At 60.8% G+C, this 115343-nt stretch carries 99 protein-coding genes, 1 tRNA gene and 1 other RNA gene (2 of these 101 cut by a window edge); 53 read left to right on the top strand and 48 right to left on the bottom strand.

The window, feature by feature from the left end:
- The 3 genes in view from NQ492_RS07285 to NQ492_RS07275 are tightly spaced (at most 13 nt apart) and all read left to right on the top strand, a layout consistent with a single transcriptional unit that may run on beyond the window.
- Window positions 1–281 carry the 3' end of a TonB-dependent receptor gene (locus tag NQ492_RS07285; protein WP_157359466.1) on the top strand. Its footprint begins 2626 nt before the window's first position, so the window shows 281 of its 2907 coding nt (coding positions 2627–2907); the start codon falls outside the window, past its left edge; it ends in the stop codon at window positions 279–281.
- Between the two features lie 13 nt (window positions 282–294).
- Window positions 295–1566, top strand: a complete 1272-nt coding sequence (locus NQ492_RS07280; protein WP_172633813.1) for a DUF4876 domain-containing protein — start codon at window positions 295–297, stop codon at window positions 1564–1566.
- A gap of 12 nt (window positions 1567–1578) precedes the next feature.
- Window positions 1579–3168 (top strand): DUF6850 family outer membrane beta-barrel protein, encoded by a 1590-nt coding sequence (locus tag NQ492_RS07275; protein WP_149885862.1) that lies wholly within the window; start codon window positions 1579–1581, stop codon window positions 3166–3168.
- Between the two features lie 128 nt (window positions 3169–3296).
- Here the strand turns inward: NQ492_RS07275 and NQ492_RS07270 are convergent, their stop codons facing one another.
- Window positions 3297–5471, bottom strand: a complete 2175-nt coding sequence (locus NQ492_RS07270; protein WP_015546951.1) for a S46 family peptidase — start codon at window positions 5469–5471, stop codon at window positions 3297–3299.
- A 56-nt stretch (window positions 5472–5527) separates the two neighbouring features.
- Complete coding sequence (locus tag NQ492_RS07265) at window positions 5528–7486, bottom strand: 4Fe-4S binding protein (protein WP_044054274.1); 1959 nt, start codon at window positions 7484–7486, stop codon at window positions 5528–5530.
- 142 nt (window positions 7487–7628) lie between these two features.
- Between NQ492_RS07265 and NQ492_RS07260 the strand changes: the two genes are divergently transcribed.
- Window positions 7629–10448 carry a M16 family metallopeptidase gene (locus NQ492_RS07260; RefSeq protein ID WP_015546952.1) on the top strand — a complete coding sequence of 940 codons (2820 nt, stop codon included), beginning with the start codon at window positions 7629–7631 and terminating at the stop codon, window positions 10446–10448.
- Between the two features lie 80 nt (window positions 10449–10528).
- Here the strand turns inward: NQ492_RS07260 and NQ492_RS07255 are convergent, their stop codons facing one another.
- Window positions 10529–12526, bottom strand: coding sequence for a glycoside hydrolase family 97 protein (locus tag NQ492_RS07255; protein WP_015546953.1), 1998 nt, complete (start codon window positions 12524–12526; stop codon window positions 10529–10531).
- Window positions 12527–12599: 73 nt separating this feature from the next.
- On the bottom strand, window positions 12600–15431 hold the full coding sequence (locus tag NQ492_RS07250) for an outer membrane beta-barrel protein (RefSeq protein WP_259874020.1): 2832 nt from the start codon (window positions 15429–15431) through the stop codon (window positions 12600–12602).
- A 202-nt stretch (window positions 15432–15633) separates the two neighbouring features.
- Here NQ492_RS07250 and NQ492_RS07245 point away from each other — a divergent pair, with 202 nt between their 5' ends.
- Window positions 15634–16896 (top strand): anaerobic sulfatase-maturation protein, encoded by a 1263-nt coding sequence (locus NQ492_RS07245; RefSeq protein ID WP_015546954.1) that lies wholly within the window; start codon window positions 15634–15636, stop codon window positions 16894–16896.
- A 234-nt stretch (window positions 16897–17130) separates the two neighbouring features.
- Here NQ492_RS07245 and rnpB read toward each other — a convergent pair.
- From rnpB to NQ492_RS07200, 9 genes are all read right to left on the bottom strand, one after another.
- Window positions 17131–17507, bottom strand: an RNA gene (gene rnpB, locus NQ492_RS07240) — RNase P RNA component class A.
- Between the two features lie 108 nt (window positions 17508–17615).
- Window positions 17616–18998 (bottom strand): aldehyde dehydrogenase family protein, encoded by a 1383-nt coding sequence (locus NQ492_RS07235; RefSeq protein WP_015546955.1) that lies wholly within the window; start codon window positions 18996–18998, stop codon window positions 17616–17618.
- A 62-nt stretch (window positions 18999–19060) separates the two neighbouring features.
- Window positions 19061–20086: a VWA domain-containing protein gene (locus tag NQ492_RS07230; protein WP_015546956.1), complete on the bottom strand. Its 1026-nt coding sequence runs from the start codon at window positions 20084–20086 to the stop codon at window positions 19061–19063.
- A 163-nt stretch (window positions 20087–20249) separates the two neighbouring features.
- On the bottom strand, window positions 20250–21236 hold the full coding sequence (locus NQ492_RS07225) for a vWA domain-containing protein (protein ID WP_015546957.1): 987 nt from the start codon (window positions 21234–21236) through the stop codon (window positions 20250–20252).
- 39 nt (window positions 21237–21275) lie between these two features.
- Complete coding sequence (locus tag NQ492_RS07220; RefSeq protein WP_044054279.1) at window positions 21276–21632, bottom strand: four helix bundle protein; 357 nt, start codon at window positions 21630–21632, stop codon at window positions 21276–21278.
- A 36-nt stretch (window positions 21633–21668) separates the two neighbouring features.
- Window positions 21669–22454 carry a tetratricopeptide repeat protein gene (locus NQ492_RS07215; protein ID WP_015546958.1) on the bottom strand — a complete coding sequence of 262 codons (786 nt, stop codon included), beginning with the start codon at window positions 22452–22454 and terminating at the stop codon, window positions 21669–21671.
- An 11-nt stretch (window positions 22455–22465) separates the two neighbouring features.
- Window positions 22466–23434 carry a hypothetical protein gene (locus NQ492_RS07210; protein WP_015546959.1) on the bottom strand — a complete coding sequence of 323 codons (969 nt, stop codon included), beginning with the start codon at window positions 23432–23434 and terminating at the stop codon, window positions 22466–22468.
- On the bottom strand, window positions 23431–24315 hold the full coding sequence (locus tag NQ492_RS07205) for a DUF58 domain-containing protein (protein ID WP_015546960.1): 885 nt from the start codon (window positions 24313–24315) through the stop codon (window positions 23431–23433). The genes NQ492_RS07210 and NQ492_RS07205 overlap by 4 nt, the downstream gene beginning before the upstream one ends.
- 2 nt (window positions 24316–24317) lie before the next feature.
- Entirely contained in the window at window positions 24318–25316 is a 999-nt protein-coding gene (locus NQ492_RS07200) for an AAA family ATPase (RefSeq protein ID WP_015546961.1), read from the bottom strand.
- Window positions 25317–25700: 384 nt separating this feature from the next.
- Here NQ492_RS07200 and NQ492_RS07195 point away from each other — a divergent pair, with 384 nt between their 5' ends.
- The 8 genes from NQ492_RS07195 to NQ492_RS07160 all read left to right on the top strand — a co-directional run bounded on the left by NQ492_RS07195 (window position 25701) and on the right by NQ492_RS07160 (window position 34603).
- A complete protein-coding gene (locus tag NQ492_RS07195; RefSeq protein WP_157359467.1) occupies window positions 25701–26351 on the top strand; it encodes a hypothetical protein in 651 nt (216 codons plus the stop codon).
- A gap of 134 nt (window positions 26352–26485) precedes the next feature.
- Complete coding sequence (locus NQ492_RS07190; RefSeq protein WP_149886836.1) at window positions 26486–29026, top strand: ATP-dependent helicase; 2541 nt, start codon at window positions 26486–26488, stop codon at window positions 29024–29026.
- Between the two features lie 5 nt (window positions 29027–29031).
- Window positions 29032–29964: a glycosyltransferase gene (locus NQ492_RS07185; protein ID WP_015546964.1), complete on the top strand. Its 933-nt coding sequence runs from the start codon at window positions 29032–29034 to the stop codon at window positions 29962–29964.
- Window positions 29961–30623, top strand: coding sequence for an endonuclease III (nth, locus tag NQ492_RS07180; protein ID WP_015546965.1), 663 nt, complete (start codon window positions 29961–29963; stop codon window positions 30621–30623). Before NQ492_RS07185 ends, nth begins: the two co-directional genes overlap by 4 nt.
- Window positions 30620–31396, top strand: coding sequence for a DUF4886 domain-containing protein (locus tag NQ492_RS07175; protein ID WP_015546966.1), 777 nt, complete (start codon window positions 30620–30622; stop codon window positions 31394–31396). Before nth ends, NQ492_RS07175 begins: the two co-directional genes overlap by 4 nt.
- Before the next feature lie 64 nt (window positions 31397–31460).
- Window positions 31461–32492, top strand: coding sequence for a DHH family phosphoesterase (locus tag NQ492_RS07170; RefSeq protein WP_015546967.1), 1032 nt, complete (start codon window positions 31461–31463; stop codon window positions 32490–32492).
- A gap of 6 nt (window positions 32493–32498) precedes the next feature.
- On the top strand, window positions 32499–33386 hold the full coding sequence (locus tag NQ492_RS07165) for a LysR family transcriptional regulator (protein ID WP_015546968.1): 888 nt from the start codon (window positions 32499–32501) through the stop codon (window positions 33384–33386).
- Window positions 33387–33532: 146 nt separating this feature from the next.
- Window positions 33533–34603 (top strand): YeiH family protein, encoded by a 1071-nt coding sequence (locus NQ492_RS07160; protein ID WP_015546969.1) that lies wholly within the window; start codon window positions 33533–33535, stop codon window positions 34601–34603.
- Between the two features lie 8 nt (window positions 34604–34611).
- Here the strand turns inward: NQ492_RS07160 and NQ492_RS07155 are convergent, their stop codons facing one another.
- A complete protein-coding gene (locus NQ492_RS07155) occupies window positions 34612–35175 on the bottom strand; it encodes a GNAT family N-acetyltransferase (RefSeq protein WP_015546970.1) in 564 nt (187 codons plus the stop codon).
- 267 nt (window positions 35176–35442) lie between these two features.
- Here NQ492_RS07155 and NQ492_RS07150 point away from each other — a divergent pair, with 267 nt between their 5' ends.
- On the top strand, window positions 35443–36225 hold the full coding sequence (locus NQ492_RS07150) for a FecR family protein (protein ID WP_015546971.1): 783 nt from the start codon (window positions 35443–35445) through the stop codon (window positions 36223–36225).
- 207 nt (window positions 36226–36432) lie between these two features.
- Here NQ492_RS07150 and NQ492_RS07145 read toward each other — a convergent pair.
- The 9 genes from NQ492_RS07145 to NQ492_RS07105 form a co-directional block, all read right to left on the bottom strand.
- Window positions 36433–36518, bottom strand: a tRNA-Leu gene (locus NQ492_RS07145).
- Between the two features lie 132 nt (window positions 36519–36650).
- Window positions 36651–38636, bottom strand: a complete 1986-nt coding sequence (locus tag NQ492_RS07140; RefSeq protein WP_015546972.1) for a S46 family peptidase — start codon at window positions 38634–38636, stop codon at window positions 36651–36653.
- Window positions 38633–39271, bottom strand: coding sequence for a Maf family protein (locus NQ492_RS07135; RefSeq protein WP_015546973.1), 639 nt, complete (start codon window positions 39269–39271; stop codon window positions 38633–38635). The genes NQ492_RS07140 and NQ492_RS07135 overlap by 4 nt, the downstream gene beginning before the upstream one ends.
- Before the next feature lie 84 nt (window positions 39272–39355).
- Entirely contained in the window at window positions 39356–39991 is a 636-nt protein-coding gene (locus NQ492_RS07130; protein WP_015546974.1) for a fumarylacetoacetate hydrolase family protein, read from the bottom strand.
- A gap of 9 nt (window positions 39992–40000) precedes the next feature.
- The gene (locus NQ492_RS07125; protein ID WP_015546975.1) at window positions 40001–40315 is read right to left on the bottom strand and encodes a DUF3784 domain-containing protein; all 315 of its coding nucleotides are present in this window, start codon (window positions 40313–40315) and stop codon (window positions 40001–40003) included.
- A 6-nt stretch (window positions 40316–40321) separates the two neighbouring features.
- Window positions 40322–41461: a lipid-A-disaccharide synthase gene (lpxB, locus tag NQ492_RS07120; RefSeq protein ID WP_044054765.1), complete on the bottom strand. Its 1140-nt coding sequence runs from the start codon at window positions 41459–41461 to the stop codon at window positions 40322–40324.
- 143 nt (window positions 41462–41604) lie between these two features.
- The gene (trmD, locus tag NQ492_RS07115) at window positions 41605–42282 is read right to left on the bottom strand and encodes a tRNA (guanosine(37)-N1)-methyltransferase TrmD (RefSeq protein WP_015546976.1); all 678 of its coding nucleotides are present in this window, start codon (window positions 42280–42282) and stop codon (window positions 41605–41607) included.
- 198 nt (window positions 42283–42480) lie between these two features.
- Complete coding sequence (locus NQ492_RS07110; RefSeq protein WP_044054766.1) at window positions 42481–43212, bottom strand: FkbM family methyltransferase; 732 nt, start codon at window positions 43210–43212, stop codon at window positions 42481–42483.
- 16 nt (window positions 43213–43228) lie between these two features.
- A complete protein-coding gene (locus NQ492_RS07105; RefSeq protein WP_015546977.1) occupies window positions 43229–43897 on the bottom strand; it encodes an MBL fold metallo-hydrolase in 669 nt (222 codons plus the stop codon).
- 91 nt (window positions 43898–43988) lie between these two features.
- Between NQ492_RS07105 and NQ492_RS07100 the strand changes: the two genes are divergently transcribed.
- The 23 genes from NQ492_RS07100 to NQ492_RS06990 all read left to right on the top strand — a co-directional run bounded on the left by NQ492_RS07100 (window position 43989) and on the right by NQ492_RS06990 (window position 70824).
- Entirely contained in the window at window positions 43989–44813 is an 825-nt protein-coding gene (locus tag NQ492_RS07100) for an alpha/beta hydrolase (RefSeq protein ID WP_015546978.1), read from the top strand.
- A 30-nt stretch (window positions 44814–44843) separates the two neighbouring features.
- Entirely contained in the window at window positions 44844–45986 is a 1143-nt protein-coding gene (locus tag NQ492_RS07095; protein WP_044054767.1) for a hypothetical protein, read from the top strand.
- Window positions 45987–46097: 111 nt separating this feature from the next.
- On the top strand, window positions 46098–47507 hold the full coding sequence (gene rlmD, locus NQ492_RS07090) for a 23S rRNA (uracil(1939)-C(5))-methyltransferase RlmD (RefSeq protein WP_015546979.1): 1410 nt from the start codon (window positions 46098–46100) through the stop codon (window positions 47505–47507).
- 52 nt (window positions 47508–47559) lie between these two features.
- Window positions 47560–48474: a M23 family metallopeptidase gene (locus tag NQ492_RS07085; RefSeq protein ID WP_044054286.1), complete on the top strand. Its 915-nt coding sequence runs from the start codon at window positions 47560–47562 to the stop codon at window positions 48472–48474.
- 161 nt (window positions 48475–48635) lie between these two features.
- A complete protein-coding gene (locus NQ492_RS07080; protein ID WP_015546981.1) occupies window positions 48636–49325 on the top strand; it encodes an SIMPL domain-containing protein in 690 nt (229 codons plus the stop codon).
- Window positions 49326–49679: 354 nt separating this feature from the next.
- Window positions 49680–50135, top strand: coding sequence for a cytidine deaminase (locus NQ492_RS07075; protein WP_015546982.1), 456 nt, complete (start codon window positions 49680–49682; stop codon window positions 50133–50135).
- Between the two features lie 9 nt (window positions 50136–50144).
- Window positions 50145–50831, top strand: a complete 687-nt coding sequence (locus NQ492_RS07070) for an RluA family pseudouridine synthase (protein WP_015546983.1) — start codon at window positions 50145–50147, stop codon at window positions 50829–50831.
- A gap of 11 nt (window positions 50832–50842) precedes the next feature.
- Complete coding sequence (dtd, locus tag NQ492_RS07065; RefSeq protein WP_044054288.1) at window positions 50843–51295, top strand: D-aminoacyl-tRNA deacylase; 453 nt, start codon at window positions 50843–50845, stop codon at window positions 51293–51295.
- A 15-nt stretch (window positions 51296–51310) separates the two neighbouring features.
- On the top strand, window positions 51311–52801 hold the full coding sequence (locus NQ492_RS07060; protein WP_015546984.1) for a DNA/RNA non-specific endonuclease: 1491 nt from the start codon (window positions 51311–51313) through the stop codon (window positions 52799–52801).
- Window positions 52802–52807: 6 nt separating this feature from the next.
- Window positions 52808–53779 carry a TIGR01212 family radical SAM protein gene (locus tag NQ492_RS07055; RefSeq protein WP_015546985.1) on the top strand — a complete coding sequence of 324 codons (972 nt, stop codon included), beginning with the start codon at window positions 52808–52810 and terminating at the stop codon, window positions 53777–53779.
- Between the two features lie 90 nt (window positions 53780–53869).
- Window positions 53870–54763: a YitT family protein gene (locus NQ492_RS07050; protein WP_015546986.1), complete on the top strand. Its 894-nt coding sequence runs from the start codon at window positions 53870–53872 to the stop codon at window positions 54761–54763.
- Window positions 54763–57021: a replication restart helicase PriA gene (gene priA, locus NQ492_RS07045; protein WP_015546987.1), complete on the top strand. Its 2259-nt coding sequence runs from the start codon at window positions 54763–54765 to the stop codon at window positions 57019–57021. Before NQ492_RS07050 ends, priA begins: the two co-directional genes overlap by 1 nt.
- Complete coding sequence (locus NQ492_RS07040; protein ID WP_015546988.1) at window positions 57005–57727, top strand: ComF family protein; 723 nt, start codon at window positions 57005–57007, stop codon at window positions 57725–57727. Before priA ends, NQ492_RS07040 begins: the two co-directional genes overlap by 17 nt.
- Window positions 57728–57978: 251 nt before the next feature.
- Entirely contained in the window at window positions 57979–59535 is a 1557-nt protein-coding gene (gene dnaB / locus NQ492_RS07035) for a replicative DNA helicase (RefSeq protein ID WP_015546989.1), read from the top strand.
- A 2-nt stretch (window positions 59536–59537) separates the two neighbouring features.
- Window positions 59538–61079, top strand: a complete 1542-nt coding sequence (locus tag NQ492_RS07030) for a YifB family Mg chelatase-like AAA ATPase (RefSeq protein WP_015546990.1) — start codon at window positions 59538–59540, stop codon at window positions 61077–61079.
- Between the two features lie 56 nt (window positions 61080–61135).
- The gene (gene murG, locus NQ492_RS07025; protein WP_015546991.1) at window positions 61136–62236 is read left to right on the top strand and encodes an undecaprenyldiphospho-muramoylpentapeptide beta-N-acetylglucosaminyltransferase; all 1101 of its coding nucleotides are present in this window, start codon (window positions 61136–61138) and stop codon (window positions 62234–62236) included.
- On the top strand, window positions 62236–63618 hold the full coding sequence (gene murC / locus NQ492_RS07020) for a UDP-N-acetylmuramate--L-alanine ligase (RefSeq protein WP_015546992.1): 1383 nt from the start codon (window positions 62236–62238) through the stop codon (window positions 63616–63618). The genes murG and murC overlap by 1 nt, the downstream gene beginning before the upstream one ends.
- Window positions 63619–63754: 136 nt before the next feature.
- Window positions 63755–64855, top strand: a complete 1101-nt coding sequence (locus NQ492_RS07015; RefSeq protein ID WP_015546993.1) for a cell division protein FtsQ/DivIB — start codon at window positions 63755–63757, stop codon at window positions 64853–64855.
- Window positions 64856–64867: 12 nt separating this feature from the next.
- Complete coding sequence (ftsA, locus tag NQ492_RS07010) at window positions 64868–66334, top strand: cell division protein FtsA (protein ID WP_044054291.1); 1467 nt, start codon at window positions 64868–64870, stop codon at window positions 66332–66334.
- Between the two features lie 24 nt (window positions 66335–66358).
- Window positions 66359–67588 (top strand): cell division protein FtsZ, encoded by a 1230-nt coding sequence (ftsZ, locus tag NQ492_RS07005; protein WP_015546994.1) that lies wholly within the window; start codon window positions 66359–66361, stop codon window positions 67586–67588.
- Between the two features lie 47 nt (window positions 67589–67635).
- Complete coding sequence (gene ftsZ / locus NQ492_RS07000; RefSeq protein ID WP_044054293.1) at window positions 67636–68964, top strand: cell division protein FtsZ; 1329 nt, start codon at window positions 67636–67638, stop codon at window positions 68962–68964.
- A gap of 16 nt (window positions 68965–68980) precedes the next feature.
- The gene (gene gldE / locus NQ492_RS06995; RefSeq protein ID WP_022061684.1) at window positions 68981–70261 is read left to right on the top strand and encodes a gliding motility-associated protein GldE; all 1281 of its coding nucleotides are present in this window, start codon (window positions 68981–68983) and stop codon (window positions 70259–70261) included.
- Window positions 70258–70824 (top strand): 4'-phosphopantetheinyl transferase family protein, encoded by a 567-nt coding sequence (locus NQ492_RS06990; protein ID WP_015546997.1) that lies wholly within the window; start codon window positions 70258–70260, stop codon window positions 70822–70824. The genes gldE and NQ492_RS06990 overlap by 4 nt, the downstream gene beginning before the upstream one ends.
- Here the strand turns inward: NQ492_RS06990 and NQ492_RS06985 are convergent.
- The gene (locus tag NQ492_RS06985; protein ID WP_015546998.1) at window positions 70821–72245 is read right to left on the bottom strand and encodes a BamA/TamA family outer membrane protein; all 1425 of its coding nucleotides are present in this window, start codon (window positions 72243–72245) and stop codon (window positions 70821–70823) included. The genes NQ492_RS06990 and NQ492_RS06985 overlap by 4 nt on opposite strands.
- Before the next feature lie 136 nt (window positions 72246–72381).
- Between NQ492_RS06985 and NQ492_RS06980 the strand changes: the two genes are divergently transcribed.
- A complete protein-coding gene (locus NQ492_RS06980) occupies window positions 72382–73023 on the top strand; it encodes a pentapeptide repeat-containing protein (protein WP_022061683.1) in 642 nt (213 codons plus the stop codon).
- A gap of 306 nt (window positions 73024–73329) precedes the next feature.
- Here the strand turns inward: NQ492_RS06980 and NQ492_RS06975 are convergent, their stop codons facing one another.
- The 10 genes from NQ492_RS06975 to NQ492_RS06930 form a co-directional block, all read right to left on the bottom strand.
- Window positions 73330–74538 carry a C1 family peptidase gene (locus tag NQ492_RS06975; RefSeq protein WP_015547002.1) on the bottom strand — a complete coding sequence of 403 codons (1209 nt, stop codon included), beginning with the start codon at window positions 74536–74538 and terminating at the stop codon, window positions 73330–73332.
- A 102-nt stretch (window positions 74539–74640) separates the two neighbouring features.
- Window positions 74641–76938: a type I DNA topoisomerase gene (topA, locus tag NQ492_RS06970; protein ID WP_015547003.1), complete on the bottom strand. Its 2298-nt coding sequence runs from the start codon at window positions 76936–76938 to the stop codon at window positions 74641–74643.
- 78 nt (window positions 76939–77016) lie between these two features.
- Window positions 77017–78687, bottom strand: coding sequence for a DUF4270 domain-containing protein (locus NQ492_RS06965; RefSeq protein WP_015547004.1), 1671 nt, complete (start codon window positions 78685–78687; stop codon window positions 77017–77019).
- Window positions 78671–79477 carry a glycogen/starch synthase gene (locus NQ492_RS06960; protein ID WP_015547005.1) on the bottom strand — a complete coding sequence of 269 codons (807 nt, stop codon included), beginning with the start codon at window positions 79475–79477 and terminating at the stop codon, window positions 78671–78673. Before NQ492_RS06960 ends, NQ492_RS06965 begins: the two co-directional genes overlap by 17 nt.
- 40 nt (window positions 79478–79517) lie before the next feature.
- Window positions 79518–80567 (bottom strand): tRNA preQ1(34) S-adenosylmethionine ribosyltransferase-isomerase QueA, encoded by a 1050-nt coding sequence (gene queA / locus NQ492_RS06955; RefSeq protein WP_022062659.1) that lies wholly within the window; start codon window positions 80565–80567, stop codon window positions 79518–79520.
- Between the two features lie 139 nt (window positions 80568–80706).
- Entirely contained in the window at window positions 80707–81423 is a 717-nt protein-coding gene (gene truB / locus NQ492_RS06950; RefSeq protein ID WP_015547007.1) for a tRNA pseudouridine(55) synthase TruB, read from the bottom strand.
- On the bottom strand, window positions 81423–82214 hold the full coding sequence (locus NQ492_RS06945; protein ID WP_015547008.1) for an undecaprenyl-diphosphate phosphatase: 792 nt from the start codon (window positions 82212–82214) through the stop codon (window positions 81423–81425). Before NQ492_RS06945 ends, truB begins: the two co-directional genes overlap by 1 nt.
- A 101-nt stretch (window positions 82215–82315) precedes the next feature.
- Window positions 82316–82576: a DUF3098 domain-containing protein gene (locus NQ492_RS06940; RefSeq protein ID WP_015547009.1), complete on the bottom strand. Its 261-nt coding sequence runs from the start codon at window positions 82574–82576 to the stop codon at window positions 82316–82318.
- Window positions 82577–83458, bottom strand: a complete 882-nt coding sequence (locus tag NQ492_RS06935) for a cell division protein FtsX (RefSeq protein ID WP_015547010.1) — start codon at window positions 83456–83458, stop codon at window positions 82577–82579.
- 147 nt (window positions 83459–83605) lie between these two features.
- Window positions 83606–86098, bottom strand: a complete 2493-nt coding sequence (locus tag NQ492_RS06930) for a YfhO family protein (protein WP_015547011.1) — start codon at window positions 86096–86098, stop codon at window positions 83606–83608.
- Window positions 86099–86185: 87 nt separating this feature from the next.
- On the opposite strand from NQ492_RS06930, the gene NQ492_RS06925 reads away from it, so the two are divergent.
- Together NQ492_RS06925 and NQ492_RS06920 are read left to right on the top strand one after the other, a co-directional pair.
- Window positions 86186–87175, top strand: a complete 990-nt coding sequence (locus NQ492_RS06925; protein ID WP_015547012.1) for a polyprenyl synthetase family protein — start codon at window positions 86186–86188, stop codon at window positions 87173–87175.
- Between the two features lie 41 nt (window positions 87176–87216).
- Complete coding sequence (locus tag NQ492_RS06920) at window positions 87217–88503, top strand: MFS transporter (protein WP_015547013.1); 1287 nt, start codon at window positions 87217–87219, stop codon at window positions 88501–88503.
- 330 nt (window positions 88504–88833) lie between these two features.
- On the opposite strand, the gene NQ492_RS06915 is transcribed toward NQ492_RS06920, so the two are convergent.
- Window positions 88834–89142 carry a hypothetical protein gene (locus NQ492_RS06915; protein WP_015547014.1) on the bottom strand — a complete coding sequence of 103 codons (309 nt, stop codon included), beginning with the start codon at window positions 89140–89142 and terminating at the stop codon, window positions 88834–88836.
- Window positions 89143–89445: 303 nt separating this feature from the next.
- On the opposite strand from NQ492_RS06915, the gene NQ492_RS06910 reads away from it, so the two are divergent.
- The 6 genes from NQ492_RS06910 (at window position 89446) to NQ492_RS06885 (ending at window position 93062) form a co-directional block, all read left to right on the top strand.
- Window positions 89446–90228: an HK97 family phage prohead protease gene (locus NQ492_RS06910; RefSeq protein WP_015547015.1), complete on the top strand. Its 783-nt coding sequence runs from the start codon at window positions 89446–89448 to the stop codon at window positions 90226–90228.
- A complete protein-coding gene (locus NQ492_RS06905) occupies window positions 90210–90521 on the top strand; it encodes a hypothetical protein (protein ID WP_022062665.1) in 312 nt (103 codons plus the stop codon). Before NQ492_RS06910 ends, NQ492_RS06905 begins: the two co-directional genes overlap by 19 nt.
- 28 nt (window positions 90522–90549) lie before the next feature.
- Entirely contained in the window at window positions 90550–91428 is an 879-nt protein-coding gene (locus NQ492_RS06900) for a hypothetical protein (protein WP_015547016.1), read from the top strand.
- 32 nt (window positions 91429–91460) lie between these two features.
- Entirely contained in the window at window positions 91461–91772 is a 312-nt protein-coding gene (locus NQ492_RS06895; protein WP_015547017.1) for a hypothetical protein, read from the top strand.
- Window positions 91773–91872: 100 nt separating this feature from the next.
- Window positions 91873–92115 (top strand): hypothetical protein, encoded by a 243-nt coding sequence (locus tag NQ492_RS06890; RefSeq protein WP_044054295.1) that lies wholly within the window; start codon window positions 91873–91875, stop codon window positions 92113–92115.
- A gap of 617 nt (window positions 92116–92732) precedes the next feature.
- Window positions 92733–93062 (top strand): S24 family peptidase, encoded by a 330-nt coding sequence (locus NQ492_RS06885; RefSeq protein WP_015547018.1) that lies wholly within the window; start codon window positions 92733–92735, stop codon window positions 93060–93062.
- A 499-nt stretch (window positions 93063–93561) separates the two neighbouring features.
- Here NQ492_RS06885 and rplS read toward each other — a convergent pair whose 3' ends face one another.
- A complete protein-coding gene (gene rplS, locus NQ492_RS06880; RefSeq protein ID WP_015547020.1) occupies window positions 93562–93942 on the bottom strand; it encodes a 50S ribosomal protein L19 in 381 nt (126 codons plus the stop codon).
- Window positions 93943–94221: 279 nt separating this feature from the next.
- Here rplS and surE point away from each other — a divergent pair, with 279 nt between their 5' ends.
- The 3 genes from surE to NQ492_RS06865 all read left to right on the top strand — a co-directional run bounded on the left by surE (window position 94222) and on the right by NQ492_RS06865 (window position 96724).
- Window positions 94222–94992, top strand: coding sequence for a 5'/3'-nucleotidase SurE (surE, locus tag NQ492_RS06875; RefSeq protein ID WP_044054297.1), 771 nt, complete (start codon window positions 94222–94224; stop codon window positions 94990–94992).
- A 107-nt stretch (window positions 94993–95099) separates the two neighbouring features.
- Window positions 95100–96086, top strand: coding sequence for a sensor histidine kinase (locus NQ492_RS06870; RefSeq protein ID WP_015547022.1), 987 nt, complete (start codon window positions 95100–95102; stop codon window positions 96084–96086).
- Complete coding sequence (locus tag NQ492_RS06865; RefSeq protein WP_015547023.1) at window positions 96086–96724, top strand: response regulator; 639 nt, start codon at window positions 96086–96088, stop codon at window positions 96722–96724. Before NQ492_RS06870 ends, NQ492_RS06865 begins: the two co-directional genes overlap by 1 nt.
- Window positions 96725–96869: 145 nt before the next feature.
- Here NQ492_RS06865 and cls read toward each other — a convergent pair whose 3' ends face one another.
- Together cls and NQ492_RS06855 are read right to left on the bottom strand one after the other, a co-directional pair.
- Window positions 96870–98285: a cardiolipin synthase gene (gene cls / locus NQ492_RS06860; protein ID WP_015547024.1), complete on the bottom strand. Its 1416-nt coding sequence runs from the start codon at window positions 98283–98285 to the stop codon at window positions 96870–96872.
- A gap of 54 nt (window positions 98286–98339) precedes the next feature.
- Complete coding sequence (locus NQ492_RS06855; protein ID WP_015547025.1) at window positions 98340–99344, bottom strand: DUF4837 family protein; 1005 nt, start codon at window positions 99342–99344, stop codon at window positions 98340–98342.
- 119 nt (window positions 99345–99463) lie between these two features.
- Here NQ492_RS06855 and NQ492_RS06850 point away from each other — a divergent pair, with 119 nt between their 5' ends.
- Together NQ492_RS06850 and efp are read left to right on the top strand one after the other, a co-directional pair.
- Window positions 99464–100036 (top strand): polysaccharide deacetylase family protein, encoded by a 573-nt coding sequence (locus NQ492_RS06850; protein WP_015547026.1) that lies wholly within the window; start codon window positions 99464–99466, stop codon window positions 100034–100036.
- A 109-nt stretch (window positions 100037–100145) separates the two neighbouring features.
- A complete protein-coding gene (gene efp / locus NQ492_RS06845; RefSeq protein ID WP_019152099.1) occupies window positions 100146–100733 on the top strand; it encodes an elongation factor P in 588 nt (195 codons plus the stop codon).
- A gap of 72 nt (window positions 100734–100805) precedes the next feature.
- On the opposite strand, the gene NQ492_RS06840 is transcribed toward efp, so the two are convergent.
- The 10 genes from NQ492_RS06840 to NQ492_RS06795 all read right to left on the bottom strand — a co-directional run bounded on the left by NQ492_RS06840 (window position 100806) and on the right by NQ492_RS06795 (window position 114268).
- Entirely contained in the window at window positions 100806–102707 is a 1902-nt protein-coding gene (locus NQ492_RS06840) for a DUF4139 domain-containing protein (RefSeq protein ID WP_015547028.1), read from the bottom strand.
- 163 nt (window positions 102708–102870) lie between these two features.
- Window positions 102871–104169 carry an argininosuccinate lyase gene (gene argH / locus NQ492_RS06835; protein WP_022062671.1) on the bottom strand — a complete coding sequence of 433 codons (1299 nt, stop codon included), beginning with the start codon at window positions 104167–104169 and terminating at the stop codon, window positions 102871–102873.
- Window positions 104147–105226 (bottom strand): M20 family metallo-hydrolase, encoded by a 1080-nt coding sequence (locus NQ492_RS06830; protein WP_044054299.1) that lies wholly within the window; start codon window positions 105224–105226, stop codon window positions 104147–104149. The genes argH and NQ492_RS06830 overlap by 23 nt, the downstream gene beginning before the upstream one ends.
- 195 nt (window positions 105227–105421) lie before the next feature.
- On the bottom strand, window positions 105422–106195 hold the full coding sequence (gene argB / locus NQ492_RS06825; protein WP_015547030.1) for an acetylglutamate kinase: 774 nt from the start codon (window positions 106193–106195) through the stop codon (window positions 105422–105424).
- Window positions 106195–107151 carry an N-acetylornithine carbamoyltransferase gene (locus tag NQ492_RS06820; protein WP_015547031.1) on the bottom strand — a complete coding sequence of 319 codons (957 nt, stop codon included), beginning with the start codon at window positions 107149–107151 and terminating at the stop codon, window positions 106195–106197. The genes argB and NQ492_RS06820 overlap by 1 nt, the downstream gene beginning before the upstream one ends.
- A 220-nt stretch (window positions 107152–107371) precedes the next feature.
- The gene (locus NQ492_RS06815; RefSeq protein WP_015547032.1) at window positions 107372–108502 is read right to left on the bottom strand and encodes an aspartate aminotransferase family protein; all 1131 of its coding nucleotides are present in this window, start codon (window positions 108500–108502) and stop codon (window positions 107372–107374) included.
- A gap of 581 nt (window positions 108503–109083) precedes the next feature.
- Window positions 109084–110046, bottom strand: coding sequence for an N-acetyl-gamma-glutamyl-phosphate reductase (argC, locus tag NQ492_RS06810; RefSeq protein ID WP_015547033.1), 963 nt, complete (start codon window positions 110044–110046; stop codon window positions 109084–109086).
- Window positions 110043–111248, bottom strand: a complete 1206-nt coding sequence (argG, locus tag NQ492_RS06805; protein ID WP_015547034.1) for an argininosuccinate synthase — start codon at window positions 111246–111248, stop codon at window positions 110043–110045. The genes argC and argG overlap by 4 nt, the downstream gene beginning before the upstream one ends.
- Window positions 111249–111410: 162 nt before the next feature.
- Complete coding sequence (locus NQ492_RS06800) at window positions 111411–112031, bottom strand: GNAT family N-acetyltransferase (RefSeq protein WP_015547035.1); 621 nt, start codon at window positions 112029–112031, stop codon at window positions 111411–111413.
- Between the two features lie 35 nt (window positions 112032–112066).
- A complete protein-coding gene (locus NQ492_RS06795) occupies window positions 112067–114268 on the bottom strand; it encodes a RelA/SpoT family protein (protein WP_015547036.1) in 2202 nt (733 codons plus the stop codon).
- A gap of 82 nt (window positions 114269–114350) precedes the next feature.
- Here NQ492_RS06795 and trhA point away from each other — a divergent pair, with 82 nt between their 5' ends.
- Window positions 114351–115007 (top strand): PAQR family membrane homeostasis protein TrhA, encoded by a 657-nt coding sequence (gene trhA / locus NQ492_RS06790; RefSeq protein WP_015547037.1) that lies wholly within the window; start codon window positions 114351–114353, stop codon window positions 115005–115007.
- 2 nt (window positions 115008–115009) lie between these two features.
- Window positions 115010–115343: the 5' portion of a PHP domain-containing protein gene (locus NQ492_RS06785; RefSeq protein ID WP_015547038.1), read on the top strand. The gene runs 569 nt beyond the window's last position; the window shows 334 of its 903 coding nt (coding positions 1–334); its start codon is at window positions 115010–115012; the stop codon falls past the right edge of the window.

The following is a 115343-nucleotide window of genomic DNA, read 5'->3' as shown; positions in this document are numbered from 1 at the left end:
CGTTCAATCGGAACTTGTACAACGATCCTACCTATGGAGCGGCTTACCGGGAATACCTTCAGACGGGCAGTGCGACTACGACCTTTGTCGAAAATTCGTTCAAGCCTTATTTCATGGCCAACCTCCGTGTTACGAAAGAGATCGGCAGGATTGCCCAGATTTCATTCTACGCCAACAACTTTACGAACTCGCATCCTAAAATGTTGCTGAAGAGTACGGGAACTTATAAGCGCGTAAATACGGATATTTATTTCGGCGCGGAACTAAAACTTAAATTCTAAAGAGTTGCAGATGATGAAAAAGATTTTATATTATCTGGTGCCTTTGGCGACGGCCTTTCTGCTGTGCGGCTGCCTCAAGGATATGAAAGACGGCGAATTGCTCCATGGCAACAGGGAGGTGCTGATCTCCATTGATTTGCCCGGAGAGTTGGCATCGCTCGACAAGTCGGGGTTCAAGGTGACTATGCGCAATACGAAGATCGGAAATACGTATACTTCCGAAACGGATGCGAAGGGTGAAACCCGGATCGACGCCGAATACGGAAATTACAGCGTGATTATCAGCAAAGTGGCCGATGTGGGCGGAATCAGCAAGTTCCTGCATGCCACCAGGGATTTCGTGCTGAATAAAGACGGTCAGTCGGCCGGGACGAACAATCTCGAGATTAAGGCTACGGCGCGTGGCACGATCATTCTGAAAGAGGTTTATTTTCACAAAACGAAGACTGCCGACGGGAAAGCGAATTATAACTATGACCAGTATTTCACGCTCTGCAACAATTCCGACGATGTGCAGTATCTCGACGGGGTGGGAGTCGGATTCCACACGTCGTTCAATTCGGGAAAATCGGCCGTGTACAATAAATTCTGGTTGGGAAGCACCAGCACCGAACTCCGCGATTCCATTCCGGTCAACGCTTTCGGTTTTGTTTTCCCGGGCGAAGGCCGGGAGCACCCGATACAGCCGGGCGAAGAGGTCGTGATTGCCTTGAGCGCCGTCGAACATACGGCAGACCAGACCAGCAGACCGATGAACCTTGCCGCGGATAATGTATGGGCGATGTATATCGACCGTTTTGCTGGCTCCGCGGTAAAAGCTCCGGCCGCGGGCGTTGAACGGCTGGAATGCTTCTGTGAGCTGGCATCCGGAAATTCGATCGTTCTCTCCATTAGCTCGCCGGCGATCGTTGTATATCGGCTGCCTGAAGATCCTTATGAGTACGTTAAGGACGGAGCCATCAAAGGCCGGCCCTACGGCAAGGTGATGTATCAGCCGACGAAGTATCAGAGTATGCCCTCGATAATGGTTCCCAAGGAGGGTATTCTCGATGGTGTGGAGTTCCGCAGTAACGATACGCACGTCCCGCGTCTTTGCTCCGACATCAGTCTCCAGCCTTTGTTTATCACGACGGCCTCGTACAGCGGTCAGTCCTATATCCGCAAGGTGGACGAAAGCGCTTCGGAGATCGTAGGTCGTACGGTTTATCAGGATACGAACAATTCGGCCGACGACTGGATTCCGCTCGATGAACCGACCCTTTGCACGGAGTACAAAAACCGATAAAACGAAACAGCCATGAAGAAAAAGATCTATGCGGTGCTCCTGTTGACTGCGGTATGTGCGGGGTCGGGCGTTTTCGCCCAGTCCTCCGCTCCGAAGGAGAACCTTGAAAAATATTATACCCTGGAACGGATTCGTTCGAAAAGCGGATGGCTCGTTTCGGACAATGCGGCGGGCCTGATGCTCAATCAGGCATCGCTCTCCATTGCGGAAGTGAATTATGATTTCGAGCAAGGCGGACTGCGCAACGTTACCGATGGAGCGGAAGTGAATGCGTTCGGGGTCCGGTCCGAGTCGTACCGCCGTTGGAATCGTCTTTCGTTCTACGGTAAGTTGAGTTATGATTATGCGGCTTCGAAGGACCGCAGTTGGGCGGGAAATGCCAACATCGGAGATTCTCCGATGCTGATCGGCGATTCGATTCCCGGAAATACGCGTGATGAAACCTATGCCATCGAGGCCGGGGTTGCCTACCGTATGGGGCGCTGGGTGGTTGGAGCGATGGGGAAATACGAGGATCGCAGCCTGGCAAAGCGTCGGGATTCGCGCAATAAAACCACCTCGATGTATTTGAGCGTTCAGCCGGGTGTGATGTTTACCTCGAAGGTGGTGGACGCAGGTCTTAATTTTACGTATGAACGCTCGACGGAGCAGGTCGGCTATGCGGCTTTCGGTACGAATACGACCAGCGGAATGATCTACTTCTTCGAAGGCATGTGGTTTTATACCAGCCAGCAGCTCGGGGGAAGCGAAAAATTCTATGACGTCTATTACAAAGGCTCCGAATACGGAGGCGCCGCCCAGTTGGAATTGAAATTGGGAAAGAGGGTGAAGTTTTTCAATCAGTTCTCGGCCGAATACGGCAAAATGGAGCGTTTCCGCTTCGATTTGGACCAGCATCTGGGCGACAACGATCAGTTGACCTACCGCTATCTGGGGGTGCTCAACGTTGCGGGCCGCGGGGTCGATCAGCGGCTTTCGGTCGACGCCTCGTGGGGCGACCTGCTGAAATACAACAATATTCAGGAGCTGGAACTTGATCCGGAGACCAATCAGAAACTGTACAAACAGTACGGTCGCTTCCTGAAATTCTCGCAGAAGCAGCGCAGCGTCGATGCCGATTACAAACTCTACGTCAAGCGCAACGAGTGGAGCAGTTCGTGGATCGTCGATGCGGCTTATACCTATTACAAGGCCGAATCGGAATATACGATCTCCCCGGCATGCTACGATCAGGACCTGCACTATTCGAAACTGATGCTGGGCGTGACGAAGAACTTCCGGTTCAGCGGCCGCAGCTGGCTCGACGCGACGGTGCGCGGCGGCTATACGTTCGGCGGCGGAACCGAACTGGAGAAGAGCTGCCCCGAGGGGGTGCAGATCGACAACGAGAACTATCGCGCCGACCTGCTGGCCCAGGAGTATGCCTTCCTGACCAACGACCGTCTGAACGGCGAGGCCGGCCTGCGCTATACGCACTGTTTCCCGGCGAAGAAAATGAGCCTGTACGTCGATCTGAAAGGGCGTGCGGCATGGGGGCGCAGCGGCCTGATGGACGGCAGCCGGCGCGGCGGCCTGTTCGCGGCCGTGGGTCTGAACTTCTGAACCGCGGGTCGTCATTAAAAACCCCGCAGGACGTGCAAAGTCCTGCGGGGTTTTTGTCGTCGGGGATTCATAAAAAAGGAACGGACCCCCGTTTTGAAGGGTCCGTTCCTTGGCGAGCGCAGGGCGGGTTATTTCACCAGCCGCATTTCGTCGATCAGCTTTCCGGCGCCAGCGTATTTGTCCATGATCCACAGCACGAAGCGGATGTCGACGCAGACCGTCTTGAAGTTGGTCGGGTGGAAATAGATGTCGCCCGACATCGACTCGCGGTTGCCGTCGAACGCCAGTCCGATCACGTCGCCCCGGGCGTTGAGCACCGGGCTTCCCGAATTGCCGCCCGTGATGTCGTTGTTGGTGAGGAAATTGACGTACAGCCGGCCGTTTTCGCCCCAGCGGCCCCAGTCCTTGCTGCGGATGAGCGAAGACATCCGGTCGTCGACACGGAATTCGTAGTCGTCGGGATTGTATTTTTCGAGGTAGCCGTCGATCGTCGAACGGGAGTCGTAGTGCACGGCGTCCTTGGGCGAGACCGGGCCTACGGTTCCGTAGGTGAGGCGCATTGTCGAGTTGGCGTCGGGATATTGGGGCGTGCCTTCCGATTCGCGCATCTCGTAGATGGCGTGGGTGTAGCGGAGTTCCTCCTTGTCGGCGTCGATGCCCGACGTCTCCTCGGCCTGTTTGAGTTTCTCGGCGAAACGCCGCGAGCTGACCGAATTGGCCATCGCCGCCATCGGGTCGGAGAGGATCTCCTCGGCCGTGCGGGGCTGTGCGAACCAGGCGCAGAGCTTTTCGTAGCTGGTGCAGCAGGTGTTTTCGAACGCGTAGTCGACCAGCGCCGGAACGTTGCCCTTGAAACGGTCGTAAAGCTGCGGCAGCTGCTCGCCCCACATTTCGCGGGGCACGTTGTCGATGAAACTCTCCATCATCCGTGTCAGCACCTCCTTGTCGGTGGCCAGGTCGAAGTCCTTCATCATCCGGCGGGTGTTGGACTTCACGCCCGCGAAGTTCTTGTCGCCGTCCTGCACCGAGGCGATGCCGTCGCGCTGCATGCGGTCGACGAGCGTGCCGAGACGGTTGGCCGTCATCATCACGTCGCTCGGGCGAATCCACGTCTCCTGGTAGTAGCACTTTTCGCGCACGGCTTCGGCGCGGGCCTCGTAGCCTTTTTTGAGGTTGGCGAGCAGGTCGCCGTATTCGGCCCTGCGGGCCGGATCGGCGTCGATCCAGGCGGCGAGGCGCGCCTCCTCGGCGGCGCGGATGCCGATAACGTCGTAACGGCGCAGGCAGATGTTCTCCCACTTGGCGTAGTCGGCGTAGTTGCTGATGTTGAAATACTTGTCGCTGTACATCAGCCGCACGTCCGGGTCGGCCTCCATGTGGCGCAGCATGATGTCGAGGCGGTCGCGGCGCGCCTTGATCACCACGGGGTTGGTCACGTGCTCCTTTTCGCGCACGGCCTGCGACGACATGTAGCGGTTGGTGCGGCCCGGAAAGCCGATCACCATGGCGTAGTCCCCGTCGTGGATGCCACTCGTCGAGACATTCAGCACCTTGCGGGGCGTGATGGGCACGTTGTTCTCCGAGTAGGCCGCCGGGCGGCCCTTCGCGTCGCCGTAGACGCGGTAGAGGGCGAAATCGCCCTTGTGCTGGGGCCAGCCCCAGTTGTCCTGCTCGCCGCCGAAGGCCCCGATTATCACGGGAGGCGCACCCACGAGGCGCACGTCCTTATAGGTCTCGTAGTAGAAAAGCAGGTATTTCTTGCCCTTCCACATCGAGGCGCATTCCACTTCGAAGGGGGTGTCCCCGCCGTACTTCCGTTCGAGGATGCCATAGACCTTGCGCGTCCCGAAGATGCCCAGGCTGTTGGCCTTTTCGAGCGAGTCGCGGATGGCCTGGGCCTCGTCCGTCACGTCGCGGACCTGCCGCAGGAAGGTCACGGTCTTGCCCTTGAGCGGCAGTTCGTCCTTTTGTTCGAGCGCCCAGAAGCCCTCTTCGAGGTAGTTCTTCGCGGGGGTGCTCAACGAGTGGATGTCGCCGTAGGCCACATGGTGGTTGGTGATGACGAGTCCCTTGTCCGAAATCACGCTGCCCGTGCCCATGCCGCCGTCGACGGCCACGATGGCGTTGCACAGCGCCGGGGACTCCTCGTTGTAAATCTCTCCGGGTTTGAGTTTCAGCCCCTCCTTCTTCATCTGGGGGTAGATCACGTCCCGGAACGTGCTGACCAGCCACATGCCTTCGTCGGCCGACGCCGCAACCGGGAGCAGGACGCAGGCCAGCAGGTAAAAAATCGCTTTTTTCATCGTCTTCTTGGTTTATCTCGAAAAAAGGGGCTTGCGTATCACAAGCCCCGGTGGTGTCAGAGGGTGTGTCCCTCGGTTTTGAAGGTGAACTTCGGCTCCTCGTCCTTGAGCGTGCCGTCCTTGTATTTCACGGGCCACACCTTGGCGTTGAGCAGTTCGTTCCAGATCTTCGCGTCGTCCCACATCGACTTGACGTAGACGATCCGCAGTACGGGAACCTCCTCGTCGTTCAATGCCACGTCGAGCCGCGTGATGCCCTCCTTGAGCGAGAGGAACCCGCGGAAGTAGGGGAAGCTGCGCTTGATGAGCGGCTTCTCGATGCCGCGGCACTCGACTTCGTAGACGCCTTTGGGGTACTTCGCGTCATCGCCGTAAGTCTCGGTGTTATGCTTGAACGGCGCCGAGAGGTCGCGGGTCTGCTCGAACATCAGGTCGAGGAACTCGCGGCGGCCGATCCTGCCGGCGGCGGGGTCGTAGCTTTTGAGCTCGTAGTGGACCGGAATCGCGCGGACCTTGCCGCCGTGGGCCAGCATGTGGGCCTCCTTGACCTCGATCGAGTCGCGGAGCATCTTTTCGGGGATCGCGGCCGACGGGTCGACGTAGAGCGTAACGGCTACCGGGCAGTCGTACTGTGCGTCGAAGCCGCAGATGCCGTCGATGTTGCGCAGGATGGCCCCGAAGTAGACCATGTCCATCTTATCGTGGAGTCCCTCGACGCCGATGCGGACCACCGACAGCGAGTCGACGCCGGCTTTCGGCGTTGCGAACTTCATGGTCGTCGGCGAGAAGATCGCCTTGTCGATGCTCGTCTCGTCGATCGCCTTGGGATCGTAGCTGATCACCACGGCGTGGCGTTTCACGAACGTTTTCACGCCGTAGACGCCCGGCACTTTCTGCATCTTCGCGGAGAAGGCCTTCGAGCTGCCGAAGCACTTTACCGAGGTGAGTCCCTCGATTTCGTAGGTCTGCATGCCTTCGACCTGCTCGTATTCGCCCCACTTCTCGTCGATGGTCGGAAGTTCCCAGTGGCTGCCGAACCACAGCGCCGCGCCGAAGAGCGCGACGGCCAGGATGCCGGGCAGCCAGCGCAGCGAGCGTTTGCCGCCGACCTGCAACGAATCTTCGGGGCAGGCCGAGACGCACGTTCCGCAGAGCGTGCAGTCGATATGCTTCACCTTGTCGAGGTTCTTGATGTCGATCGAATAGGGGCATTTGCGTCGGCAGACGTCGCACTTGGTGCACGTGGCTTCGTCGCGGACGATGCGCAGCAGCGGGAAGACCTTGCTCTTGAGATAGATCATCTCCCAGAGGTAGCCGATGACGCAGGCGGCGCCCAGTGCCCATACCCAGGCCGAAGCCACGCCCAGCAGCCCGAGCGCCCACAGCAGGATGACGATGCCCGCGAAGGTGAGGGTGAATTTGAAGATGTTGCTCAGCGCACCCAGCGGGCAGATGTATTTGCACCAGAACATTTTGACGAAAAAGCTGCCGAGGAAGAGCAGCGCAACCGAAATGACGGTCATCCAGACGGTGATCTCACCCTTGAAGCCCGTGGCGACGGCGTAATAGGGGTCGAAATTCTTGCAGAAAAGTTCGCTGCTCGACGCCGACATGTAGAACACGTAGAACAGCAGCGCGTATTTGACGGCGCGGAGCAGGCGGTCGGCGATGCTTCCCGGGCGGATTTCGACGCTGACCTTCAGTTTTTTGCCGCCCCGGCCCATCCATTCGCTGACGGTTCCCAGCGGGCATAGGTAGCCGCAGAAGAGTTTGCTGAAAAGGATCACTCCCACGGCGAGCATGACGCCCACCATGATCTGCGTCATGGACATCGTGCATGCCAGCGAGTTGTTGACCAGGTAGCTTCCCAGTGCCTGCAGTCCGCCGAACGGGCAGTAGGCCTCCACGTCCGCGGGTTTCTCCCCGAGCGTAAGCCCGTAGACCACGAATCCCACGATTGCCGCAAGCGTGCCCCATTGCAGCAAATTCTTTAACCAATTGCTTTTTCTTTTCATTGTTCGGGTTGTAAATGATGTGTATAACGCAAAGATAGTTATTTTGAAGTTTGATTGATCCGCGACGTCCGTTTTTTAGCGTCTCCTGTGCGACTTTTTTGTATATTTGCGAAACTGCACTGCATAATTAAGCGAATCCACGATGAAAAAATCTGTTCTGATCCGTGCGGCCCTGGTCTGTCTGCTGGCCGTTCCGGCGGCGGGGCAAGTCCCCGCAGGCCCGCAAGAGAAGATGCCGTTCGACGGCGAGGTCCGGGTCGGCCGGCTCGACAACGGGATGACCTACTACATCCGGCATTACGACAATCCCCGGCAGCGGGCGGATTTCTTCATCGCCCACGACGTAGGCGCCCTGCAGGAGGAGGACGATCAGAACGGCCTGGCCCATTTCCTCGAACACATGGCCTTCAACGGAACGAAGCACTTTCCCGGAAAGGGCATTCTCAACTACCTTGCGGCCAATGGAGTGCGCTTCGGATACAACGTCAATGCCTACACCTCGCGCGACCGCACGGTCTACAATGTTTCCAACGTGCCGCTGGTGCGCGAGGGACTGGTGGACTCGCTGCTGCTGATCCTGCACGACTGGTCCTATTACATCGCCTGCGAACCCGGGGAGATCGAGTCGGAGCGGGGCGTGATCCGCGAGGAGTGGCGGCGCGGCAACGACGCCCGCTCGCGCATGGCCCGCAAGTCGGCCGAGGTCGAGTACGACGGGTCGAAATACGCCCGGCGCGACGTGATCGGCGACATGGAGATCGTCAACAGCTTCGGGCGGCAGACGCTCATCGACTTCTACCATAAATGGTATCGTCCCGATTTGCAGGCGGTGATCGTCGTCGGCGACGTGGATGTGGACGCGATGGAGCGGAAGATCCGCGACGTGATGTCGTCGATCCCGAAGGCCGAAAATCCCGCCCGGAAGGAGGTCTACGACATTCCGCAGCGCGACAAGCCCCGCTACGGACTGGTGACCGATCCCGAAACCAAGGCCGTGGCCGTGAAGCTGATCTTCTACCAGCCCTACCCGTCGGAGGAGGAGCGTGCGACGGTGGGCGCCGTGAGCGACGAACTGGCGCGCAAGGTCTTTCTCGAAATGGCGCGCGCCCGGCTGGCCGAGGCGGAGAAACGCCCCGACGCCCGTTACAAACGCGTGGTGGCCGTTCTCGGGAGCCTCGCCACATGCCGGAACACCTTCATGCTGACGGCCCTGCCCAAGGAGCACGATATGCGCGAGGCGTTGGCCGGGGTGCTGACCGACGTGGAGCAGATCCGACGCTACGGTTTCAGCCGCGAGGAGTTCGAGGCCGCACGTGCCAAGGTGGCGCGGAGCGAGAAAGCCGCGCTCGAAAAGTACCGGCTCGCCACGAACACCGACCTGGCCGGGCGGTATGTGGAGCATTTCACGCGCAATGTGCCCTACGTGACGCCCGACGACCGGACGCGGATCGTCGGCGAGCAGCTCGATGCCCTGACCTGCGAGGAGGTGAACGGCCTGCGTGCCGGCATGACCTCGCCGGAGGGGATGCTCGTGCTCGTGTCGTCGTCCGAGGAGCATCTGGACAAGGTCCCTTCGGAGGCGGAGGCCTTCGACCTGATCGACTCGGTGAAGCGTGCGAAGATCGCCCGTCCCGAGCGCCGCGGGAAGTCCGCCGGACCGCTCTTTACGGAGAAGGTGACGCCCGGAAAGGTCGTCAGGACCCGCAAGGCGCCTCTCGGGGCCGAGGAGTGGACGCTCTCGAACGGCGTGAAGGTCTTCTGGCGCACCGTTCCCGAGGTGATCGGCGTCCGCAAGGTCGGGGTGACGGCGGTCAGCGAGGGCGGCTTCGCCCGCGACAGCGATGTGGAGGGCATGCACCTGCTTCAGAACTACATTCGCACGATGGGCGTGAAGGACCTCGACCGCGCCGGGATGCGCGACCTGCTTTTCGCCCACGACGCCAGTCTGATGGTGACGCTGGGGCGGACTGAAAGCGTCTTCTCGGGAGCGTCCGGCGTGGCCGACTTCGAACTGCTGCTGCAACTGCTGCATCTCTATATCACCCGTCCCAACTTCTCGGAGCAGGCCTACGGCGACTATCTCGACCTGGCCCGCGCGTCGCTCGGAAAGGAGAAGTCGCCCAAGGCGCTTTTCGCCGAGCGCGCCGACAGCGTAAAATACGGCGGCCATCCGTGGCTGCGGCGGGCGACGCCCGCGACGCTCGACCGTTTCGACCGCGAGGCGGCCCGCAGGCTCTATGACAAGCTCTTCGGCAACGTCGCCGACTTTGTCTTTTTCTTTGCGGGCGAGATGCCGGCCGCCGAGGCGCGGCCGCTCGTCGAGAAATACATCGGCTCGCTGCCCGCGGCCCCGAAGCGGAAATTCGCGAAGACGGATTTCAGGATCGTTCCCGGAGCGGCGGAATACGACGCGGTCGTCCCGGGCGCCGTGACGCCCAAATCGTCGATCGAACGCATCTACCACGGCCGGTTCGACTATACTCCGGAGAACTACGCCGCGCTGCGTTACGTCACCTACATCCTTGGCGCACGCTATTTGACGACGGTGCGCGAGGAGAAGGGCGGAACCTATTATGTCGGCGTGCATGACGAGGTCAGCGCCCGTCCCCGCGGCTACTGTCAGCTGGTGGTGAGCTTCGACACCGACCCCAAACTGTGTGAAATGCTGTTGGGCGAGGTGCAGAAGGGCATCGAACGTCTGGCCGCCGAGGCTCCCTCGGAGCAGGAGGTGAACGAGGCGATGCTCTATTTCCGGAAAGTCAACGCCGAAAGCCGGTCGAAGAACCTGAAATCCACCTCCTACTGGCTCAACAAGATGCGTGCGGAGTATTTCGACGGCGTGGATCTGGATAAGGACAACGAGGCGCTGTTCACGGCCGTGACGCCCGCCGAGGTGCGCCGCCTGGCGCGTGAAATCCTCGCCCAGGGCAACCGCTATACGGCGGTCTTCACGCAGGAGTGACGCGGGGCAACCCGCTTCCCGAAACGAAACCCGGGCGGCCTCGATGGGCCGCCCGGGTTTTTCGTGCGTGTCGCCGCGCGCTATTTGCGCGAGACCTTCAGGGCGAAGCCTCCTCCGGGAGCCATCTTCACCGTCAGCTTCCGGTCGGCGGGAATTTCGACCGACTCGCGTTTGTAGTCGCGGGCCGCCTTGTCGGCGTTGACGCCGTCGCGGAACAGTTCGGCGGTGTAGGCGCCCTCGCCCAGGAAGCCGAGGTCTATGGTCAGGGTACGGGCGTTCCAGTCGGTCATGCCGCCGACGTACCAGGTGTCGCCCTTGCGGCGTGCGATGGAGACGTACTCCCCGACGCGGCCGTCGAGACCCACGGTCTCATCCCAAGTCGTCGGGACGGAGGCGATGAACTCCGTGCATTCCGGCTCGCGCATGTAGTTCGACGGCGAGTCGCACAGCATGTTGAACGGCGATTCGAAGATCACGTATTCGGCCAGCTGGCGGCAGCGCGTGCCCTGGCTCATGGCCTCGGAGCCTACGGCGCGGAAGTTCCGGCGCGTGGCGTTGCGCATGGCGCCCTGCGTGTAGTCCATCGGTCCGGCGAGCATGCGGATGAAGGGGATCGTCACGTCGTAGGTCACCATGTCGGTCTTCTCGCTGGTCCACTTCATCTGCTCCAGCCCGAAGACGCCCTCGAAGTTGAGCACGTTGGGATAGGTGCGCTGGATTCCCGCGGGCTTGTGGTAGCCGTGCATGTCGAGGAACAGGCGGTATTTGGCGGCCGTTTCCGCGAGGCGGTAGGTGAAATCGGCGATCTTCTGGTCGTCGCGGTCGAGGAAATCGACCTTGAAGCCCTTAATCCCCATCTCCGAGTAATGCTTGCAGACGCGTTCGAGGTCGCGTTCCGTGGCATAGAAACCGGCCCAGAGGACGATGCCCACGCCGCGCTCCTTGCCGTAGGCGACCAGTTCGGGCAGGTCGATTTCGGGGACGACCTGGAAAAGGTCGGCCTTTTTGTTCACGGCCCAGCCTTCGTCGAGGATGACGTATTCGATGCCGTGGTCGGCGGCGAAGTCGATGTAGTATTTATAGGTTTCGTTGTTGATTCCCGACTTGAAGTCCACGCCGTAGAGGTTCCAGGTGTTCCACCAGTCCCAGGCCACCTTGCCGGGTTTGATCCACGAGACGTCCTCCACGCGCGAGGGTGCGGCGAGACGGTAGACCATGTCGTTGTCGGCCAGCTGGATGTCGCGTCCGGCGATGGCGAAGACGCGCCACGGGAAGGTGCGGGTCCCCGAGGTGCGGGCGATGAAGTCTTCGCGCTCGGTCACCAGCAGTTGCAGTTCGTTGTGGCCTCCCTGCACCTCCTTGGCCGGATAGGGCGCGAAGTTGCCCCGGAGGGCCTTGCCGCCCGTGGGGTTGTAGAGGTACATGCCCGGATAGTCTTCCAGGTCGGCCTCGGTGATGACGATTTTCGCCGTTCCGGCGTCTGCCAGGATCGGCAGGAAAGCCAGACGGTTGTCGGCGACCTTCGAGACGGGCTGGGTTGAGTAGGTGCTCTCGAAACTGTTGAAGTAGTAGCGGGCCAGCCCGGATTCCTTCTTGCCGTCGCGGGCGTAGGGGACCAGCGTCGTGAAGTCCTCCGGGAAACGGATGTCTACCAGCTCGTCCGTAACGGTGATTTCGTCCTTCATCGAGGTGCGGAACCGGTAGGCCGCGCCGTCGTCGTAGGCCCGGAAGTCGATGCCGTAATCCCCTTTGAACGTAAGCGTCAGCGAGTTGTATCGGTCCTCGACGGCGCTGCGCTTGTAAAAGGGCGCTTCGATGATTTCGTCGACGCTTTTTGCCGACGCCTTGCGCACCGAGGCTTTGCGGCCGAGCACGCGCCCGTCGGCGAGCGTGAGCGAAAGGGGCGAGGGGGCGATCAGCTCTTTGCCGTCGCGCGAAATGGAGTAGGTGACGGCGTCGGCGCCGACATCCACGCGTACGGCGATTTTCCCGTCGGGGGATTTCAGATCGTAGGTTTTGGCAGCGGAAATTCCGGTCCCGGCACTGAATAGCAGAAGTGTCAGAAGTAGTTTTTTCATAATGGATTATTGGGTTTGGGCTACGAAAATAGTGAAAAAAACGCGAAAACCGGCGTTTCGGGCGGAAAATCGGTTACTTTCCCTGCAATGCGTCCATCACGGCGTTGCTCTGGCGGCGGAAAAGACGCAGGTTGTAGGTGAACTGGAACGACACGTAGCGGCCGACGGCCAGGTTCGTCACGTTGCGCAGCGTCGTTCCCGACACCGTGCGGCGGAAGGTCGTGCCGTTCTGGTCGAGAATGTCGTTCACTCCGACGCTGGCTTCGCCCAGGCAGTTGCGGAAGAGCTTGACACCGAGCATCGCGTTGCAGATCAGCCGCTCTTCGAGGAACGTGTCCGTGATCCCCCGGTAGTAGTTGTAGTCGGCGTTGGCGCGCAGGACGAGGCGTTTCCAGAGGACGAACGTCGTCTCGGCTTTCGCCGTCTGACTGAAATAGGTGTTGTCGAGCGTGCGCACCTCGGAGGAACTCCGGCTTACGTTGTAGCGGCCCGTGTAGCTCAGGCGGAAGTCCACCGCTTCCGAGATGTTGCTGCCGAGCGTCAGTCCGGCATTGTAGACGTTGTTGTTCAGAAAGTTGCGTTCGCCGTTGATGATGCTCGGGATGCGGCCCGTCGAGATGCCCGCCCGGAAATTGAGGTTCGAGCGCAGCCACCGGACCGGCATGCCGTAGTTGACGCTGGCGCGCAGGCTCCAAAGTCCCGCGAGGTTGACCGGCTTGGTGTACTGGTTGCCTTCGCCCAGTTTGGTCCCTTCGTCGTCGATCACGAAATCCGGCGAGTCGATCACCAGCGAGTCGGTGATGGTGTTGGGGCTGGCCGTCGCTTCCGCCGAGACGGTGAAGGTGCGCCCTTTGGCGGGATTCGCCCGGATGTACTGGCCCGAAAGGCGGTGGGTGTAGACCGGGTCGAGACCGGGGTTTCCGGCGAAGACGTTTTGGCGGTTGGTGGTGTTGACGATGTCCTGCAAGTCGGTGGCGCGGGGATTCGACGTGCGTCCCGAAGCGTTGAACTTCAGGGTGTTGTTGCGGTTTACGTTGATGTTGGCCACCACGCTGTATGTCAGGTTGTCGAACGACGTCTCGGTCTTCCGCGCATAGGGAAAGGCGTAGTCGCTGCTGAAGGCGGCGTGCTGGTAGTGGAGCGTTCCGGCGATCTTCGTCTTTTTGAAATAATACTGGTACGTACTGCCGATGCGGTGGGTCAGGTAGGCGTAGTCGTATTCGGTGGACTGCCTGGGGTTGCGCTCGTCCGGAAAGACGTTCTCTTTGGTGAGCACGAACGTATTGCGTTCGACGCTGTTGTCGGTGTAGTTGATGCGGTATTCGAAGCTCAGGCGCGAGCGTTTCGAGAGCGAACGGGTGTAGCTCACGTTGCCGTTCACGTCGTAGCCCGGCTGGTCGCGGTCGGTGCGCGTGATGTTGCGCGAAGAGTAGTCCGACGTGTCGCACTCGATGTTGTCCGGGTCGCGGAAGGTGTACTGCCGCGGGCGGCTCAGCTGTTCGTAGCTGCGGTAGGTTCCCCCGGCTCCGACGGTCAGGTTGTGCGACTTGGCGCCCGGCAGGCGGTAGCGGTAGAGCAGGTGGTTCGAGACGTTGTAACCGTCGCTGTTGTTGTGGCCGAAGTTGCGGCGGCGGTAGACGAAGCGGATGTCGTCGTCGGAGAACTTGTTGTCGGTGCGGCTCCGCAGTTCGTTGCGGGAGTTGTTGTCCTGCAGGCTGAACGAGGTGCGCATCATCACCGAATGGCGGTCCGAGAACTTGTAGTCGATGCGCGAGTTGAAGCGGTGGTTGAGGTTGAGCGTCTTCGAGCGGTTCTCGTCGTTGTAGAGCACCAGTTTGTCCGTCGAAGTGAAGGTCTGCCGGTCGCTTTGGCTGGTGTTGCGGTTGTCGGTGCGGTTGAAGAAGTAGCTGGCCGTGACCTTTCCCTTCGCGCCCCAGTCGTCGCTGTAATTGACGCCGATGGCCTGCACCGTCGAGATGCCGTCCAGCGGGCGGACCATGAAGCTGCTGTTCGGGCTTTTCCGGCCCGACCGGTCCGTCGTGCCGAGAATGTCCTCGAACGAGAAGTTCTGGCGGCTGATGTTGTTCGCCAGGCCGATCACCGAGATGCGGCGGTCGTTGTCGAAAATGTTGACATTGCCGCCCCCGATGTACTTGTCCGCAATGCCGTAGGCGCCGTAGAGGCGGCCGAAGGCGCCCCGCCGCTTGTCGGGAAGCGTCACGATGTTGAGCGACGTGTGCCCTTCGCCGGTGTCGACGCCCGTGAACTCCGACTGGTCGCTCTGCGAGTTGTAGATGTCGATGCTCTCGATCATGTCGGCCGGAATGTTGCGGATGGCCGACATCACGTCGTTGCCGAAGAACTCGCGTCCGTCGACGTAGATTCGCTGCACGGTGCGCCCCTGGGCTTCGATGCCGCCGTCGGCGACCTCCAGTCCGGGCATCTTCGAGATCAGCGATTCGGCGTCGGCGCCGAACGAGACCTTATAGGCCGAGGCGCGGTAGGAGAGCGTGTCGCCGCGCACCGACGAACGGAGCGCCGGGGCTTCGACGGTCACCTGGTCGATGGCTTCGGCGCGGGGCGCGAGCCACAGCGAATCGAGCCGGACGGTTGCCGTGCCGACCCGCAGGTCGCGGCGCAGCGAGTCGTAACCGAGCGAGGTGACGGTGAGGCGGTAGTCCCCGTGCGGCACGCGGGGGAACGTTCCGCGTCCGTCGATGTCCGAAGTGGTGTAGAGGGGCGCCGCCGCGGTGTCGGTGCGGCTGCGCAGCTCGGCCACGGCGCCCACGACGGCCTCGCGTGTCGCCCGGTCGGCGACGCGGAAACGCACCGCTGCGGACTGTGCCGCAGCGGTCGCGGCGCAGAGCAGAAATTGCAGGAGCAGCAGCGTTTTTCCCGGGTTCATCGGATTAAAGAGGAATTCAGCCGTTAAAGATAGCGGTTTTGATCTTTCGGTCCCTCTTTTTAGGGGATATTTGTGCCATATTGGGACGCCGTCCGACAAATTTTGGCCATAAAATGGTCCCGATTGCCTTGTCGTTTGCGTATATTTGTCAAAATAATTGCGGATCCCGGTCCGTTTCACTCGTAAATCTGGGAACCTTAACATGAAGAACAAGGATATTTTCACCTTCCGCGATGCGGAGAAACAGGCGGGTCCGGTCGCCTTTTCGACGATGCTCAAGCCGGCCGGTTCGGTGTGCAACCTCGACTGCCACTATTGCTACTACCTGGACAAGGCCGTGCAGTACGGCGGCCGGCAGGCCGTGATGAGCGACGAGCTGCTGGAACTTTACGTGAAACAATATATCGAGGCCAACGAGGTTCCGACGGTGCAGTTCTGCTGGCACGGCGGCGAGCCGCTGCTGCTGGGGGTGGATTTCTACCGGAAGGCGATGGACTTCCAGCAAAAATACGCCGATGGCAAGAAGATCGAGAACATCCTCCAGACCAACGGCACGCTGGTCGACGAGGCGTGGTGCGACCTCTTTGCCGGGAACAATTTTCTGGTGGGGATTTCGCTCGACGGGCCGCAGGACATTCACGACGCGTTCCGCCTGACGAAGGGCGGCCGGCCCACTTTCGAGCGGGTGATGCGGACGATCGAAATGTTCCAGCGCAGCGGCGTGGAGTACAATACGCTGAGCGTGGTGAACCGTCTGTGCGAGGGGCGTGGCGGGGAGATCTACCGCTTCTTCCGCGACACGGTGCACAGCCGGTACATGCAGTTCCTGCCTGCCGTGGAGCATGTCGTCGACAAGCCCGGGTTCCACCGCCCGCTGATCGTCTCGCCCGACCGCGAGGGGGCGCGGCTGGCCGAATGGTCGGTGACGGCCAAGGGTTACGGGGAGTTCCTGTGCGACGTGTTCGACGTGTGGGTGGTGAGCGATGTGGGGCGTACGTTCGTGCAGATGTTCGACGCGACGCTGGCCCAGTGGTGCGGCGTGCCCCCGGGCGTCTGCTCGATGGGCGAGACGTGCGGCGACGCGCTGGTCGTCGAGCACAACGGCGACGTCTATTCGTGCGACCACTTCGTCTATCCCGAATACAAGTTGGGCAACATCCGCGAAACGCCGTTGTCGGAGATCTACCGTTCGCGCAAACGGGTGGATTTCGGCCTTGCCAAGCGCAATGCGCTGCCCGCCGAATGCCTGCGGTGCAAATACTATTTCGCCTGCCGGGGCGAATGTCCGAAGCACCGCTTCGAGACCGGTTCCGACGGCTGCCGCAAGAACTCGCTCTGCGAGGGATTGCAGCATTGGTTCCGCCATTCGGAACCCTACATGGAGTACATGCGCGACATGCTGGCGCGCGAGCAGTCCCCGGCGTGGGTCATGCCCTTCGCCCGCAAGCGCATGGGGCTGGAGTAGCGTCTTACCCGGTTTTTCCCGTTTTTTGCGTTTCAGGAGCGCCCGCACGAGCGGCACGGCCGATGCGGGGGGGGTGAGCCATCCCGCGACCGAACGCGCGTCGGCGACCCTTTCGGCGTAGGTTTGGGCCGCCGGGAGCGTTTCGTGCGCCGTGCGGGCCGCGGGGCCGGCCGGGACTTCTGCGGCGGAATGGGCCTGAAAACAGAGGAGGCGCCGCATTGCTGCGACACCTCCGTACGTGCAGGTCCTGTAAGCCGGGTTCTGTTCCCGGGGCGAACCCCGGGCCCCTGTCATTTATCTAGGACGGCAGTCTCCTGCCGCCTCAAGCAACCTACCCCCCGGCATCGGGCGAGCAACCCTTGATTGCCGGTATACACGGTCTTGCAACCCACGGGACGTACTGCCGGGCGACATTGCTGCCCCCGCGGTGGGCTCTTACCCCGCCTTTTCACCCTTACCCGCCGGAATTCCGAAAATCCCCTGCGGGCGGTCGTTTTCTGTTACGCTGCCACAACCTCACGGCTGTCAGGTCATTAGCCTGCGTGGCGCTCTGCGTTGCCCGGACTTTCCTCTCCCGGCTTGCGGCCGGCAGCGACAGAGCGGACCTGCGGGACAAAGGTAGGGAATTAAAAATTAAGAATTAAAAATTAAGAATTAAAAATGCAGTAACCGCTGATCTCTCTCTAATTTTTAATTCTTAATTCTTCATTTTTAATTCCTTATAGTATCTTCTTCACCCACCGGAACCCCTTGTAGGGCGGGTAGCGCAGCGGCAGGTCGGGCCGCGCCGGAGACTCGACCACGCCGCGGCGGAGGGAGAAGGCGTCGAAGCTGTCGTGGCCGTGGTAGCGGCCCATGCCCGAGTTGCCCACGCCGCCGAACGGCAGGCGGTCGTTGGCGATCTGCATGATCGTGTCGTTGATGCACGCGCCGCCCGAGGAGGTATGCAGCAGGACTTCGCGGCCCGTCTTTTCGGGTCCGAAGTAGTAAAGCGCCAGCGGTTTTTCGCGGTCGTTGATCAGCGCCACGGCTTCGCCGATGTCGTCGAAGGGGAGCATCGGCAGGACCGGACCGAAGATCTCCTCCTGCATCACGGGCGCGCCGGGGTCGACCTCCGCGAGCAGCGTCGGCTCGATATAGCGGTCGGAGGGGTCGGTGCGGCCCCCGACAAGGATTTTCCCCTGCGCGAGATAACTCGTTACGCGCCCGAAAGCCCGGTCGTTGACCAGCCGACCGTAGTGGGGGCTTTGCTGCGCGTCGTCGCCGTGAAGCCGATGCAGGGCGCGGGCGAAGGCTCGGGAGAACTCGTCTTGCAGCGATCGGTGGATCAGCAGGTAGTCGGGTGCGATGCAGGTCTGCCCGGCGTTGAGGGTCTTGCCCCAGGCGATGCGGCGCGCCGCGACCTCGATGTCGGCGCCTCGGTCCACGATCGAGGGGCTTTTGCCGCCCAGTTCCAGCACGACGGGCGTGAGGTTGCGGGCCGCGGCGGTCATCACGATCCGTCCCAGCGCGGGGCTTCCCGTGAAGAAAATCAGGTCCCAGCGCATGTCGAACAGCTGCGTGTTCACCTCCCGGTCGCCCTGCACGACGGCGACGTACTCCTCGTCGAAGATCTCGGCGATCATCCCCTCGAGCGCCTCGGCGACGTTCGGGGTGTAGGGAGAGGGTTTGAGCAGGGCGGTGCAGCCCGCCGAGATGGCTCCGACCAGCGGGTTGAGCAGCAGCTGCACGGGGTAGTTCCACGGCGCGACGATCAGCGCCTGCCCGAGCGGCTGGGAGACGATCCGGCTTTTCGCGGGCAGGAGTTTGAGCGGCGTGGGGCGCGGCGCGGGGCGCATCCATCTGCCGAGGTGGCGCAGGTGGCTGCGGATTTCGCCCCGGACGATGCTGATTTCGGTGAGGAACGCCTCCTCGGGGGATTTGTGCAGGTCCGTCCACAGGGCGTCGCAGAGGCGTTTCTCCCAGTTCGCGAGCGCCGCGTCCAGACGCCGGAGCATCGTGCGGCGGAACGCCTCGGAGAGCGTCGCTCCCGAGCGGAAGTAGGTTTTCTGGGCCGCCGCGAGGGCCGAAATGCGTGCGGCAGGGGTGTTTTCGAGGGACATGGGCCGTTATTCTGGGGTTGTGACGGAACCTTGCAAAGCCGCTGCCACACTCCGCGGCGCGGCTATTTCTCGCGGAAGATGTTCAGGTGCGCCAGCAGCGGGTTGCGGCGGTCGAGTACGACGAATTCCAACAGCAGCAGGACCAGCGCCGCGATGAGCAGGTATTGGTACTGCTCGTTGAACTCCTCGAAGCGGACCGTCGAAAGTTCGGTCTGCTCCATCTCGTTGATCGCCTTGACGATCTCGTCGAGACCGATCGACTGCTTCGACGAGCGGACGTAGGCGCCGCCCGTGATGTCGGCGATTCGGGCCAGCATCTCCTCGTTGAGCTTTGAGACGACCATTTCGCCCGCCTCGTCCTTGATGAATTCGCCGCCGATCTGAATCGGGGCGCCTTCGGGCGTGCCGATGCCGATGGTGAAGATCTTCACGCCCATCTGTGCGGCGCGTTCGGCGACGGCGATGGCGTCGTCGTCGTGGTTCTCGCCGTCGGTGATGAGGATGATGACGCGGCCGTGGCTCTGCTCCGTGTCGCCCGAGAAGGCCAGCAGGGCCTGTTCCAGCGCCTTGCCGATGGCCGTGCCCTGCACCGATACCAGCGACGGGTCGATCCGCCGTGCGAAGGCCCGGGCCATGCGGTAGTCCGAGGTGATCGGCAGCTGGACCTTGGGTTCGCCCGCGAAGACGACCAGTCCCACGCGGTCCTGCTGCAACCCCTCGAAGAGTTTGCCGATGGCGTATTTGGTCCGTTCGAGACGGTTGGGTTCGAAATCTTCGGCCAGCATCGAGTTCGAAACGTCGACCGTGAGCATCATTTCGATGCCCTGGGCTTTCTCCTCGCGGAGCTTCGAACCGAACTGCGGGCGCGCCGCAGCCAGTATGACCAGCGCGACGGCGGCGCAGAAAAGGATGAACCGGAGAGCCGTGCGCCCGGTCGATACTTCGGGCATCAGCTCCTCCAGAATGCCGGGGCGGCCGAAGCGTGCGAGCCGTCTGCGGCGGTTGCGGGCCGCCAGCCAGTAGAGCGCGACGAGCGCCGGGACGGCCAGCAGCAGCCAGAGATATTGCGGATTTGCGAAACGGAACATAATTAATGCGGACCCTGCGGATTGTATCCTGTTTTTTGCCCATATTCAACCCGCCGGGTCTGCATTAGGGCACTTGCAGTGCCCGTTGAATATCGACATTTCCTCCTGAATCCTCCCCTTGGCAAAGGGAGGACTTTGCCCGGGGACCGGAATCGCCGTTCCGTCAGGGTATTCGCTTCAGTACGAGGTTCGAAAGCAGGAACTCGGTGAACAGCAGTCCCAGCGCGGCCAGCGCCCATGTGAGGAACAGTTCGTGGTAGGAGATGTGCTCCATCACCTCGATCTTGCTCTTTTCGAGCTGGTTGATCTCGTCGTAGACGGCCTTCAGCTTCTCCTTGTCCGTGGCCCGGAAGTAGCGGCCGCCGGTCATGTCGGAGATCGCCTTCAGTACCTTTTCGTCGATCTCGACCTTCTGGTTGACGAACGTCAGGTTGCCGAACATGTCGATGGCCGGATAGGGGGCCATGCCCTCCGTGCCCACGCCGATCGTGTAGACGCGGATGCCCTGCGCCTTGGCAATCTCGGCGGCGGTCATCGGCGCGATCTGGCCCTGGTTGTTCACGCCGTCGGTCAGCAGGATGATGACTTTCGACTTGGCATCGCTCTCGCGCAGGCGGTTGATCGCCGTGGCCAATCCGTTGCCGATGGCCGTGCCGTCCTCGATCAGTCCGCTGCGGATGCGGGCCAGAAGGGTTTGCAGCGTGCTCTGGTCGGTGGTCAGCGGGCTTTGCGTGAAGGCTTCGCCGGCGAAGGCCACCAGTCCGATGCGGTCGCCGTAGCGGTCGGCGATGAACGATCCGGCCACCTCCTTGGCGGCCGTGATGCGGTCGGGCTTGAAGTCGCGGGCCAGCATCGAACCGGAGACGTCGATGGCCAGCATGATGTCGATGCCCTCGGTGTTGGTGCGGACGTTCTGTTCGACGTCCTGCGGGCGCGCCAGCGCCACGACGAGCAGCGCGAAGGCCGCCGCACGCAGCGCGAAAGGCAGGTGGCGCAGGTAGTAGCGCACGGTCCGGGGTGCGCGCACGACGCCGGCGACGCTCGAAATCTGGATCGAGGCTCCGCCCTGCAACGTCCGCCAAACGTAATAGCCGATCATCGGCACGAGCAGCGTCAGCAGCCAGAGATAATATGGTGAAGCAAAATGCATAGCTTACACAATTAAAAATTAAGAATGAAAAATTAAAAATTATTTTGTCTCTTTCATTGTTTTCAGGATACTTGCAAGAATATTCGTCAATTCCCGGCAATCGGTAAAAATACTTTTAAATTCGTTCTCCGCCAGGTAGTCCGTGCTGTATAACAATTCCAACCAATATTCGGTTTCATACGCTTCCTTTAATGCAATGTGCATTTTTGCGATGAAATTCTCTTTCGATTGTCCTCCGATTGCTTCCCGGACGTTTGCTCCGATACTCGTTCCGCTTTTAAGCAGCTGTTTCGAAAGTATGTACTCGTTATTCGTTTCGGAAATATGCTTATACAGCCGGACAATCCGGATTGCAAAATCGAGGCTCTTGTCCTTTATGGTGTTATCGGCCTTCAATTTTTAATTCTTAATTTTTCGTTTTTAATTAAAAAACTACCAGTTTTTCTTTCCGCGGACGACCACGCCCTGTTTCTCCTTGAGTTTCTCCTGGGTCTTGTCCTCCTGGGCCTGGATGGCGTCGAGCATCTGCTGCTGTTCCTGCGGCGAGATGCCCGAAGGCGTCGGCTGCCCCTGCTGGTCGCCCTGGTCCTCCTTGTCGCCCTTGCCCTCCTGCGGGTTCTGTTTCTGATCGCCCTGCTGGTCCTTGGGGTCGCCCTTTTGGTCCTTCTGATCGCCTTTCTGATCGGGGTTCTGCTGACTCTGATCGTTCTGGTTCTGATCCTTGTTCTGGTCTTGGTTCTGGTCCTTGTTCTGATCTCCGCCGCCACCGCCGCCGTCCTTGTTCTCGTCGAGCAGCCGCTTGGTGTAGGCGTAGTTGTACTTGGCCTCCATGTCCGAGGGGTTCAGGCGCAGCGACTGCTTGTAGCTTTCGAGCGCCTCCTGATACTTCTGTTGCTTGAACTGCGCGTTGCCGAGGTTGTAGAACGCTTCGGCGCGCTCCGTGTCCGCGCGCAGCGAGTCCGCCGCGGCCTGCTGCATGGTCTGCTCGGCACGGTCGAACCGTTCGGCCTTGTAGAGGGCGTTTCCGAGGTTGTAGATCGCTTCGAACTGTCCCGGAGCCGCTTGCAGGGCCTGCTCGTAACGGCCGGCCGACTGCTCGTAGTTGCCCTTGTTGTACTGCCGGTTGCCTTTGCGCACCAGCGAGCGTTCGGGCAGCTGTTGGGCCTGCACCCCGGAGGCGGCAAAGAGAAACAGAATGATATAGAGTGACTTGTACATCGTTGTCGCGTTTAGTTTTGCTTCGGGGACTCTTCCTCGGCGGGAGCCTCCTCCTCGACGGGTTTCGTCTCCTCGACGAAGTAGTACGCCTTGAGGTAGTCGGCCTCGTTCTGCTCGGCCTCGGGCGTCGCCTTGGCGAACTTCACCAGGTCGGCGTCGCGCAGGATCGCCGTCAGGTCCATCCGCGCCTTGTCGGGCAGCTCCTCCGGGCGCATCGTCTCGATGATCTCGTCGGAGGTCATCTCCATGGCGCCGAAGCCCCAGCGGGCGGCGATATAGGTGCGCAGGATGTCCGTAAGGCCCGAATAGTACTGCTTATGCCTGTTGTTCTGCCACAGTTTCTGGTTGTGGAGCGCTTCGAGGGCCTGGATGGCCGCCACGTGCGGCGGGAGCGGCGGAGCGGGTTTGAACAGGTCGCCGAAACCCTTGCCGCGGCTGGCGAGGTAACGCTTGAGCGCATAGCCCGCCGCGAGCAGCATCAGGAGGAAGAAAACGCCCCACTTGACGTAGCCGCTCACCTCGCGGAAGCGGAACGGCAGGTTTTTCTGGGCTTTCAGGTCGTAGATCGACTGCGACGTGGAGTCGATCTGGAACGTCGCAACCTCCAGATAGACCGAATCGGTGCTCCGGAGCGTGTCGAGGATGTTCTTGTCGGCGTAGAGCACCTGCGCCGCGCCGAGGTTGTATTTGCCCTCGTCGAATGCGGCCAGCCGGTAGCGCTTGCGCAGTTTGAGCCGCCGGCCGTCGCGTTCGAGCGTGTCGACCGGGCAGTTCTCGACCAGCTCGATCTTGCCGTCGCGGGGGTCGAATACGGGGAATTCCACGACCTGCACCAGATCCTTCTCCACGTCGATGACGTAATCGAAGCGGTCGCCGATCATAATGCTGTCGGGTTCTACGCGCGCCGTGACCGTGGGCGTCTCCTGCGCCCGGGCCGCGAGTCCCGCGAAAAGAAGCGCTATTGCAAAGAGTCGTTTCATCGCTGTTTGAACAGTTTTATCAATTCGGCCACATAGTCGCCGTCGGTCGAGATCATCGCCGTGTCGATGCGGTTGTGCTTGAGCGTCGCCTCTATTTCGCCGCTGCGCCGCTGCCACGAGGCGGCATAGTGGTCGCGCACGGCCCGCGACGAGGTGTCGACCCAGACCTTGCGGCCGCTCTCGGCGTCCTTCAGCTCGACGATGCCCACGTCGGGAAGCTCCGTCTCGCGGGGATCGTAGACGCGGATGCCCACCAGGTCGTGCTTGCTCCCGGCGATCTTCAGCGCGTCGTCCAGCGCCGACTTGTCGCCGGTCGAGTCCATGAAGTCCGAGAGGATGAAGGTCGTGCAGCGCTTCTTGTTGACATTCGTCAGGAAACGCACCGGCTCCGAGAGTTTCGTGCCCGCGGATTCGGGGCGGAAGCCGATCAGTTCGCGGATGATCATCAGAATATGGCTGCGGCCCTTCTTCGGGGGGATGAACTTTTCGATCCGGTCCGAAAAGAAGATGCAGCCCACCTTGTCGTTGTTCTGCGCGGCGGAGAAGGCCAGCACGGCGGCGATTTCGGTGATGATGTTCTTTTTCAGCCGGTCGGTCGAACCGAACATGCGCGAGGCCGACACGTCGACCAGCAGCATCATCGTCAGTTCGCGTTCCTCCTCGTAGACCTTGATGTGGGGTTTGCGCGAGCGGGCCGTGACGTTCCAGTCGATGTCCCGCACGTCGTCGCCCGCACGGTACTCCCGCACTTCGGAAAACGACATGCCCCGCCCGCGGAAAGCCGTATGGTACTTTCCGGCGAAGATCTCGTTGGAAAGACCGCGGGTCTTGATCTCGATCTTGCGGACGCGTTTGAGAATATCGTTCTCGGTTTCCTGCATCGTTAGGGTACGATTACGTTGTTGAGAATGTCGGTGATGATCTCCTCGGTGGTGATGTTCTCGGCCTCGGCCTCGTAGGTCAGGCCGATGCGGTGGCGCAGCACGTCGTGGCAGACGGCGCGCACGTCCTCGGGGATGACATAGCCGCGGCGGCGGATGAAGGCGTAAGCCCGGGCGGCCTTGGCCAGCGAGATCGACGCACGGGGCGAACCGCCGTAGGCGATCAGGTTCTGCAACTTCTGGAGGTTGTACTCCGCCGGCTCGCGCGTGGCGAAGATGATGTCGATGATGTATTTCTCGATCTTTTCGTCCATGTAGACGTCCTCGACCACCTTGCGGGCCTTGACGATGTCCTCGGGGGTGATGACCTTGCCCACCTCGGGCATGCCGGCGCCCGAGAGGTTCATGCGCACGATGTCGCGCTCCTCCTGCTTCTTGGGGTAGGAGATCTTGGCCTTGAGCATGAAACGGTCGACCTGCGCCTCGGGCAGCGGGTAGGTTCCCTCCTGCTCCAGGGGGTTCTGCGTGGCCAGCACGAGGAACGGCTGCGGCAGGGGATAGGTGTTGTCGCCGATGGTCACCTGACGCTCCTGCATGGCTTCCAGCAGCGCCGACTGCACTTTGGCCGGGGAGCGGTTGATCTCGTCCGCCAGTACGAAGTTGGCGAAGATCGGACCCTTGCGTACGACGAAATCCTCGTTCTTCTGCGAGTAGATCAGCGTGCCGATCAGGTCGGCGGGCAGCAGGTCGGGGGTGAACTGTATGCGCGAGAAACAGGCGTCGACAGCCTTGGCGAGCGTGGTGATGGCCAGCGTCTTGGCCAGTCCCGGGACGCCTTCCAGAAGGATGTGTCCGTTGGACAGCAGGCCGATCAGCAGGGTGTCCACCAGGTGGCTCTGGCCCACGATGACCTTTCCCATTTCGTTGCGGAGCGTATCGACGAAAACGGATTCGCGTTCGATGCGCTCGTTGAGTTCTTTGATGTTGATGACTTCGCTCATTGTATTTGTCGTGTTATTCTGTTTGTTTTTTCAATTTTGTTTTTCCAACGTTTTTTCATCGAAATTATTGCAAATTTAATAAAATAAAACCGGTAAAACAGTCCGGTTTCATCGGTTTTTTTCTATCTTGTTATCTGTTAACCCTTAATCCCGATTTTCTATGAGTAATCTCATAAGCAGGAGGGTCGATAAATCTCTCCTTTTGCATTGCAACTGGGGTTGGGATGGAAAGTACGACGGATACTTTGCCGGCAAAGCTTTCGATGCAGTGAAAGGGTGTTATTTGGCAGACGATAACGCTGCCGTTTCGCAGACGCGGGGTGCGAACGCGAAGAATTACACCTGGTGGTTCCGGATCGTTACTTATAATAAACCGTAGCGATTATGAAAAAACTTGTTCTTCTACTGTGTGTTTTGTCGGCTGTCGGTTGCGTCAAATCATATGAGGATTATTACACCCGTTCATTTGTACTTTCATATGGGAATATGAGGGGAATATCCGTTGCTATGACAGATTTCGGATTGGGGTATTCTGTCGATTTTGTTGGCGAGGGCGAATGGGATATAGCTATGAGCGGTAAAAAGAAGGATTTCTATAATCAATTGTGCGAAAAACACAACGATGTATCTTATAATCGTCGGGTTCGGGTTTATTTTTATGATCAGGGACTCAACCCGCGGTGTTTCCGGGATTTCGTCAATCTGGAGGTGTGGAGTTCCGCCGACTGGGATGCCGAACATCCTGCGGGGACGTCGCTCAACGATCTGGCCCGCTTTTCCAGCAATACGCCCTGGCCCTATATTCAGAGCGGCTATACGCAAAAATACCATGAACAACTGAACGGTGAATATTATCCTGTCGATAAATTGATTTCGGAGCTTACGCCGGATGATATGACGCTTTTGCCCAGAGGGGGTTTTTATTTTCGGTTTGTCACCCGGCCGGCGCAGCCCGGAAAGCATACGCTTTTCGTGCGCCTGACAGCCGATGACGGAAAGGTGTTCGAGGCGAGTTGCGACGTGGACTTTCAATAAGCGTGTCGTTGCTGTCGGGGACTGATTTCAGTGTGGGTTTTCATGTCCGCTATTTTGCGGCGCGGCGGTAAAATTTTCCGAAATCGGCGGAACTTTGTCCGAAGGGCGTGCAAAAAAGTATTAACTTTGCGGTCATGGAATCCAAAGAATCGCCGATATTACAAGGTCTGAACCCCGCCCAGCGGGATGCCGTGGTCAATTACGACTCGCCGTCGCTCATCATCGCGGGCGCGGGGTCGGGCAAGACCCGCGTGCTGACCTCGCGCATCGCATACATGATCGAGCAGGGCATTAAGCCCTGGAACATTCTGGCCCTGACCTTTACGAACAAGGCCGCCGAGTCGATGCGCGAACGCATCGCGCAGATGCTGCCCGACAACCGCAGCCGCTATATCCGCATGGGTACGTTCCACTCGGTCTTTTCGCGCATCCTGCGCGAGAACGCCGAAAAGATCGGGTTCACCGATTCGTTCACCATCTACGAACCCAGCGACTGCAAGAACCTGCTGAAGACCATCGTGCGGGAACTGAACCTTCCCGACGAGAAGTACAAGCCCAACGTGCTCTCTTCGCGTATCTCCTATGCCAAGAACTGCCTCGTCACGCCGGGCGCCTATCTGGCCAATTCGACCTGCGCGGCCGAGGACCGGCAGGCCCAGATCCCCGAATTCGGCAACATCTACAACATCTACTGCCAGCGTTGCAAGCGCAACGGCGCGATGGACTTCGATGATCTGCTTTTGCAGACCAACATCCTGTTGAGGGATTGTCCCGACGTGCTGGCCCGCTATCAGGAGCAGTTCCAATACATTCTGGTCGACGAGTATCAGGACACCAACTATGCGCAGTATACGATCATCCGCCGGCTGTCGCAGACCCATTCGAAGGTCTGCGTCGTGGGCGACGACGCGCAGTCGATCTATTCGTTCCGCGGGGCCAAGATCGAGAACATCCTCTCGTTCAAGAAGGATTATCCCTCGGCGATGGTCTTCAAGCTGGAGCAGAACTACCGTTCGACGCAGACGATCGTCGATGCGGCCAACTCGGTGATCGTCCGCAACTCGAAGCGCATGGAGAAGCATTGTTTCTCGGAGGGCGACGTGGGCGACAAAATCCGCATCCTGAAGGCATACACCGACCGCGAGGAGGCCGAAATGGTCGTTACGGACCTGCGCGACAAGGTCCGCGCGGCGGGCGACGAGTGGTCGGAGGCTGTGATTCTCTACCGCACCAACAACCAGTCGGCCGTGCTGGAGGACAACCTCCGCCGCCGGGGCATTCCCTACCGCATCTACAAGGGTTCGTCGTTCTACGACCACAAGGAGATCCGCGACATGATGGCCTATATCCGGCTGGTGATCAATCCCCGCGACGACGAGGCCTTCAAGCGCATCGTCAACTATCCGGCCCGCGGCATCGGCGACACGACCGTGCAGCGTATCGCGGCATTGGCCGCCGAGCGGGGCGTCTCGATGTGGGAGGCGGTCGACGCGCTGGTCGCCGAACCCGTCACGGACCCCGTGCAGCGCACCATCGCCCGCAAGGTGGCGGATTTCGTGGCGATGATCCGCGCGCTGTCGCTGGCGCGCAACGACAAGGGGCTGTACGATTTCGGACTAGAGATCGCCTCGCGGTCGGGCATCATCGCTGCCTACCGCACGGAGAACACCCCCGAGGCCGCTTCGGCGCTGGACAACATCGAGGAGCTGCTGAACTCGATGCAGGAGTTCAAGGAGCGGGTCGACGCCGAAATCCGGGGCGGCGAGCGTCCCGAAGAGGAGGAGGCCACCATCGAGGAGTGGTTGCAGAACATGATGCTGATGACCGACATGGATCAGGACGACCCCGACAGCAAGAACAAGGTGACGCTGATGACGGTCCATTCGGCCAAGGGGCTTGAATATAAGTATGTGTATATCGTGGGTCTGGAAGAAAACCTCTTCCCTTCGCAGCGGGCCGTCGAGTCGCCCGACGGCATCGAGGAGGAGCGGCGCCTGTTCTACGTGGCCCTGACCCGCGCCAAGGTTTCGGCGACGATCTCCTACGCCGAAATGCGTTTCCAGTGGGGAGAGTCGAAGTTTACGCGTCCGAGCTGTTTCCTGCGCGAGATCGACCCCCGGTACATCGAGTCGGACGCCGATTTCGCGGAGACGCGTCCGCAGCGTCGGCCCGGCGACGACGGACCCGCGGCCATCGACGAACTGCGCCGCCGCTTCGACTACCGCTTCCAGCAGAAACAGCAGGGGGGCGGACGTTTCGGAGGCGGCGGAAACGGCGGTTCGGGCGGTTACGGAAGCCGCAGCGGTTCCGGCGGAGGTTTCGGCCGTGCGGCCGACGGCGAGTCGGGTCCCGCGCGTCGTTTCGCGCGGGCTGCGGAGTCCCGGCGTCCGGCGGCGGCTCCCGATCCGGCGCTGGTGCAGACGCCCCGGCCTTCGACCGACGGCATGCGCCGTGTCGGCGTGCGGCAGGCGATGGACGGCGGCCTTTCCTCCGGAAGTGCGGCGGCGGTGAGCGGCGAATACGTCGTGGGACAGCGCGTCGAGCACCCGAAATTCGGCGTGGGCATCGTGCAGCGCATCGAGACGCTGTCCACGGACCACAAACTCGTGGTGGCTTTCGACAATGCGGGCGAAAAGACCCTGCTGGCCAAATTTGCGAAACTGACCAAACTCTGATCGCGATGGAGACGCCGCTCGTATCGGTCTGCATGACCACCTACAACCACGAACCCTATATCGCCGAGGCCATCGAAAGCGTGCTGGCGCAGCAGACCTCGTTCGGAGTCGAACTGGTCGTGGGGGAGGATTGCAGCACGGACCGCACGGCGGCGATCTGCCGCGAATATGCGGCGAAATACCCGGACCGCATCCGGCTGGTGACCTCGCCGGAGAATGTCGGCTGGCGGGCCAACTACCGGCGGACGTTCGAGGCGTGCCGCGGGAAATACGTGGCCTACCTCGACGGCGACGACTGGTGGTGCGATCTCCGGAAATTGCAGATGCAGGCCGACCTGATGGAGTCGGACCCCGGGTGCGGCATGTGCTATACGCGCGCCTCGAACTACTGGCAGGCCTCGGACCGCACGGAACCCGACCACCCGGACCATTACACCGATTTCGGGCGTCTGCTGTGCAGCCTGACCATCGCCAACTGCGCGACGCTGGCCCGCCGGGAGTTGATCGCACGGTATTACGACGAGGTTCGTCCCGCGGAGCATCCCGAGTGGAAGACCGACGACGCCCCGATGTGGCTCTGGTTCTCGGTGCGCAGCCGCATCAGCTATCTGCCCGACATCACGGCCGTCCACCGGCGCCTGCCCGACAGCGTGAGCCACAGCACGGCCTACCGGAAACGGATCGCCTTCTGCGATTCGCTGATGGACATAAGCCTCTGGTTCGACGCCCGCTACGGTGCGGGCCGCAACCGCTTCCGCATTCTCCGGCGGCGCAGTTCGGTGGCTTTGTGGGTCCTTTCGTGGGAAGGTCCGGTCGGGGAATACGTGACGCGCTGGCGGCGCGACGTTGCGGCCTGCCCGCGCCTCGCGCTCTGTCCCGAAGGGCCGGGACTGCTGGTGAAAAAGATTCTTTTCCGACGTAAAAAACAGCATTTATGACGACCAAACAACGTTATGACGGCGTAATCGCCTGGTTTTCGGAGCATATGCCCGTGGCCGAAAGCGAACTGCACTACTCGGACCCTTATCAGCTGCTGGTGGCGGTGATCCTCTCGGCGCAGTGCACCGACAAACGGGTCAACATGACCACCCCGGCGCTGTTCGAAGCCTTTCCCACGCCGTACCACATGGCCCGCGCCACGGCCGAGGAGATTTATCCCTACATCCGGAGCATCTCCTACCCGAACAACAAGGCCAGAAACCTCGCGGGAATGGCCCGGATGCTCTGCGAGGAGTTCGGCGGCGAAGTCCCGAGCGACCTGGAGCAGATGCAGCGTCTGCCCGGCGTGGGCCGCAAGACGGCCAACGTGCTGGGGGCTGTGCTGTGGCAGAAGGAGGTGATGCCGGTCGACACGCACGTTTTCCGCGTCTCGGAGCGCATCGGGCTGACAACCCGTTCGAAAACCCCGTTGCAGACGGAGCTGACCCTCGAAAAGAACATTCCCGGCCATCTGCTGCCTCTGGCCCACCACTGGCTGATCCTCCACGGGCGTTACGTCTGCGTGGCCCGTGCCCCCAAATGCGACGAATGCGGCATTGCGACCTGGTGCCGCAAATACGCCTCCGATCACCGCCAACCTAAAACCTTGAAGATATGATGAAACTCGCTTTCCGCCTTTTGCTGATTCTGCTGCCTCTGGGCGGCATGGCCCAAACGCCGCAGGATTCCCTGCGGGTGCTGTGGGTCGGCAACAGTTTCTCCTATTGCAACGATTTGCCCGGCATGGTGCAGAAGATCGCCTCGACCCAAAAGGTAAAACTCTCCTGCACGCGCTTTCTCAAGGGCGGCGAACGCTTCTCGGGACACCTGAAAAACAAGAAGCTGTTGCAGGCCATTGCCGACGGCGGCTGGGATTACGTCGTCCTGCAGGAGCAGAGCACGGCTCCCGCGATGCCGACCGGACAGGTGGCCCGCGAGGTCTATCCCGCGGCCCGGACGCTCGACAGTCTGGTGCATGCCGCGTCGCCCGACGCCCGGGTGATCTTCTACATGACCTGGGGGCACAAGTACGGCAACCGCAAGCCCGTGGCCGAATACCCGCTTTCGAACGGATACGAGGGGATGCAGGAGCGGCTGAAGACCAGCTACCTCGAAATGGCCTACGACAACGGCGCATGGTGCGCTCCGGTGGGCATGGCGTGGCGCGCGGTGCGCAGCGAGCGTCCCGACTGCATCCTCTACCGGCCCGACTGCTACCATCCCGCGGTTCCGGGCAGCTATCTGGCTGCCAACGTCATTTTCACGACGATCCTCCAGCGTCCCTACCAGACGGCCTTTACCGCGGAGCTTCCGGCCGAGCAGGCCGAATATCTCCAGCGTACGGCCCAGCGAACCGTGCTCGACAACCTCGTGCTGCTGAATATCCGGTAGGCCGGTTGGTTTATCGCCTGTTTTTTTCTATCTTTGTCGGGTCCACCAATGCGGACCAACCCGAATGAAGTTATCGAAAGAACATATCGAACGTCTGCGGGAGATGCTCGCCCGACCCGGGCAGCGCATCGTCGTCGTCTCCCACACCAACCCCGACGGCGACGCCGTCGGATCGTCGCTCGCATGGGCCGAGGTCCTGCGTACGATGGGACATGCGGTGACCTGCGTCGTGCCCAATAAATATCCCTATTTCCTCGACTGGATGCCCGGGATCGACGAGGTGGTGATCTTCAAGACCGACACCGAAGGGCGCGCACGGCGCGCCATCGCGGAGGCCGACATGATTTTCTGCCTCGATTTCAACGCCGTTTCGCGGCTCGAAATCCTCAGCGACACCATCGAGGCCAACACCACGGCCCGCCGCGTGCTGATCGACCATCACCTCTCGCCCGACGAGGGCTTCGACCTGATGTTCTCGCACCCCGATTCGTCGAGCACGTGTTTTCTGGTGTACAGCATCGTCGAGGCGATGTGCGGCGCCGGGGCTATCACACGCCGCATGGCCGAGTCGCTCTACGTGGGCATGATGACCGACACGGGCAATTTCGCCTTCTCGTTCCTCACCCCGGAGCTGTTCCGCGCCGTGGCCGTGCTGGTCGAGAAGGGCATCTCGATCCCCGACATTCACAACAGCGTCTACAACGCCTATACCGAGGGCCGCGCGCGGCTGTTCGGCTATGCCATCAACCGCAAGATGGAGGTGATCCAGGACGGGACGGTGGCCTACATGTCCTTGCTGGAGAACGAGATGCGCCGCTTTCAGTTTCAGCAGGGCGACAGCGAGGGATTCGTCAACTACGCCCTCACGATCAAAAAGGTCAAGATGTCGGCCATGTTTCTCGCCCACCGCAAATTCATCCGCGTGTCGCTGCGCTCGCGGGGCGACGTCGACGTCAACCTCTTCGCCCGGAAGTATTTCAGCGGCGGCGGCCACAAGAACGCCGCGGGGGGCAAGTCGTTCGTCTCGATGCAGGAGACCATCGACCACTACGTCCGTTCGGTCAGGGAGTTCGCCGACGAAGGGCATCTGGGCTGACGCCTTATGGACGATTTCCGCCTCAAGGTCTTTATCGCCGCGGCCCGGACGTTGAGTTTCACCCGGGCCGCCGAACAACTCTACATTTCGCAGCCCGCCGTCAGCAAGCATGTCGGCGAGCTGGAATCCCGTTATAAGGTGCAGCTTTTCACCCGCCGCGGCAGCCATCTGGAGCTGACCGATGCGGGGCGTACGATGCTGGAGGCGGCCGGGCGGCTTCTCGACGACTACCGCCGCCTCGAATACGAGATGAGCCTCTGCGCCGACCAGACCGGGGGCGAACTCCGCCTCGGGGCCAGCACGACCATCGCGCAGTACCTCCTTCCGCCGATTCTGGCGCACTTCACGGCGCGCTTTCCCGGGGTGCGGGTCTCGATGTCGTCGGGCAACAGCGCCGAGGTCGAGCAGGCGTTGGGCGAACATGCCGTGGATCTGGGGCTGGTCGAGAGCCTCAGCCGCCGGCAGGGGCTGCACTACACGCTTTTCAGGCCCGACGAACTGGTGCTGGTGGCCCGTCCGGGCGGGAAATACGCCCGCCGGGAGACGGTGACGCCCGAGGAGCTGCCGCGCATCCCGCTGGTGTTGCGCGAAAGCGGCTCGGGGACGCTCGAAGTGATCGCCGCGGCCCTTGCGGCCAGAGGCATCCGTCTCTCGCAGTTCGATGTGACGATGCGCCTCGGGTCGACCGAGGGGATCAAGGCCTTCGTCCGCAACAGCGACGCCATGGCCATCGTATCGGTGATTTCGGTGGTGGATGAACTGCGCAGCGGCGCGCTGCGGATCGTCGACATCGAGGGGCTGACGCTCTCCCGCGATTTCGTTTTCGTGCATGCCGAAGCCGAACCTGCGCGTCTGGCGCGGCGGTTCATCGACTTCGCCCGGGCGGATTTCTGATTGCCGGCCCCCGGTTTCCTTATCCCTGCGTCATAACTTCAGGTTATCCCGGATAACCAAATCTTGTTTCGTATCCCGATAAAAGATGCGACCTTTGCCGTCGCAATGAAGCAAAAGTTATCGGTCGTCATTAAAATTGCAAGGATATGTTGGAAAAAGGTAACAGGGCGAACACCCTGCACGGAATTCTCCTGATCGCGCTGTTTTCGTTCGCGGCATTTTACATCGCCGAAATCCCCGTTGTCAGACGGCTCTCGTTCAGCCCCCTGATCGTCGGCATCGTGCTGGGCATGCTCTACGCCAACAGCCTGCGCAACCGGCTGCCCGAAACCTGGGTCCCGGGCATCCGGTTCTGCACGAAGCAGGTGCTGCGCTGGGGCATCGTCCTCTACGGGTTCCGCCTGACGCTGGCCCAGGTGGCGGCCGTGGGCGTGCCGGCCGTCGTCGTGGACCTGATCGTCGTGACGGTCACCATTCTGGGGGGCGTTCTGCTGGGCCGCCTGCTGAAGATCGATCGCGACACGGCGCTGATGACTTCGACGGGCAGCGCCATCTGCGGCGCGGCGGCTGTGCTGGGGGCCGAGCCGGTGGTGAAGTGCGAGGGGTACAAAACCGCCATCGCCGTCTCCACGGTCGTCATTTTCGGAACCCTCTCGATGTTTCTCTATCCGGTCATGTACCGCACGGGCATGCTCAACGGGATGACCGACACGGAAGTGGCCGTCTACACGGGCAGCACGCTGCACGAGGTGGCCCACGTGGCCGGGGCGGGCAACGCGATGGACCCCACCGATGCGCTGGGGATCGCCGGAACGGCCACCATCACCAAGATGATCCGCGTCATGCTGCTCGCGCCCGTGCTCGTGATCATGGGCTTCGTGCTGGCGGGCCGCCGGAAGGAATCCGGGGGCGAAACGGGAAAACGCAGGATCGCCGTGCCGTGGTTCGCCTTCGGGTTCATCGGGATCATCGGTCTCAATTCGCTGCTGCAAAGCCTTTGCGGGGTGGAGACGGTCCGGGAAATTCCGCTCAACGGGACCATCGAGTACGTCGATACCTTCATGCTGACGATGGCCATGACGGCGCTGGGGACCGAAACGAGCCTCGACAAATTCAGGCAGGCGGGGGCCAGGCCTTTCGTGCTGGCCGGCCTGCTCTACGTCTGGCTGGTGGCGGGCGGTTACTTCGTCACGAAATACGTGGTCGGCATGTTGTAGCGACCGCTTTACAGTCTCGGCAGCTCCGGATTCTCGTGCTCGGAGTAGCGGAGCACCCGTTCCCGAATGAAGTCCGCGAAACCGCGGGCCTCTTCGTATGTAAGGGCCTCGGGATAGCTCATCAGCACCAGCCGGTGGGGATGGAACGGCCGCCGGAACGAGGGGTGGATGTACGCGTAGGGATTGGCGACGAAACCCAGCCGCTGGTAGAAATGCTGGCGGCGGACCGAGATTTCATCCTCCGGCGGGTCGATTTCCAGAATGACGCGCCGCCCTTGGCAAAAGGCCGCGAGGGCTTTTGAACCCATGTTCTGTCCCCGCAGGCGGGGCGAGACGGCCAGATGCTCGACGTAGCGGTAATCCCCGGCGTTCCAGTGGAAGAGGATGCCGATGAACTCGTCGCCGCGCCAGATGCCGTCGGCCTCGAAATGCGGGTCGCCGAAAGCGCGGTCGTAACCCGTGCCGTCCCAGCGTTCGCAGTCGGGGAAGGAGGCTTCGTAAAGCGCCCATGCTTCGGCCCAGCCCTTGTCCGAGCGTGATTTGAACGGTATGAATCGCAGTTGCTGTGTCATGGTTTCCAATTTTCGGCAAGATACGGCAAATTTCGCATAAAACCCAATTTTCACGACTGCCCGAACGAGCCGCAGCCGCTTCTGCGGCGCCCTGCCCGTTTGCCGGGAGCGGAAAAATCCCCGGAGCTTCGGCCCGGGGATTTCCGGTTTCCGGGGGGGGCGGAAAGGGACGCTCCGAAAAAAAATCGCACGGCGGGGGTCGGTATCCGGAAAAGGCGTGTCTATCGGGTGAAGACAAAGAGAAAAAATCTGTTTTGTGTAAATGATATGCAGAAAGAGATAGACAGACTGATCAATTCGTACCGGAGCAACGCTTTGAGTAAGGAGGAGGCCGGTATGTTGGCGGGATGGCTGGAGGAGTCGGATGAAAACCGGGCTTATTTCAGGGAGTGTCTCGCCAGACGGGAGCTGCCCGCGTCGGCCAAGGCGGAGCGGGAATGGGCGCGTTTCGCAGCCCGCAACAAGATCCTGTTCGCTGTCCCCGAGGTCGCCGGACGGCGCCGGAGTCGGTTCCTGCGCTATGTGGCGGCGGCCGCCGTGGTTGCGGCGGGCGTTTGCGCCGTGTGGTTCTGGCAGCGCACCCCCGATGTCGCGTCCGAAGCCGGGGCCGGGGCGGAGATCAGCGCCGCACAGCCCTTGGAATACCGCACGGCGTGCGGCGAGAGGCTCGACATCGTGCTGCCCGACGGGTCGAAGGTCTGCATGAATTCCGAGGCGACGCTCACCGTGGACCCGGGATTCGGGAAGGCGACGCGCGAGATCGAGTTCGACGGCGAGGCGTTTTTCACCATTTCGCCCGACAAAAACTGTCCGTTCATCATCCACAGCGCCAACAACAACTATACGGTGCTGGGAACGTCGTTCAACCTGCAATCCTACGCCCGGGAGAATTTCGCCGTGGTGACGCTCCATACGGGGTGTTTGCAGGCGCAGGCCCGGAAGGACGTCATCATCCTCGACCCCCTCGACACGGCGATCGTCTTCTGGATCGCAGCCTCGGCCCTGTCGTTCATCCTCGCGCTGTTCGTCTCGAAGAAGTCGCACGCGTAAGAACCTTCAGACTGAAACGATGTGCGTGCGATTCGATCTCATGCGCCCTTGCGGCGTGAATCGCTATGCGCTGGCCCTTGTTGCCCGGGCGCCGGCCGGGGATGGGGCCTTGCTGTCAATGTGACGAGCGGTGCAAGTGGGGGGGCGAACAAAACGAAAATGAAAAACCGCAGCCGATTGACAATCAGCTGCGGTTTTGTTTTCGTGTGCCCAGGACAAGACTCGAACTTGCACGAACGTAATTGTTCACTACCCCCTCAAAGTAGCGTGTCTACCAATTTCACCACCTGGGCATTGCTCTCCCGAATCAACTTTCGGGAGTGCAAATATAGGCACTATTTTGCGATTCGCAAAATTTTTGCGGAAAAAACGACAAAATTTGCATGGGGACCGCCCGGGTCGTTCTGCGGCGGTCCCGGAATGCTTTATTTGAGCGTCATCTCCTTGAGCAGGTAGCCCGCTCCGCCGACACGGTCCACAACGAACAGCACGTAGCGGATGTCCACGGCGATGTTGCGGCAGATCGCAGGGTCGAAGGCGATGTCGCTCATCGTCGAACGCCACGTGCGGTCGAAATTGATGCCGATGAGTTCGCCCCCGGCGTTCAGCACCGGCGATCCCGAATTGCCGCCCGTGGTGTGGTTCGTCGCCAGGAAGCAGACCGGCACGGTCCTGCGGCCGTCGATCACCGTGCCCCAGCGGCCGTAGTTCTTCGATGCGTAGAGGTCGCGCAGCGACTGCGGAATGTCGTAGTCGTAAATTTCGGGATTGTCCTTGGCGATGATGCCGTCGAGCGTCGTCTGCGGTTTGTGGTATTCGCCGTCGGCGTACTCGTATCCGGCCACGGAGCCGTAGGCCACGCGGAGCGTCAGGTTGGCGTCGGGATAGAAGGCCCGCTCGCGGTCCCATTCGCGCAGCCCTTTTATATAAGTAGTATAAAGTTCGTTGAGGATTTTGCTGTTGAGGTTGCGCAGCGACTTGGTTCCCAGCATCCACGAGATGTGGTCGAGCATGCGTTTGGTCTCCTCGCGCAGTCTGACTGCGGGTTGCATGGCCACGCTGTCGGAGCCTTCCCATACGGCCTCGAAAAGGGCGTCGGCGTAGGCTTCCGGCGATTTGTAACGGGCCATGCCTTCGGCGTAGGAGGGCGTGCGGTAAACCTTCGGGCAACGGCCGTATTCGCGGAACGCATGGCGCCAGAGCGCCTGCTCGGCGAACTTGCGCCGGGCGAAGCACTCTTCGGACCGTTCTTCGGGGGTGTAGGCTGCCGGCAGCGTCGAGAGCGTTTCGCGCGTGATTTCGTAAGCGAAATAGGCGTCCATGATCCGGTCGTACTCGGCGCGCAGGCCCATCACTACGCCGGCGTATTCGGGACGTCCCACGGACCACAGTCCGAACTGCGTCTCGTAATCGAATTTCGCTGCGACGGTTCCGCGGCGGTCGATGCCCAGCGCTTCGCCCTGCCATTTTTTCCAGGCGTTGGCGATCGAGGCGTGCTTGGCGGCGTAGTGGATGCGCAGCGCGGGGTCGGACTCCTGCGCTTTGGTGATGATGTCGAGACGGCCCGTGCGGACGGCGATCTTGGCCGGGTCGGAACGCTCGGCGATGTAGGCCACGGCGTCGGAGAGGATGTACTCCTGCGTGTTGCCCGGGAAACCGTAGATCATCGTGAAATCGCCCTCTTTAACCCCTTTCGTGGATATGCTGAAGTGTTTTTTCGGACGGTAGGGGACGTTCTGGGGCGAGTAGGCCGCCGGACGGTTGTCCTTCGAAGCGTAGACGCGGAACATCGAGAAATCGCCCGTGTGGCGGGGCCAGATCCAGTTGTCGGTGTCGCCGCCGAACTTGCCGATCGACGAGGGCGGCGCGGCCACCAGGCGCACGTCGTCGAACTGCTCGTAGACGAACAGGAACTGCTGGTTGCCGTAGTACATCTGTTCGACCGAGGCTTTGTAGCCCGTGCCTTCGGCCTTGGCTTTTTCGACGATCTGCGCGGCCGTCTCGCCCGCGGCGATCCGGTCGGTCACCTCCTCCATGCGGACGAGGAAGCGGACCCAGAGTTTTTCGTTGGGCAGCTCCTCGGCCCGCGACATGGCCCAGAAACCGTTGGTCAGGTAGTCGTGCTCGACGGTCGAATGTTTTTGGATGGCGTCGTAGCCGCAGTGGTGGTTGGTGAGCAGCAGGCCTTCAGGCGAAATGAGTTCGCCCGTACAGCCGCCGTTGAAGAGTACGACGGCGTCTTTCATCGAGGCCTTGTTGATCGAGTAGATGTCTTCGGCCGTGAGGCGGAAGCCTTTTGCACGCATGTCGTCGATGCGTTCGGAGATCAGGCTCGGGAGCCACATGCCCTCGTCGGCCAGCGCAGGCAGGAGGGCAAGGGCGGCGAGCAGGGTCAGCAGGGTGCGTTTCATGGATTCAAAAATTTATCTAATTCGGTGTATACTTTCTGGACGGGAAGTCCCATGACGTTGTAGAACGAGCCTTCGATGCACTCGATGGCGGCGTAGCCGATCCACTCCTGAATGCCGTATGCCCCGGCCTTGTCGAAGGGTTGGAAGGTGTCGACATAGTAGGCGATCTCCTCGTCGGTGAGCGTGCGGAACCAGACATAGGTCAGCGAAGTGAAGTGGGTCATCCGCGCGGCGGAGCGCAGGGTGACGCCGGTTGTGACCAGATGATGCGCGCCCGACAGGATTTTCAGCATGCGGCGGGCGTCGTCACGGTCGCGGGGTTTGCCCAGAATCTCCCCTCCGTGCCATGTCGTACCCTCGGCCGTCATCCGGAATTCGCCGCCGGCCAGCACGACGGTGTCGGCCGTGAGCAGGATGTCGTTTTCGAGCAACGGAACCGGATAGGCTTCGCTTTTGAGCGTCGAGAGGTACTCCGAAACGCCGATAAGCGGAAGGTCGTCGGGATAGGTCTCCTCGCAGTCGAATTTTTCGGCCAGCTCGTAGGGCAACCCGCAGCCGGTCATCAGCTCCCGTCGCCGTGGCGACTGCGACGCCAGCAGCAGGCGGTAGGGTTTGAGTTTGTCGTTGAGCAGCATGTATAAAGGTGAAAAGTTAAAGGTGAAAGGTTTTAGGAGCGGTTCTGCATTTTTTTCGATTTCGGAACAATCGTTTTTCTAGGTTCATCTGATGTCGAAATTTAACAGTTCGCGTCCTTCGAGCGCAGCGCGCAGCGTGTCGCCGGGGCGGACGGGGCCCACGCCGGCTGGCGTTCCGGTGTAGAGCAGGTCGCCCATGCGCAGGGTCATGTACCGCGACACCGTGGCGATGATTCGGTCGACCGTGAAGAGCATCTCCGCCGTGTCGCCTCTCTGGCGGCGCTCCCCGTTCACGTCGAGCGTGAAGTGCAGCCGCTGCACGTCGCCGCCCAGCTCCTGCAAGGAGACGAATTCCGGCGAGATCGCCGCCGAGCGGTCGAAAGCCTTGCAGCTCTCCCACGGAAGCCCCTCGGCGATGGCCCGCCGCTGGAGGTCGCGGGCCGTGAAGTCGATGCCCAGTCCCACCTCGTCGTAATAACGGTGGGCGAAACGCTCGGCGATGGCCTTGCCCACGCGGTTGATCCGCACCACCAGTTCGCATTCGTAGTGCACCTCCTGCGAGAACGACGGGATGTAAAACGGGTCGTTGTTGCGCAGCAGCGCCGTGTCGGGCTTGAGGAAGAACATCGGTTCCTCGGGGAGTTTCCCGCTGTCGTTGAGCTGTTCGTGCAACTCGGCGGCATGTTCGGCGTAGTTGCGGCCTATGCAGATGATTTTCATGCTCTCTCCTTATTTATTGTGGTCGTAGCGCTGTGCCCGGACCACCATCCAGATCACGTAAACCGGCAGGTAGACAGCGAGGATTATGGAAAAAGCCTCCTGTTGGCCGGTCAGTTCGAGTATTGTTGTAAATAAAATCAATAAACCTCCGATTATCACCAGGTGTCGTCGCATGAACGACGAAAGACCGTCGATGTCGACGTTTTTGCGTTTCTCCTTCGGCAGGGTGTTGTAACCCGAGATCAGCATCGGGAACCGTTTGACCAGCAGGCCGCATACGATTACAAATGCTCCGGCGAGCAGAGGAGCGAGCGGGTCGTTCATCGGAAGCTATTTTATTTTCTGTGCGTGTAGTTCTGCGACCATCCGTGCCGCAAACCGTTCGCTGGCTCCCGGGCCTCCGATGATCGTTTTCAGTTCGCCGAAGTCGGCGAGCATCTTTCCGCGCTTGCTGCCGCCGTGCAGGATCGCCCGCAGCTCGCGTTCGGCGCGGTCGACCGAGAAATCCGACTGGATGATCTCGGCGACGGCCTCGCGCCCCAGGTTCAGGTTCACGAGCGACACCCAGGGGACCTTCAGCACGTAGGGCCGCAGCCAGACCTGCCACCACACCGTGCGGTAGACCACCACTTCGGGAATGCCCAGCAGGGCCGTTTCGAGCGTCGCCGTGCCCGACGTCACCACGGCCGCCTCGGCCGCCGCAAGCGTCTCGTAGGTCTGGTCGCAGACGTAGCGGATGCCGCTTCCGGCTGTGTATTGTTCGTAAAGCGCCCGGTCGAGCCATGCGACGCCCGCCACCACGAACTGGCGCTCGGGGAATTTTTGCGACAGCGCGGCCATCAGCGGCAGGTTGTCGCGGATCTCGTTCCGGCGGCTGCCGGCCAGCAGGGCGACGATCGGGCGTTGGTCGAGGGAGTTGCGGCGGCGGAACTCCTCGGGCGTTGGGAGCGTCGTCCGCCGGGCCTCGATGGCGTCGACGAGCGGGTTGCCCTCGAAAACGGGCGTGATGCCGTGTTTCGGGAAATAGGTCCGCTCGAAGGGGAAGATGATGAAGAGCCGGCCGACGTATCTGCGGATCGCCTTCACCCGCCATTCGCGCCACGCCCAGACCTTCGGGGCGATGTAATAGAAGGTGCGGATGCCGTGCTCTTTGGCCCAGCGGGCCATCTTCATGTTGAATCCCGGGTAGTCCACCAGAATCAGCACGTCGGGGGCGAACTCCGCCACGTCGGCCTGACACTCCCGCATCTGCCGCCGGATGGTCCCGAGGTTCTTCAGCACCTGCACGATGCCGAAGAACGAGGTCTCCCGGTAGTGTTTGCGCAGATTCTCCGCGCCGCCCGCCGCGGCCATGCAGTCCCCGCCCCAGAAGCGGAATTCCGCCCCGGGATCGGCTTTTTGCAGCCCTCGGATCAGGTTTGCGCCGTGCAGGTCGCCCGAAGGCTCCCCGGCGATGAGGTAGTATTTCATCTTTTCGATTTTATAGGGCGCCTTTTGCCCTGCCTCGTCCTTCGCAAAAGGGAAATACACTGGTATGTCCCTTCTGCGTCGGCCTTCGTTATGTCAAAATCCGCTCCTCTAAAATCAAAAAGTGCGGGAGCGTAAGGGGGCTGCTATTCGTTGAGCAGGTCGGGGCGCAGGCGCTTGGTGCGTTCGTAGGCCTCGTTGTCCTGCCATTTGGCGATCTCGGCGAAGTTGCCCGACAGCAGCACGTCGGGGACCCGCCAGCCGCGGAACTCCGCCGGCCGCGTGTAGACCGGGGGAGCCAGCAGGTTGTCCTGGAACGAGTCCGTGAGGGCCGACGCCTCGTCGCCGATGGCCCCGGGGATGATCCGCACGACCGAGTCGGCGATGATGCAGGCCGCCAGCTCGCCGCCTGTCAGCACGTAGTCGCCGATCGAGATCTCGCGCGTTACGAGGTGCTCGCGGATGCGGTGGTCGATGCCCTTGTAATGGCCGCAGAGAATGATGATGTTTTCGAGCGTCGATAGGCGGTTGGCCTCGTGCTGGTCGTAGCGGATGCCGTCGGGCGAGGTGTAGATGATTTCGTCGTACGGCCGTTCCGACTGGAGCTTTTCGACCAGTTCGAACACTGGTTCGCACTTCATGACCATGCCCGCCTCGCCGCCGAACGGATAGTCGTCGGTGGTCTTGCGGCGGTCGTGGGCGTAGTCGTGCAGGTTGTGGACGACGATTTCGACCAGCCCTTTGTCCTGCGCCCGCTTGAGAATCGACTCGTTGAGCGGCGAGGCCAGGAGTTCGGGAACCGAGGTGATGATGTCAATGCGCATGGCGATTCATAATTCAAAAAGTAATCAAGTTGTTATTCTGCTCTGATTCTGGTTCCCGACCGCCGTATTCGTCGTCTTCGACGCCGTTTGCAAGTCTGACCCCATCCCAAACCCTTCCCTCGGGGAAGGGCTTGGTGCCGCTGTGCGGCAAAATCGGAGCTTCCGACCCTCGGAGCAAAATATAATTACCATTCATAGTCAGTTTCCGGGGCGGAAGATGATGTCTTTCGACGAGTCGTCCGTCAGCGGGATCTCCCGTCCGCGGTCGAGCGTGTAACCCGTGTAGCCCAGTCCGGTGAAGAGCGCGACGATCTGCGGGCGGTTTTCGCCGCCCGTCTCGATCAGCACCGTGGGGCGGTGACGCTCCAGCAGGGGGCGCATTTCCCGCATCACGATGACCTCGTAACCCTCGATGTCGCATTTGATGAAGTCGAGGCGCTCCAGTTTGCCGAACAGTTCGCTGCCGCGGCGCATCTGGGCCGTGAACTCCACGTCGGCTCGGCCGCCGGCGTCGTTTACGAAGTTCTGCCCCGTGCCGAAGTAGCCCGTCTCGCGCGCCGAGTCGTTGGCCATCACGATGGGTTTCGATTCCGTGCCCAGGGCGTAGGGAAGTATTTCGGTGTTGGCGCAGCGGCGGAGGTTGCGGCTCAGCACCTTGCGGATCGGGGCCACCGGTTCCACGGCGTAGACCTTGCCCGCGGGGCCTGCGAGGCGGGAGATCGTGCGGGCGTAGTAGCCGAGGTTGGCGCCGATGTCGATGCATGTGTCGCCCGCGCGGACCAGCTTCGGCAGGTGGTAGACGTACTCCGTGGCAGGGGCCTCGCGTCCGATGCCCAGCCGCTGCCAGAGGAAGAACAGCCGGCTCACGGCGCGCAGGTAGCCTTCTAACGGCAGGGTGCGGTAGAGAATCTTATGGATGAATTTCCCCAATTTCAATTTTTAATTTTTAGTTCCGGTAGTTGATCTCCTCGTTCAGCACCTCGACGATGAAGGGGTTGTAGAGCGTTTCGTGGCCGATCGTCGACTCGGGACCGTGGCCGGGATAGATGTGCACCTCCTCGCCCAGCGGAATCAGCGAGTCGAGGATCGAGCGCATGATCCACGAATAGTCGCCGCCCGGCAGGTCGGTGCGGCCGATCGACTCGCGGAAAAGCGTGTCGCCCGTGAAGAGCGATTTCGAATCCGGCTCGTACAGCGCCACATGGCCGGGGGTGTGGCCGGGGGTGCGGATCACGCGCAGGGCGGTGTTGCCGAAACGCACTTCGGACAGGGTGTCCAGGTCGAGGTCCGCCGCGGGCATCGCGCCGATCTTCACGCCGAAGACCGAACCGCTCGTCGCTGCGTTGTCCAGCAGGAACTGGTCCTTCGACGAGAGGGCGAAGGGGATGCCGTAGCGCTGTTTGAGGTGCTCGACGCCCAGCGTGTGGTCGAAATGGCCGTGGGTGTTGACCGCCATGACGGGTTTCAGCCCGTGCTCGGCGATGAAGTTGTCCAGCGCGGCGTCCTCGCGCGGGTTGCTGTTTCCGGCGTCGATGACGATGCACGCTTTGGTGTCGTCCCAGACGACGTAGGTGTTTTCCTGTATCGGATTGAATTGCAGGCAGGCGATTTTCATAATGATGGCTGTTTTAATGCAGTCGGTTTTGCAAAGATAGTGTTTTTTACGGGATTTTACCTATCTTTATGACCCAAAACGACCTGATTCCATGAAACGATTTTTTGCGCTTTTCGCGGCTCTGACCCTGTTCTGCACGGGGATTTCGGCCCAGACGGCCGCCTGCCGGACCGAAACCGGCATCGCCTACCGCGACGCGGCGGGCGACGGCTATGTCGATTCGCTTTGCCGGCTGGACATTTGCTGGCCGGCGGATAGGAAGGGATTTCCGACCGTCGTGTGGTTCCACGGCGGGGGACTGACCGGCGGGCGGCGCGAGATTCCGAAAGCGTTGTGCGGCAAAGGATTCGCCGTGGTGGGCGTGGATTACCGCCTCGCTCCGCGCGTGAAGGTCGCCGACTGCGTGGCGGATGCCGCCGCTGCGGCCGCTTGGGTGGTGAAAAACATTGCTTCCTACGGCGGCGACCCGCGGCTGATCTTCATCGCCGGACATTCGGCGGGCGGTTACCTGACTTCGATGATCGGGCTGGACAAACGCTGGATGGCGCCCTACGGCATCGACCCCGACACGGCGTTCGCGGCGCTGATCCCTTACAGCGGGCAGGTCGTGACCCATTTCGCGCGACGCCGCGAAATGGGGATTCCCGATACGCAGGTGGTCGTGGACGACATGGCGCCGCTGAACTACATACGTCCCGACTGCCCGCCGATCCTGATCCTCTCGGGCGACCGCGGGCGGGAGATGCTGGGCCGCTACGAGGAGAACGCCTATTTCTGGCGCATGATGCAGGTGGCGGGGCATCCCGACGTCGAGATCCGGGAATTCGACGGGTTCGACCACGGCAACATGCCCCAGGCGGGCCATTACGTCGCGGTGCGCTACATCCGCGACTTTGTGAAAAAACTGGAAAGATAATTGCGGGCCGGACCCGTAAACGGAATGACGATGAACGGATGGATGAAACTGGCGGCCGCGCTTTTCGCCGCGGCGTCGTTTGCGGGGTGTTCGCTGCTGAAGGTGGCCGTGGCCACGGGCGACCCTCTGTCGAAGGAGCAGATGAACGTGCGGACCATGACGCGCGGCTTTTACTACGACATGGCCGGCGAGGTGGCCCGTGCGGCCGACTCGATCGTCGCTGCGTCGCCCGACGTGAATGTGCGCGTAGCGGCCGTGCGGTGGAAGATCCGCGCCACGCGCGCCGGGGTGACCGCCGCCATGCAGGGCATTCCCGACGTGGCGCTGGCCGACCTGTGGATTCTGTGCCGCCGCATGAACGAGGGTTTCGCCCAGGCGCCCGATTCGCTGCTGTTCGGTCTTCAGAGCGACATCGCCCGCGACGCCGCTCTGCGGCTCGACCGCCGGGCCGGGAGGCTCGCCCGGCAGGTGCTTCCGGACGACCGCTATGCGCTGATGGAGCGGTTCGTTACGGACTACGTGCGCGACAACCCCGCCTCCGAGGGCGACGAGACCGACAACACGACCCTCGCGTGGCTGGAATACCTCCGGGCGGCCGGCGTCGAACACGATTACGCCACCGGCTCGATCGCCGAGGTGCTGGCCGACGTCAACGACCGGCTGAGCGGCCAGACCCAGCAGGTGACCAACAGCGTGAGCTGGTCGAAGGACATCTTCGAGATGCGGCTCCGGCAGGACAGCCTGCGCCTGCAGGTCGGGGCGCAGCTCGATTCGCTGGAACGCAGTTTCAACCGTATCGTGGTCGTCGCCGAGCACCTGCCCGAGATTTCGGACAAGGTGCTGGAGGAGCTGAACCGGCAGGCCACGCAGCTCATCTGGACGATGAACGCTTCGGTGGACAACGCTTTCGCCGACTTCGACCGCCAGCGCGGCGAGTTGCAGCAATACGTTACGCGTGAGCGCGAGGCGTTGGTCGAACAGTTGCGGGCGACGGGCGACGAACTGGTCCGGACGACGCTCGACGCCGTGCCGGGGCTTGTCGGCAAAATCCTGCTCTACGTCGTGCTGGCGCTTGCGGTGCTGATCGGCGGGCCTTTCGCGCTGGGCTTCTGGCTGGGCGGCGTGCGGGCCAAAGCCCGAATTAAAAATGAAAAATTGAAAATGAAAAATTAAGCGTTGACGGTTCCGTATGATGGTTCCGATACGTTTTGCGGGGAAATAATTTTGAATTATGAATTTTGAATTATGAATTGTTTTTAACTTTGCACGCAAAGTTAAAAACCGATGGCAAGAAAGAAAGCGAACTATCCCCTCGTCGAGGGGCTTGAAATAACGACCCTCGCGGCCGAGGGCAAGGCCATGGGCCGCTGGAACGACGTGGTGGTCTTCGTTCCGCTGACCGTTCCGGGCGACGTGGTCGACGTGCAGATCCGCTCCAAACGCCGCCGCTTCATGGAGGGCTTCGTGGTCCGCTATGTGAAGAAATCGCCCCTGCGGGCCGAGGCGTTCTGCGAGCATTTCGGCGTCTGCGGCGGCTGCAAGTGGCAGAACCTGCCCTACGGGGAGCAGCTGCGCTTCAAGACCGATCAGGTCCGCGACCAGCTGACGCGCATCGGCAAGATCGAGCTGCCGGAGATCGCGCCCTGCCTCGGCTCGGCCGAGACGCAGTTCTACCGCAACAAACTCGAATTCACCTTCGCCGACCGCCGCTGGCTGACGCGCGAGGAGATCGAGTCGGCGGGCGACATCGGCGACGCGCCGGCCGTGGGATTCCACATCCCGGGGATGTTCGACAAGGTGCTGGACATCCGCAAATGCTGGTTGCAGCCCGACCCGTCGAACGGCATCCGCATGGAGGCCAAGCGGTTCTGCGTGGAGAACGGCTACACGTTCCACAACGCCCGTTCGCACGAGGGGCTGATGCGCAACATGATCGTCCGCACGGCCTCGACGGGCGAGGTGATGGTGATCGTGGTCTTCAACAGCGACGACCGGCCCCGCATCACGGCCCTGATGGACCATCTGGCGGCCAAATTCCCGGAGATCACCTCCCTGTTCTATATCGTCAATACGAAGTTCAACGACTCGGTGGGCGACCTCGACCCGGTCTGCTACCGCGGCAAGGACCATATCATCGAGGAGATGGAGGAACTGCGCTTCAAGGTGGGACCCAAGTCGTTCTACCAGACCAATTCCGCGCAGGCCTACGAACTTTATAAGGTGGCCCGCGACTTTGCCGACCTCCGGCCGGGCGACGTGCTTTACGACCTCTACACCGGGACGGGAACCATCGCCAACTTCTGCGCCGCGCGTTGCGCCCGGGTGGTGGGCGTGGAGTACGTCCCCGAAGCCATCGCCGACGCCAAGGTCAATTCGGAATTGAACGGCATCGAAAATACGGTCTTTTACGCCGGGGACATGAAGGCGGTGCTCGACGACGGATTCGTCGCCGCGAACGGCCGTCCCGACGTGATCATCCTCGACCCGCCGCGCGCGGGCGTCGACGAACCGGTGATCGAAGTCATCCTGCGCGCCGCGCCCGAACGGATCGTCTATGTGAGCTGCAACCCCGCCACGCAGGCCCGCGACCTCCAGCTGATGGACGCCGCCTACCGCGTCGAGGCCGTGCAGCCCGTCGACATGTTTCCCCACACGCACCATGTGGAGAACGTCGTGAAGCTCGTGCGGCGGTAAACGGCGCGTCCGCGCGGGACGCAACCTGAACTGCAACCTGAACCACGGACCGATGATACGAATTTTTCTGACTGCATCGTTCGCCCTGATGTTCGTCGGGGCGGTCGCCCAGTCGCCGACCATCCGCACGCAGCGGAATGAGAATAACTCCGTGGATTTTATCCTGGAGAATAAGACGCGTCCGGGGACGTTGACTGTTTTTCTGACGCTCCGGGATTTGCAGAACTGTAACACCGCTTCGGGGACCTTCAGATACGAGACCCGCTATACCGGGACGCGGCTGCTGTCTCTCCGTCCCGCCGACGATACCCGGGGCGTGAGGTACGGTTATTCATACCGCTTTTTTTTAGGCCCTGTCGATAAGGGGCCCGATACCGCGTTTGTCTACCGCATGCCCACCACTGTTCGCTGGCCGGTGCGTGTGTCGCGCGGCGTGAGCGTTTACGACCGTTTCCGAAAAGAAAAGAAAGGGGCTTTGGGGTTGCATTTCGAAATGGAAAAGGGCGACACGGTCTATGCGATGCGGCGCGGCACGGTCGTGGAGGTCGGCATTCCCGAACGGGAACCCGATGCCCCGGCGGTGAGTTTTACCTCCGAAAGCCCCGATTTGCTGGTCGAGCAGCCCGATGGCACGCTGGCCTGGTATATCTGCCTCGACGGCGACAATGTGCTGGTCGAGGTCGGGGACGAAGTGCTGCCAGGAACGCCGCTGGCGCTGGCCGGGAGCTATGACGGCGAGCGATACAAAGTTTCCGTGCAGACCTTCTGGTGGGAGAGTAATCCGGACCCGAAGGAGCGGGAGCGAAAACCTTTCATCCGCAAGCATTTCTTTCCGCGGTTCGTTACGGAGGAGGGTGTCGTGTGCGTTGAAAAGGGTGTTTACCGACCCGTTGAAACCGAGGAATTGGTAATCCGCGAGATGAACAGGAAGGAGCTCAAGAAACACCGCGGAGGCAAAAAGCGATAGGGAGTTGTTCAAGGCCTGATTTCGCATCGGGGATGCAGTATTTTCGTTTTTCGGCGTTTTACTGGATACAAAGGGATGGAAACCGGCCCGGCTGAAAACAGTTCCGCGCGACGCCCGGCTTGCATAATCTTTGTAATAGGTTATTTAAAAACGAAAAGGCAATGAAACGACTGATTTTATTGGCGGCGGTGGCGTTTTTCGCCCTCCCCGCGGCAGCGCAGATGCAGGAGGCGTTCCCCAGCTACATTCAGGTCAACGGACGTGCCGAAAAGGAGATCGCGCCCGACGAATTCTACTTGCAGATCATCATCAACGAGCGCGACTCGAAGGGCAAGATTTCGGTCGAAAGCCAGCAGCGCGACATGATCGCCGCGCTCAAACGTGCCGGGGTCGATGTCGAGAAACAGCTCAAGATGGCCAACCTGTCGAGCGAGTTCTTCAAGAAAAACACCTCGGTGGCCACGGCCAAATACCAGTTGCAGCTGGGTTCCTCGGCGATGGTCGCCAAGGTGTGGCAGGCGTTGGACGGACTGGGCATCTCGAACGTCTCGATCCTGAAGGTCTCGCACTCGAAAATCGAACAGTATAAGGCCGAAGTGCGCGTCGAGGCGATGCAGAACGCCCGCCAGAGCGCCGCGACGCTGGCCGAAGCCGTCGGGCAGAAGATCGGCAAATGCTTCTACATCTACGATTCGAACAACAACGTGATGCCTGTTTTTTACGACAACATGGCCGTGATGCGCAGCGCCAAGGCGATGGGCGTCGCCGAGGACGCCGCTGCGGACGAACCGCTCGATTTCAAGACCATCAAGTTGCAGTACAACGTGCAGGCGAAGTTCGTGCTCGAATAGGACGGTTTCCGATTCTCTCGGGTGTCTTTCACCTCGCCTTGTCCGGGCTGAACGGGAAATGCGCTTGTGTGTCCCGTCCGGCCCGGACTTCGTTAAGGCGAAATTCCCTCCGCGATAGTCGCAGACGGCTCGCGGCGTCCGTCCGCCTCGTTCTTTGCGAGGTGCGGAACCCTCCGGCCTGCGGACCCGGCCGGCCGGTCCCGGCGCCAAATCCCCGTTCGTCGGCCGGAAGGTCCTGAAAATAAAACAATTCATCCGGGTTGAAAGCAAAGAGACTGAAAAAGTACGATTCAGTAAGCGATTTCTGAAAATTTTAGTATCTTTGTAGTTCACCCCTGTAAAAAAGGAGGAGTTATGGAAAAGCAGTTTTGTTTCGATTATGAACATTACGCGGCGCTGTCGGAGCTTTCCGAAGCCGACCGCAGGCTGGTCGCCGAGGCCGAACGGGCCACGGCCAATGCGCATGCGCCCTACTCGAATTTCCACGTAGGCGCCGCCGCGCGTCTGCGCAGCGGGAAAATACTCTACGGCAGCAACTTCGAAAGCGAGGTCTATCCCGCGGGACTCTGCGCCGAGCGGTCGCTGATGTTCTACGCCCAGGCCAATTATGCCGACGATCCGATCGAGACGATGGCCATTGCCTCGAACCCCTCGGAGCGCGAATGCTATCCCTGCGGCCAGTGCCGGCAGGTGATGGTCGACGTCGAGCGTCGTCAGGGTTCCCCGATGCGGGTGCTGATGAGCGGCCACGGTACGGTGACGGCGGTCGATTCGGCCTCCAAACTGCTGCCTTTCACCTTTATTCTGTAATTTCCGACGATGTTCAACCCGGACGACATTCTCTACGAAGACAACCACCTGCTGATCGTCAACAAACGCTGCGGCGATCTGGTGCAGCCCGACCCGTCGGGCGAGAGCGCCCTCGAGGACCAGATCAAGGCCTTCATCAAACGGCGCGACGCCAAACCCGGCGAGGTGTTCCTCGGCGTGGTGCACCGCATCGACCGCCCGGTGAGCGGAGCCGTCGTTTTCGCCAAGACGTCGAAGGCGCTCGTCCGTCTGAACGAGATGATCCGCGAAGGCCGTATCCATAAGGTCTATTGGGCGCTGACCGAAGCCACGCCCGATCCCGAGAGCGGCGAACTGCGCCATTATATCCTGCGCGACGGCAGGACCAACCGTTCGCGGGCCTGCGACGCCCCGAAGGGCGACGCCAAGGAGGCGCGCCTGCGTTACGCGACGCTCGGGGCGGGGACGAACTACACGCTGGTCGAGGTCGAACTGCTCACGGGGCGTCACCACCAGATCCGCGCCCAGCTCTCGAAGATCGGGTGCCCGATCCGCGGCGACCTGAAATACGGCGCCCGGCGCTCCCTGCCCGGGGGCGGCATCTCGCTCCACTCGCGCCGTGTCGAATTCGAGCATCCGGTGCGTCGCGAGCCGCTCTCGGTCACGGCTCCCGTGCCTGCGGGCGACAACCTGTGGACCTATTTCGAAAACCTCTGAATATCCCTGCCATGCGATTGCTCATTCAGCGTGTAAAACACGCTTCCGTCGCTATCGGCGGCGATGTCCGCTCCCGGATCGGGGCGGGACTGCTGGTGCTGCTCGGCGTCGGGTGCGACGACACCGACGAGGACATCGAGTACCTCGCCGGAAAACTCGTGCGGCTGCGTATCTTCGACGATGAAGCCGGGGTGATGAACCTCGACGTGGTGCAGACAGACGGCGAAATTCTGGTCGTGAGCCAGTTCACGTTGCAGGCCTCGACCCGCAAGGGCAACCGGCCGAGTTATATCAAGGCGGCCCCCGAAGCCGTTTCTCGCCCGCTTTACGAACGGTTTACGGCCCGGGTCGCCGAGCTGCTCGGCCGCGGGGTCGCCACGGGCGAATTCGGCGCCGACATGCAGGTCGAGCTGGTCAACGACGGGCCGGTGACGATCTGGATGGATTCAAAAAACAAGGAATAACATATTTATATCAAAATGAAGAAAATTTTTGCATTTCTGCTTCTGGGCCTTACCGTGGCCTTCGCCTCCTGCGGGGATGAAAAGACGGAGACCGGAACGGACTGGTTCCTGACGCCTGTGGCCGAGGTCAACGGCACGACGGTCGGATTGAGCTGCCAGACTCGTTTCGGCGAGGGCGTGCTCGAAAACACGAGCGTGGGTTTTTCCTATGCTGCCGTTGTCGACAATAAAATCGGCGCGTTTGCCGATGTGGCGGGTTCCGCGGTTGACGGCACCGGCATTGCCGCCACGCTGACCGGGCTTCAGCCCGAAACGAGCTACGTGGTTTTCGCCTATGCCGGCCTGTCGACCGGACGGGTTCAGAGCGCAGGGGCGGTCTTCAAAACCGGGCAGGACGACATGCCCGACCCCGATCCCGAACGGCCCGCTTTCGGAACTCCTGCGGCGTCGGGCGTGACCAAGACCGAGGCGACGCTGAGCTGTACGTTCAATTTCGAAGATACGGCCGACTACGACGTCTATTTCCGGTATAAGCCGGCTTCGTCGGGCAGCTATGACCGGGTAAACGTTTCGACGGGAACGGGAACCAAGACGGCGGCCCTGACCGGCCTGACGCCCGGCACGACCTATGAATTCGCGCTCTGCGCCGACTGGGACGGGCAGACCTACACCAGCGCCGCGGCGACCTTCACCACCTCGTCGGACGGCGGTGGCGGAAATACGGGTTCGGCCAAGTATTCGGGCTGGCCCGAACTGGTTCCGGAGGACAAGTCGAACAGCGACTATTATTATGCTTATCACCTTTGCCCGGACTATCCGGCGACCGGTACGAAGGCGCGTAATTTCTCGACCTGTTACAGCAAATCGTACCGCTGCCCGGTCTGGGTGGCTGCCCCACTACATGACTGCTATACAGGCGATGTGAAGCGGACAGACGCTTACCGGAATGACCCGGACATCAATTGTACGCAAGCGGGTCATTGGAGCGGCTACACGCGTGGTCACATGCTTGGCTCAAACGAGCGGCGCGTGACGAAGAACGTTAACCGTGACGTTTTCTATTATTCGAATATCGGTCCGCAGCTTCAGACTTATTTCAATACCGGCGGCGGTCAGTGGAATACGGCTGAAGACTGGGTCGACAAGCAATGGCGTGGCTTGGCGGATACTTGCTATCAGGTGGTGGGAACCTATTGGGAGAATACCTCCAAGGTTGTGGATGGTACGACCATTCCGACGCATTACTACATCGTGCTGCTCAAAGCCAAGAAAAGCGCTGGTAATAAGTGGGTGGTAAATTGTTCGCAGGGGGAACTTCAATCCATTGCCATCATGGTTCGGCATAAGACCTACGCTAAAAACGAGGTGGTTAAGGCTGTTGATTTTCAGTCGAAGGGGGTGTTTAAGACTGTTGCGGAGATCGAACGCCTCACGGGGCATACGTTCTTCCCTAATGTGCCCAACGTTCCGAAGGATACCTACAATCCGGGCGACTGGAATTTTTAGGCGGAGATGACTTACCCGTGGGGCGATACGAGGCGGTTCAACTCCTATGCGGGGTACTTCCGCCGTCTGTTCGGCTGCCGGGTGCAGAAACTTTCCGTCGATGCGGGCTTCACCTGCCCCAACCGCGACGGGACGATCGGAGAGGGAGGGTGTACGTTCTGTAACAACGGAGCGTTCACCCCTTCTTATTGCATGCCCTCGAAGAGCGTCGGGCAGCAGATCGCCGAGGGGATCGAATTCCACCGCAACCGCTACCGTTCGGCGCAGCGCTACCTGGTCTATTTCCAGGCTTTTTCCAACACCTACGCCCCGCTGGAGCGGCTGAAGAGGCTTTACGATGAGGCCCTCGCGCATCCCGGCGTGGCGGGAATCGTCGTCGGCACGCGCCCCGACTGCGTCGACGAGCGCAAGCTCGATTACTTCGCCGGGCTGGCCCGGGATCGGTATGTCGCCCTCGAATACGGCATCGAATCGACCTTCGACGCCACGCTCCGGGCCGTCAACCGGGGCCACGACTTCGCGTGCGCCCGCCGCGCCGTCGAGATGACCGCCGCGAGGGGCCTGCACGTCGGCGCGCACTTCATCCTCGGACTTCCCGGCGAGACCGACGCGATGCTGCTCGACCAGGTGGAGCGGATCAACGCCCTGCCGCTCACGACCGTGAAGTTCCACCAGTTGCAGGTTTTCCGCGCGACGCCGATGGCCGCCGAGTACGACGCCGCACCGGAGCGTTTCCGCTTCTGGGAGCCGGAGGAGTACATCGACCTGTTTGTCGAAATCCTCCGCCGGCTGCGTCCCGGCGTGGTCGTCGAACGTTTCGCCTCGGAGGCTCCGCCGCGCTACCATTACGGCCGCAACTGGGGCCTCGTGCGCAACGAGCAGCTGCTCGCGATGCTCGAAAAAAGATTGGAGGAACGCAATGTATACCAAGGCGAAATTTTTACTACCTTTGCCGCAGACAAACTTCGGCAGAGGTAGGCTGCGCCTCGGCAGAACGCGGGTGGACCCGGCTCTGCGTCCGGCCTGCGCCGCCTTTGCGGAGGCAAACCCCGAATAACCCCCTTCGTTATGAAACCCATCAATCCCGACATCGTGCTCAAACCCGTCAAGGAGTATGTTCTGATGGCTGTCGGCATGCTGATGTACTCTTTCGGCTGGATCGGCTGCATACTCCCGGCCGGCGGCGTCGGCGGCGGCGCCGCAGGTCTGTCGCTCGTGCTGTGCAATGCGCTCTCGACGGCGGGAATCGACCTGCAGATCGGTACGATGGTTTTCATCATCAATGCCGTCCTGCTGCTGGTCGCCGGGTTTATCGTGGGGTGGAATTTCGGTCTCAAGACCATCTTCTGCGTGGTGATCATCTCCTTGGGCATGAACTTCTGGCAGGAGGTGCTTCCCGATGGCAACTTCCTCGGGGTCGACAACCTGCTGGCCATCGTCATGGGCGGTATTCTGGCCGGCGCCGGCATCGCGCTCTGCTTCTCGCAGGGCGGCTCGACGGGCGGCACGGACATCGTGGCCATGATCATCAACAAGTACCGCACGGTCAGCTACGGCAAAATCCTCATCTACTCCGATTTCGTCATCATCGGTTCGGCCCTGCTGGTGGGCATGGGCATCAGCGCCGTGATTTACGGCTACGTGATGACGGCCGTCGTGGGTTACACGGTCGATATGATCATGGCCGGAAACCAGCAGTCGAGCCAGGTCTTCATCGTCACGCACGACTACGAGAAAATGGCCCAGGCGATCGTCGACAACGTCCACCGCGGGGTGACGCTCATCGACTCGCAGGGGTGGTATTCGAAAAAGGAGTCCAAAATCGTCATGGTGGTCTGCCGCAAGCGGGAGACCTCGATGATCCTCAAATTCGTCAAGACCATCGACCCCGAGGCCTTTATGACCGTCGGATCGGTCATGGGCGTCTACGGGAAGGGATTCCAGACAATCGGGAAGGGCTGATGCAGCTCTACGCCGACATAGTTCTTCCGCTGGCGCAGCCCGTCTACACGTTTGCCGTGCCCGGAGGCACGGACGTCGCGGCCGGGCAGGCCGTGGCGGTGCAGTTCGGCGCACGCAAATTCTATACGGGCATCGTGTGGCGGGTCCACGACCGCCGGCCCGATTTCAAAACCGTCAAACCGATCCAGCGCGTGCTCTACGATGCGCCTCTGCTCTCGGCGCAGCAGATGGCGCTGTGGGAGTGGATCGCCTCGTACTATATGTGCTCCCTGGGGGAGGTGATGCGCGTGGCGCTGCCTGCGCTGATGAAGCCTTCGGGCGACACGGAGGAGGAGTTCTCCGGCGACGAGTTCCGTCCCCGCACCGAGTGTTACGTGTCGCTGGCTGCGGAACTCCGCGACGAGGGGCGTTTTCACGAAGTCTGCGAGAAGATCGAACGGCGCGCCCCGAAGCAGTACGAGGCGCTGCTCGAGCTGGCTGCGGCCGGCGACGAGACGCGCATCGCGACGGGCGAGGTGGCCCGCCGCCTGCTCCGGGCCGATTATGCCGTGCTGCACGCCCTCGAGCGCAAGAAATACATCGTCTGCACCCAGCGCGAACGTTCGGTCGAGCGCGGCGGGTCGGCCTTCCGCCTTCCGGAGCTGACGGCGCACCAGCTGACGGCGTTGAACGCCCTGCGCGAACAGTTCGCCGCCGGGAAAACCACCGCTCTTTTGCAGGGCGTCACCGGTTCGGGCAAGACCGAGATTTACATCCACCTGATCGCCGAGGTGCTCTCCCGGGGCGGCGATGTTTTGCTGCTGGTGCCCGAAATCGCCCTTACGGCGCAGCTGATCGAGCGCATGGAGCGCATCTTCGGCAGCCGCGTCACTCCGTACCATTCCAAACTCACCAACCGCCGCCGCACGGAGACCTACCTGCGGCTGAACCGCTCCGACGGGGGCGAGTTCGTGGTCGGCGTGCGGTCGTCGGTCTTCCTGCCGCTGAAGCATTTGCAGCTGATCGTCGTCGACGAGGAGCACGACGCCAGCTACAAGCAGACGGAGCCTGCGCCGCGCTACAACGCCCGCGACTGCGCCGTGGTGATGGCGCGCCTGACGGGGGGCCGGACGCTGCTGGGCAGCGCCACGCCGTCGCTCGAAACGTGGCTCAACGCCGCGTCGGGCAAATACGGGCGCGCGGAGCTGACTGAGCGTTACGGCGACGCCCGCCCGCCCGAAATCCTCGTTTCCGACACCCTGCGCGCCGCCAGGCGCGGCGAGCGCAAGGCCCATTTCAACAAACTCCTGCTGGACCGGATCGGCGAGACCCTCGACCGGGGCGGGCAGGTGATGCTGTTTCAGAACCGCCGCGGGTTTTCGCCCTACGTCGCGTGTTCCGAGTGCGGCTGGACGGCCCGCTGCCCCCATTGCAACGTGACGCTGACCTACCACAAGGGCGGGCGGAAACTCGTCTGCCACTACTGCGGCCATACGGAGGACGTGCCGGCGAAGTGCCCTTCGTGCAAGGTCACCGATGTGCTCCCGATGGGCTTCGGGACCGAGAAGGTCGAGGAGGAGATTTCCCGGATTTTCCCCGAAGCGCGGGTTGCCCGTTTGGACCGGGACAGCGTGACCTCCGAAAAGGCGTTCAGCGCCATCATCGCCGATTTCGAGGCCCGCCGGACCGATATTCTGGTCGGCACGCAGATGATCACCAAGGGTTTCGACTTCGCGGGGGTGTCGCTCGTCGGCATCCTCAATGCCGACAACCTGCTGAACAACCCCGATTTCCGGGCCGCCGAACGGGCTTTCCAGCTGATGATGCAGGTGGCGGGCCGCGCCGGACGGCGCGATGACGGGGGCGAGGTGGTGATCCAGACCTCCGAACCGGGGCATCCCGTGATCCGGCAGGTCGCGGCGGGCGATTTCGAGGGGATGGCCCGCGCACAGCTCGCCGAGCGCAAAGCCTTTTTCTATCCGCCCTATGCGCGGCTCACGTCGCTCACGCTGCGCCACCGCGACCCTTCGGTGCTCCGAAACGGGGTCATGGACCTCGCCGCACGCCTGCGCACCCGTTTCGGCCGCCGTCTGCTGGGGCCGATGACCCCGCCCGTCGACCGCATCCGCGGCGAATACCTCGTGGGCCTTCTGCTGAAAATCGAGAGCGGCGCCTCTTCGGCCCGCGCCCGCGAACTGCTCGCGGCCGAGCTGAAAACCTTTGCCGGAAACCCGGCGTTCAAGTCGATCACCGTTGTCGTCAATGTCGATCCTCAATGACCTCGTCCGCGATGTCGCGTCGCTGCTGTTCCCGCCCCGCTGCGCCGTCTGCGGGGAGCCGCTTACGCGCGGCGAACGCACGGTCTGCACCTTGTGCCGCGCCACGGCGCCGCTGACGGGCTACTGGCGCGAGGCCGACAACCCCGTGGTGCGCCGATGCTGGGGCATGGTCCCCGTCTGTCAGGCTTCGGGCTTTCTGTTCTTCGTCCGCGCGAGCGGCTGGCGGCGGCTGATCCACGGCTTCAAGTACCGCGGGGCGTGGCGCACGGCCCGGGAGATGGGCGCGTGGTACGGGCGGTATCTGCGTGAAAGCGGACTCTACGACGACGTGGAGGTGGTCGTTCCGCTGCCGCTGCACCCCTTTAAGCGTTGCCGGAGGGGGTATAACCAGTCGGAATACATCGCCGAGGGGATCGCCGCGCAGTTGGGCGTGGAGGTCGACCGCCGCAGCGTCAGCCGGGTGCGCAACACCGCCAGCCAGGCCCTCAAGCCCCGCCGCGAGCGGGCCGGCAACGTCGAAGACGCCTTTGCGGTGTGCCGTCCCGAACGGCTCGCCGGGCGGCACGTCCTGCTGGTCGACGACGTGATGACCACCGGCTCGACGCTGCTTTCGTGCGCCTCGGCGATCCTGCGCGATGCGCCCGGCTGCCGCATCAGCATCGCCGCCCTCGCCGTCTCGCAGCGCGAACTGGGCGTGAAGGAGTAGGCGGCGATTCGAAAACTTATCAACAGGACGTTATTCCGGCCGCAGGCCGTGAACCCCTTCCGCGAAAGGGGTTTGGGGCAGGACAGGCCCCGAAACGCGGCGGCCCGCCGGGGACCGGCATCCGGTCCGTTCCGGCATTCGGTGGCGGAAGCTGTGTTATAAACATAGTTTTCGACAAACCGGGGTTCCGCCCGGTTTTGATTTCTCCCCGCTTATGCTTACTTTTGACCTTTGAAAGAATCCGATTATCCATGGCGAAAGATTTTACACCCTCCTCCCGCAACCGGGAGGCGTTCGAGGCGATGACCGATACCGTCGGCAACGTACCCCCGCAGGCGGTCGAGCTGGAGGAGGCCGTGCTCGGTGCGCTGATGCTCGAAAAGGACTGCATCATCACCGTGCAGGAGTTCGTCTCCCCCGAGGCGTTCTACACCGAGGAACACCGCCTGATCTACAAGGCGATCAACGAACTGTCGATGGAGCTGAAACCCATCGACCTCTATACCGTGACCGAGCGGCTCAAGGCCAAGAAGGAGCTGAAGAAGGTGGGCGGCGCTTCGTACCTCGCGCAGCTGACCCAGAAGGTCGGTTCGGCGGCCAACGTCGAGTTCCACGCCAAGATCATCGCCCAGAAATACGTGCAGCGCGAGCTGATCCGCTCGGCGACCGAGATTCAGAAACGCTCCTACGACGAGTCGACCGACGTCACGGAGCTGATCGGTTACGCCGAAGGCGAGATCTTCAAGGTCGCCGAGGGGCACGTCAAACGTTCGGTGCAGTCGTCCAAGGACATCCTGGCCCGGGCGCTGATGCAGATCGAGGAGGCATCGAAGAACACCAGCGCCTTCAGCGGCGTGCCGTCGGGCTTCATGGCTCTGGACCGCGTGACGCTGGGCTGGCAGCTGTCCGACCTGATCATCGTCGCCGCGCGTCCCTCGATGGGTAAGACAGCCTTCGTGCTCTCGATGGCCCGCAACATGGCCGTCGACCACGAGCAGGGCGTGGCGTTCTTTTCGCTCGAAATGTCCTCCGTGCAGCTGATGATGCGTCTGATCATCGCCGAGACGGGACTTTCGGGCAACGACGTCAAGTCGGGGCGTCTGACGCCCGAGCAGTGGCGGCACCTCGAATCGGCCACCAAGCCGTTGGGCACGGCGCCGTTGTTCATCGACGACACTCCGGCCCTTTCGGTCTTCGAGTTCCGCTCGAAGGCCCGGCGTCTGAAAATTCATAACGACATCAAGATCATCATCATCGACTACCTCCAGCTGATGACCGGCAATCAGGACACGAAGGGCAACCGCGAGCAGGAGGTGGCCTTCATTTCGCGTACGCTGAAGGCCATCGCCAAGGAGCTGAACGTGCCGATGATCGCCCTTTCGCAGTTGAGCCGCGCCACCGAAATGCGCGGCGGCTCGAAGCGTCCCCAGCTGTCGGACCTCCGCGAGTCGGGCGCTATCGAGCAGGACGCCGACATCGTGGCCTTCATCCACCGTCCGGAGTATTACGGCATCAACCAGGACGAGAACGGCATGCCCACGGCGGGCATGGCCGAGATCATCCTCGCCAAGCACCGTAACGGCGCGGTGTGCGACGTGAACCTGCGCTTCCTGAAGGAGCAGGCCCGCTTCGCCGACGTGGAGGACTCGATGCTGCCGCCCGCGCAGGCGGCGGAGAGCCAGCAGGCCTACGACGACTACGCCAGCGGTTCGAACAGCCAGCCGGGGACGTCGGGCCTCGGTGCGGCGATGGGCGGGGAGTTCGACGTCAACCGCTCGACGAAGATCGACGACGAAGCGCCTTTTTAGCCATGTTCGTTCGTACATTTGCAGGAGCGGTCGCCGGGATCGACGCCGTGGCGGTGACCGTCGAGGTCAACATCGCCGGCGGCGGTCTGGGCATGTACCTCGTGGGACTGCCCGACAATGCCGTGAAGGAGAGCGAACAGCGCATCCGGGCGGCGTTCGAGAACTCGGGCGAGCGGATGTCGGGCAAGAAGGTGGTCGTGAGCCTCGCTCCGGCCGACCTGCGCAAGGAGGGGGCGGGTTTCGACCTGCCGATCGCCGTGGGAATCCTCGCGGCGATGGGCCGCATCGACGCCGGGGCGGTCGCCGGGACGATGTTCGTCGGCGAACTGTCGCTCGACGGCTCGCTCAAACCCGTGCGGGGCGTGCTTCCCGTTGCGGTCCGGGCGCGTTCGGAGGGGCTGCGGCGGGTGGTGCTGCCGGCGGAAAACGCGGCGGAGGCCGCGGTTGTCGACGGCATCGAGGTGATCGGCGCCACGACCTTGCGCCAGGTCGTCGGATACCTGAACGGCGAGGCGGAGATTGCGCCTGCCGTGCCGGCCGACGACGAACCGTTCGCCGCGGCGGCGACGCACTATGCGGAGGATTTCGCCGACGTGCGGGGCCAGACGCATGTGAAACGTGCGCTGGAGATCGCCGCGGCGGGAGGGCACAACGTCATCATGGTCGGTGCGCCGGGTTCGGGCAAGACGATGCTCGCACGGCGTCTGCCGACGATCCTGCCGCCGCTTTCGCGCGAAGAGGCGCTCGAAACGACCAAGATACACTCCGTGGCGGGCAAGGCGGGCGTGACGGGCGGGCTGATGACCCGGCGGCCGTTTCGCGCTCCGCATCATACGGCTTCGCAGGTTGCCGTGATCGGCGGCGGGCAGTCGCCCCGGCCGGGCGAGGTGTCGCTGGCCCACAACGGCGTGCTGTTCCTCGATGAGCTGCCCGAATTCGGGCGCAGCGTGCTCGAAGTGCTGCGGCAGCCGCTGGAGGAGAAGAAGATCGTGGTTTCGCGGGCCAGATACAGCGTCGAATACCCGGCGAATTTTACGCTCGTGGCGGCGATGAATCCCTGCCCGTGCGGCTATTACAACCACCCGACGAAGGAGTGCACCTGTTCTCCGGGGTCGGTGCACCGTTATATGGGGCGCATTTCGGGTCCGCTGATGGACCGCATCGACCTGCATGTGGAGGTGACGCCCGTGACTCCGCAGGAGTTGTCGGCGGCTGCGCCGGGCGAGGCGAGCGCTGCGGTTCGCGAACGGGTCATCCGGGCGCGGGCGGTGCAGGAGGCGCGCTTCGGCGGTGTCGAGGGGGTTCATACCAACTCGATGATGAACAGCGCGATGCTGCGCGAATACTGCCGCCTCGATGCGGCTTCGGCCGCGCTGCTGGAGCGGGCCATGGAGCGGTTGTCGCTCTCGGCGCGGGCCTACGACCGTATCCTGAAGGCGGCGCGCACGATCGCCGACCTGGCGGGACGCGCCGACATCGTTCAGGCGGACATCGCCGAGGCGATCAACTACCGGTCGCTGGACCGGGGGAACTGGGGACGATGATTCTGCCGCCCCGGCGGCAGAATCAATTAAAAATTAAGAATTAAAAATTAGATACGATGAAACGCATCATTCTTTCCGGAGGTGGAACCGGAGGCCATATCTACCCGGCCGTGGCTGTGGCCGAGGCCTTGAAACGGCGTTTCGGCGACGGGGTGGAGATTCTCTTCGTCGGGGCCGAGGGCAAGATGGAGATGGAGAAGGTCCCGGCGCTGGGCTACCGCATCGTGGGCTTGCCGATCGCGGGCCTTCAGCGGCGGCTGGACTGGCGCAACCTGGCGGTGCCGTTCAAGGCGGTGAAGAGCATCCGGATGGCGAAGAGGATCATCCGCGACTTCGGGGCCGACGCCGTGGTGGGCTTCGGCGGCTATGCCAGCGCTCCGGTGCTGTGGGCCGCGCAGCGGATGGGCGTGCCGACCGTGATTCAGGAGCAGAACTCCTATGCGGGCGTGACGAATAAAATCCTCGCGAAGGGCGCGCGGCGCATCTGCACGGCTTACGAAGGCATGGAACGCTTCTTCCCGGCGGCGAAGATCGTCCTGACGGGCAATCCCCTGCGGGGCCGCTTTTCGAAGGAGGGCGCCGACCGCGCCGAGGCGCTGGAATATTACGGGCTGACGCCCGATCTTCCGGTGATCCTGGTGGTCGGCGGGTCGCTCGGCACACGGTCGCTGAACGAGATGATGAAGGCGTGGATCGTCGGGACGGACGGCAAGGCCCCCGTGCAGGTGATCTGGCAGACGGGCAAGTACTACGAGCGCGAAATGCAGGCCTTTCTGGCCGCGCACCCCGCCGCGCACGTCTGGCAGGGGGCTTTCATCGACCGCATGGACTACGCCTACGCCGCGGCCGATCTGGTCGTCTCGCGCAGCGGGGCCGGGACGGTCTCCGAGTTGTGCCTCGTTGCCAAGCCGGTGCTGTTCGTTCCGTCGCCCAACGTGGCCGAGGACCATCAGACCAAAAACGCCCGGGCGCTGGAGACGAAGGGCGCGGCGGTGGTCGTTCCGGACGCCGAGTGCCAGACGAAGGCGATGCCGCGGGCCGTGGAGCTGCTGGCGGATCGGGAGACGCTGGCGGCGATGAGCCGCAATCTGGAGGCGCTGGCCAGGCCCGACGCCGCGGAAGATATTGTCAATGAGATTGTAAAGGTAATGAAGTGATGGAATACAAGAACGTCTATTTTCTGGGTATTGGCGGCATCGGCATGAGTGCCCTGGCGCGCTATTTTCTGCACGGGGGGTATGCCGTCGCGGGCTATGACCGCACGCCTTCGCACCTGACCGGCGAACTCGAAGCGGAGGGCGCGGCGGTCCACTACGAGGACGACGTGCGGCTGATCCCCGAAGGATTTCTCGACCCGAAGAAGACGATGGTCGTCTACACCCCGGCCGTGCCGCAGGATCACGGCGAATACCGCTATTTTCGCGAACACGGTTTCTGCGTCGAGAAGCGTTCGCAGATGCTGGGGCATCTTGCGGAGGGCAAATACGTGATGGCCGTGGCGGGCACGCACGGCAAGACCACCACTTCGACGATGGTGGCATGGCTCAACCGCGCGCTGACGGGCGGCGGCTCGGCTTTTCTGGGGGGCATTTCGAAGAATTTCGGCGGCAATCTGGTGCTGGGCGACGGCGGGAGACTGGCTGTCGAGGCCGACGAGTTCGACCGGTCGTTCCTGCGGCTGTATCCCGACGTGGCGGTGGTCACCTCGGCCGACGCCGACCACCTCGACATCTACGGGACGCACGAGGCGGTGAAGGAGGCCTTCTCGCAGTTCGTGCGGCAGATCCGGCCGGGCGGCTCGCTCATCATCAAGCGGGGCGTCGACATCGTGATCGACAACCCCGGGATCGCCGTATACCGTTATTCCTACGACGAGCCGTGCGATTTCTACGCCCGCAACGTGCAGCTGCTCGAAGGGGGGCATTACCGTTACGACCTGGTGACACCCTCGGGCGCGTTCGAGGGGTGCACGCTGGGCGTTCCGGGGTGGGTCAACATCGAAAACGCGGTCGCGGCCGTCGCTTCGGTGTGGTGCGCCGCGAAGGCCGGAGGAACTCCGCTGGATGCCGATAAGCTGCGCGGCGCGCTGGCCTCGTTCTCGGGGGTGAAACGGCGTTTCGAGTTCTATGTCAACACCCCGAAGCAGGTCTATATGGACGACTACGCCCATCATCCGCGCGAGCTGGCCGCAACGCTCACCTCCGTGCGGAAGATGTTCCCCGGGCGGCGGATCACGGCGCTGTTCCAGCCCCACCTCTACACCCGTACGCGCGACCTCCATGCGGAGTTCGCCGAGGCGTTGTCGCATGCCGACGAAGTGGTGCTGCTGCCCATCTACCCGGCGCGCGAGGAGCCGATTCCGGGCATCACCTCGGAGATCATCGCCCGACGGGTCGCCGCGCCGTGCCGTATCGTCGACCGCGACCATTTGGCCGACGAGGTGGCCGCGATGGACACCGACGTTGTGATCAGCTTCGGCGCCGGCAATATCGACGCCTGCTGCCCCGCATTGGCGGAGCGATTAAAAATGAAAAGCTAAATATTAAAAATACAGGCATCTGTTTTTGGCATTTTCGTTTCCGGCTGGAGTTGATGAGGTCTCTTTTGCTTGACAAAAACGACTTCTTGCGTGGCTTGGAATCTGCCTGAATGATTTTTCATAATTTTTAATAGTGATGTCCCGCTACCTCCGATACACGCTTCTGACCCTGCTGTGGGTCGCCGTGGCCGCATACATCGTCTTTGCGGCCTCGGCGGTGCGGCGCGTGCGCAGGACGGGTACGGTCGGAAAGCTGGAGATCGAGGTGGTGGACAGCTCTTCGCAGGGACATCTGGTCTCGGCAGCGATGGTCCGCCAGTGGATTTCACATGCCGGAATCAAGACACTCGGCACGGCAGTTGATGCGGTGGACCTGACGGGTATCGAACGACTGATCGCCCGCAACGGATTCGTGGATAAAACGGTTGCCTATGTCTCCTACGGGGGAACGCTGCACATCGAGATCAGCCAGCGCAAGCCGCTGGTGCGCCTGCTTACCGACGGCATGAACGCCTACGTGACCGCCGACGGCTATGTCTTCGCCGCGCCCCGCGCCTCGTCGCTCTACGTGCCGGTGGTCACCGGCAGTTACCGTCCTCCCTTCCCTGCGTCGTACGTCGGGAGCGTGCGGGAGCATATCGACCTGCGTCTCGGCGAGATTGACGAACGCATCGCCGAACTCGAACGCGAGAAATACCCTCTCTACCGGCGTGAGATGGAGAACGACCGCAACATTTCGGCCCTGCGCCGCATGCGCATCAAGCGGCAGTGGTGGCGGCTGGAAGGTTCGCGGGAGTTCGATGCGCGGGTCGACGCGCTGCGCGAGAAAAAAGCCGGCCTGCGCCGCACCTACCGCTACCGGGCGGGCGTGATCCGCGAGGAGATCGAGCGTATCGCCGGGTTGCAGGAGGCCGAGCGGCGGAAACAAAAAAAGTTGGAGAAAAGCTACGAAGATTTCATGAAACTCCTTACCTTTGTAGAAACTGTCGAAGACGATGATTTCTGGAGGTCGGAAGTGGTGCAGATCACCGCGAAAACGACCCCCAGCGGAGCATTGGAGGTGGAACTTACGCCCCGCAGCGGCCGCTTCGCCGTGCTTTTCGGCCGGCTGGAGGACGTGGAGCGCAAGTTCGACAAACTGTTGCGGTTTTACCGCAGCGGCCTCTCGTCGATCGGCTGGAGCGAATACCGCACTATTGACATCAGATATAACGACCAGGTGGTTTGCAAGAAGTAAAAGGATTATACCGTGGAAAAAAAGAATTATACCGTTGCCGTCGATTTGGGCTGCTCGTCGGTCGTGGTGGCCGTCGGGGAGAAGACGCCCGAAGGCCTGCTTGACGTGGCGTGTGTCGTCACGAAGCCCGTCGAGGGAGTCAATGCGGGCCGGATCGAGAATATCGAACTGGTGAGCCGCGCCATCCGCGAGGCCGTGTCGGAGGCCGAGCAGCAGCTCGGAATCCGCATCACGGAGGCGTATGCCGGTATCTCGGGCGACTTCGTGCGCTGTGCGCGCCATACCGACCATGTCTTCGTCTACGATCCCCAGAACGGCGTCAACCAGAAGGACGTCGATGCGCTGTTCGACCGCATGCGCAACGTGCAGGCCCCCGACGACGAGACCATTATGGAGCGCGTGCCCCAGAACTACATGGTCGACGACAACCAGGAGGTGCGCAATCCCGTGGGTTCGTTCGGCAAGAAACTTTCGTCGACGTTCAACTTCATCCTTTGCCTCAAAACCCCGATGCAGCGTCTCGATATGGCCCTGAAACGCCTCGGCATCAAGATGCTGGGCGTCATGTCCGACGCGCTGGCGACGCCCGAAGCGGTGCTGCTGCCCGATGAGAAGGAGGAGGGCGTGGCCGTGGTCGACGTCGGCGGCGGCGTCACCGACGTGACGGTCTATTACCGCAACGTGGTGCGTTACGTCGCTTCGATCCCGATGGGCGCATCGGCCATCAACCGCGACATCCGCACGATGAGCGTTCCCGAGAAACACGTTGAGAGCCTCAAGCAGAAATACGGTTCGGCGGTCGCCGAACTGGCTCCCGAGGACAAGCTGATCCGCGTCAACGGCCGTACGGCCCGCGAGGCGAAGGACATTCTGCTGCGCAACCTGGCCACGGTGATCGAGGCCCGCGCCACGGACATCGCGGAGTTCGTGCAGCAGGAGATCAAGGATTCGGGATACGCCGGGAAACTGGCCTACGGCATCGTGCTGACGGGCGGTTCGGCCAAATTGAAGGACCTCGACGAACTGTTCCGCCGCGTGACGGGCATGGACGTGCGTGTCGCTGTGCCCGAGACGGGAATCACCGGGGAGTCGAAGGAGAAGGTTGCGGACGCCGCTTTCTCGACCGCCGTGGGCATCCTGCTCAAGGGGGCCGAACTGGGCGGCTGCGCCGTCATCGAGCACCCCGCGGCTCCTCGTTCCGAGCCGCACCGGCCTTTCACGCCGCCGCAGCCCGCAGCGGGCGGGTTCAAGGCTCCGCAGCCGCGTGCTGCCCAGCCCTATACGCCTCCCGTGCCGGCTTCGGAACCCGATTCCGGGGTGCCGGCCGGAGCCGAAGCGGCCGGACGGCCGGACGAAGAGCGTGCCGACGAGCCGCCGGTGATCGAACCGAAGCGCAGCCGCAACTGGGGTGCGATCTTCCAGAAGACCTTCGACAAAATCAATAAGAGTTTCTCGGCCGCCGAGGACGAAGAGATTTAGACATACCGGGGAATACGGAAGGCGATGGACGAATTGATGGCAGAGATACAGGTTCCGCGGGACGAATCCTCGTTGATTATGGTGATCGGCGTGGGCGGCGCAGGCTGCAATGCCGTGTCTAACATGTGGCATGCGGGAGTGAAAGGCGTCACCTATCTGGCCTGCAATACAGACCGGAAATCTTTGAATATCAATCCCGTCAGCAATAAGGTCCGCCTCGGGACCGAAGGCCTTGGGGCCGGAAACCGTCCCGAACGGGGGCGGGATGCGGCGATCGCTTCGTTGGAGGACATCCGCCGTTATCTGATGGAATCGGGTTGCCGGATGGTGTTCATTACCGCCGGCATGGGCGGAGGAACCGGAACCGGAGCGGCTCCGGTCATCGCCAAACTGGCCAAGGAGATGGAAATGCTGACGGTAGGTATTGTCACTTCGCCGCTGGTGAGCGAGGGAAAACGGCGTTGGAAACAGGCCATGGAGGCTATCGCCCAGTTGGAGCAGAATGTCGATGCGCTGTTGGTGATCGACAATGACAACGTGGTGCGGGCTTATGACGATCTTCCGCTGCATGAGGCTTTCAGCCGCGCCGACGATGTGTTGAGCACAGCTACGCGGGGAATTGCCGAGATCGTGACCCGGGAAAGCGACTTGGTGGGCGTCGACTTCGCCGATGTGGCCGAAGTGATGCGCAATTGCGGCCGGGCGCATATGAGCGTGACTTCGGCATGCGGTGAAAACCGGGTCGACGAGGTTCTGAAAGCGTCGCTTTGCTCCCCGTTATTGGGTCATCAGGAGATTACCGGGGCGAAAAATATCCTGTTGAATTTTTCGGTTCCGGACTCCGATGAACTGAAAACCCGGGAGGTGAAGCAGGTGCTGGACCTTATTCAGCGTTATGCCAATGGCGATCGGAAGAATGTGGGATTGAGTGAAACCAATATCATTTGGGGGACGAGTATCAATCCGCAGATGGAGTCGGGTACTTTGGAACTGGTGATTATAGCTACGGGATTCGAGGTCCCGGATACGAATCCCGGCGTTGCCGGATGGGAGGATGGTCCGTCACGGACGAGGGCGCATGTTTTTGCCGTGTCGGAAAATCCCGAACGCCCGGAAATCCCGGAAAAAGGGCGGGAAGAGCCTGTGATGGCCGGCGACGGTGAGACTTTGCAGGGCGTATGGGGTGAACTGTCCCGAAAGGTTTCGGGTTGGGTTGGCCGGGTTTTCGAGGGAGAGGACACCCCCATGGAGTGACGGAATTCCGGAATAAATTGAGTTAAGGAGATAAAGAATCAAAGGATATGACAGACGAATTGATGTCGGAAATCAAGGTCCCGCGCACGGACGGCTCGATCATTACGGTGGTCGGCGTCGGCGGCGCAGGGGGCAATGCCGTAAACCATATGTGGAACCTCGGGATCAGGGGCGTTACGTTCATGGTCTGCAACACCGACCAGCAGGCGCTCGACAAAAGCCCCGTTGAGCGGAAGATCCGCCTCGGCTCCGAAGGTCTCGGAGCCGGGAACGATCCGGAGAACGGCCGCCGCGCGGCCGTCGAGTCGCTGCCCGAAATCCGTCAGGTGCTCGAAGAGGCCGGTACGAAGATGCTCTTCATCACCGCCGGCATGGGCGGCGGAACGGGCACGGGAGCATCGCCCGTCATCGCCAAGCTGGCCAAGGAGATGGGGCTGCTGACCGTGGCCATCGTCACCTCGCCGCTGGCCGTCGAGGGCAAGATCCGTTACGAACAGGCGTTCCGCGGTATCGAGGAGCTGCGCCAGAACACCGATTCGCTGCTGATCATCAACAACGAAAACATTCTGGAAATCTACGGCCGCCTCTCGCTGAAGCAGGCTTTCGGCAAGGCCGACGACATTCTGGCCTCTGCGGCCAAGGGTATCGCGGAGATCATCACCGTCGAGAGCGATCTGGTGAACGTCGACTTCGCCGATGTCTCGAAGGTGATGCGCAACAGCGGCCGGGCGCATATGGCCGTGGCTACGGCCGACGGCGACAAGCGCGCCGAGGCGGTGGCCGAAGCGTCGCTGCGCTCCCCGCTGCTGGATCACAACCTGATTTCGGGCGCCAAGAACATCCTGCTGAATATTTCGGTGTCGGACGCCGACGCCCTGATGTACGAGGAGGTGGTGCAGATTCTGGAGTATATTCAGGCCCACGCCAGCGTGCAGGACGACAACGGGGTGATCCACAACGCCAACATCATTTGGGGTACGAGCGAGAAGCCGCAGCTGGGCAATTTCATCGAGCTGGTGGTCGTGGCCACGGGATTCGAAGGCGACGCGCAGCCCGGCGTGATGAAGCAGATCATTCCCCCGGCCCGCACCGTCGAACCGGCCGTCAAGGAGACGTCCGCCGCGGCACCCGTGCTGGAGCCGATCAAACCCCTGCCCCCCAAACCCGCCCAGCGTCAGCCCGAACTGGTGATGCTCGGCGCCAAGCCGACCCGTTACAGCAACATCGACACCCTGCTGGCCAAACCCGCCTACCAGTCGCGCAACTCGAAGTTCATCGTGCGCGTCCCCGGCAGCCGCAAGGAGGTGCTGAAGGACGATACGACCGATGCCCAGGCGCAGAAAGAGGAGTCGCAGGGCGGCTCGCTATTCGATTAACTAACCGATTTTCAATTTGGAAGACGCGCATTCCTGGATTACGTTCAACGGGTTTTCACCCCATATCGCCGTGCTTTGCGCGGTGACGCTCTGCCTGTTGTGTGTTTCGGCGCTCGTTTCGGGGGCCGAGACTTCTTTTTTCTCCCTCTCGCACAATGATATACGTCATTTGCAGAGCCGCAGAAGCGCATCGGCCGCCGCCATGCTGCGGCTGCTGGCGAACGTCGACCTGCTGCTGGCCACGATCCTGGTGGTCAACAATCTGGTGAATATCTGCATCGTCATCCTCACGGCCGGGATCATCGACTCGGTCTTCACTTTCCTGCGGTTCGAGTTCCTGTTCAAGACCGTGCTGGTGACTTTCCTGCTGCTGCTTTTCGGCGAGATACTGCCCAAAGTGCTGGCGCAGACGATTCCCCTGCGCTTCGCCTCGATGGTGGCCCGTCCGCTGCTGGTGCTGCGGTGGGTTTTCTATCCGCTCTCCTATGCGCTGGTCCGCACGAGCAGCCGCATCAGCGAAAAGGCCGCGCACAAGAGCGAGATTTCGCTCGACGAACTGGCCGACGCCGTCGACATGACGCAGAGTTCCAGCCCCGAGGAGCACGTGATGCTTTCGGGCATCGTCAACTTCGTCAATACCGAAGTGCAGGAGATTATGAAACCCCGTGTGGACATCACGGCGCTCTCCATGACGGCCGATTACGAGACGGTCAAGAGGACGATCATCGAATCGGGCTTCTCGCGCATCCCGGTCTACGAGGAGGATGTGGACAATATCCGCGGGACGCTCTACGTCAAGGACCTGCTGCCCTACATCAACAACGGCGGCGATTTCGCGTGGCAGCAGTTGATCCGCAAACCCTATTTCGTCCCCGAGCACAAAAAGATCAACGACCTGCTGGCCGACTTCCAGTCGAACAAGGTCCACATGGCCATCGTCGTCGACGAGTACGGTTCGACGCTGGGGCTGGTGTCGCTCGAAGACATCATCGAAGAGATCGTCGGCGAGATTTCCGACGAGAGCGACAACGACGAGTGCTTCTACACGCGGCTCGACGCCAAGAGCTATATTTTCGAGGGAAAGACCCACCTCGGGGATTTCGAGCGTATCCTCGACATCGGCGAGGACGTTTTCGCCGACGTCCGGGGCGAGGCCGAAACCCTTGCCGGGCTGATGCTCGAACTCAAACGCGACTTTCCGCGCAAAGGCGACGTCTTCACTTCGCACGACCTGCGTTTCACGGTGCAGGAGATGGACGGCCACCGGGTCGATAAAATCCGCGTCGACCTTCAATGATTCCGGCCCTGTGGACATCGCCGCCGCTGACGGCCGAAGAGTCCGCCCGGTGGACGACTTCCGAAGAACGTGCCGCGGCAGCCGGGTTCGTGTCGGAACGCCGCCGGGCCGAGTTCCTTACGTGGCGGGCTGTGGTGCGCCGCGAACTGGGGGACGACGTCGGGATCGCCTACGATGCGCTGGGCGCCCCGGTGCTGACGAACCGGGCCGTCCATATCTCCGTCGCCCATTGCGCCGGCCGCATCGCGGTCTGCGCCTCCCCGGAGCGTTGCGCCGTGGACATCGAACCCGCAACGCGCGATTTCAGACGTGCCGCGAGCCGCTACCTGACGCCTGAAGAGGAGGCCCTTTCCGACGACCCGCTTCTGCCGGGGATCGTCTGGTGTGCAAAAGAGACGCTCTACAAGTATGCCGGACGCCGGGAGCTGGATTTCCGGAGGGATCTGCACGTCGTGCGGCTCGACCTTGCTGCCGGGACGCTGGCGGGACGGATCGGAAACGGAGAGCCGGTCAGGCTCTCCGTCTCTCTGGACGAAGGTTTTATCCTCGTATATATTCTTTAGAATGCTTCCGAAGCGGTGAACAGGAACGCCGAGGATCGCTTGCGGTCCCACGGCAGATTCTGGTTGCCGAAATTGCCCCAGCCGTAATCGAGGCGGATGTTCATGCGGTTCTTGAATTCGAAGCGGTAGCCGCAGCCGAAACTGCAAAGCGTGTTTCCCCAGCGGAATTTCTCCGTGCCCCAGACCTGCCCGCCGCCGATCCATCCCACGATGCCGTGGCGGCGGTAGATTTTCTGCCGCAGTTCGATCTGCGTTTCCACCAGTTTTTTGTCGCGGTAGCGTCCCTCGTAGTAACCGCGCATGCGTTCCATGCCGCCCATTTTGGCGTACATGTGCCACGAGGGGGTTCCGGTCGTGGCGTCGGCGTAGAGGTCGCAGGCCAGCACGGCCCCTTTCCAGAGTTTCTGGTAGAAGTCGAAGGTCAGCGTGAAGCGTCCGAACGTGCGGCGCGTGTTTCCCAGCCATTCGGGATACCATTTGGCCTCGGCCTTGATGAAGATGCCCTTCGAGGCGTTGAACGTCACGTCGCGCGTGTCGTACTGGGCGAAAAGCCCGACATTGGCGTTGAAGGCGTTGGGCTTGTCGCCCGTCGTGGCGATGTAATTCGAGAACGGGTCCTGTTTCGCAGGGTCGTAGCGTCCCTCCTGCCAGAGGTTGTAAAGCTCGCCCATCTTGCCGCCCGGAACCGGTTTTCCGGACTCTACGTCGGCCTGGATGCCGTTCATGCGGTCGGCCATGCCCGAATTTTTGTACTTGGCTCCGGAGTAGTCGATGCCGCCGCTGACGCCGATGTAGAAGCGGCCCACGAGCGAGGTGCAGTAGGAGATGCGGAAGGCGCCCATCGTCGTGGTGAGGTCCTGGGCGTAACCCTCCTTGCCGGCGTTGTAACCCACGCCGTAGAAGGCGCCGGGGAAGTAGACGAATGCGCCCGAGTAGCTCAGCCGCTGTTTGTTGTGGTTGTAGATGTTGTCGCCCGAAAAGCGCAGCAGCACGAATTTCTCGGTCGTGAAGTTGCCGTAAATCGAAATGTTCGACGGTGCGGTGACCGAGTCGGTGCGGTCGAGCCGGTAGAGTCCCGCCAGCAGGAATCCGATGCCGAAGCCTACGTCCGAGGAGTAGTTGGGTCCCGGGGCGATGCTCCAGTCGATCTTCTTTTCGAAGGTGCGGTCCACGTTCGAACGGCTGTAATAGTCGATGATGCGGCGGATCAGCCCCGGACGTTTCACCGGAGCGGCGAGGGCTGAAGTGTCGGCCATCCGGACGTGCCTGGCGTTCGGGTGCGCCTCGGCCTGTCCGATCTGTGAAAGCGTAGTTTCGGTCGATGGGAAATTCTCCTTCGAGGTGTCCTTGTTCTGGGCCGACGCGCGCAGCGCGGCTGTCGTCAGCAAAACGGTGAGGAGAAGGAAACAGGTCTTTTTCATGAATTTGGAGCTCGGAGTCGACAGCAAAGATAACCAATATTTCCGGTTGCGCAAAATGAACAATCCCAACCCCCGGAAGTAGTAACGAAACGGGTAAAAATTCCTACCTTTGCGGCAATTCAAACAATTGCCGCCCATGGAAATCGCCGCACCGCAACTGCTCCGGGAGTCAGCAGCGTCCGCTGATCCCGTTCGGATGACCCGTGACGAGGAGATCGCCGACGCTTCGTTCCGCGCTGCGGACTTCGCATCGCTCGACCGCGAGCACCTTTCGGTGCAGGGATGCCTCTTCACGGGCTGTCTCTTCGCGGGGAGCGTGCTTGCCCGTTCGCAGTTTTCGGACGTGGTTTTCCGCAACTGCGATTTCTCGAACGCCGACTTGCTGGGGTGCAGTCTCCACCGCGTACGGTTCGCCGACTGCAAACTTTCGGGAACGAATTTCGCCGAAACCGCGCTCAACCACCTGCTGTTCGAACGTTGCAAGGGCGAGTTCGCCAATTTCGCCTTTTCGCGGCTGCGCACGGTGCGTTTTGCGGGCTGTCCGATGCATGGCGCCGCTTTCGGGGACTGCCGTTTCGAACGTGTCGAGTTTGCGCAGTGCGACCTGACACAGGCCGAATTCTTCGGCACCCGCCTGCGCGGACTTTCTTTCGCCGATTCGGACATCCGCGGCATTCGCGTTCGCGAGATCGGGTCGTTTGAATTGAAAGGATTGAAAATTAGTCCATTGCAGGCTGTTGAGCTGGCCCGTCTGCTGGGCGTCGAAATCGAAGAATAGAGATTTATTCAAAAAAATTACAAATTTTATAAAAAATCTTAATAAAATATTTGGAAGTTTGGTTTCCGCGCACTACTTTTGTCCTGTCTTAAATGATAAAATATTTTAAGAATTAATTAAAATTATTTAGTATGAAAGCAAGGATTAACGAGTGGTTCCGTACCGCCCTGATCATGTTGGGAGAGAGCATCAAACTGCGCGAGATGTAAAATCTCCCTTTCAGTAGACTTAAAAACTTAAACTTCGATAAACGAACAGCCCGGCTTGCAAAAGCCGGGCTGTTTTGTCGTTGCGGGGATCGTCGGTCTATTTGACGCCGATTTTCTTGAGAATCGCCTTCGGAACGGCGTTTTTGTTGACCAGCACGGTCATCGTCTTGTAGGCGACGAACGGGCGCGAGAAATACCAGTAGCCGTCGTAGGGACCTGTCGTGTTCCACGAGTTCTTGACCTTGTAGTAGGGCGTTCCGTTCTGGTCGGTGGCCGTGCCCACGATCTGCATGCCGTGGTCGTCGGTGGTCTCGTAGTTGTCGTAGCCTTTCTGGCGAAGCTCCTGCGTGACGGTGCGCTCCCTGCCGGGTTTGTCGAACTTGTAGAGCGCCTCGTCCTTCTCCTTCTGGGTGAGTTTGCCCCACTTCTCGGCTTCGGTTCCCTGCATGCCTTCGAGGTCGGCTTCAGGGACGATGCCCAGACCTTTGGTGCGGCTGAACCCCTTCTCGCTCACGTCGGTTCCCCAGGAGATCGTGTAACCCTTCTCCAGTGAGTTGTCGATGATCTGCATGAACTCGTCCAGAGGCACGTTCCATACCTTGTCCCAGTTCCAGTTGTCGGGGACCTCCATGGCGAACTCCGTGTAGAAGGGGTGGTGGGTGAACGAGGTGAATTCGATGTAGTCGCCGAGGTCGATCGGCAGCGACGCGGCGAACGACGCCGGGGTGTACTCCCTGCCCCGGTAGGTGAACTTCCCGGGCATCGGGCCGAAATAAGCGTCGAGGATGCCGTTCAGCCCGGCCTGCCAGGCCGTCGTGAGGCGGCTGTCGCTGCGCTTCCCGCCGGCCTTGATCACCGCGTCGGCGTAGGCCTTGATCACGGCGTCGATCTCATCGAAATTGGGCTTGTCGTAGCCGTAGTTCAGTCCCGGATAGACCTCCTCGGGGACGATGCCGTACGCCTCGATGCCGTGCAGCACATCGTGGGCCTGTCCGCCGACGGCGAGGTTCAGCGAGCCGTGCAGGCGGACGTATTTCACGGCCTTTTCGAAGTAGATGTTGCGCACGATCCACATCTCCGAAAGGTCCAGTTCGGGACCTCCGGCGCGGAGGATTTCGCTTTCGAAGAACGAGAGGGTCGAGTAACACCAGCAGGTTCCGCTGCGGCTCTGGTCCTTGACCGGGGTGACGGGCAGGATTTTGACGTCGGTGAAACGGTAGCCTTCCGGGGCGGCCGTGTCGGGCGTTTGTGCCGCGGCTCCGAGTGCGTAGCAGAGCGCAAGTGCGGCGAGAATCGGTTTTTTCATCAATCGTTCGGTTTTCGGTGTTTGCTTTCTTGCGGGTCGTTTCGCAGTCCCGGTACGGTTTTCCGTTTCGCGGCCAGACCCTTCCCCTCTTGTCCGGGGCGGTTACTTTTTCGATCCTGCGACGATCTTCAGACAGTCGTCGAGGGTGAGTTCCTCGGGCTTCGCTCCCTTCGGCAGGCGGTAGTTTTTGCCCTTGTAGGCGATGTAGGGTCCGTAGCGGCCGTTCTTAACGAGCATGTCGGCATCTTCGGGGAAACTCTTCATCGGCGTGTTGGCCGCGGCCGCGGCCGCCTGGTGTGCGCGGACGATCTCAACGGCGCGGTCGTAGCCGATCGTGTAGGGGTCGTCGGTCTTTGCCAGCGACGCGAACGACTTTCCGTAGCGCACGTAGGGTCCGTACTTGCCGATGCCGACCATCAGCTCCTCGCCGTCCAGCTGTCCCAGGTCGCGGGGCAGGGCGAAAAGCTCCAGCGCCTCTTCGAGCGTGATCGACTCGATCAGCTGGCCCTTTTTGAGCGACGCGAAGCGTCCCTTCTCGCCTTCGTTCCCTTCGATCTCGACCATCGGGCCGTAACGGCCGATGCGCGCCTTCACGATGTGCCCCGTCTTGGGATCGTTGCCCAGAATGCGCACTTCGCGCGTCTTGGCGGTCTGCGTCGTGATGGCCGAATCGACCATCTTGTGGAAGGGACCGTAGAACTCGTCGATCATCTTGTCCCAGGTGATGTCGCCCTCGGCGATGCGGTCGAACTCCTTCTCTACGCTGGCCGTGAAGTTGTAGTCGATGATCGGGCCGAACTGCTCCTCCAGGTAATCGTTGACCACCATGCCGATGTCGGTCGGCGAAAGTCGGTTTTTCTCTTTGCCGTAGTTTTCCGAGAGGGTCTTCGAGGCGATCTTTTCGCCCGTGAGCGTCAGCTGTGCGTAGTTGCGCTTCTGCCCGTCCCTGTTCTGTTTGACGACGTAGCCGCGGTTGATGATCGTGGTGATCGTCGGGGCGTAGGTCGAAGGACGGCCGATGCCCAGCTCTTCGAGGCGTTTGACGAGCGAGGCCTCGTTATAGCGCGCCGGAGCCGAGGTGAAGCGCTCTGTGGCGGTGATCTGCGACGGGAGGACCCGGTCGCCGGCCGTGAGTTTCGGCAGCAGCCCCTCGCCGCTCTCGGCAGCCTGGTCGTCGTCCGTGGATTCGGAGTAGAGGCGCAGGAAGCCGTCGAAACGGACCACCTCGCCCTGTGCGACGAACTGGTTCGAACTGCCCGACATGTCGATGGTGATGGTCGTGCGGTCCAATTCGGCGCAGACCATCTGCGAGGCGACCGTGCGCTTCCAGATCAGGTCGTAGAGTTTCTTCTCGGCGGGCGTGCCCTCGATCTCCTGACGCTCGATGTACGACGGGCGGATGGCCTCGTGGGCCTCCTGCGCACCTTTGGTCTTGGTCTTGTAGTTGAACCAGCGCGAATATTTCTCGCCGTAGAGTTTCGTGATCTCCTCCTTGCACTGGGCCAGCGCCTGCTGCGAGAGGTTCACCGAGTCGGTACGCATGTAGGTGATCAGACCCTGCTCGTAGAGGTGCTGCGCGACGGACATCGTCTGCGATACGGACATGCCCAGCTTGCGGCCCGCCTCCTGCTGGAGCGTCGAGGTGGTGAACGGCGGCGCGGGGTAGCGCTGTGCGGGTTTCTCCTCGGCCTTGGCCACCGTGAATGTGGCGCCGATGCAGCTTTGCAGGAAGGTTTCGGCCTGCGCCTCGGTCTCGAAACGCGACGAAAGTTCGGCCTTGAAGAGCGTCTTCTCCGGGTCTCCGGCGGCGTAGAACTGGGCCACGACACGGAAATAGGCTGCCGAGCGGAAGGCGATGATCTCGCGTTCGCGCTCCACGATCAGGCGCACGGCGACCGACTGCACGCGGCCTGCCGACAGCGCCGGACGTACCTTCTTCCACAGCACCGGCGACAGCTCGAAGCCGACCAGCCGGTCGAGGATGCGGCGTGCCTGCTGGGCGTTGACCAGGTCCATATTGACCGTGCGCGGCTTCTCGATGGCTTCCAGAATCGCCCGCTTGGTGATTTCGTGGAAGACGATGCGCTTGGTCCGGTCGACGGGGAGACCCAACACTTCGGTCAGGTGCCATGCGATGGCTTCTCCTTCGCGGTCCTCATCGGAGGCGAGCCAGACGGTCTTCGACTTGGCCAGCTTCGTGAGTTCGTCGACCACTTTCTTCTTGTCGCCGGGGATTTCGTATACGGGCTTGTAGCCTTCTCCGATATTGATGCCGAGATCCTTCTTCGCAAGGTCGCGGATGTGTCCGAAGCTCGATTTTACGATAAAGTCCTTGCCGAGAAACTTCTCGATGGTCTTGGCCTTGGCGGGGGACTCTACGATTACTAAATTTTCCTGCATTGCTGTTTTGATGGCTTTTTCAGAAAAGCGAAAACCTAAGCATTACACTTAGGTTCCGCAAAAGGGGTTATCTGTTGTTTACTTGATCAGGTTGTACGCCATACTGAAACGGATCGGGGCGTTGTTCGGTTCGGCAGTCCCGGCCTGTGTCGGCATGCCCTGCAACACGCCGAACGAGGTCGTGTAGAGGCCGTACGCTTCGGGTCCGATGTATACCGAGCGGTTCTTGACTTTGTCCCAGTCGATGTTCGCAACCTCGCCGCCCGCATCTGCCTTGGCTTCCATGTAACTGTTCCAGAGCTGCTGCATGTAGCCCGTGATGTCCATTACGTAGCAGCCGCGGCTGCGGTTGATCTTGCCGTTGTAGGCGAGCGTTACCGAAGAACCGTAGTTCTGCTCGTAGATGTAGGCGTAGTCCGAAATCGGCGTCAGCGTCTTGTAATTGGTGTACATGCCCAGCCGCGCCGGGTATGCGTTCATCTGGTCGGTCATGCGCAGGATGTCGCCGGCCGTTCCGTCCGCGATCTTCTCCCACTCGTAGTCGCTGTCGTTGAAGTAGATCGACATGCGTACCTGGCTGAACGCGAGTGTTTTGAAATTCTTGCCGTCGGCATTTCCCTTGGCGATCTCCGCCTCCAGCTCCGCGAAGAACTCCGGGCTGAAGGTCATCTCGGTCACCACGCCGCCCATGCCCTCGACATAGACGAGGGGATTTTCGGGCCGGTTCTCGGCCGTCTCGCGGGCTTCCTCTATGTTTATCCTTCGGGCGATCGTGGCCTCCTCGTAGTCGTGCTTGACGTTGTTTACCGAGACGCTGCCGAATTCCGCGCCGTCTTTGTAGAAGTAGTAGACCATGCCGATCGTGTCCTTGATCAGCGAGGGGTCGTCCTTCACGCGGTTACGTCCGTAGACCGACAGGCCCGAATAGGTCAGTTCCGTGGCGAAGATCGTTCCCTTGCCGTACTCGGTGAGCGGCTTCTCGGGGTTCGGGGCGATGTAAAGTCCCTTGAACGCCTCGACCCAGTATTTCAGGCTGTCGGCGCTGTAAATCGAGTAGTCGCCGGCATACTCGCCCTCCTGAAGCATCAGGCGGCGGATGTATTTTTTACCCGCTTCGGTCGGCTCCAACGTCACGGCCGACGTGGTCGAGGGGTATTTGCCCTCACCGCCGAGCGTGAAGGTGAAGAGCGGCTCGTCGGGGTTGTAGACGCCTTCCGCCACGGGGTCGAAATTGAGGTAGAAGGTCGAGTCGCGCTGCGATTTGTTGGGCGCTATGGGTTTCTCGGTGAGGTATTTGTTGCTGACGACCTCGTAGACCGCGAAGGACTGCTCGGTCACCGAGTCGCGGCCGAAGCTGGTCACCTTGAGCAAGATCTGCGCCGAGTCGAAGATCGGCATGTAGCCGAAGTAGCCTGAATCGACCTTGTAATAGTTGACCATCTGCGAAAGGAATCCCGCGGAACGGTGGCCCAGCGTGTCGTTGAGCATCGAACCCATGTAGCCGTAGGTGATGTTCGAACTGACGATCGAATCGGTCTGGAACAGGCGTGTTTCGACGTATTTCTTCGGGTTCAGTTCGTCGGCCCGGGGGAGCTGAACGTATCCCGCCCTCATCTGCTGGTTGTCGGGGATGAGGTTTCCGCCCAGCGTATCGTCCACCTTGGTACAGCCCCCGAGGGTCAGTCCTATCGTGGCAGCCAGCGCTGCAACGGGGAGCAGCATGCGGCGGAAGTTATTGAATCGCTTCATAGAATCGGTTGTAATTATCGAAAAAGTCCTCTGCCTCGGGCGATTGGTATTCGAGCATCGGCTTTCCGCTCGCGCGGGCCATGTCCAATACTTTCGGGTCGACATCCGGGGATGCCGCAACCACTCCGTCGGCATATTCCATAACGAAGCGACAGAGGTTTTCGTATGACGGAGTGTCGAGAATCGCAAGATTTTTGTCCTTGACGCCTTCGCCGGCGATCTTGGCGCCGAATCCGGGATCGAGTTCCCCGGAGAAGCCGTCGCCGTAGAGCGACACCACGACCTTGACGTCGCGGAAGATCGGGTCGTCGGCGAAGATCCGTTTCAGGTAAACGGGAACCACGGCCGTGAACCAGCCGTGGCAGTGCACCACCGTCGGGGTCCAGCGCAGTTTCTTGACCGTTTCCAGTACGCCGCGGGCGAAAAAGATGGCCCGTTCGTCGTTGTCCTGAAAGTAGTTGTCCGCGCCGTCGGTCAGCACCGCCTTGCGCGAGAAGTAGTCGTCGTTGTCGATGAAATAAATCTGTACGCGCGCCGCGGGTATCGACGCCACCTTGATAATCAGCTGGTGGTCGTTGTCGTCGATGATGAGGTTCATGCCCGACAGCCGGATAACCTCATGCAGCTGGTGCCTGCGCTCGTTGATGCAGCCGTAGCGGGGCATGAAGGTGCGGATCTCGTTCCCGCGTTCCTGCATTGCCTGCGTCAGCGCACGGCAAAGCCGGGAACCCTCCGTTTCTGGAAGATAGGGGGTGATCTCCTGACACACGTACAGAATTTTGCTTGCCATGGTTTTGAGGGTTTATATCTGCAAAGGTAGTGAAAAAAAATTAAAGAATGAGCATCGCGTCTCCGTAAGTGCCGAAACGATACCCCTCTTCCTTGGCTACCTTGTAGGCGTTCATCACGGTTTCGTAACCGCCGAAAGCCGCCACCATCATCAGCTGGGTCGAGTAGGGCAGATGGAGGTTGGTCACCATGGCGTCGGCCACGGTGAATTCGTAGGGGGCGAAAATGAACTTGTTGGTCCAGCCTTCCATGGGTTTGATCATGCCGTTGGTCGATACGGCGGTTTCGATCGTGCGCATCACCGTCGTGCCGATCGCCACGACCTTGCGCTCCTGCCGTTTGGCCGCGTTGACCGCTTCGGCGGCGGCCTCCTCGACGAAGAACTGCTCGGAGTCCATCTTGTGCTTCGAGAGGTCCTCGACGTCCACCGTGCGGAAGTTTCCCAGCCCGACGTGCAGCGTCACGAACGTCTTGTCGATGCCCTTGATCTCCATGCGCTTCATCAGGTGTTTCGAGAAGTGCATGCCGGCCGTCGGGGCAGCCACGGCGCCCTCCTTCTCGGCGAAGATGGTCTGGTAACGCTCGGCGTCCTCGGGTTCGACCTTCTCGCGTACCCACTTCGGCAGAGGCGTTTCGCCCAGCGCGAAGAGCGCATGCTTGAACTCCTCGTAGGAGCCGTCGAACAGGAAGCGCAGCGTGCGGCCGCGCGAGGTGGTGTTGTCGATCACCTCGGCCACCAGCAGGTCGTCGTCGCCGAAGTAGAGTTTGTTGCCGATACGGATTTTGCGCGCGGGGTCCACCAGCACGTCCCACAGCCGCAGTTCGCGGTTGAGTTCCCGCAGCAGGAAGATTTCGATTTCGGCGCCGGTCTTCTCCTTGTTGCCGTAGAGGCGTGCCGGGAAAACCTTCGTGTCGTTGAAGACGAACAGGTCCTTTTCGTCGAAATACTCGATGATGTCCTTGAAGATACGGTGCTCGATAGTGCCTTTGGCGCGGTTGATGACCATCAGACGCGACTCGTCGCGATTGTCGGCCGGGTATTTGGCCAGCATTTCGGGTGAAAAGTCATACCCGTACTGCGATAATTTCATAGATGAACGCTCTTTTTTACGTAATGTGGTTCGACATTTTCTGCGTTCGGCGGGGCCTGAAACGCGGTTTTGCCTCTGCCCCGCCTGCCGGAAAGGTTCCGGAAAACAAAGACAGATTATTTTTTATACGCAAAAAAGTCTATTTTGTTTCAAGTTTTTGCAGATTTTCAAGAAATTCGTCCAGCTCATAGGATTTTTCGAGCGTGAAGCCGCCGCTGCGCGTGCGGCGCAGCGAGGTGAGGTGCGCCCCGCTGCGGAGCGCCTGTCCGATCTCGTGGGCCAGCGAGCGGATGTAGGTTCCCTTGCTGCAACGCACGCGGATACGCACCCGCGGCAGGTCGTATTCCACGATCTCCATTTCGTAAATGTTGATCAGCGCCTGGCGTACGGCGACCTCCTCGCCGGCGCGGGCCAGTTCGTAGGCCCGTGTGCCGTCGATCTTCTTGGCCGAGTAGACGGGCGGGGTTTGGAGCCGCTCGCCGGTGAGCGAGGCGAGGGCTTCGGCGACCGCTTCCCGCGTGATGTGCTCCCACGGGTAGGTCCGGTCTATCTCGTGTTCCAGATCGTGGCTCGGGGTCGTGGCGCCCAGCATCACGTCGGCCACATACTCCTTCTCCTCGGCTTGCAGGGCGTCGACGAGTTTGGTGGCGCGGCCGATGCAGACCAGCAGGATGCCCGTGGCCAGCGGGTCGAGCGTCCCGGCGTGTCCGACCTTGATTTTGCGGTAACCCAGCCTGCGGAGCGCGAATTTGATTTTGCGCACCACGTCGGTCGAGGTCCAGCGCAGGGGCTTGTCCACGACGGCGATGTATCCGTCCTCGAAATTGATGCCGCGGAGGTCCAGTGCTTCTTTCATCAGCAGAAATAGCTTGTGATCGACACCAGTCCCGCAACGGTGCAGTAGACGGCGAACCAGATGAGTTTGCCCCGCTTCACGACCTCGATCATGAATTTGCAGGCCAGACATCCCGTGATGAACGATGCGAGGAATCCGGCGATGAGCGGCCCTGCGGCGATACCGGCGGTCAGATCGCCGCTTGTCGCCTGGAGCAGGGTCTCGCCCAGGATCGGAGCCAGCACCATCAGGAACGAGAACTGCGCCACGGCGGCTTTCTTGTTGCCCAGCAGCAGGCCTGTGGCGATGGTCGAACCCGACCGCGAAAGTCCCGGCATGGCGGCGCATGCCTGTGCCAGTCCGATGATCAGGGCGTCGCGGTAGGAGATCGTCTCCTTCTGCCGCGGCTTGGCGTAGTAGGCGAAGGCCAGCAGCGCGGCCGTCACGAGGAGCATCGCGCCCACGACGGCGAGGATGTAGGGTGCGTTGAGCAGGTCGTTGATCCGGTCCTTGAGCAGGAACCCGACGATGCCGATGGGGATCATCGAGAGGACGAGTTTCAGTACGTAGGCCTGCTCTTCGTTGAACCGGCGCGAGAACAGTCCTTTCAGGAGGCGCCAGACTTCGCTCCACAGCACGACGATCGTGCTCAACACCGTGGCGGCGTGGAGCGCCACGTCGAACGTGAGGTTTTCTTCGAGTTGTACGCCCAGCACCTCCTTGGCGATCTGGAGATGACCGCTGCTTGAAACGGGCAGGAATTCGGTGATGCCCTGCACGATGCCGAGCAGGATAGCTTGCAGTGTGTCCATTTATTTTTTAGAAAGGGTCTTGAGTTGTCGGCTGTTCCGGTCCGCCGGCCGTTGCCGGGCGGGTCTCCCCGCCGGGACGGCGTTCCGCAACGGGCCGGGAATTACTTGTAACGTCGCATGATCGCATAGATCTCGATGACGAAGCCGCCGATCACGAGGATCGGGGCCAGCGTGATGCGCCTCCACGAGAACATCGCGTAGTTGAATTCGTCGGGCGAGTCGCTGCCTCCGCCGGCCATCAGGACGAAGCCTAGGAGGATGACCGCGAAACCGATCGCCAGCAGGACGTAGTTGCGCCGCGTAAGGGGCATGCGGGGATTTTCCGGTACGGGGTCCTGCGCGTTCTTCTGTTCGTTTTTCATTTAATAAAGGTATATCTTGTTCGACTTCATGTTGATGAATTTGTTGAGGGCCGCAAAGGTGAAAAGCCCCGAGATGATGATGCCGCCCGCAATCATCGAGCCGAGGATGATGGCGATTTTGCCGGCTTCGGCAATGGTCATCAGTTCGGGAACCGCCTCGTTCAGTCCGTAGACGGCCAGACCGAACAAGGCCGAGGCGGCCGTGCCGGCCAGGATTCCCTGCGTGAGGCTGCTTCCGAGAAAGGGCCGCATGATGAACCACTTGGTGGCCCCGACCAGCTTCATCGTGTTGATCAGGTAGCGTTTCGAAAAGATCGCCAGCCGGATGGTGTTGCTCAGCAGGATCAGCGAAATGACCAGCAGCGCGCCGCCGAAGAGCAGCAGCACGAGGCGTATCTTGTTCACCGTGGCGTGCAGCCGCTCGGCCATCAGCGCCGGGTACGACACGCGGTCGACGCCTTCGATGCGTCCGGCGGCGGCGATGAACGAGTCGAGCAGCTCCTTGTCGGAGGATGCCGACGTGAGCGTGAGTTCGAACGAATCCAGCAGCGGGTTCTCCGGCAGGATCTCCTCGAACGAACTGCCGAACATCTTGCGGAACTCCTCCTCCTCGGCTTTCTCCTCCTTGGCGGAGTAGGCGATCGTCGCGACCATCTCCTCGGCGGTCAGGCGTTTGCTGATGGTCTCTTTCTGCGCCTCCGAAAGCCCGTTCTTCAACTCCACGGTGACGGCGATGCTCTCCTGGAGCGTGTCGGCGACCTTCAGCGCCGCGACCATCAGGTAACCCACCGATCCCAGCAGGAACAGCACGAGCGTGATGCTCACCGTCGACACGATGTAGGAGTTGCGGACCTTTCGCTTCAGTCTTTTATCGTCTTTCATGGCGTTTGTCGTGATAATGGCAAATTTCGGGCTTCCCTTGTTGCCGCGAATCGGAAATAGGCCGGCTGTGTCCGATCCGCAACCCCTGCGCGAAACCCGAAATTTTACGCACGCTGACGACAAACGGGTTTGCGCGGGTCGCCCTTTTTATTTCTCTTTTTCCGTTCTTTTTCTAAAACAATAGGCCAGCGCCGCGACGGCTCCCAGCAGGATCGCGAGCGACGCCGCGAGCGTCACGCCTTCGACGGCCGTCCAGCCCGGTGCGCGGAACCGCCATTCGACGGTGTGCGTGCCGGCGGGCAGCGTCATCGCCCGCAGGACGTAGTCGGCCCGGAAGTAGGGGCTTTCCTCGCCGTCGACATAGGCCTTCCAGCCCTGGTCGTAAAAAATCTCCGAGAACACCGCCACCGCCTCTTCGGGGAGCGTGTATTCGTATTTGAGGTAGTTCGGGCGGTACTCCGTGAGCTCGATCCGGGCGGAGGCGTAGATGCCGAGGGGCATGGGCCGCGATGCGCTCTTCGCCGGATTCTGCCCCGACACCACCGCTGTCGTGCGGAGGTCCGTCTTGCCCAGCAGGTCGATTTCCGCCTGCGCCGAGGGGGCGTAGATGACGCTGTCGACGAACCACGCCGCTCCGAAGGCCGTCGTGCGGCACTGCGCTTCGGGCTGCCCCTCCTTGCCCGGAACGATCAGGTAGCGCGTGTTGAGCATGTCGAGCACTCCGTCGTCGGCGTTGGAAAGGTAACGGTCGATCAGATCCTGGTAGCGGGCCAGCTTCGCCCCGTGGTAACCGCCCACCGAGCGGTGGAAATAGGAGGTCGTGGCGTCGTTGAAGGGGCTGACCGTGAGGTTCAGCACCCGGTAGCCCGGGTCCTTGTCCTGCATGATCGCCTTGTCGGCCGCCGAGGCCGTCACCTGGTTGCGGCGCGGCGAGACGAAATTCTCCGACGAGAGGAACCGCAGGTCGACCGGCACGAGGTCCAGCAGCATCACGCCCGCGAGCAGGCCCGTCAGTACGTATCGGTTGATCCGGCGCAGGGCGAACAGCGCCACGCCGCCCGCCGCCAGCAGGATCATCACGAGCGAACGCCATGCGTCGGCCCGCATCATCGCCGCGCGGTCGGCGGCCATCGCGTCGGCCGTCGCTTCGGCCCATTCGATGTCCATTCCGCGGTCGATGTACGACCGCATGTTGTTGCTTTCGAAGATGTGACGGAACGTATCGGTCATATAGTCCGCGCTTTCGGCGCGTCCGAAGTCGAAGAGCGATCCTCCGGCGACGGCCAGCAGCAGACACGCTCCCCCGGTGATTCCCGCAGCCCATGCCAGCGCGCGCAGCAGCCGTTCGCGGGGAATCTCCCCCTTCCAGAGCCGCATCAGGGCCAGCGCCCCCAGCAGCGGCACGGCCCATTGCACGACGACGAGCGTCATCGAGACGGTGCGGAATTTATTGTATCCGGGCAGGTATTTGAACGCGAATTCGGTGAACCCCATCAGGTTGCGGCCCCAGGCCAGCAGAATCATCACGACGCATGCGGCGATGATCCACCATTTGTTGCGCCCCCGGGCCAGCGCGATGCCCAGCGCGGCGAGGAACACCGCCGCGGCGCCCAGATAGGTCGGGCCGCCCGTGTAGGGCTGCGTGCCCCAGTAGGCCGAGAGCTGCTGCGCCGCGCCGCGCAGACCGTAGTCGTTCAGCACGGCCGCCGTCTGTCCGTCGGCCGGGAAGGTCGTGCCCGATTCGCGGCCCATGAAGTCGGGTACGAGCAGGTTGAGGGTTTCGGCCTTGCCGTAGCTCCACGCCGTCGCATAGTCGAGTGCGAGGCCGTTTTTCGAGGTTTCGGCCGTCGCGGCAAGCTCCGATCCGCCGCGGATGGTCTCCTTCGAGTGGCGGGCCGTGTACCACAGGGGCGAGAAATTCGATCCTACGGCCAGGATGCCCGCCGCGACGAGCGCCGCGGTGCGCAGGGAAAAATCGCGCAGACGTCCCTCCCTAAAAGAAAGGATTCCTTCGCTGATCCAGAATGCGGCCATCGCCACGAGGAAATAATAGGTGATCTGCGGGTGGTTGGCGCCGATTTCGAGCGACGCCGCAAGCCCCGTGAGCGCCGCGCCGCACCAGACGTTGCCCCGCAGGGTCATCCACGCGCCGCCCATCATCAGCGGGGCGTAGACCAGCGCCCACATTTTCGTGACGTGCCCCGCGCCGATGATCAGCAGGAAGTAGGTCGAAAGCCCGTAGGCCAGCGCCGCGACGATGCCCACCCACGGGTTGATCCCGACGATCAGCAGCATGAGCCACATCGAGACCATGGCGAAAAACAGGAATCCGGCGGGCGTGTCGATGATCTTCACGACCTGTCCGACGGTCCGCTTCACCAGCTGGGCCGGATAGGCCACGTTGATCAGGTAGGCCGGCATGCCGCCGAACATGCCGCCCGTCCACTGCGGGTCTTCGCCCGTCGCGGCGCGCATGTCGCTGATATCCTTGGCCATGCCTTCGTATTGGATGACGTCGTGCTGGGGCAGCGCTTCGCCCCGGAACTGCGGGGCGAAATAGGCGGCGCTCACCACGAAAAAGAGTGCGAAGGCCGCCAGGGCCGGCAGCAGTTTTGATCTTATAGTGTTCGAAAAATCCATTCCAGCGTGTCTTAACCGATTGCCAAAGGTACGAAAAAACATTGACAGTCCGTGTCTTCATTGCGAAAAATGACTATCTTTGCGGATATGATTACACTCGATGACATCCGCAAACCCGTGACTGCGGAACTGGAGGCCCTCGACGAATTCGTAGACCGCCAGTTCACGGCCGAGGGGGAGCTGCTCTCCGATATGCTGCGTTACGCCCTTTCGGCGCGCGGCAAAGGCATCCGTCCCATGCTCGTCATGCTTTCGGCGGCGATGAACGCCCCGGTGAAAGGGGCCGCCGCGGGCCGCAGGGCCTGTCTGGCCGCCATGCTGGTCGAAATGATCCACGTCGCGTCGCTGATCCACGACGACGTGATCGACGAGGCCGACATGCGCCGCGGCAAACCCTCGGCCAACGCCCGCTGGCAGTCGCACAAAGCCGTGATCCTGGGTGATTACATCCTTGCCAAAAACATGAACATAGGCTTGCAGAGCGGGCAGTTCGACCTCGTTACGCACGTCTGCGGGTCGATGGCCGCGCTGTGCGAGGGCGAGGTCCTGCAGGACGAGTGCGCCGCCAACAGCACGATGACCCGCCAGGCCTATCTTGACATCATCTATAAGAAAACCGCGAGCCTTCTGGGCGTCAGCGCGTCGGCCGGGGCGCTGGCCGTGGGCGCCACGCGCGACCGGGTGGCCACGATGCGGCGTTTCGGCGAAGCCGTGGGCATGGCCTTCCAGATTCAGGACGACATTCTCGACTATACCCCGACGGCCCACACGGGCAAACCCGCCAACAACGACCTGCGCGAAGGGAAAATCACCCTGCCGCTGCTGTCTGTGCTCGACCGCGCTTCGGATTCCCGCCGCAGGGAGCTGCTCGAACGGCTCTCCCGCTGTCACGAGAGCGACGAGGAGGTCGAGTACCTGCGCTCCACGGTCGAGAACGAGGGCGGCCTCTCTTTCGCCGCCGAGGTGATGCAGGGCTACATCGCCCGCGCCGTGGAGATGCTCTCCGACTATCCCGATTCCGAATACCGTTCGGCGCTGGTCAACCTCTGCGCCTACATCGCCGAACGGGACCGATGACCCCCCCCCGAAACTTATTAACCTAAACATTGATAGATTTTATGGAACAAAAGAAAAATTACACCTTGCCCATCGTCATGATGTTCTTGCTCTTTGCAATGATCTCCTTCGTGACGGGACTTTCGAATCCGCTGGGCGTCATCGTGAAGAATCAGTTCGCCGTGGCGAACTGGATGTCCCAGCTGGGCAACTTCGCCAACTTCATCGCCTATGCCGTGATGGGCATTCCGGCGGGCATGATGCTCAAGCGCATCGGCTATAAGAAGACGGCGCTTGCCGCCGTGGCCGTCGGTTTCGTCGGCGTGGGCATCCAGTACCTTTCGGGCATTGCGGGCAGCTTCCCGGTCTATCTGATCGGCGCTTTCGTTTCGGGCTTCTCGATGTGTATGCTGAACACGGTCGTGAACCCGATGCTCAACACGCTGGGCGGAGGCGGCAAGAAGGGTAACCAGCTGATCCAGTTCGGCGGCTCGCTCAACTCGATTTCGGCGACCATCGTTCCGATCCTCGTGGGTTACCTGATGGGTAACGCGGCCAATGCGACGATCAGCGACGCGGCTCCCGCGCTGTGGATCGCCATGGGCATCTTCGCCGTGGTGTTCTTCGTGCTGGCGGCGGTCCGCATTCCCGAACCCTTCGCGATCCAGGACGCCAAGAGCGAGAAGAAGGACAAGCACAGCGCCATGTCGTTCCGTCACTTCGTGCTGGGTACGGTGGCCATCTTTATCTATGTAGGTGTCGAGGTGGGCATTCCCAACTTTATGAACCTGTTCCTGACCTCCACGCCCGACGCGGCGACCCCCGGTATCGGAATGGCTGCTGCTGCGGCCGGTTCGCTCGTGGGCACTTACTGGTTCCTAATGATGTGCGGCCGTCTGATCGGCGGCGTCATCGGCGGCAAGGTCTCGAGTAAGGCGCAGCTGACGGCGGTTTCCGTCGTGGCGCTGGTCTTCGTGCTGCTGGGCATCTTCGCTCCGATCGACACGATGGGCCGCATGCCGGTGTTCACGGGTACGGGCTTCGCCATGATCGAGGTTCCTATCGGCGTCATGTTCCTCACGCTGTGCGGTCTCTGCACGTCGGTGATGTGGGGCGGCATCTTCAACCTCGCCGTCGAGGGACTCGGCAAATACACCTCCATGGGTTCGGGTATCTTCATGGTGATGGTTTGCGGCGGCGGTATCCTTCCGCTGATCCAGGGCTATGTGGCCGACATCTCCAACTACCTGTCGAGCTACTGGGTGATCATCGCCGGTCTGGCCTACATGCTCTTCTATGCGCTCGTAGGTTCGAAGAATGTCAACAAGGATATTCCCGTAGAGGATTAATTCCCGATTTTAGAGGGCGTTTTTGCTCTTGCTCTCGTGCGGCGCGAATGGGACGTACTCCGGTACTGCCCGTCCGCGCCGCACTCGTTCGAGCGCCAGCCGGCATCTTTGCGGTCAAAAGCGCCGGAACGCTTTCCGCTCCGTTCATCACGGTGGGGCGGAACTATATCGGGCATTTCGAAAATTCCAGTCCAAAAACAGGAAATTTCAAAGTTCAGCCTTGAAATATCGACAAAAAAGTGGCAAAAATAAAAGACCCTTTAAACCGAGTTTAAAGGGTCTTTGTTTGGAATGTCATTGCAAGTTCGTTATACTTGCAATAAATTGGGGTTAGTCACACCATTTTACAACGGGAATATGGTAAGGAACAATTTTAATAGCACGCTCATCGCCATTTGTCATTGTTTCTATCGCTTCGTGCAACCACCGCAGAGTAACCATAGCTTCCGCGACATCCGAACGGCCCATATTTTCAGTGTCGCTCAAAATATACTCTGTAAGTGTGAAATAAATCAGTTTTAAATGTTTAGCGGCCGCTTTCGGATCGAGGTAGTCGGTTAGACATGCGACCAGTTCGTCGAAATTGTACTGATTAGCAAACTGCGCAACTTGTGCGGCATCTCGTTGATAGGTAAACATAGCTTATAAGATTTAGGAAATGAAAAAAAGCCACTCTAAGGTGTCCTACGCTCTTATAAGAAAGCGCTGGGGCGTTTCCACTACCCACACCATAAGTGGCTATAATTCTGTGATTTGTTTTTGCAAAAGGCATGACTTATAAGATTTAGGATATGCAAATATAGTAAAAGAGACGGAATAAAATACAAAGTTTATCAAAAAATCGGATTGCCAAGGGTTGAAAATAATTTGTATATAGGTTATAAACAATTTTTTGCCATGGCGCATATATGAAGGATATTTGTGCTATCCAAATACTTTTACATGACATACACATTTATCATCTCCGACGAAAGCGTCAATGCGGACGGCTTTGTTATTCAGACAAAGGGCATCCGCACGGAACGTTTTAAAAAGGATCCCGTGATGCTCTACATGCACGCACGGGAAAAAGGCGTTATAGGCCGCTGGGACAACATCCGGACCGAGGGTTCGCAATTGATTGCCGACGCCGTATTCGACGAAAATAACCCGCTCGGAAAAGAGGTTAAAGAGCGTGTAGACGGCGGCTTTCTGCGCTCGGCGTCTATCGGCCTGTCTGTTCTCAATTACGAGAGGATCGACGGCGTAGACACCGTAACGGACTGCGAACTGACCGAGGTGTCGATCGTCGATATCCCGTCCAATCGGAACGCCGTCAAACTGTTCGACAAAAGGGGGCTTATCGTATTGAGCCTTAAAGAATCGGCAGACGGGGACAAAGACCTGCGTACGCAACTGATCGAGGTGCTGAAACTGCCTGCAACAGCGACGGATGGGGTGATCATAGAAACCGTAACAGCCCTATCCGGTAATGCAGGCCCGGCGGAACCCGACACGGAAAAGGCCCTGCGGCTGGGGTATGTCGAATCGTCGCAGCTCATGCTCCTGAAACACATGGCACGGACCGACAAATCGGCATTCCGCAAGTTCATGCAGGACAAGGAGCAGGCCGCGGCGGTGGATATAGACAAAGAGTTGAAACAAGCCGTCAACCTCGGTAAATTCGGTATGCCTGACCGTGTGTATTCGAGCATATCGGCAAACAGTTGGGTGTCAAGGCTCTGAAGGAGGTCCTCGAAGTCATGCCCGAAAAGGTGTCGTTTGCGGCTTTCTTCGGCCCGAACCGCAACGACATGACCAACCGGGCCAACTGGGGACTGAAAGAATACCGCAAATACGATCCGCAGGCATTGAGCGATGATCCGGAGTTATACGCCCGCCTGCGGGAGAAAGAATACGGGGAAGAACAGGAACCGTATCATAACCTGGCCTATTACCGCAAACATAACCCCGAGTATCTGGCACAACATCCCGACCAATACGAGCGGTTGCTTGCCCGCGAACGTAAAAACAAGTAACGAACAATCAATTACAAATACAATATTTATGGCATTAAACAGAGAGGTCTGGATAGACCAGGTAAAAGAGGGTTTCTACCCCGACGACAGTTTCCTGCAAAAGGCGACGGACTATTCGCAGTTCGTGGATCACAACCGCCTGCACATCGCGTCGGCGGGTATCGACCCGAAGGTTTTGGTCAATAATACGACCTATCCTATCTCGGTGATCGGGCGTGATGACGAGGACAACGAAATCCGGCTCGACAAGTTCGAGACCGAAAACACCATCGTCCGCCGCCCCGAAGCGCTGGAGTACAGCTACGACAAACTCGAAAGCGTTATCGGCCAGCACCGTTCGACGCTCCGGGCAAGTGTGGCGACGAAAGCCGCGCACGCTTATGCCCCGGCGGAAGATACCGAAAACACTCCCGTAATTATCACGACGGGCGAAAGCATCACGGGCCGCAAGCGGTTGCGGTTTGCGGACATCCTCGCGCTGAAAGAGCGTTTCGACGATGTGGACGTACCGCTCGATGAACGTTATCTCGTGTTGCATCCGAAGCACGTTTCCGACCTGCTGCTCGAAGACCTCAAACTCTTCAAGGATCTGACGAGCATCAAAGACGGCGAGCCGCTGAAATTCGCCGGGTTCGGCTGTTACGCTTTCTCGCGCATGCCGACGTACCGCATGATGGACGGCGTGCTGAAAAAGGTCGCATTCGGAGCGGCAGCGGCCGAGGGAGACAGGTTCGCCTCGTTCGCGTTCTACGCAAAGGAGGTGATGAAAGCCGACGGAGATATTCACATGTACGCCACGGAGAACGACCCCAAAGAGCGTGTGACGATCGTAGGTTTCGACAAACGGTTCGTAGCATTACCGATCCGCGGCAAGGGCATCGGCGCGATTGTCAGCGCATCCGTTTAAAGGGCCTTTAAACCCGCTAAATTTCGTATATTATGGCATACAACAATAAGAACTACCTCGAAAAGATAAAACAGGCCGTAGAGGTGACAAAAGCGCACTATGAACCGGGGCGGCAGGATCGGAATCATCGGTGGGTATGGAACAATTATATTTATGATATGTTTCATGTCGGATATATCACATATCTGTCCTGGTTGCGCCGGGACCCTGATTATAGCGCTTATATCAAGCGGTTAAAAGCCGAACGCAGGGCGGATATGGAAGCGCGAAAGGCCGAGAGGATGAAGAACCCCCGCAGGGCACGCAGAACACCCGCGCAGCACCGGGTTAGAAAGGTGTCCTGACCTGTTCCCTGAAGACTGCGAAACCCGAACAGTTGCCGCCCGTCGATCATTTCGGCGGGCGGTATTATTTTCTATTCCAAAACTCCGGAAAACGTGGTCAATGAAAAGGGCCACTATTTTGACCACAAACGAAAATTCCGAAAAACGTGGTCAAATACAGAATATCAGCCAGCAAAAAATCAATACCAAAACTCCAAAAAACGCCTACAATTTAAACGTAGGCAAAATTGTAGGCCTAAATGTAGGCAAACGAAAACTCCAAAAAGCGCCTACAAATACAGACTATCGAATCACCAAAAAACAATACCAAAACTCCGAAAAACGCCATGTTTTCAAAACATAGCAAAGAGCATGGCGAAAAGCATGGCAAACGAAAACTCCCAAAAACGCCATGCTTTAAGGAGAAATTTTACTTACCAAAATTCCTTATCAAATACAGAATACCCGAAAGGCGTAGATAGCATTCGTTGAATGCAGATTGGTTGCTAACAGGTCGGGGAGAAATTTTGCTTACCAAAACTCCAAAAAACGTCACCTTTTACTGAATACCCGACAGGCGAAGAGAGTTTCGAGAAGAATGTCGCCGATGTTGCTGTAGATAAGGTTTTCAAACTGCGAACCGATCGCCTGATTGATCGTCAGCAGATACCTAATGGTATCTCCGAAGAAAATCTATTGAGATTTCTCTCATATTATAACGATGTAAATCCTATTTGGCTGTTGACTGGAGAAGGAGAAATTTTGCTTACCAAAACTCCAAAAAACGTCACCTTTTACTGAATACCCGACAGGCGAAGAGAGTTTCGAGAAGAATGTCGCCGATGTTGCCGTAGATAAGGTTTTCAAGTTGCGAACCGATCGTTTGATTGACCGCCAGCAGATACCTATATATGACATGGAGGCCGTCGCTGGTCTTGTTCCGCTGTTTGCAGACCAATACAGCCAGTCGATCGTCGGGTCATGGAGACGACACTGATCCCCAAATGCGACGGAGGACTGCGTATCGTAGGGGATTCGATGTACCCGCTGCTGAAAAGCGGAGACATCGTGTTTTACAAGCAGGTACATGACATCATGCACAGCATTATATGGGGTGAAATGTATCTGATTTCGTTCGACATTGACGGAGACGAGTACGTTTCGGTGAAATACCTGCAAAAATCCGATATACCTGATCACATCGTGCTGGTCAGCTATAACGAGCACCACAAACCGATGGAGATACACATCAACCGCATCCGGGCGCTTGCTTTTATCAAGGCGTCGCTGCGTCTGAACTCGCTCAAATAGGGGACAGATCGGTCATTATACTATAAAGCCCGCACAAACCACGTTTAAATGGTCGTGCGGGCTCGTCTTTGTGGTGAATTACCACTGAATATTGCGGTTACGCATTGAATTGGGGCGTTTCGCCTTGAAATTCCTGCACTGAAATTACGGTAAATTACGCAGCTAAAATTTGGCCGTTCTATCCTAACTATCTACTTTACAATCGTTTCATCTCTTTTATCCCTTTTGGAGTTTTCGTTCTGCCCCTTACAGAACCATCCCGGCTGACGCCCGAAATCGTCGCCAGCCTGGGACTCGCTCCGGAGGAGGTCGCAGCCCTGCACGGTCTGGTCGAACGCTGCAACGAGGCGGCTTTGGCCCGGCTCCAGGCTGAATACGATGCGCTGAAAAGACCGGCGGCATCGTTCTCTGACGTCTCCGGTCGGTTCCGCGCTTCTTTCGGACGCAAAAAAACAGGATGCCTTTTCAGACATCCTGTTTTCTCTTTCCGACCGCGGGATTATTTCTTCTCCGTGCGGGTCATGCGCTTCTCCTTGATGCGGGCCTTCTTGCCGGTCAGGTCGCGCAGGTAGTAGATGCGTGCGCGGCGTACGACACCGATCTTGTTGACCTCGATCTTGTCGATGTGAGGCGAGTAGAGGGGGAAGATACGCTCCACGCCCACGCCGTTCGAAATCTTGCGGATCGTGAACATCTTGGTCTTGCCCGAGCCTTTGATCTGGATAACCACACCGCGGAAGCTCTGCACGCGCTCCTTGTTTCCCTCGACGATCTTGTAGGAGACGGTGATCGTGTCACCGGCCTTGAACGACGGCACGTCGGCGTCCGTCTTGGGCCACATCTGCTCGTTGACGAGCTTGATGATTGCGTCTTTGTTCATTGTTGCAACAATTTTTGTGTTTCGCATTCGACATTCCCGCTGCGCCGGGGCTACCATACAGGTCCTTTGCCTGTAATCCCGCGAATTGGTTTTCGCTGCGTCTGAAGCATTCGCTTTCCGCCCGCCGTACCCGTCCGCATCTGCCGTAGCGCCCAATGGAAGAGGTTGATATACGCCCGAAAGGGACTGCAAATATAGGAAGAATTTTCCGAACGGTGCAACTATTGCATGAAAAAAGCGCGATATTATTCGTATCTTTGCGGGAAAACGATTGGAAAGATGAATGAAAGACTGATACTCGTAACCAACGACGACGGATACGATTCGAAAGGCATGGAGGCCGCCATAGAGGTCGCCCGGGCCTTCGGCCGCGTGGTGGTCGTGGCTCCCGAGACGACGCAGAGCGGCATGAGCCAAGCCATCACGATGTACAATCCGCTTTACCTGCGCCGCATCCGCGAGGAGGAGGGCGTTGCGGTTTACGCGTTCTCGGGAACGCCGGTCGACTGCGTCAAAATGGCCTTCGACTACCTGCTGCGCGACGAGCGCGTGGACATGGTGATCTCGGGCGTGAACCACGGCTCCAACTCGGCCGTCAACGTCCTCTACTCCGGGACGATGGGCGCCGCCATCGAAGGCAGCTTCTACGGCTGTCCGGCCGTCGGGCTGTCGCTCGACGACCACGGGGCCGACGCCGATTTCGCCGCTGCGGTGGTCTACGGCCGGCGGATCGTCGGCGACATCTTCGCCGCGGAGGTCGAACTGCCGCTGTGCCTGAACGTGAACGTTCCGGTCGGCAGCGTCGGGGAACTCAAGGGAATGAAACTCTGCCGCCAGAACCGCGGTTTCTGGCGCGAAGAGTTCTACCGCCACGAAGACCCCCGGGGCCGGGAGTATTTCTGGCTCACGGGCGAATTCGTCAACGGCGAGCCTGAAGCCACCGACACCGACGAATGGGCGCTGGCCAACAAGTACGTGGCGGTGGTTCCCGTGCAGGTCGATCTGACGGATTACCGCCAGCTGAAGAATCTGACGAAGGTCTTGAAGTGACCGGAGAGGGGCGCCGGACCGGAAAATCGGCGGAGAGCAGTCCGAAGGCGGCATTTTTAATGCTTAATTCTTAATTTTTAATTATTTTTGTCAAAAAATGTCCGCTTATGCTGATCAAGATCCTGTTAGTCATAGCCATCGTCATCCAATGCGTCGCCACGGGCTATGCCCTGCGGTTGGTGCGCACCACCAAATACAATTCGGTGTGGATTCTTTTCATCGTGGGCTTTTCGCTGCTGTCGGTCGAACGCCTCATCCAGCTGCTTCTCGTATCGGGCTTCGAGATCATTCCCCGCTGGTGGTTCGGTTATCTGGGGATCGTGATCTCGGTCTGCCTGTCGATCGGCGTGATGTACGCCCACAAGCTGTTCAAATACATCAACCGTCTGAACCGTCAGCGGTCGCTGCTCAACAAGCGTATCCTCACGGCCGTGCTCCGCACCGAGGAGAAGGCCCGGTCGCGTTTCTCGAAGGAGCTGCACGACGGTCTCGGGCCGCTGCTCTCTTCGGCCAAAATGTCGCTTACGGCCCTCGCGCGTGAGGAGCACGACGCCGAGCAGCGCGAGATCATCGACAATACGACCTATGTGATCGACGAGGCGATCCGCTCGCTGCGCGAGATTTCGAACAACCTTTCGCCCCACGTGCTCAACGATTTCGGGCTGGCGCGGGGCGTGCAGAACTTCATCGACAAGAGCGCTGCGATGCACGACGTGAAGATCCGTTTCACGACGAACCTCCGTTCGGAACGTTACGACACCGACATCGAGGTGATTCTCTATCGCGTGATCTGCGAACTGATCAACAACTCGCTCAAGCACGCCGCCTGCTCGGCGATCAACCTTTCGCTGTCGCAGAACGGCTCGGAGCTGACGCTCGACTATACCGACAACGGCCGCGGGTTCAATCCGCAGGCGATGATGGACTGCGGCATGGGGCTTTCGAACATCGCGTCGCGCATCAACTCGCTGGGCGGCACGTTCGACATCGCCTCGGCCAAGGGCAAGGGCATGCGCGCCGCCATCCGCGTCAATACGCAGGAGGAGCCTGCGCCGCTGAACCGCAACCACAACCGCAAACGCCGCCGCCGATAATGGAACCGTACAAGATCATCCTGGTCGACGACCATTCGCTTTTCCGCAACGGCCTGCGGGGGCTGCTCGAACGCTGTGCGGCGTGCCGCGTGGTCGGCGAGGCGGCCAGCGGCGAGGAGTTTCTGGCGATGCTCGGCGGCGTCGACGCCGATGTCGTGTTCATGGATTTCGCCATGCCGGGGCTGGACGGGGCGCAGACGACCGAGCGGGCGCTGGCGCAGCGTCCCGACCTCAAAATCATCACGCTCTCGATGTTCGGCGAGGAGAGTTACTATTCGCGCATGGTCGAAGCCGGAGCGCGGGGCTTTTTGCTGAAGGATTCCGACATCGGCGACGTGATCGAGGCTGTCGAGACGGTGGCTGCGGGCGGCAGCTATTTTTCGCCGCAGCTGCTCTCGTCGCTCACGGGACGCATGCGCACGCGGGAAGACGCCGCGGACGAACAGCTGTCGTCGCGCGAACGTGAAATCCTGGTGGCCGTCTGCCGGGGGCTGTCGAATCAGGAGATCGCCGACGAACTTTTCATCTCGAAGCGCACGGTCGACAAGCACCGCGCCAACATCCTCGAAAAAACCGGCTGCAAGAACACCGCGTCGCTGGTGGTCTATGCCATCCGCAACGGCATCGTCGACATTTAGGGTTCGATTTTATGCGGCAATTTCCGCACATCCCTCACGCGGGGCGAACGGGACGTATGTCGGTACTACCTGTCCGCCCCGCGTCTTACGATGCACAAAACTTGCCGGTCTAAAATCACCCCCCCCCTCCGCCTTTTAGGCGGGATTACAGCAGCGGCGAGAACACCCGCATCAGCGACTCCGCCCAGCGGCGCGGCCGCGGGCGGTTGAACCATTCTCCGGGCGTCAGGGCATGACAGCGCGAGGCGTCGTCTTCGAATACCCCGGCCATGCGGGCCGTGAACTCTCTGTCGTAGACAAAGGCGTTGACCTCGAAATTGTGTTCGAAGCTGCGGAAATCCATGTTCGCCGAGCCGATGACGGTCAGGGAGTCGTCGATGATCAGCAGTTTGGAGTGTAGGAAGCCGGGTTTGTAGAAGAGAATCTTCACCCCGGCCTTCATCATGTCGTCGAGATAGGAGTGCGACGCCAGGTCCACGACCTTCGAGTCGGAGCGCGCCGGGAGCATCAGCCTTACGTCGATGCCGGCCAGCGCCGCCACTTGCAGGGCCGAGTTCAGCACGTCGGACGGGAGGTAGTAGGGGGTCTGTATCCAGATTCGCTTCCGGGCGTTCGAGACGGCGTAACTGTCGGCCTGCAACAGTGCCCGCCACTTGCCGAACGGTCCGCTCGGCACGATCTGCAGGATGTCGTCCGTAAGGCGTTCCGCCGCGGGGTAGTACTCCGCGCCTGCGATGTGCCGCTTCGTGGTCGCCGACCAGTCGCTCAGGAACGACGCCTGCAACCCCGCCGCGCCGCTGCCCTCGATCCGGAAGTGGGTGTCGCGCCACGATCCCCACTCCGTGCCGCGGACGTAGCGGTCGGCGATGTTCATGCCGCCGATGAAGCCGACGCAGCCGTCGATGACGGCTATTTTGCGGTGGTTGCGGTAGTTGACCTTGCTGGTGAAAAGCGGGAACTTGACGTGCAGGAACGCGAACGCCTCGATTCCCTCGCGGCGCATCCCCTCGAAAAAGGACTTTTTCACGCCGCTGCACCCCACGTCGTCGTAGAGGATGCGCACCTCGACCCCTTGCCGGGCTTTCGCGACCAGCGCGTCGCGCAGGCGGCAGCCCGTCGTGTCGTCGCAGAAGATGTAATACTGGATGTGGATGTGGTGCTTCGCCCGGGCGATCTCCGCAAGCAGCGCCTCCATCTTCGACTTGCCGTCGGTGTAGGGCGTGATGCGGCTGCCGTAGAGCGGCACGGAGTGGATCGTCGCGGCGAGCAGCCGGGCCAGCGGGAGGTGCTCGTCCGGGATGTCGGGCCGTCCGTCGTCGAGAGCCTCTTCGAGCTGCATGGTGATGCGTTTGCGCGTGCGGCGCGAGATGATGCGCTGCTTGGAGAGGTTCTGTCCGAAGAAAAAGTAGAAGACCAGCCCCACGACCGGGGCGAACACCAGCACGATGATCCACGGCAGGGTCTTCAGCGGGTTCCGGTTGTCGGTGATGATGACCAGGACGATGCCGAGGATCGTGACCGTGTAGATTACAAGAAAGGCATATGTCAGTATCTGCTGCATATCCGTCGGTTTCTTCTCATCGCGCGGTTGGGCGTTGCGCGCCGGAAGCGGGGGTTACTGCCTGGGGAAACGCACCGAGTAGAGCAGGTGTTCGAGTCCCCGCATGTAGTTGCGCTTGCGGGGTTTGTTCAGATCGGGGGCGTAGACGTAGCAGTCGAGCGTGAAGACGCGGTTGGTGGCCGTGTCCACGGTCGTATAGCTGACGAACGGGCCTCCCATGAAGTCGCCGTGCACGTCCCAGAATCCGCGGAGTTCGCACCACAGGCGTCCCTCCATGCGGAACAGGCGGTAGTCGGGGGCGAAAGCGTCCGAAGTGATCATGTACGAACCCTCCGACGGGCCGGGAATCTGCGCCGCGTACTTGTTGCGTGCGGCTACCAGCGCCTCTTCCGTGAGCGACTGCTTGCCTTCGTAGGGGTAGGAGTAGATGAAGAATCCCTGACTGGCGGTCGGGTACTCGTTGCGCGCCCAGATGAAGTCGGGTTTCTGTGCGGCCAGCGTGTAGCCCTTCGGAACCTTCATCTCCACGCCGAACGTTTTGAGAATGGCCGACTCGATGCCGGGGTTGCCATAGGTCTCGTTGGCCTTCACGGCGCGGTCGCGTTCGGCCTTTTCGAGCGCATAGACGAGGTTCTCCCGGTTTTCCGCGAGGTATTTCACCAGCGCTCCGTCGCTGGGGCCTTGCAGCGTCATCACGATCTGCGGATCGGACGTCACGTCGTACTGCACGGCGGTCGTGGTCTCCTTCAGCTCCGGATCGACCAGAATCTTGAGAATGTTGCGGTGATCGGCGACCATGCCCGTGAAGCCGCGTTCGGTGACGCGCAACACGTCGAAGATCGGCTCGATCTGGTTCAGATAGGGCACCGGGGCGGTGAAGATCGCGCGCAGCGAATCTCCGACCTCGCCCGTCCACTCCGCCTGGGGACATACCACGATCAGTTCGTAGGGTTTTCCCTGTGCACTTTTTTTCGAATTGTTCAGGGTCTTGAAGGCGTCGCAGCCTGCTGCCGTCGCGACGATCAGCGCTGCGATCGTTATCCGGAAAAGCGTTTTCATAGTCGGTCGATTCGAGTTGTCTTTATCACAAATATACGTATATTTTTCCAAATGGCGCGGAATTTCACTATTTTTGCCGCGTTATGCGTTTGAAACCGCCAAAAATAGTCCGGCGCCTGATGCCGGACCTGATCTGGGAGATCGACGACGAGGACGGCGTGTTCCTGACTTTCGACGACGGTCCCACGCCGGGCGTCACGGAGTGGATTCTTTCGACGCTGGACAAGTACGATGCCAAAGCGACCTTCTTCGTGCTGGGCAAGAACGTCGAGATGTATCCCGACCTCTACAAGCGCATTCTCGACGCCGGGCACAAGGTGGGCAACCACACCTATTCGCACCAGAAGGGATGGGGCATGAGCCTCGAACGCTATACGGAGGATGTCGATTTTGCCAACGATCTGATCCACAGTGAACTGTTTCGTCCGCCCTATGCGCGCATCACCCCGGCGCAGGCGCGTTTCCTGGGCCAGCGTTACAAACTGGTGATGTGGGACATCATCTCGCGCGACTACAACCGCCGCCTGTCGCCCCGCACCTGCCTGAAGAACGTCACGAAACACCTCGCGCCGGGCGCCATCGTGGTGTTCCACGACAGCGAAAAGGCCTTCCGCAACATGCGTTACGCACTTCCCCGTACGCTGGAAAAGATCCGGCAGATGGGCCTCAAATGCAAGGCGATAGAGCTTTGAGGCCGTTCTGCGGGCGTTTGCAGCGGGCCGTGGCCCCGGGAATAGGAATTTCCGGATTTTTTTCGTAACTTCGCGGCGCGAAAAAACAACAATTATAAACCATATTCCTATGACAATTACAGCAGCTGACATCAAGATCGGCATGTGTATCGAAATGGACGGCAAGACGTTCCTTGTGGTCGATTTCCAGCACTGCAAACCGGGCAAAGGCCCTGCCTTCGTCCGTTCGAAACTCAAGAATCTGGAAAACGGCCGCGTGCTGGAAAACACCTTCTCGTCGGTAAGCCAGAAGATCGAGCAGGTGCGCGTCGAGCGCCGTCCTTATCAGTTCACCTACGAGGATGATCTGGGAGCGCATTTCATGCACACCGAGACTTTCGAGGAGATCAACATCGACCGGAACCTGATCAACAACTACGACCTGATCACCGACGGTCAGATCGTCGAGGTGATGTTCCACACCGAGAAGGAGGCCGTTCTTTCGGCCGAACTTCCTCCGATCGTCGATATGGAGGTGATCTACACCGAGCCGGGCATCAAGGGCGACACGGCGTCGACCAACTCGCTGAAACCCGCGACGGTGAACTCCGCGACGGCGAAGGACGGCGCCACGATCCGTGTGCCGCTGTTCATCAACACGGGCGACAAGATCCGTGTCGACACCCGCACCCGTGAGTACTACGAGCGCATCAAATAGGCGGAAGTTACGGCTTCGAAAAAAGGGAGGACGATGCAGTCCTCCCTTTTTCGTTTCCCTCCCCTCTTCGGGTCACTCGATTGTCAGGCTGCGGCCTTTGGGATATTTCACGGCGTAGCGCAGGCACAGTTCGCGCTGCTCGCCGGGTTTCAGCTCCAGCCTCCAGGTGACGATGCCGCTCTCCTTGTCCAGTTGGCCTCCGCTCAACTCCTCGGCCGATACGGCGATGGCGCTGTTGCGCGATACGGGCAGCTGGTCGGCGAGCGTCAGCACGACGGGTTCCGGGCGTGTGTTGCGCACGGAGAACTTCCACGCCACGGTCTGTGTCTGGTTCGAACCGATGGCGCGGCGCGACGAATAGTCGTTCTCTTTGGTGCGTTCGATGCGGATGCTTCGGTCGCGGCCCATCGAGAAGCGGAGTGTGTCGCTCGTCTGACCGGGATCGAGGATGCTCTTGCCGACGAACGTGTTTTCGAAATAGACGTTCGCCTCGCCCTGCAACAGGTTGAGTCTCTCCCAGCCGGTGGCCTCCGCCACGAGGAAGGCGTCCTTGTCGATCTTCGGCGTGCTCTGGTAGATATAGGCGGCCGGCAGGTCGAACCTCCCGATTTCGGCTGCGACGCTCTTGCCGTCTGAAGGGATGGTGTAGGGCTGTCTGATTTCGAACTCGTAGCCCAGCTGGCTCTGCGTCTGCTCCACCTCCATCACGGCGCTCTCGGCGTCGAAGTCTGCAAAATCGACTTCCGCCACCTTTCTGTCCGAAGCCGCTGTGCCGCGAATCCGGACACCCGGTGCGGCGCCTGCCAGTTGATTCGAGACGCCGTATCCCATGACGACCACGTCGTCCACCTTCGTCGCGTCCTCCTGCATCACGACGTTCATCGTGTTGCCCGTGATTCGCTCCGTTCGGGGTATGTAGCCGACGTAGCTGAATTGCAGGCTGGAAGCACCGTTGGGAACGGTGATCGAGTAGCTGCCCCGGGTGTCGGTGACGGCGCCGATGGTCGTGCCGGGAATCAGGACGGTCGCTCCGGGCAGGGGTTTGCGCTGATGGTCGAGGACTGTTCCCGACACGGTGTTGTTCGTCATGTTGAGGTTGTAGCGGGGCGGGACGAGACCGTAGTCGAGCCGCCAGGTCTGCAATTTCGGGGCGATGCTCCCGGTATTGGGGTTCGACGAGGAGAGCGTCAAGGCGACGTTCTTCCACTCCTCTCCGGTGTTCTGGAAAATATTGGCCTTGTAGGAGATCTCCACCGGCTCCGACAACCCGCCCGAACGGATGTCGTACGAGGGGAACCAGCCGGCGTTGCGGACGTAGTAGGTCAGCGTGAACGACGCCTTGCAGGTCGCGGGGGCTTCGATCCGCACCTCCACTTCGCTCATCGGGTCCGACTGTCTGCCGCCCAGATTCACCAGTTCGGCCAGAATCTGCCGTCTGCGCTCGTTGATTTTCTCCTCTTCCGCGTCGAGGGAGAGCGCCTTGCTTTTCAGCGCTTCCAGCCGTGCGGCATAGTACTCGTTCAGCTCCCTGATGGCGGCCAGCGGGGTGGCGACGTTCCGGTTGGCGACCGAGCAGTTCGTTTTCAGCAGTTCGCTCTCCGCATCCACGACCTCGCGCGAGGCCTTCAGCCGGTCCAGCTGCTGCTGCGTTTTGTCGATCTCCTGTTCCAGCGTCTGCCGGCGGGTCGAGCGTTCGAGACTGTCGGTGTGGTTGAAAAGCCGGTTGACGGCCGTCACCGTGAATGGGCCTTTGGCGCTGACCTGCATGCTCTTGTCATCCAGATAGGGCGACAGGCCGGTGAATACGACCGTCGAATTTCCGGCCGGGAGGTCCACCTGCCGGGTGCGCGTCACCTGCGCCCCGTCGATGAACAGGGTCACTTTTTCAACGGAGGTCTTGACTTTCTGCGGTCCGGCGACGGCCGAAATAGCTGCGGACAACGCCAGCAGCAACAGCATGCGTTTCAGATTCATTGCTTTGTCGGTTTGGGTTGGTTACAGACAAAGTTAGTCAATTATTCCGAACGGCCAAACATCCGCGCCTGTTGCCCGCACCGCGCCTGCATCTCGCCGCCGCGTCTGTTGCCTGTCCGCGCCTGCTTTTCGCCGCCACGCCTGTTGTCCGCCCGCGCCGCGCCTACTCGAACTCCTGCATCACGCGCTCCATCTTGCGGCGGATCTGGGCCGTGCAGAGGTTGCCGATGCTGCCTTCGTGGGTGTGGCGCACCTCGCGTGTTGGCGTGTATTCGCCCCTTTGGACGGCCATGCCCACCTGCTTGTAGGCTTCGCGGAAGGGCGTGCCCGCCAGCACCATCCGGTTGACGTCCTCCACCGTGAACAGATAGTCGTATTTTTTGTCGTCGAGGATGTGCTCGTTGACGCGGATGTGCGCAAGCATGAAGTCGCACATCGCGAGCGTGCGTTTGATCTCCGTCGTCGCCGGGAAGAGGATGTCCTTCAACAGTTGCAGGTCGCGGTGGTAACCCACGGGGAGGTTGGTCGTCAGCAGCGCGATCTCGTTGGGAACCGATTGCAGGCGGTTGCAGCGTCCGCGCATGATCTCGAAGACGTCGGGATTCTTCTTGTGGGGCATGATGCTCGACCCGGTGGTCAGCTCGTCGGGCAGCGACACGAACCCGAAATTCTGGCTCATAAACAGACATACGTCCATCGCCAGCCGGCCGATCGTCGCGGCCACGGCGGCGATGGCGGCTGCTGCGGCGCGTTCGCTCTTGCCGCGGCTCATCTGCGCCGCCACGACGTTGTAGTGCAGCTCCTCGAAGCCCATCAGACGGGTGGTCATCGTGCGGTCGAGCGGGAACGACGAGCCGTATCCGGCGGCCGATCCCAGCGGATTCTGGTTGGCGATGTGCCACGCCGCGGCCACCAGACGCATGTCGTCCGCGAGCGTCTCGGCATAGGCCCCGAACCACAGTCCGAACGACGAGGGCATGGCGATCTGGAGGTGGGTGTAACCCGGCATCAGCACCTCCTTATACTTTTCGCTCTGCTCCTGCAACCGGTCGAAGACCCTCTTCACGGCGTCGGCCACCTGCCGCAGTTCGTCGCGCAGGAACAGTTTGAGGTCCACGAGGACCTGATCGTTGCGCGAACGCCCCGAGTGTATTTTCTTGCCCGCGTCGCCCAGCCGGCGGGTGAGCATCAGCTCGACCTGCGAATGAACGTCCTCCGTGCCGGGTTCGATCTCGAAACGCCCGGCTTCGATCTCCGCGGCGATCTCTTTCAGCCCTGCGGTGAGTTTTTCGAGTTCTTCCGCCGTCAGCAGCCCGATGGTCTCGAGCATGGCGATATGCGCCAGCGACCCTTCGACGTCGTAGCGCGCCAGGCGCATGTCCAGTTCGCGGTCGTCGCCCACGGTGTATTCCTCGATCATTTTGTCCGGCTCGTAGCCTTTATCCCAAAGTTTTCCAGCCATATTCCTGTGCTAATTTTCCGATGTACTTTTCATAAACGGCGATTCCCTCCGCGATCTCCTCGAGGAGGACGAATTCGTCGGCCGTGTGCGACCGCGACGATTGTCCGGGACCCATCTTGAGTGCCGGGAAGGGCATCAGCGTGCGGTCCGAAGTGGTCGGCGAAACATAGGTTTCGCGTCCCGCGGCGACTGCGGCCTTCACCAGCGGATGTTCCCCGCCGACCGCCGCGGCGCGGATGCGCGTCGACCGCGGCACGGCCTCGGAGCGGAGGGCCGCCCGCAGGATCCCGACCGTCTCCTCGTTCGAGTAGGCGTCCGTGGTGCGGACATCCACGACGAAGCGGCACGTGTCGGGCACGACGTTGTGCTGCGTGCCCGCCTCGATCTGCGTCACCGCAATGCCGATGGGTCCTAACAGTTCCGATTCCCGTCCGAAGCGGAAAGAGCGCAGCCGCGCGATGTCGTCCAGCGCGATGTAGAGGGCGTTGACCCCTTCGCCGCGCGCCGCATGGCCGCTCCGGCCGTGCGCCGTGCAATCCAGAACGACCAGTCCCCGTTCGCCTGTTGCGGCCTGCATCCCCGTCGGTTCGCCCACCAGCGCCATGTCCACTTTCCCCAGAACGGGCAGCAGGGCGCGGATGCCGTTTTCGCCCATGCACTCCTCCTCGGCCGAGATTCCCAGCACGAGGTTGAAGGGCAGCGGACGCGTGCGGAACGTGAGAAAAGTCTCCAACAGACATACCACCGAAGCCCCCGCGTCGTTGCTTCCCAGTCCGTAAAGTTTTCCGTCCTCGACGGTGGGCGCATAGGGGTCCCGCGTGTACGATGCCGCCGGGCGCACCGTGTCGTGGTGCGAATTCAGGAGCAGCGTCGGTCGTGCGGGGTCGAACCCCTCGGCCCGTGCCCAGACATTGTTCGCAAGCCGTTCGGGCGCCGCTCCGCGTTGGGCGAGGAATGCGTGGAGCAGGTCTGCCGTGCGCGCCTCGTCGCGTGAGCGGGAGGGCGTCGCGATGAGCTGTTTTAAGAGTTCTACGACCTCTGTGATGTGTGCGTCCAAATTTTGAATTTTAATAGAATTAGCTACATTCGTGTTGCAATCGACTGCGGTTCGGAACGACGCCATCCCCCTCCCTGAAGGAGGGCCGGGGTGGGGTCGGATTTGAATACGACGCCGAAGGCGGCGAGTACGGCGGCTGACAGCATCCGGGGCATGGATCAGGCAATTACGACATCGAACTATTCTAATTGTGAATTATGAATTCCGGATCACCGTTCCGATTCCGTTCGACAGGTTTTCGGAGCTTCGGATCGTCACGCTCCGCACCCCTTTTTCGACGGCTTTCAGGGCGTTTTCGATCTTGGGGATCATCCCTTTGCTCACGACGCCGTCGGCCTTGAGCGGCGGATAGGTTGCGGCCGTGATCTCACGGATCAGCGACGTGTCGTCGTCCGGGTTGCGCAGAACCCCGGCTTTCTCGAAGCAGAAAACCAGGTCTGTCGGGGCGATTTCCGCCGCGCCCAGCGCTACGGCCGAAGCCACGCTGTCGGCGTTGCAGTTCAGCAGGGTCCCTTTTCCGTCGTGCATGATGGCCGAGAAGACGGGTGCCATGCCGTCTTCGAGCAGCCTGCGCAGCAGCGCGGAGTCCACCCGTTCGATGTCGCCCACGAACCCGTAGTCGACCGGCTGGGGGCTGCGGCGCCGGGCCGTGACGGCGTTTCCGTCGGCGCCCGACAGCCCGAGGGCGTTGCATCCTGCGGCCTGCAATCCGGCCACCGCCTGCTTGTTGATAAGCCCGGCGTAAACCATCGTCACCACGTCAAGCGTTCCCTTGTCGGTGATGCGGCGTCCGTCGACCATCTGCACCTTCAGCTCCAGCCGCTCGGCCAGCCGCGTGGCCAGTTTTCCGCCTCCGTGCACGAGTATTTTGGGGCCTTCCAGCGCGGCGAACTCCTTCAGGAAGCGCTTCATCGCCGCGGGGTTGTCGATGACGTTGCCGCCTATTTTTACGACTGTGATCCGTTCCATCAGTTCAGACCCTCCAGCAGTCGTTTGAGTACCACCTGGGCCGCGATCTCGCGGTTCGCGGCCTCGGGGATCACCAGCGAACGGGGCGATTCGATCACCTCGTCCGTGACGATCATGTTGCGCCTTACGGGCAGGCAGTGCATGAAGCGGGCGTTGTTCGTGAGCGCCATCTTCTCCGCATCGACCGTCCATGCGCGGTCGCGCGACAGCACCTTGCCGTAATTGGGGTCCGTATAGGCGGCCCAGTTCTTGGCGTAGACGAAGTCGGCGCCTTCGAGGGCCTTGCGCTGGTCGTATTCGACGCGCGCCGCGCCCACGAACTTCGGGTCCAGTTCGTACCCTTCGGGGTGGGTGATGACGAAATCGTAGTCCGCGGCGTTCATCCACTCGGCGAACGAGTTGGGCACGGCCTGCGGCAGGGCGTTGGGGTGCGGCGCCCAGGTCATCACGACCTTCGGACGCTCCACGGCCTTGTGCTCCTCGATGGTGATCAGGTCGGCGAAACTCTGCAACGGGTGGCGCGTCGCGGCCTCCATCGAGAAGACCGGACGGCCCGAGTGGCGGATGAACTGCTCCAGCACGCGTTCCTCGTAATCCTCGGCTTTGTCCTGAAACCGTGCGAACGATCTTACGCCGATCACGTCGCAGTACGATCCCATGACCGGAATGGCTTCGAGCAGGTGTTCGGCCTTGTCGCCGTCCATCACCACACCCCGCTGGGTTTCGAGTTTCCACGCCCCCTGGTTGACGTCGAGGACCATGACGTTCATGCCGAGGTTCATGGCGGCCTTCTGGGTTGAAAGCCGCGTGCGGAGGCTTGAATTGAAGAAGAGCATCAAAAGGGTCTTGTTGCGCCCCAGTCCCGTGAACTGGAAGCGGTCGCGCTTGATCTCCAATGCTTCGGCGACAGCCTGACGAAGGTCGCCGATGTCTTCTACGCAGGTGAATTTATCCATGGATTCGTTTTTTTGTTTTTTGTTAAATTATCTGGCTTCCATCTCGGAAGGCTGTCTCTGGATCGTCCTCTAAACCCCGCCTTTTAGGCAGGCGGCAGCTCGCGGGGGAATGCTATGAAGCAACGCGCAATAGCAGGCCTTCGCAGGGCGGAGCTGCGGCCTGCCGGCGTAAAACGCCTGTTTTATGGGGTCCGGAGCAAAAGTCGGCCTTTTTCACCTTTCACTTTTCACCTTTCACCTTGTCGAACGCCGTGAGGAAGCGGTCCGCCATCTCTTTTGTCAAGCACAGCGCCGGCAGCAGCCTGACGGTCGAAGCTCCCGCCCCGCCCGTGAAGATGTGCTTGTCGAAAAGCAGTTTCTTGCGCAGCTCCGGACCCGATCCGTCGATCTCTATGCCGATCATCAGGCCGCGTCCGCGCACCTCTTTCAGTCCGCCGATCTTGTGCAGTTCGGCCAGAAGGTAGTCGCCGATCTCGGCGGCGTTTTCCACCAGAGCGTCGCGCTCGATCACCTCCAGCACGGCGATGGCCGCCGCACAGGCCAGGTGACTGCCGCCGAAGGTGGTTCCCAACAGCCCCGGACGCGCCTCGAAGTGGGGCGCTATGAGCACGCCGCCGATCGGGAATCCGTTGGCCATGCCTTTGGCCGTGGTGATCAGGTCGGGGCGGATGCCGGCGGCCTGGTGGGCGAAGAAGCGGCCCGTGCGGCCGTATCCCGACTGGATTTCGTCGAGCACCAGCTGCGTCCCGGTCTCGGTCGCCGCGGCGCGCACGGCGCGCAGGAACTCGTCCGTCGGGCAGTGGATGCCCGCAACGCCCTGAATGCCCTCGACGATCACCGCCGCGAACTCCCGCGTGGCGAGCTTCGCGCGCATCGCCCCGATGTCGTTCAGGGGGGTGAACTCCACGTTCGGCGTGCGGTTGAAGGGCGACGAGATCGCCGGATTGTCCGTCACGGCGACGGCTCCCGACGTGCGGCCGTGGAAGGCCTTCGAGATGGCGAGCGCCTTCGACCGGCCCGTGTGGAACGACGCCAGTTTCAGGGCGTTCTCGTTGGCCTCGGCCCCCGAGTTGCAGAGGAAAAGGCGGTAGTCGTCGTAACCCGAGATGCGGCCCAGTCTCTCCGCCAACTTCACCTGAAGCGAATTCTCGACCGAGTTGGAGTAGAATCCGAGACGTGCGACCTGCTCCTGCACGGCCCGCACGTAGTCGGGCTGCGCATGCCCGATCGAGATCACGGCATGGCCGCCGTAAAGGTCGAGGTACTCGGTTCCCGCCGCGTCGTAGACGTAGCAGCCCTTGCCCCTCACCGGTTCGATCGGATATAACGAATATACGTTGAAAAGTTCCATATGTACAAATTTACATTTATTGTCTTAATCGCAGTCTTTGACCGCGAAATTCTTTGTACTTTTTGGACGCAAAAAGTACAGATCGCAGTCTGCGACTGGTGTTGTTTGCCGCTTTTTGGTCGGCTGTTAACCGCGGTCTTCGCCCGCGGGGTACTTTGTACTTTTTGGCCGCAAAAAGTACCAAAAGCTCTCCGGCGGATGCCTCTGCCTATGCCGTCCCGGCTAACGCTGGCTCCGGGCGCCCGCCTAAAAGGCGGGTTTTAGGGGGCTGCGCGAACATTCATAAAACAGGCGTCTTACGCCTGCGCTTTTAGCCGGGACTTCGTTTGACGGCTCGGCATCGGGCCGGATTCATTCGCCGCCAGAGGCGGCGTGAGAAGAGGCGCAACAACCGAATCGGAACCGCGCATCCGGCCATCGCCTCTGGAAGCGGTTTTGGTGCTTTTAACTTCGCTGCGCTCGTTTTCCTCCTTCTGGCACGGCATAGCCCGCAAGCGGTCTCTGCTCGTGCTGCGTGCGTCGGTTGCCACCAAAAGGTAGTGCAAACCACGGCGGTACGCCGTGAATAACACCGGTCCGGATTAAAATGCCGAGGCTTTCAGCCGCAAACCCTCCTTTTCGTCCAGCCCGAACATCAGGTTCATGTTCTGCACGGCCTGTCCCGACGCCCCTTTCAGCAGGTTGTCGATGACCGAGACGACGTGCAGTTTCCCGCCGTATTTGGCTGTGTGGAGCAACGCCTTGTTGGTGTTGACCACCTGCTTGAGGTCCACGTCGCGTTCCGTGACGCGGGTGAATGCCGAGGGGGCGTAGAAGTCGGCGTAGAGCTTCGATGCCGCTTCGCCGTCGAGCGGACACGCCGTGTAGACGCTCGCCAGGATGCCCCGCGTGAAGTCGCCGCGCATCGGCACGAAGTTCACTTCGCGGTCGAACGACGGCTCCAGCAGCCGCAGGTTGCGCCCGATCTCCAGGAGATGCTGGTGCGTGAAGGCCTTGTAAACCGAAATGTTGTCCGACCGCCAGCTGAAATGGGTCGTGGCCGAGGGTTTTACGCCTGCGCCCGTCGAACCCGTCACCGCCGTCACGTGCACCTCGTCCTGCAACAGCCCTGCGGCGGCCAGCGGCAGCAGCGCCAGCTGGATCGCCGTGGCGAAACAGCCCGGGTTGGCCACGCGCTCCGCCCGGCGGATGCGTTCGCGGTTCAGCTCCGGAAGCCCGTAGACGAATCCGCACGACTCGTCGCGGAAATCCTGCGCCAGGTCGATGATCTTCACGCCTGCGGGGATCGTGTTCTCTTCCATCCAGACCCGGCTCTGCCCGTGGGCCGAGCAGAGGAACAGCACGTCGATGGCCCCGAGGTTGTACGCGTCGCAGAACCGCATGCCGGTGTCGCCCTCCAGTCCTCCGTGCACCTGCGCGAGGCGGTTGCCCGCGTTCGAAGTGCTGTGGACGAAGGCGATCTCCGCCTGCGGATGGTTCACCAGCAGGCGGATCAGTTCGCCGGCGGTGTACCCGGCGCCTCCGATGATGCCGACCCGGATCATTTCTTGTTGCGTTTCTGGACGTTGTAGAAAATCTTGATCTGGTTGCCGAGGATCTTCGTGAATCCCTTCACGTCGTCGGCCGTCCACGCCTTGTTGACCTCGCCGTACTCGCCGAAGTCGGTCTTCATCAGGTCGAACGTCGAGTCGACGCCCACGAGCGTATAGTTGCGCGGCCGCAGGATCAGCTCCACGGTTCCCGTCACGTTGCGCTGCGAGGAGAGGAGCATCGCCTCGATGTCGCGCATCACCGGTTCGAGGTACTGCGCTTCGTGGAGGAACATGCCGTACCACGTCGCCACCTGGTCTTTCCAGTAGGTCTGCCATTTGGTCAGCGTGTGTTTTTCGAGCATCTTGTGCGCGGCGATGATCAGCATCGGCGCGGCGGCCTCGAAGCCCACGCGGCCCTTGATGCCGATGATCGTGTCGCCGATGTGCATGTCGCGGCCGATGCCATATTTCGCCCCGATGGCCTCCACGGCGCGGATGGCCTCGACCTTGTCCGTGTAGGGCGTGCCGTTGACCGCCGCCAGCTCGCCCTGCTCGAAGGTGAGTTTGAGCCGCTCCTCGCCCTCGGCCGTGATCTGGCTCGGATAGGCCTCCTCGGGGAGTGTCTGCTCCGAGTGGAGGGTCTCCTTGCCGCCGATCGAGGTTCCCCACAGCCCCTTGTTGATCGAGTACTCCATCTTCTTGTAGTCGGCCGTGATGCCGTGCTTGCGGAGGTAGTCGATCTCGTATTCGCGCGTCAGGGTCATGTCGCGCGTCGGGGTGATGATCTCGATCTCGGGGGCGAGGATCTGGAACGTCAGGTCGAAGCGCACCTGGTCGTTGCCCGCGCCGGTCGAACCGTGGGCCACGGCGTCGGCGCCGATCTGTTTGGCGTATTCGATGATGGCGATGGCCTGGAAAATGCGCTCCGAACTTACCGAAATGGGGTAGGTCCCGTTGCGCAGGATGTTGCCGAAGACCATGTAGCGGATGCTTTTCTCGTAGTACTCCTGCTCGATGTCGAGCGTCGCGTGTGCCGTGGCGCCCAGCTCCATGGCGCGCTTCTCGATCTTTTCGAGTTCGGGTTTCGAGAACCCGCCCGTGTTGGCGATTGCCGTGTAAACGTCGTAACCCTTCTCCTCGGAGAGGTATTTTACACAAAACGAGGTGTCCAGACCGCCGCTGAACGCCAGAACCACTTTCTTCTTGGTTTCCATGATATTCTGTTTTTTTGTTTTTTTATTCATGCTGCCGGAGTGCAAATCCTCCGGTCGTTGTCGCCGCCTTCGGCGTCGTTTGCAATTCTAACCTTCCCCTGAATCCCCTCCTCGGAGGGGACTTGTCGCGACGCGACCGGGTTGTCTCGAATGATATTTCCGTTATTTCAGGTGAAACAGTTTTTTTACTTTGTTCCGGAAAAACATCCGGTAGGGGGCCAGCCGCGACTGTTTCGCGGGCGGTTCCTTGGCCGGGTCGTAGAGCATGCCCGTGCAGAGGCACATGCGGCGGTTGTTGCGTTGCAGGATGTCGTAGTTGCAGCAGCCTTCGCAGCCGCGCCAGAACTCCTCGTCTTCGGTCAGTTCCGAGAAGGTCACGGGGACGTAGCCCATTCGCGAGTTGAGCTTCATAACCGGCAGCGACGTGGTGATACTGAATAACTTGGCATACGGGAATCGTCGTCGGGCCAGCTCGAAGGTTCGTCGTTTGATCTGTTCCGCGAGTCCCATATGGCGGTACTCCGGATCGACGATAAGTCCCGAGGTGGCGACGAAGTCGCCGTGACCCCAGCACTCGATATAGCTGAACCCGACCAGTTTTTCACCGTCCAGCGCCACGACGGCCTTGCCACCGGTCATTTTTGCGGCGATGTATTCGGGCGACCGCTTGGCGATGCCCGTACCCCGCTGCAGGGCCGACTCGTAGATCAGATCGCAAATACGCGGTGCGTAATGTGCGTGCGACGAGTCGGCGAAAACGACGCTGATTGTGTTGTTATTCATTTATCGTTTGTGTGGGTAAAAAGTTGTTTGCGGAATTAGTTGACGCGGTAGGCGCGCTGCACGCCCTTGATGCGCATGATCTGGTGTATGAGCGTGTCCACGACGGCCGTACCGGGCACTTCGACGGCCACTTCTCCCGCCACGCAGCCGTTCCCGGCGGGTGCGAAGTTCATCGAGCGGATGCCCAGTTTGAGATCGCGGACGATGACCTCGGTGATGTGGTTGGCCATGCCCGTGGTGTCGGCCGCCACGATGCGGATCGTGACGCGGAACGCCCCTTCGGCCGACTGCCGCCAGCGGGCGTCGATCACGCGGTAGGGGTAATTCTCGCGCATGCGCTTGGCGTTGGGGCAGTCGCAGCGGTGGATGGTGATTCCCGCGCTGATCGTCACGAATCCGAACACGTCGTCGCCCTTGATCGGGTTGCAGCATTTGGCCAGCTTGTACTGGATTTTCGAGATGTCGTCGTCGATCACCAGCGCGTCCTGCGGAGCGGCCTTCTCCTGCGTGCCGTGCAGCGCGGCCTTCTGGCGTTCGATTTCGGCGGCCGCGGCGCGGCGCTCCTCTTCGGCTTCGCCCGAAAGGTGGCGTGAGAGGATCTCCTTGATCGACCCGAAGTCGAGCTTCTGGGTGGCGATCAGCGCGTAGACCTCCGTGCCGAGGCGCAGTTTGAAGTATTTGGCCAGGTAAGCCACCGCCTCGTCGATCGTGATGGCGAATTTCCAGTTCTTGAGTTTGCGTTCCAGCTCCTCGCGCCCCATGCGCGTGTGCTTGGCCTGCTCCTCGCGCAGGTAGGACTTGATCTTGTTGCGGGCCTTCGAGGTCACCACCAGCGACAGCCAGTCCGACTTGGGCGTCTGGTTTTTCTGGGTGGTGATCTCCACGATGTCGCCGTTGCGCAGCTGTTCGCGGATCGGCACGGCGCGGCCGTTGACCCGTCCGCCCACGCACGTCGATCCGAGCGAGGTGTGGATGTCGAAGGCGAAGTCGAGGAGCGTGGCCCCCTCGGGGAGTTTGCGCAGGTCGCCGTTGGGCGTGAAGACGAAGATTTCGCCCGACGCGGGCTTGGCGTCGAAACGCTGCGCCAGCGAGTGGGTCGTGTCCTCTATCAGTTCGCGCAGATGTCCCAGCCACATTTCGCTGGTCTGCGCCCCCTGGTTGACGCCCTTGTAACGCCAGTGCGCGGCGATGCCTCGCTCGGCCACGGCGTCCATGCGCTCGGTGCGGATCTGCACCTCGATCCAGCGGCCTTCGGCCGACACGGTGGTGTGCAGCGACTCGTAGCCGTTCGACTTGGGGATCGAGATCCAGTCGCGCATGCGCTTGGGGTTGGGCGTGTAGAAGTCCGTCACCACCGAATAGGCCGTCCAGCAGAGCTGTTTCTCGGCCTCCTGCGGGCAGTCGATGATGATGCGGATGGCGAAGATGTCGTAGACGCCCTCGAACGGGACGTGCTGTTTGTGCATCTTGTTCCAGATCGAGAAGATCGATTTGGTGCGGCTCTTGATGTGGTATTTGATGCCGAGGCGGTTCAGCCGCTGTTCGATCGGCACGAGGAACCGCCCGATGAAGGCCTTGCGCTCCTCGGCGCTCTCTTCGAGTTTTGTGACGACGTGCTCGTAATCCTTCGGTTCGAGGTATTTCAGGGCGATGTCCTCCAGCTCGCTCTTGATCGAGTAGAGACCCAGCTTGTGGGCGATCTGGGCATAGAGGTTCATCGACTCCCAGCTCTTCTTGCGCCACTTTTCGCGGGGGAACATTTCGAGCGAACGCATCACTTCGAGCCGGTCGGCCAGTTTGATCAGGATGACGCGCGGGTCTTCGGAGTAGCTCACGATCAGGTCCCGGAAATTGTCGGCCTGCTCCTTGGCCACCTTGAGCTTCAGCTCCGAGATGTTGGCCAGCCCGAGGGTGATGCCCACGACCTGATCGCCGAAGCGTTTGCGGATGTCGGCGCTCAGGGCGAGGAATTCTTCGGCGGGCAGCTGCTTGTGGGCGAGGCGCACCACGTCGTGCAGGATCGCCGAGATGGTGGAGTTGCGGCCCAGGCCCACCTCCGAGATCACGATCGAAGCCACCGCGGCGGCATGCTCCAGCAGGGGCGAGCCGTCGTAGCGCACCAGTCCGGCGAGTTTCCCGTCGGCATACTCCAGCGCCTCGTCGACGAGTGCCCGGGTCTGCTCCGAGAAATTCGCGCGCACGAGCGTGCGGAGTTTTTCGTACCGTGAAAAGTCCATTTTTACCTAACCAGATGACCTATGCTCGCAAAGATATGAAATTTTTTCATAAATTTGGCATGTACAATTGAACAGTTGTGTTATGGACAAGAAAAAGGCAGTTTACGTGCCGACCGTAGGCGAGGAAATCGGCAATGCCGTGTCCCACGGCGTGATGTCGCTGTTATCGCTGCTGGCCCTTCCTTTCGCCGCCGTGTGGGCCTATGCGCATGACCCCGGCGGGGTTCTGGCCTCGGTCTCGGTGTCGGTTTTCGTCATTTCGATCTTCCTGATGTTCCTCGCCTCGACGCTCTATCACTCGATGAACCCGCAGTCGAAGCACAAGGAGGTTTTCCACATCCTCGACCATATTTTCATCTACGTCGCCATCGCGGGCAGCTATACGCCCATCGCGCTGTCGGTCATCGGCGGCTGGCAGGGGGTGTTCATCACCGTCCTGCAATGGGCGATGGTGATTTTCGGGGTGTTCTACAAGTCGCTCTCCCGAAAGTCGATACCGGCCATCAGTCTGACCATCTACCTGGTCATGGGCTGGACGATCGTCTTCTTCCTGCCGCTGTTCATCAGCCACGCTTCGACGCCCCTCGTGGCGCTGATCGCGCTGGGCGGCGTGCTCTATACGCTCGGCGCGTGGTTCTACGCCCGCAAGGGCTTCCGCTACCACCACATGGTGTGGCATCTGCTGATCGACCTCGCGGTTGCGGCGCACTTCGCCGGGATCGTGTTTTACCTCTACTGATTATGGCCGCATATGACCTCCACATCCATTCCGGATACAGCAGCGACGGGGAGCTTCCCGTCGCCGCAATCGTCGGTCTGTGCGCCGCCCGCGGGCTGGACGCCTTTTCGCTGACCGACCACAACTCGGTGCGGGGCGTCGGCGAGGCCGCCCGGCTGGCCCGGGAGCGGGGCATCGGGTTCGTCCCCGGCATCGAGATCGACTGCAACTACCGGGGGACGGACCTGCACCTGCTGGGCTACGGCATCGACTGGCGTTCGGCGGATTTCGCGCGGTTGGAGGAGGAGGTTGCCGCCAAAGTCATGGCGTCGTTCGGGGCCATGGTCGACAACCTGC

It is taken from the genome of Alistipes shahii WAL 8301 (assembly GCF_025145845.1).
GTDB lineage: Bacteria > Bacteroidota > Bacteroidia > Bacteroidales > Rikenellaceae > Alistipes > Alistipes shahii.
Note: the sequence above shows the minus strand (reverse complement) of the source record. Positions and strands in the feature narration are given on the sequence as shown.

Coding starts and splice junctions, on each gene's coding strand:
- NQ492_RS07280 (WP_172633813.1), top strand. CDS start 295: ATGAAAAAGATTTTATATTATCTGGTGCCTTTGGCGACGGCCTTTCTG.
- NQ492_RS07275 (WP_149885862.1), top strand. CDS start 1,579: ATGAAGAAAAAGATCTATGCGGTGCTCCTGTTGACTGCGGTATGTGCG.
- NQ492_RS07270 (WP_015546951.1), bottom strand. CDS start 5,471: ATGAAAAAAGCGATTTTTTACCTGCTGGCCTGCGTCCTGCTCCCGGTT.
- NQ492_RS07265 (WP_044054274.1), bottom strand. CDS start 7,486: ATGAAAAGAAAAAGCAATTGGTTAAAGAATTTGCTGCAATGGGGCACG.
- NQ492_RS07260 (WP_015546952.1), top strand. CDS start 7,629: ATGAAAAAATCTGTTCTGATCCGTGCGGCCCTGGTCTGTCTGCTGGCC.
- NQ492_RS07255 (WP_015546953.1), bottom strand. CDS start 12,526: ATGAAAAAACTACTTCTGACACTTCTGCTATTCAGTGCCGGGACCGGA.
- NQ492_RS07250 (WP_259874020.1), bottom strand. CDS start 15,431: ATGAACCCGGGAAAAACGCTGCTGCTCCTGCAATTTCTGCTCTGCGCC.
- NQ492_RS07245 (WP_015546954.1), top strand. CDS start 15,634: ATGAAGAACAAGGATATTTTCACCTTCCGCGATGCGGAGAAACAGGCG.
- NQ492_RS07235 (WP_015546955.1), bottom strand. CDS start 18,998: ATGTCCCTCGAAAACACCCCTGCCGCACGCATTTCGGCCCTCGCGGCG.
- NQ492_RS07230 (WP_015546956.1), bottom strand. CDS start 20,086: ATGTTCCGTTTCGCAAATCCGCAATATCTCTGGCTGCTGCTGGCCGTC.
- NQ492_RS07225 (WP_015546957.1), bottom strand. CDS start 21,236: ATGCATTTTGCTTCACCATATTATCTCTGGCTGCTGACGCTGCTCGTG.
- NQ492_RS07215 (WP_015546958.1), bottom strand. CDS start 22,454: ATGTACAAGTCACTCTATATCATTCTGTTTCTCTTTGCCGCCTCCGGG.
- NQ492_RS07210 (WP_015546959.1), bottom strand. CDS start 23,434: ATGAAACGACTCTTTGCAATAGCGCTTCTTTTCGCGGGACTCGCGGCC.
- NQ492_RS07205 (WP_015546960.1), bottom strand. CDS start 24,315: ATGCAGGAAACCGAGAACGATATTCTCAAACGCGTCCGCAAGATCGAG.
- NQ492_RS07200 (WP_015546961.1), bottom strand. CDS start 25,316: ATGAGCGAAGTCATCAACATCAAAGAACTCAACGAGCGCATCGAACGC.
- NQ492_RS07195 (WP_157359467.1), top strand. CDS start 25,701: ATGAAAAAACTTGTTCTTCTACTGTGTGTTTTGTCGGCTGTCGGTTGC.
- NQ492_RS07190 (WP_149886836.1), top strand. CDS start 26,486: ATGGAATCCAAAGAATCGCCGATATTACAAGGTCTGAACCCCGCCCAG.
- NQ492_RS07185 (WP_015546964.1), top strand. CDS start 29,032: ATGGAGACGCCGCTCGTATCGGTCTGCATGACCACCTACAACCACGAA.
- nth (WP_015546965.1), top strand. CDS start 29,961: ATGACGACCAAACAACGTTATGACGGCGTAATCGCCTGGTTTTCGGAG.
- NQ492_RS07175 (WP_015546966.1), top strand. CDS start 30,620: ATGATGAAACTCGCTTTCCGCCTTTTGCTGATTCTGCTGCCTCTGGGC.
- NQ492_RS07170 (WP_015546967.1), top strand. CDS start 31,461: ATGAAGTTATCGAAAGAACATATCGAACGTCTGCGGGAGATGCTCGCC.
- NQ492_RS07165 (WP_015546968.1), top strand. CDS start 32,499: ATGGACGATTTCCGCCTCAAGGTCTTTATCGCCGCGGCCCGGACGTTG.
- NQ492_RS07160 (WP_015546969.1), top strand. CDS start 33,533: ATGTTGGAAAAAGGTAACAGGGCGAACACCCTGCACGGAATTCTCCTG.
- NQ492_RS07155 (WP_015546970.1), bottom strand. CDS start 35,175: ATGACACAGCAACTGCGATTCATACCGTTCAAATCACGCTCGGACAAG.
- NQ492_RS07150 (WP_015546971.1), top strand. CDS start 35,443: ATGCAGAAAGAGATAGACAGACTGATCAATTCGTACCGGAGCAACGCT.
- NQ492_RS07140 (WP_015546972.1), bottom strand. CDS start 38,636: ATGAAACGCACCCTGCTGACCCTGCTCGCCGCCCTTGCCCTCCTGCCT.
- NQ492_RS07135 (WP_015546973.1), bottom strand. CDS start 39,271: ATGCTGCTCAACGACAAACTCAAACCCTACCGCCTGCTGCTGGCGTCG.
- NQ492_RS07130 (WP_015546974.1), bottom strand. CDS start 39,991: ATGAAAATCATCTGCATAGGCCGCAACTACGCCGAACATGCCGCCGAG.
- NQ492_RS07125 (WP_015546975.1), bottom strand. CDS start 40,315: ATGAACGACCCGCTCGCTCCTCTGCTCGCCGGAGCATTTGTAATCGTA.
- lpxB (WP_044054765.1), bottom strand. CDS start 41,461: ATGAAATACTACCTCATCGCCGGGGAGCCTTCGGGCGACCTGCACGGC.
- trmD (WP_015546976.1), bottom strand. CDS start 42,282: ATGCGCATTGACATCATCACCTCGGTTCCCGAACTCCTGGCCTCGCCG.
- NQ492_RS07105 (WP_015546977.1), bottom strand. CDS start 43,897: ATGAAAATCGCCTGCCTGCAATTCAATCCGATACAGGAAAACACCTAC.
- NQ492_RS07100 (WP_015546978.1), top strand. CDS start 43,989: ATGAAACGATTTTTTGCGCTTTTCGCGGCTCTGACCCTGTTCTGCACG.
- NQ492_RS07095 (WP_044054767.1), top strand. CDS start 44,844: ATGAACGGATGGATGAAACTGGCGGCCGCGCTTTTCGCCGCGGCGTCG.
- rlmD (WP_015546979.1), top strand. CDS start 46,098: ATGGCAAGAAAGAAAGCGAACTATCCCCTCGTCGAGGGGCTTGAAATA.
- NQ492_RS07085 (WP_044054286.1), top strand. CDS start 47,560: ATGATACGAATTTTTCTGACTGCATCGTTCGCCCTGATGTTCGTCGGG.
- NQ492_RS07080 (WP_015546981.1), top strand. CDS start 48,636: ATGAAACGACTGATTTTATTGGCGGCGGTGGCGTTTTTCGCCCTCCCC.
- NQ492_RS07075 (WP_015546982.1), top strand. CDS start 49,680: ATGGAAAAGCAGTTTTGTTTCGATTATGAACATTACGCGGCGCTGTCG.
- NQ492_RS07070 (WP_015546983.1), top strand. CDS start 50,145: ATGTTCAACCCGGACGACATTCTCTACGAAGACAACCACCTGCTGATC.
- dtd (WP_044054288.1), top strand. CDS start 50,843: ATGCGATTGCTCATTCAGCGTGTAAAACACGCTTCCGTCGCTATCGGC.
- NQ492_RS07060 (WP_015546984.1), top strand. CDS start 51,311: ATGAAGAAAATTTTTGCATTTCTGCTTCTGGGCCTTACCGTGGCCTTC.
- NQ492_RS07055 (WP_015546985.1), top strand. CDS start 52,808: ATGACTTACCCGTGGGGCGATACGAGGCGGTTCAACTCCTATGCGGGG.
- NQ492_RS07050 (WP_015546986.1), top strand. CDS start 53,870: ATGAAACCCATCAATCCCGACATCGTGCTCAAACCCGTCAAGGAGTAT.
- priA (WP_015546987.1), top strand. CDS start 54,763: ATGCAGCTCTACGCCGACATAGTTCTTCCGCTGGCGCAGCCCGTCTAC.
- NQ492_RS07040 (WP_015546988.1), top strand. CDS start 57,005: ATGTCGATCCTCAATGACCTCGTCCGCGATGTCGCGTCGCTGCTGTTC.
- dnaB (WP_015546989.1), top strand. CDS start 57,979: ATGGCGAAAGATTTTACACCCTCCTCCCGCAACCGGGAGGCGTTCGAG.
- NQ492_RS07030 (WP_015546990.1), top strand. CDS start 59,538: ATGTTCGTTCGTACATTTGCAGGAGCGGTCGCCGGGATCGACGCCGTG.
- murG (WP_015546991.1), top strand. CDS start 61,136: ATGAAACGCATCATTCTTTCCGGAGGTGGAACCGGAGGCCATATCTAC.
- murC (WP_015546992.1), top strand. CDS start 62,236: ATGGAATACAAGAACGTCTATTTTCTGGGTATTGGCGGCATCGGCATG.
- NQ492_RS07015 (WP_015546993.1), top strand. CDS start 63,755: ATGTCCCGCTACCTCCGATACACGCTTCTGACCCTGCTGTGGGTCGCC.
- ftsZ (WP_015546994.1), top strand. CDS start 66,359: ATGGACGAATTGATGGCAGAGATACAGGTTCCGCGGGACGAATCCTCG.
- ftsZ (WP_044054293.1), top strand. CDS start 67,636: ATGACAGACGAATTGATGTCGGAAATCAAGGTCCCGCGCACGGACGGC.
- NQ492_RS06990 (WP_015546997.1), top strand. CDS start 70,258: ATGATTCCGGCCCTGTGGACATCGCCGCCGCTGACGGCCGAAGAGTCC.
- NQ492_RS06985 (WP_015546998.1), bottom strand. CDS start 72,245: ATGAAAAAGACCTGTTTCCTTCTCCTCACCGTTTTGCTGACGACAGCC.
- NQ492_RS06980 (WP_022061683.1), top strand. CDS start 72,382: ATGGAAATCGCCGCACCGCAACTGCTCCGGGAGTCAGCAGCGTCCGCT.
- NQ492_RS06975 (WP_015547002.1), bottom strand. CDS start 74,538: ATGAAAAAACCGATTCTCGCCGCACTTGCGCTCTGCTACGCACTCGGA.
- topA (WP_015547003.1), bottom strand. CDS start 76,938: ATGCAGGAAAATTTAGTAATCGTAGAGTCCCCCGCCAAGGCCAAGACC.
- NQ492_RS06965 (WP_015547004.1), bottom strand. CDS start 78,687: ATGAAGCGATTCAATAACTTCCGCCGCATGCTGCTCCCCGTTGCAGCG.
- NQ492_RS06960 (WP_015547005.1), bottom strand. CDS start 79,477: ATGGCAAGCAAAATTCTGTACGTGTGTCAGGAGATCACCCCCTATCTT.
- queA (WP_022062659.1), bottom strand. CDS start 80,567: ATGAAATTATCGCAGTACGGGTATGACTTTTCACCCGAAATGCTGGCC.
- truB (WP_015547007.1), bottom strand. CDS start 81,423: ATGAAAGAAGCACTGGACCTCCGCGGCATCAATTTCGAGGACGGATAC.
- NQ492_RS06945 (WP_015547008.1), bottom strand. CDS start 82,214: ATGGACACACTGCAAGCTATCCTGCTCGGCATCGTGCAGGGCATCACC.
- NQ492_RS06940 (WP_015547009.1), bottom strand. CDS start 82,576: ATGAAAAACGAACAGAAGAACGCGCAGGACCCCGTACCGGAAAATCCC.
- NQ492_RS06935 (WP_015547010.1), bottom strand. CDS start 83,458: ATGAAAGACGATAAAAGACTGAAGCGAAAGGTCCGCAACTCCTACATC.
- NQ492_RS06930 (WP_015547011.1), bottom strand. CDS start 86,098: ATGGATTTTTCGAACACTATAAGATCAAAACTGCTGCCGGCCCTGGCG.
- NQ492_RS06925 (WP_015547012.1), top strand. CDS start 86,186: ATGATTACACTCGATGACATCCGCAAACCCGTGACTGCGGAACTGGAG.
- NQ492_RS06920 (WP_015547013.1), top strand. CDS start 87,217: ATGGAACAAAAGAAAAATTACACCTTGCCCATCGTCATGATGTTCTTG.
- NQ492_RS06915 (WP_015547014.1), bottom strand. CDS start 89,142: ATGTTTACCTATCAACGAGATGCCGCACAAGTTGCGCAGTTTGCTAAT.
- NQ492_RS06910 (WP_015547015.1), top strand. CDS start 89,446: ATGACATACACATTTATCATCTCCGACGAAAGCGTCAATGCGGACGGC.
- NQ492_RS06900 (WP_015547016.1), top strand. CDS start 90,550: ATGGCATTAAACAGAGAGGTCTGGATAGACCAGGTAAAAGAGGGTTTC.
- NQ492_RS06895 (WP_015547017.1), top strand. CDS start 91,461: ATGGCATACAACAATAAGAACTACCTCGAAAAGATAAAACAGGCCGTA.
- NQ492_RS06890 (WP_044054295.1), top strand. CDS start 91,873: ATGAAAAGGGCCACTATTTTGACCACAAACGAAAATTCCGAAAAACGT.
- NQ492_RS06885 (WP_015547018.1), top strand. CDS start 92,733: ATGGAGACGACACTGATCCCCAAATGCGACGGAGGACTGCGTATCGTA.
- rplS (WP_015547020.1), bottom strand. CDS start 93,942: ATGAACAAAGACGCAATCATCAAGCTCGTCAACGAGCAGATGTGGCCC.
- surE (WP_044054297.1), top strand. CDS start 94,222: ATGAATGAAAGACTGATACTCGTAACCAACGACGACGGATACGATTCG.
- NQ492_RS06870 (WP_015547022.1), top strand. CDS start 95,100: ATGCTGATCAAGATCCTGTTAGTCATAGCCATCGTCATCCAATGCGTC.
- NQ492_RS06865 (WP_015547023.1), top strand. CDS start 96,086: ATGGAACCGTACAAGATCATCCTGGTCGACGACCATTCGCTTTTCCGC.
- cls (WP_015547024.1), bottom strand. CDS start 98,285: ATGCAGCAGATACTGACATATGCCTTTCTTGTAATCTACACGGTCACG.
- NQ492_RS06855 (WP_015547025.1), bottom strand. CDS start 99,344: ATGAAAACGCTTTTCCGGATAACGATCGCAGCGCTGATCGTCGCGACG.
- NQ492_RS06850 (WP_015547026.1), top strand. CDS start 99,464: ATGCCGGACCTGATCTGGGAGATCGACGACGAGGACGGCGTGTTCCTG.
- efp (WP_019152099.1), top strand. CDS start 100,146: ATGACAATTACAGCAGCTGACATCAAGATCGGCATGTGTATCGAAATG.
- NQ492_RS06840 (WP_015547028.1), bottom strand. CDS start 102,707: ATGAATCTGAAACGCATGCTGTTGCTGCTGGCGTTGTCCGCAGCTATT.
- argH (WP_022062671.1), bottom strand. CDS start 104,169: ATGGCTGGAAAACTTTGGGATAAAGGCTACGAGCCGGACAAAATGATC.
- argB (WP_015547030.1), bottom strand. CDS start 106,195: ATGGAACGGATCACAGTCGTAAAAATAGGCGGCAACGTCATCGACAAC.
- NQ492_RS06820 (WP_015547031.1), bottom strand. CDS start 107,151: ATGGATAAATTCACCTGCGTAGAAGACATCGGCGACCTTCGTCAGGCT.
- NQ492_RS06815 (WP_015547032.1), bottom strand. CDS start 108,502: ATGGAACTTTTCAACGTATATTCGTTATATCCGATCGAACCGGTGAGG.
- argC (WP_015547033.1), bottom strand. CDS start 110,046: ATGATCCGGGTCGGCATCATCGGAGGCGCCGGGTACACCGCCGGCGAA.
- argG (WP_015547034.1), bottom strand. CDS start 111,248: ATGGAAACCAAGAAGAAAGTGGTTCTGGCGTTCAGCGGCGGTCTGGAC.
- NQ492_RS06800 (WP_015547035.1), bottom strand. CDS start 112,031: ATGAATAACAACACAATCAGCGTCGTTTTCGCCGACTCGTCGCACGCA.
- NQ492_RS06795 (WP_015547036.1), bottom strand. CDS start 114,268: ATGGACTTTTCACGGTACGAAAAACTCCGCACGCTCGTGCGCGCGAAT.
- trhA (WP_015547037.1), top strand. CDS start 114,351: ATGGACAAGAAAAAGGCAGTTTACGTGCCGACCGTAGGCGAGGAAATC.